The 115343-nt window shown below is 45.8% G+C and carries 110 protein-coding genes, 5 tRNA genes, 2 rRNA genes, 1 pseudogene and 1 riboswitch (2 of these 119 cut by a window edge); of the genes and pseudogenes, 50 read left to right on the forward strand and 68 right to left on the reverse strand.

The window, feature by feature from the left end; all coding sequences use genetic code 11:
- The 4 genes from DQN70_RS00555 to DQN70_RS00570 form a co-directional block, all read right to left on the reverse strand.
- Window positions 1-1020, reverse strand: a 23S ribosomal RNA gene (locus DQN70_RS00555); it reaches 1858 nt to the left of the window's first position.
- Window positions 1021-1136: 116 nt separating this feature from the next.
- Window positions 1137-1210, reverse strand: a tRNA-Ala gene (locus DQN70_RS00560).
- A 1-nt stretch (window position 1211) separates the two neighbouring features.
- Window positions 1212-1285 (reverse strand) — tRNA-Ile (locus tag DQN70_RS00565).
- A 247-nt stretch (window positions 1286-1532) separates the two neighbouring features.
- A 16S ribosomal RNA gene (locus DQN70_RS00570) occupies window positions 1533-3063 on the reverse strand.
- Together the 16S and 23S rRNA genes with 2 tRNA genes alongside form the textbook arrangement of a ribosomal RNA operon.
- Window positions 3064-3563: 500 nt before the next feature.
- On the opposite strand from DQN70_RS00570, the gene DQN70_RS00575 reads away from it, so the two are divergent.
- Window positions 3564-3881 (forward strand): hypothetical protein, encoded by a 318-nt coding sequence (locus DQN70_RS00575; RefSeq protein ID WP_111759307.1) that lies wholly within the window; start codon window positions 3564-3566, stop codon window positions 3879-3881.
- Between the two features lie 91 nt (window positions 3882-3972).
- Here DQN70_RS00575 and DQN70_RS00580 read toward each other — a convergent pair whose 3' ends face one another.
- Both DQN70_RS00580 and DQN70_RS00585 read right to left on the reverse strand, forming a co-directional pair.
- Entirely contained in the window at window positions 3973-4530 is a 558-nt protein-coding gene (locus tag DQN70_RS00580) for a hypothetical protein (protein WP_036888029.1), read from the reverse strand.
- Window positions 4527-4838 carry a hypothetical protein gene (locus tag DQN70_RS00585; RefSeq protein ID WP_145980583.1) on the reverse strand — a complete coding sequence of 104 codons (312 nt, stop codon included), beginning with the start codon at window positions 4836-4838 and terminating at the stop codon, window positions 4527-4529. Before DQN70_RS00585 ends, DQN70_RS00580 begins: the two co-directional genes overlap by 4 nt.
- A gap of 865 nt (window positions 4839-5703) precedes the next feature.
- On the opposite strand from DQN70_RS00585, the gene DQN70_RS09460 reads away from it, so the two are divergent.
- The 5 genes from DQN70_RS09460 (at window position 5704) to DQN70_RS00610 (ending at window position 10129) form a co-directional block, all read left to right on the forward strand.
- Window positions 5704-5964 (forward strand): hypothetical protein, encoded by a 261-nt coding sequence (locus DQN70_RS09460; protein WP_036887659.1) that lies wholly within the window; start codon window positions 5704-5706, stop codon window positions 5962-5964.
- A gap of 89 nt (window positions 5965-6053) precedes the next feature.
- The gene (locus DQN70_RS00595) at window positions 6054-7232 is read left to right on the forward strand and encodes a glycosyltransferase family 4 protein (protein ID WP_111759308.1); all 1179 of its coding nucleotides are present in this window, start codon (window positions 6054-6056) and stop codon (window positions 7230-7232) included.
- A 105-nt stretch (window positions 7233-7337) separates the two neighbouring features.
- Window positions 7338-8231, forward strand: a complete 894-nt coding sequence (gene lptB, locus DQN70_RS00600) for an LPS export ABC transporter ATP-binding protein (RefSeq protein ID WP_023939544.1) — start codon at window positions 7338-7340, stop codon at window positions 8229-8231.
- 52 nt (window positions 8232-8283) lie between these two features.
- Window positions 8284-9021 carry a lysophospholipid acyltransferase family protein gene (locus DQN70_RS00605; RefSeq protein ID WP_036888481.1) on the forward strand — a complete coding sequence of 246 codons (738 nt, stop codon included), beginning with the start codon at window positions 8284-8286 and terminating at the stop codon, window positions 9019-9021.
- 97 nt (window positions 9022-9118) lie between these two features.
- Window positions 9119-10129: a GNAT family N-acetyltransferase gene (locus DQN70_RS00610; protein WP_023939545.1), complete on the forward strand. Its 1011-nt coding sequence runs from the start codon at window positions 9119-9121 to the stop codon at window positions 10127-10129.
- A gap of 63 nt (window positions 10130-10192) precedes the next feature.
- On the opposite strand, the gene DQN70_RS00615 is transcribed toward DQN70_RS00610, so the two are convergent.
- From DQN70_RS00615 to metG, 19 genes are all read right to left on the reverse strand, one after another.
- Complete coding sequence (locus DQN70_RS00615; protein WP_023939546.1) at window positions 10193-11203, reverse strand: type I phosphomannose isomerase catalytic subunit; 1011 nt, start codon at window positions 11201-11203, stop codon at window positions 10193-10195.
- A 159-nt stretch (window positions 11204-11362) separates the two neighbouring features.
- Window positions 11363-12079, reverse strand: a complete 717-nt coding sequence (locus DQN70_RS00620; protein ID WP_023935907.1) for a YebC/PmpR family DNA-binding transcriptional regulator — start codon at window positions 12077-12079, stop codon at window positions 11363-11365.
- A 50-nt stretch (window positions 12080-12129) separates the two neighbouring features.
- A complete protein-coding gene (pheT, locus tag DQN70_RS00625) occupies window positions 12130-14607 on the reverse strand; it encodes a phenylalanine--tRNA ligase subunit beta (protein WP_023935909.1) in 2478 nt (825 codons plus the stop codon).
- A 136-nt stretch (window positions 14608-14743) separates the two neighbouring features.
- The gene (pth, locus tag DQN70_RS00630) at window positions 14744-15301 is read right to left on the reverse strand and encodes an aminoacyl-tRNA hydrolase (RefSeq protein WP_023935911.1); all 558 of its coding nucleotides are present in this window, start codon (window positions 15299-15301) and stop codon (window positions 14744-14746) included.
- 173 nt (window positions 15302-15474) lie between these two features.
- On the reverse strand, window positions 15475-16086 hold the full coding sequence (locus tag DQN70_RS00635) for a 50S ribosomal protein L25/general stress protein Ctc (RefSeq protein WP_023935915.1): 612 nt from the start codon (window positions 16084-16086) through the stop codon (window positions 15475-15477).
- 142 nt (window positions 16087-16228) lie between these two features.
- Window positions 16229-17620 (reverse strand): trigger factor, encoded by a 1392-nt coding sequence (locus DQN70_RS00640; protein ID WP_023939549.1) that lies wholly within the window; start codon window positions 17618-17620, stop codon window positions 16229-16231.
- A 203-nt stretch (window positions 17621-17823) separates the two neighbouring features.
- Window positions 17824-18429, reverse strand: a complete 606-nt coding sequence (locus tag DQN70_RS00645) for an FKBP-type peptidyl-prolyl cis-trans isomerase (RefSeq protein ID WP_023935920.1) — start codon at window positions 18427-18429, stop codon at window positions 17824-17826.
- 173 nt (window positions 18430-18602) lie between these two features.
- The gene (locus DQN70_RS00650; protein WP_023935922.1) at window positions 18603-19316 is read right to left on the reverse strand and encodes a DUF3307 domain-containing protein; all 714 of its coding nucleotides are present in this window, start codon (window positions 19314-19316) and stop codon (window positions 18603-18605) included.
- A complete protein-coding gene (locus tag DQN70_RS00655) occupies window positions 19313-19957 on the reverse strand; it encodes a MarR family transcriptional regulator (RefSeq protein ID WP_023935924.1) in 645 nt (214 codons plus the stop codon). Before DQN70_RS00655 ends, DQN70_RS00650 begins: the two co-directional genes overlap by 4 nt.
- A 795-nt stretch (window positions 19958-20752) precedes the next feature.
- Entirely contained in the window at window positions 20753-22735 is a 1983-nt protein-coding gene (locus DQN70_RS00665; protein WP_023935928.1) for a peptide MFS transporter, read from the reverse strand.
- 606 nt (window positions 22736-23341) lie between these two features.
- Window positions 23342-26347 (reverse strand): leucine-rich repeat domain-containing protein, encoded by a 3006-nt coding sequence (locus DQN70_RS00670; protein WP_023939552.1) that lies wholly within the window; start codon window positions 26345-26347, stop codon window positions 23342-23344.
- A 217-nt stretch (window positions 26348-26564) separates the two neighbouring features.
- Window positions 26565-27032 carry a hypothetical protein gene (locus DQN70_RS00680; RefSeq protein WP_143742800.1) on the reverse strand — a complete coding sequence of 156 codons (468 nt, stop codon included), beginning with the start codon at window positions 27030-27032 and terminating at the stop codon, window positions 26565-26567.
- Between the two features lie 71 nt (window positions 27033-27103).
- Window positions 27104-27487, reverse strand: coding sequence for a hypothetical protein (locus DQN70_RS00685; RefSeq protein ID WP_023935942.1), 384 nt, complete (start codon window positions 27485-27487; stop codon window positions 27104-27106).
- 93 nt (window positions 27488-27580) lie between these two features.
- Complete coding sequence (locus tag DQN70_RS00690; RefSeq protein ID WP_023939555.1) at window positions 27581-28144, reverse strand: RNA polymerase sigma factor; 564 nt, start codon at window positions 28142-28144, stop codon at window positions 27581-27583.
- Window positions 28145-28275: 131 nt separating this feature from the next.
- Window positions 28276-29025, reverse strand: coding sequence for a 3'-5' exonuclease (locus DQN70_RS00695; protein WP_023939556.1), 750 nt, complete (start codon window positions 29023-29025; stop codon window positions 28276-28278).
- Window positions 29022-30758 carry a bifunctional metallophosphatase/5'-nucleotidase gene (locus DQN70_RS00700; protein WP_042225679.1) on the reverse strand — a complete coding sequence of 579 codons (1737 nt, stop codon included), beginning with the start codon at window positions 30756-30758 and terminating at the stop codon, window positions 29022-29024. Before DQN70_RS00700 ends, DQN70_RS00695 begins: the two co-directional genes overlap by 4 nt.
- 15 nt (window positions 30759-30773) lie before the next feature.
- Window positions 30774-31850 (reverse strand): Gfo/Idh/MocA family protein, encoded by a 1077-nt coding sequence (locus DQN70_RS00705; protein WP_023935949.1) that lies wholly within the window; start codon window positions 31848-31850, stop codon window positions 30774-30776.
- 31 nt (window positions 31851-31881) lie between these two features.
- Window positions 31882-33036 carry a DegT/DnrJ/EryC1/StrS family aminotransferase gene (locus tag DQN70_RS00710; RefSeq protein WP_023939558.1) on the reverse strand — a complete coding sequence of 385 codons (1155 nt, stop codon included), beginning with the start codon at window positions 33034-33036 and terminating at the stop codon, window positions 31882-31884.
- Window positions 33037-33066: 30 nt separating this feature from the next.
- Window positions 33067-35139 carry a methionine--tRNA ligase gene (gene metG / locus DQN70_RS00715; RefSeq protein WP_111759309.1) on the reverse strand — a complete coding sequence of 691 codons (2073 nt, stop codon included), beginning with the start codon at window positions 35137-35139 and terminating at the stop codon, window positions 33067-33069.
- 491 nt (window positions 35140-35630) lie between these two features.
- Window positions 35631-35844, reverse strand: a riboswitch (cobalamin riboswitch).
- Between the two features lie 331 nt (window positions 35845-36175).
- On the opposite strand from metG, the gene DQN70_RS00725 reads away from it, so the two are divergent.
- Window positions 36176-37375 carry a T9SS type A sorting domain-containing protein gene (locus tag DQN70_RS00725; RefSeq protein WP_023935957.1) on the forward strand — a complete coding sequence of 400 codons (1200 nt, stop codon included), beginning with the start codon at window positions 36176-36178 and terminating at the stop codon, window positions 37373-37375.
- A gap of 728 nt (window positions 37376-38103) precedes the next feature.
- On the opposite strand, the gene DQN70_RS00730 is transcribed toward DQN70_RS00725, so the two are convergent.
- Window positions 38104-38176: transfer RNA gene (locus DQN70_RS00730), tRNA-Ala, on the reverse strand.
- A 162-nt stretch (window positions 38177-38338) separates the two neighbouring features.
- Between DQN70_RS00730 and DQN70_RS00735 the strand changes: the two genes are divergently transcribed.
- The 6 genes from DQN70_RS00735 to DQN70_RS00760 all read left to right on the forward strand — a co-directional run bounded on the left by DQN70_RS00735 (window position 38339) and on the right by DQN70_RS00760 (window position 41442).
- Window positions 38339-38668, forward strand: a complete 330-nt coding sequence (locus DQN70_RS00735) for a hypothetical protein (RefSeq protein WP_023935961.1) — start codon at window positions 38339-38341, stop codon at window positions 38666-38668.
- 3 nt (window positions 38669-38671) lie between these two features.
- On the forward strand, window positions 38672-39262 hold the full coding sequence (gene ruvC / locus DQN70_RS00740) for a crossover junction endodeoxyribonuclease RuvC (RefSeq protein ID WP_023935962.1): 591 nt from the start codon (window positions 38672-38674) through the stop codon (window positions 39260-39262).
- A 46-nt stretch (window positions 39263-39308) separates the two neighbouring features.
- On the forward strand, window positions 39309-40043 hold the full coding sequence (locus DQN70_RS09435; protein WP_023935963.1) for a hypothetical protein: 735 nt from the start codon (window positions 39309-39311) through the stop codon (window positions 40041-40043).
- Window positions 40009-40416: a GtrA family protein gene (locus DQN70_RS00745; protein ID WP_036888420.1), complete on the forward strand. Its 408-nt coding sequence runs from the start codon at window positions 40009-40011 to the stop codon at window positions 40414-40416. Before DQN70_RS09435 ends, DQN70_RS00745 begins: the two co-directional genes overlap by 35 nt.
- On the forward strand, window positions 40417-40845 hold the full coding sequence (locus DQN70_RS00750; protein WP_023939564.1) for a putative signal transducing protein: 429 nt from the start codon (window positions 40417-40419) through the stop codon (window positions 40843-40845).
- Window positions 40846-41088: 243 nt separating this feature from the next.
- Window positions 41089-41442 (forward strand): C-GCAxxG-C-C family (seleno)protein, encoded by a 354-nt coding sequence (locus DQN70_RS00760; protein ID WP_023939565.1) that lies wholly within the window; start codon window positions 41089-41091, stop codon window positions 41440-41442.
- 133 nt (window positions 41443-41575) lie between these two features.
- Here DQN70_RS00760 and DQN70_RS00765 read toward each other — a convergent pair whose 3' ends face one another.
- Window positions 41576-42202, reverse strand: coding sequence for a hypothetical protein (locus DQN70_RS00765; RefSeq protein WP_023935974.1), 627 nt, complete (start codon window positions 42200-42202; stop codon window positions 41576-41578).
- Window positions 42203-42541: 339 nt separating this feature from the next.
- On the opposite strand from DQN70_RS00765, the gene DQN70_RS00770 reads away from it, so the two are divergent.
- From DQN70_RS00770 to DQN70_RS00790, 5 genes are read left to right on the forward strand one after another with little or no spacing between them, the layout of a single operon-like run.
- Complete coding sequence (locus DQN70_RS00770; protein ID WP_023939567.1) at window positions 42542-43156, forward strand: DUF4254 domain-containing protein; 615 nt, start codon at window positions 42542-42544, stop codon at window positions 43154-43156.
- A 32-nt stretch (window positions 43157-43188) separates the two neighbouring features.
- Window positions 43189-44280 (forward strand): glycosyltransferase family 9 protein, encoded by a 1092-nt coding sequence (locus DQN70_RS00775; protein ID WP_023935978.1) that lies wholly within the window; start codon window positions 43189-43191, stop codon window positions 44278-44280.
- A 47-nt stretch (window positions 44281-44327) separates the two neighbouring features.
- On the forward strand, window positions 44328-44747 hold the full coding sequence (locus DQN70_RS00780; protein ID WP_036888418.1) for a S4 domain-containing protein: 420 nt from the start codon (window positions 44328-44330) through the stop codon (window positions 44745-44747).
- Entirely contained in the window at window positions 44744-45277 is a 534-nt protein-coding gene (gene cobC / locus DQN70_RS00785) for an alpha-ribazole phosphatase family protein (protein WP_023939568.1), read from the forward strand. Before DQN70_RS00780 ends, cobC begins: the two co-directional genes overlap by 4 nt.
- 29 nt (window positions 45278-45306) lie before the next feature.
- A complete protein-coding gene (locus tag DQN70_RS00790) occupies window positions 45307-47886 on the forward strand; it encodes a zinc-dependent metalloprotease (protein ID WP_023939569.1) in 2580 nt (859 codons plus the stop codon).
- 89 nt (window positions 47887-47975) lie between these two features.
- On the opposite strand, the gene ftcD is transcribed toward DQN70_RS00790, so the two are convergent.
- Window positions 47976-48881, reverse strand: coding sequence for a glutamate formimidoyltransferase (gene ftcD, locus DQN70_RS00795; protein ID WP_023935986.1), 906 nt, complete (start codon window positions 48879-48881; stop codon window positions 47976-47978).
- A gap of 714 nt (window positions 48882-49595) precedes the next feature.
- Here ftcD and DQN70_RS00800 point away from each other — a divergent pair.
- From DQN70_RS00800 to DQN70_RS00850, 11 genes are all read left to right on the forward strand, one after another.
- Complete coding sequence (locus DQN70_RS00800; RefSeq protein ID WP_081711899.1) at window positions 49596-50300, forward strand: outer membrane beta-barrel protein; 705 nt, start codon at window positions 49596-49598, stop codon at window positions 50298-50300.
- A 400-nt stretch (window positions 50301-50700) separates the two neighbouring features.
- A complete protein-coding gene (locus tag DQN70_RS00805) occupies window positions 50701-52020 on the forward strand; it encodes a leucine-rich repeat domain-containing protein (protein WP_023940522.1) in 1320 nt (439 codons plus the stop codon).
- A gap of 238 nt (window positions 52021-52258) precedes the next feature.
- Window positions 52259-52795, forward strand: coding sequence for a YceD family protein (locus tag DQN70_RS00810; protein ID WP_042225976.1), 537 nt, complete (start codon window positions 52259-52261; stop codon window positions 52793-52795).
- 22 nt (window positions 52796-52817) lie between these two features.
- Window positions 52818-53006: a 50S ribosomal protein L32 gene (gene rpmF / locus DQN70_RS00815; RefSeq protein ID WP_023940526.1), complete on the forward strand. Its 189-nt coding sequence runs from the start codon at window positions 52818-52820 to the stop codon at window positions 53004-53006.
- A gap of 126 nt (window positions 53007-53132) precedes the next feature.
- Window positions 53133-54131 carry a beta-ketoacyl-ACP synthase III gene (locus DQN70_RS00820; protein WP_023936000.1) on the forward strand — a complete coding sequence of 333 codons (999 nt, stop codon included), beginning with the start codon at window positions 53133-53135 and terminating at the stop codon, window positions 54129-54131.
- A gap of 42 nt (window positions 54132-54173) precedes the next feature.
- Window positions 54174-55091 (forward strand): GTPase Era, encoded by a 918-nt coding sequence (era, locus tag DQN70_RS00825; RefSeq protein ID WP_036888461.1) that lies wholly within the window; start codon window positions 54174-54176, stop codon window positions 55089-55091.
- A 10-nt stretch (window positions 55092-55101) separates the two neighbouring features.
- On the forward strand, window positions 55102-56412 hold the full coding sequence (gene der / locus DQN70_RS00830) for a ribosome biogenesis GTPase Der (RefSeq protein WP_023936004.1): 1311 nt from the start codon (window positions 55102-55104) through the stop codon (window positions 56410-56412).
- 58 nt (window positions 56413-56470) lie between these two features.
- On the forward strand, window positions 56471-57097 hold the full coding sequence (locus DQN70_RS00835) for an Ig-like domain-containing protein (protein WP_023940529.1): 627 nt from the start codon (window positions 56471-56473) through the stop codon (window positions 57095-57097).
- Between the two features lie 74 nt (window positions 57098-57171).
- Window positions 57172-58197 (forward strand): hypothetical protein, encoded by a 1026-nt coding sequence (locus DQN70_RS00840; protein ID WP_023936009.1) that lies wholly within the window; start codon window positions 57172-57174, stop codon window positions 58195-58197.
- Between the two features lie 30 nt (window positions 58198-58227).
- Complete coding sequence (trmD, locus tag DQN70_RS00845; RefSeq protein WP_023936011.1) at window positions 58228-58905, forward strand: tRNA (guanosine(37)-N1)-methyltransferase TrmD; 678 nt, start codon at window positions 58228-58230, stop codon at window positions 58903-58905.
- A gap of 51 nt (window positions 58906-58956) precedes the next feature.
- Window positions 58957-59041: transfer RNA gene (locus DQN70_RS00850), tRNA-Ser, on the forward strand.
- A gap of 112 nt (window positions 59042-59153) precedes the next feature.
- On the opposite strand, the gene DQN70_RS00855 is transcribed toward DQN70_RS00850, so the two are convergent.
- The 4 genes from DQN70_RS00855 to DQN70_RS00865 are packed head-to-tail and all read right to left on the reverse strand — an operon-like array spanning window position 59154 to window position 61700.
- Window positions 59154-59555 carry a hypothetical protein gene (locus DQN70_RS00855; protein WP_023936014.1) on the reverse strand — a complete coding sequence of 134 codons (402 nt, stop codon included), beginning with the start codon at window positions 59553-59555 and terminating at the stop codon, window positions 59154-59156.
- Window positions 59552-59926 carry a hypothetical protein gene (locus DQN70_RS09440; protein ID WP_145980585.1) on the reverse strand — a complete coding sequence of 125 codons (375 nt, stop codon included), beginning with the start codon at window positions 59924-59926 and terminating at the stop codon, window positions 59552-59554. The genes DQN70_RS00855 and DQN70_RS09440 overlap by 4 nt, the downstream gene beginning before the upstream one ends.
- A gap of 11 nt (window positions 59927-59937) precedes the next feature.
- Complete coding sequence (locus DQN70_RS00860; protein ID WP_111759310.1) at window positions 59938-61050, reverse strand: hypothetical protein; 1113 nt, start codon at window positions 61048-61050, stop codon at window positions 59938-59940.
- 47 nt (window positions 61051-61097) lie between these two features.
- Window positions 61098-61700, reverse strand: a complete 603-nt coding sequence (locus DQN70_RS00865; RefSeq protein WP_158441736.1) for a hypothetical protein — start codon at window positions 61698-61700, stop codon at window positions 61098-61100.
- Window positions 61701-61771: 71 nt separating this feature from the next.
- Between DQN70_RS00865 and DQN70_RS00870 the strand changes: the two genes are divergently transcribed.
- Together DQN70_RS00870 and DQN70_RS00880 are read left to right on the forward strand one after the other, a co-directional pair.
- A complete protein-coding gene (locus DQN70_RS00870) occupies window positions 61772-62179 on the forward strand; it encodes a Panacea domain-containing protein (protein WP_036888408.1) in 408 nt (135 codons plus the stop codon).
- A gap of 361 nt (window positions 62180-62540) precedes the next feature.
- Window positions 62541-62888 carry a hypothetical protein gene (locus DQN70_RS00880; RefSeq protein ID WP_042120119.1) on the forward strand — a complete coding sequence of 116 codons (348 nt, stop codon included), beginning with the start codon at window positions 62541-62543 and terminating at the stop codon, window positions 62886-62888.
- Between the two features lie 54 nt (window positions 62889-62942).
- Here the strand turns inward: DQN70_RS00880 and DQN70_RS00885 are convergent, their stop codons facing one another.
- Window positions 62943-63251: a helix-turn-helix domain-containing protein gene (locus DQN70_RS00885; protein ID WP_023936025.1), complete on the reverse strand. Its 309-nt coding sequence runs from the start codon at window positions 63249-63251 to the stop codon at window positions 62943-62945.
- A complete protein-coding gene (locus DQN70_RS00890; protein WP_042120120.1) occupies window positions 63238-63564 on the reverse strand; it encodes a type II toxin-antitoxin system RelE/ParE family toxin in 327 nt (108 codons plus the stop codon). The genes DQN70_RS00885 and DQN70_RS00890 overlap by 14 nt, the downstream gene beginning before the upstream one ends.
- Before the next feature lie 328 nt (window positions 63565-63892).
- Between DQN70_RS00890 and DQN70_RS09730 the strand changes: the two genes are divergently transcribed.
- From DQN70_RS09730 to DQN70_RS00935, 8 genes and pseudogenes are all read left to right on the forward strand, one after another.
- Complete coding sequence (locus DQN70_RS09730) at window positions 63893-64897, forward strand: Rha family transcriptional regulator (protein WP_158441737.1); 1005 nt, start codon at window positions 63893-63895, stop codon at window positions 64895-64897.
- Window positions 64898-64911: 14 nt separating this feature from the next.
- Window positions 64912-65118 carry a hypothetical protein gene (locus DQN70_RS09550; protein WP_023936032.1) on the forward strand — a complete coding sequence of 69 codons (207 nt, stop codon included), beginning with the start codon at window positions 64912-64914 and terminating at the stop codon, window positions 65116-65118.
- Window positions 65111-66119: pseudogene (locus DQN70_RS00910) on the forward strand (virulence RhuM family protein). The gene DQN70_RS09550 and the pseudogene DQN70_RS00910 overlap by 8 nt, the downstream one beginning before the upstream one ends.
- A complete protein-coding gene (locus DQN70_RS00915) occupies window positions 66116-66490 on the forward strand; it encodes a hypothetical protein (RefSeq protein WP_023936036.1) in 375 nt (124 codons plus the stop codon). Before DQN70_RS00910 ends, DQN70_RS00915 begins: the two are co-directional and overlap by 4 nt.
- Window positions 66491-66592: 102 nt before the next feature.
- Window positions 66593-66922 (forward strand): hypothetical protein, encoded by a 330-nt coding sequence (locus DQN70_RS00920; RefSeq protein ID WP_023940541.1) that lies wholly within the window; start codon window positions 66593-66595, stop codon window positions 66920-66922.
- Window positions 66923-67148: 226 nt separating this feature from the next.
- Window positions 67149-67343 (forward strand): hypothetical protein, encoded by a 195-nt coding sequence (locus tag DQN70_RS00925; RefSeq protein ID WP_023940542.1) that lies wholly within the window; start codon window positions 67149-67151, stop codon window positions 67341-67343.
- Complete coding sequence (locus tag DQN70_RS00930; protein WP_023940544.1) at window positions 67340-67870, forward strand: hypothetical protein; 531 nt, start codon at window positions 67340-67342, stop codon at window positions 67868-67870. The genes DQN70_RS00925 and DQN70_RS00930 overlap by 4 nt, the downstream gene beginning before the upstream one ends.
- 29 nt (window positions 67871-67899) lie before the next feature.
- Window positions 67900-68079, forward strand: coding sequence for a hypothetical protein (locus DQN70_RS00935; protein WP_023936040.1), 180 nt, complete (start codon window positions 67900-67902; stop codon window positions 68077-68079).
- 62 nt (window positions 68080-68141) lie between these two features.
- Here the strand turns inward: DQN70_RS00935 and DQN70_RS00940 are convergent, their stop codons facing one another.
- From DQN70_RS00940 to DQN70_RS00960, 5 genes are all read right to left on the reverse strand, one after another.
- A complete protein-coding gene (locus DQN70_RS00940; protein WP_023940546.1) occupies window positions 68142-68483 on the reverse strand; it encodes a hypothetical protein in 342 nt (113 codons plus the stop codon).
- Window positions 68484-68648: 165 nt separating this feature from the next.
- Entirely contained in the window at window positions 68649-68990 is a 342-nt protein-coding gene (locus DQN70_RS00945; protein ID WP_023940548.1) for a hypothetical protein, read from the reverse strand.
- Entirely contained in the window at window positions 68987-69220 is a 234-nt protein-coding gene (locus DQN70_RS00950) for a hypothetical protein (protein WP_023936044.1), read from the reverse strand. Before DQN70_RS00950 ends, DQN70_RS00945 begins: the two co-directional genes overlap by 4 nt.
- Window positions 69221-69252: 32 nt before the next feature.
- Window positions 69253-70692, reverse strand: a complete 1440-nt coding sequence (locus DQN70_RS00955; protein WP_023940551.1) for a hypothetical protein — start codon at window positions 70690-70692, stop codon at window positions 69253-69255.
- Window positions 70689-71141: an HK97 gp10 family phage protein gene (locus DQN70_RS00960; RefSeq protein ID WP_158441707.1), complete on the reverse strand. Its 453-nt coding sequence runs from the start codon at window positions 71139-71141 to the stop codon at window positions 70689-70691. The genes DQN70_RS00955 and DQN70_RS00960 overlap by 4 nt, the downstream gene beginning before the upstream one ends.
- Window positions 71142-71610: 469 nt before the next feature.
- Here DQN70_RS00960 and DQN70_RS00965 point away from each other — a divergent pair, with 469 nt between their 5' ends.
- The 5 genes from DQN70_RS00965 to DQN70_RS00980 are packed head-to-tail and all read left to right on the forward strand — an operon-like array spanning window position 71611 to window position 73472.
- Entirely contained in the window at window positions 71611-72195 is a 585-nt protein-coding gene (locus DQN70_RS00965; RefSeq protein ID WP_231968846.1) for a S24 family peptidase, read from the forward strand.
- Window positions 72196-72243: 48 nt separating this feature from the next.
- Window positions 72244-72528 carry a hypothetical protein gene (locus DQN70_RS00970; protein WP_023936052.1) on the forward strand — a complete coding sequence of 95 codons (285 nt, stop codon included), beginning with the start codon at window positions 72244-72246 and terminating at the stop codon, window positions 72526-72528.
- Window positions 72529-72580: 52 nt separating this feature from the next.
- Window positions 72581-72799, forward strand: a complete 219-nt coding sequence (locus DQN70_RS09675; protein WP_158441738.1) for a phage integrase SAM-like domain-containing protein — start codon at window positions 72581-72583, stop codon at window positions 72797-72799.
- 35 nt (window positions 72800-72834) lie between these two features.
- Window positions 72835-73188 carry a site-specific integrase gene (locus DQN70_RS00975; protein WP_145980586.1) on the forward strand — a complete coding sequence of 118 codons (354 nt, stop codon included), beginning with the start codon at window positions 72835-72837 and terminating at the stop codon, window positions 73186-73188.
- Window positions 73185-73472, forward strand: a complete 288-nt coding sequence (locus DQN70_RS00980; protein ID WP_023940557.1) for a site-specific integrase — start codon at window positions 73185-73187, stop codon at window positions 73470-73472. The genes DQN70_RS00975 and DQN70_RS00980 overlap by 4 nt, the downstream gene beginning before the upstream one ends.
- 339 nt (window positions 73473-73811) lie before the next feature.
- On the opposite strand, the gene DQN70_RS00985 is transcribed toward DQN70_RS00980, so the two are convergent.
- The gene (locus tag DQN70_RS00985; RefSeq protein WP_023940559.1) at window positions 73812-75311 is read right to left on the reverse strand and encodes a DUF5686 family protein; all 1500 of its coding nucleotides are present in this window, start codon (window positions 75309-75311) and stop codon (window positions 73812-73814) included.
- A 12-nt stretch (window positions 75312-75323) separates the two neighbouring features.
- On the opposite strand from DQN70_RS00985, the gene DQN70_RS00990 reads away from it, so the two are divergent.
- Window positions 75324-75524, forward strand: a complete 201-nt coding sequence (locus tag DQN70_RS00990) for a hypothetical protein (protein WP_023940561.1) — start codon at window positions 75324-75326, stop codon at window positions 75522-75524.
- 2 nt (window positions 75525-75526) lie between these two features.
- On the opposite strand, the gene DQN70_RS00995 is transcribed toward DQN70_RS00990, so the two are convergent.
- The 7 genes from DQN70_RS00995 to DQN70_RS01020 all read right to left on the reverse strand — a co-directional run bounded on the left by DQN70_RS00995 (window position 75527) and on the right by DQN70_RS01020 (window position 81548).
- On the reverse strand, window positions 75527-76087 hold the full coding sequence (locus DQN70_RS00995) for a 5-formyltetrahydrofolate cyclo-ligase (protein WP_023936062.1): 561 nt from the start codon (window positions 76085-76087) through the stop codon (window positions 75527-75529).
- 26 nt (window positions 76088-76113) lie between these two features.
- A complete protein-coding gene (locus tag DQN70_RS01000) occupies window positions 76114-77880 on the reverse strand; it encodes a S41 family peptidase (RefSeq protein ID WP_023936065.1) in 1767 nt (588 codons plus the stop codon).
- Window positions 77881-77903: 23 nt separating this feature from the next.
- Complete coding sequence (locus tag DQN70_RS01005) at window positions 77904-78323, reverse strand: deoxycytidylate deaminase (protein WP_023936067.1); 420 nt, start codon at window positions 78321-78323, stop codon at window positions 77904-77906.
- Between the two features lie 222 nt (window positions 78324-78545).
- Window positions 78546-78902 carry a potassium channel family protein gene (locus DQN70_RS09555; protein ID WP_262501278.1) on the reverse strand — a complete coding sequence of 119 codons (357 nt, stop codon included), beginning with the start codon at window positions 78900-78902 and terminating at the stop codon, window positions 78546-78548.
- Window positions 78903-79208, reverse strand: coding sequence for an ion transporter (locus DQN70_RS09560; RefSeq protein WP_231968848.1), 306 nt, complete (start codon window positions 79206-79208; stop codon window positions 78903-78905).
- A 161-nt stretch (window positions 79209-79369) separates the two neighbouring features.
- Window positions 79370-79957: a DUF805 domain-containing protein gene (locus tag DQN70_RS01015; protein ID WP_023940566.1), complete on the reverse strand. Its 588-nt coding sequence runs from the start codon at window positions 79955-79957 to the stop codon at window positions 79370-79372.
- Between the two features lie 91 nt (window positions 79958-80048).
- Complete coding sequence (locus DQN70_RS01020; protein WP_023936074.1) at window positions 80049-81548, reverse strand: acetyl-CoA hydrolase/transferase family protein; 1500 nt, start codon at window positions 81546-81548, stop codon at window positions 80049-80051.
- A gap of 204 nt (window positions 81549-81752) precedes the next feature.
- Between DQN70_RS01020 and miaB the strand changes: the two genes are divergently transcribed.
- The gene (gene miaB, locus DQN70_RS01025) at window positions 81753-83105 is read left to right on the forward strand and encodes a tRNA (N6-isopentenyl adenosine(37)-C2)-methylthiotransferase MiaB (protein WP_023940569.1); all 1353 of its coding nucleotides are present in this window, start codon (window positions 81753-81755) and stop codon (window positions 83103-83105) included.
- Window positions 83106-83166: 61 nt separating this feature from the next.
- Window positions 83167-83583, forward strand: coding sequence for a MerR family transcriptional regulator (locus DQN70_RS01030; protein ID WP_023936080.1), 417 nt, complete (start codon window positions 83167-83169; stop codon window positions 83581-83583).
- Window positions 83584-84446: 863 nt separating this feature from the next.
- On the opposite strand, the gene DQN70_RS01035 is transcribed toward DQN70_RS01030, so the two are convergent.
- The 14 genes from DQN70_RS01035 to DQN70_RS01105 all read right to left on the reverse strand — a co-directional run bounded on the left by DQN70_RS01035 (window position 84447) and on the right by DQN70_RS01105 (window position 102827).
- Complete coding sequence (locus DQN70_RS01035) at window positions 84447-85670, reverse strand: ABC transporter permease (protein ID WP_023940574.1); 1224 nt, start codon at window positions 85668-85670, stop codon at window positions 84447-84449.
- Window positions 85671-85681: 11 nt separating this feature from the next.
- On the reverse strand, window positions 85682-86854 hold the full coding sequence (locus DQN70_RS01040) for an ABC transporter permease (protein WP_036888391.1): 1173 nt from the start codon (window positions 86852-86854) through the stop codon (window positions 85682-85684).
- A 13-nt stretch (window positions 86855-86867) separates the two neighbouring features.
- Window positions 86868-87890 (reverse strand): HlyD family secretion protein, encoded by a 1023-nt coding sequence (locus tag DQN70_RS01045; RefSeq protein WP_023936455.1) that lies wholly within the window; start codon window positions 87888-87890, stop codon window positions 86868-86870.
- A gap of 59 nt (window positions 87891-87949) precedes the next feature.
- The gene (locus DQN70_RS01050; RefSeq protein ID WP_023936454.1) at window positions 87950-89329 is read right to left on the reverse strand and encodes a TolC family protein; all 1380 of its coding nucleotides are present in this window, start codon (window positions 89327-89329) and stop codon (window positions 87950-87952) included.
- A gap of 323 nt (window positions 89330-89652) precedes the next feature.
- Window positions 89653-92796 carry a T9SS type A sorting domain-containing protein gene (locus DQN70_RS01055; RefSeq protein WP_042120167.1) on the reverse strand — a complete coding sequence of 1048 codons (3144 nt, stop codon included), beginning with the start codon at window positions 92794-92796 and terminating at the stop codon, window positions 89653-89655.
- Window positions 92797-93022: 226 nt separating this feature from the next.
- The gene (locus tag DQN70_RS01060; RefSeq protein WP_023940577.1) at window positions 93023-94225 is read right to left on the reverse strand and encodes a T9SS type A sorting domain-containing protein; all 1203 of its coding nucleotides are present in this window, start codon (window positions 94223-94225) and stop codon (window positions 93023-93025) included.
- A 343-nt stretch (window positions 94226-94568) separates the two neighbouring features.
- A complete protein-coding gene (locus DQN70_RS01065; protein WP_023936450.1) occupies window positions 94569-96923 on the reverse strand; it encodes an Ig-like domain-containing protein in 2355 nt (784 codons plus the stop codon).
- A gap of 5 nt (window positions 96924-96928) precedes the next feature.
- Window positions 96929-97324, reverse strand: coding sequence for an HIT family protein (locus DQN70_RS01070; RefSeq protein WP_023940718.1), 396 nt, complete (start codon window positions 97322-97324; stop codon window positions 96929-96931).
- 59 nt (window positions 97325-97383) lie between these two features.
- Window positions 97384-97854, reverse strand: a complete 471-nt coding sequence (gene greA, locus DQN70_RS01075; protein WP_023936448.1) for a transcription elongation factor GreA — start codon at window positions 97852-97854, stop codon at window positions 97384-97386.
- Window positions 97855-98226: 372 nt separating this feature from the next.
- On the reverse strand, window positions 98227-98490 hold the full coding sequence (locus DQN70_RS01085; RefSeq protein WP_023936443.1) for a hypothetical protein: 264 nt from the start codon (window positions 98488-98490) through the stop codon (window positions 98227-98229).
- Window positions 98491-98715: 225 nt separating this feature from the next.
- On the reverse strand, window positions 98716-100026 hold the full coding sequence (locus DQN70_RS01090; protein WP_023940717.1) for a UDP-glucose dehydrogenase family protein: 1311 nt from the start codon (window positions 100024-100026) through the stop codon (window positions 98716-98718).
- A gap of 33 nt (window positions 100027-100059) precedes the next feature.
- Window positions 100060-100977: a dTDP-4-dehydrorhamnose reductase gene (rfbD, locus tag DQN70_RS01095; protein WP_023936439.1), complete on the reverse strand. Its 918-nt coding sequence runs from the start codon at window positions 100975-100977 to the stop codon at window positions 100060-100062.
- Between the two features lie 28 nt (window positions 100978-101005).
- Window positions 101006-101539, reverse strand: a complete 534-nt coding sequence (locus DQN70_RS01100; RefSeq protein WP_023940716.1) for a DUF4924 family protein — start codon at window positions 101537-101539, stop codon at window positions 101006-101008.
- Between the two features lie 13 nt (window positions 101540-101552).
- Window positions 101553-102827: an alkaline phosphatase family protein gene (locus DQN70_RS01105; RefSeq protein WP_078801681.1), complete on the reverse strand. Its 1275-nt coding sequence runs from the start codon at window positions 102825-102827 to the stop codon at window positions 101553-101555.
- Between the two features lie 180 nt (window positions 102828-103007).
- On the opposite strand from DQN70_RS01105, the gene DQN70_RS01110 reads away from it, so the two are divergent.
- Window positions 103008-103946, forward strand: coding sequence for a ribose-phosphate pyrophosphokinase (locus DQN70_RS01110; RefSeq protein ID WP_023936432.1), 939 nt, complete (start codon window positions 103008-103010; stop codon window positions 103944-103946).
- A gap of 285 nt (window positions 103947-104231) precedes the next feature.
- Here the strand turns inward: DQN70_RS01110 and DQN70_RS01115 are convergent, their stop codons facing one another.
- The 7 genes from DQN70_RS01115 to DQN70_RS01145 form a co-directional block, all read right to left on the reverse strand.
- The gene (locus DQN70_RS01115; protein WP_023936430.1) at window positions 104232-104456 is read right to left on the reverse strand and encodes a hypothetical protein; all 225 of its coding nucleotides are present in this window, start codon (window positions 104454-104456) and stop codon (window positions 104232-104234) included.
- Window positions 104457-104581: 125 nt separating this feature from the next.
- Complete coding sequence (gene dnaB / locus DQN70_RS01120; protein WP_023936429.1) at window positions 104582-106126, reverse strand: replicative DNA helicase; 1545 nt, start codon at window positions 106124-106126, stop codon at window positions 104582-104584.
- Window positions 106127-106158: 32 nt separating this feature from the next.
- The gene (gene lepA / locus DQN70_RS01125; protein WP_036888446.1) at window positions 106159-107946 is read right to left on the reverse strand and encodes a translation elongation factor 4; all 1788 of its coding nucleotides are present in this window, start codon (window positions 107944-107946) and stop codon (window positions 106159-106161) included.
- 757 nt (window positions 107947-108703) lie between these two features.
- Window positions 108704-108774: transfer RNA gene (locus tag DQN70_RS01130), tRNA-Gln, on the reverse strand.
- 185 nt (window positions 108775-108959) lie between these two features.
- Window positions 108960-110411 (reverse strand): methyltransferase RsmF C-terminal domain-like protein, encoded by a 1452-nt coding sequence (locus tag DQN70_RS01135; protein WP_023940710.1) that lies wholly within the window; start codon window positions 110409-110411, stop codon window positions 108960-108962.
- Window positions 110408-111148: an SAM-dependent methyltransferase gene (locus tag DQN70_RS01140; protein ID WP_042120171.1), complete on the reverse strand. Its 741-nt coding sequence runs from the start codon at window positions 111146-111148 to the stop codon at window positions 110408-110410. Before DQN70_RS01140 ends, DQN70_RS01135 begins: the two co-directional genes overlap by 4 nt.
- Window positions 111148-112317, reverse strand: a complete 1170-nt coding sequence (locus DQN70_RS01145) for a hypothetical protein (protein ID WP_023936417.1) — start codon at window positions 112315-112317, stop codon at window positions 111148-111150. Before DQN70_RS01145 ends, DQN70_RS01140 begins: the two co-directional genes overlap by 1 nt.
- 312 nt (window positions 112318-112629) lie before the next feature.
- Between DQN70_RS01145 and DQN70_RS01150 the strand changes: the two genes are divergently transcribed.
- Window positions 112630-113208 (forward strand): hypothetical protein, encoded by a 579-nt coding sequence (locus DQN70_RS01150; RefSeq protein ID WP_145980587.1) that lies wholly within the window; start codon window positions 112630-112632, stop codon window positions 113206-113208.
- Between the two features lie 188 nt (window positions 113209-113396).
- On the forward strand, window positions 113397-115343 hold the 5' portion of the coding sequence (gene recG / locus DQN70_RS01155) for an ATP-dependent DNA helicase RecG (RefSeq protein ID WP_042226035.1). It continues 156 nt past the right edge of the window; only the first 1947 of its 2103 coding nucleotides appear in the window; its start codon is at window positions 113397-113399; the stop codon falls past the right edge of the window.

The following is a 115343-nucleotide window of genomic DNA, read 5'->3' on the forward strand; positions in this document are numbered from 1 at the left end:
CGGATTCTTCTCCTCTCGGACATGGACCTTAGCACCCATGCCCTCACTCCTGTAATATATGAACTGCGCATTCGGAGTTTGTCTGGACTTGATAGGCGGTGAAACCCTCGCATCCAATCAGTCGCTCTACCTCACAGTCAAAAAATACAAGGCTGCACCTAAATGCATTTCGGGGAGTACGAGCTATCTCCAAGTTTGATTAGCCTTTCACCCCTACCCTCAGTTCATTCGAAAGCTTTTCAACGCTTAACGATTCGATCCTCCAGTTAGTGTTACCTAACCTTCAACCTGACCAAGGGTAGATCACTTGGTTTCGCGTCTTCTCCATCCGACTATACGCTGTTTAAAACTCGCTTTCGCTACGGCTCCGGTGATTAACACCTTAACCTCGCCGAATAGAAAAACTCGTAGGTTCATTATGCAAAAGGCACGCAGTCACCAATATAATATCGGCTCCTACCGCTTGTAGGCAGACGGGTTCAGGATCTATTGCACTCCTCTGTTCGAGGTTCTTTTCACCTTTCCCTCACGGTACTGGTTCACTATCGGTCTCTCAGACATATTTAGCCTTACGGGATGGGCCCCGCTAATTCACGCAAGATTTCTCGTGTCCCGCGCTACTCAGGATACTCCTAAAACTCTAACCCAGCTTTAAAATACGGGACTATCACCCCCTATGGTGCGCATTTCCATACGCTTCTTCTAACTGTGTAAAATCTATATCGAAGTCCTATTACCCCCATATTGCAATCACAATATAGGTTTGGGCTAATCCCCGTTCGCTCGCCACTACTGAGGGAATCACTTTTGTTTTCTTTTCCTATGGGTACTAAGATGTTTCAGTTCCCCACGTTCGCCCTGCTTGTCGCAGTGTCAGACCTCCTGCCTGACGGGTTGCCCCATTCGGAAATCTGCGGGTCAATTCGTATGTGCCAATAACCGCAGCTTTTCGCAGCTTATCACGTCCTTCTTCGCTTCTGAGAGCCTAGGCATCCACCGTCTGCCCTTATCAAATTCGCCTTATGTGTGTGGTTAATCCTACACACGGGTTGTTTTCTTTTTGCTCTATTGTTTTTGTTCTATCATTACGTCAAAGATCGCTTCCCTATTAGAAGATCCTCCCCTAATAAGAAATGTGGAGAATATCGGATTCGAACCGATGACCCCCTGCTTGCAAAGCAGGTGCTCTAGCCAGCTGAGCTAATCCCCCGTAGTCCCAGGCAGAGTTGAACTGCCGACCTCTACATTATCAGTGTAGCGCTCTAACCAACTGAGCTATAGGACTGCATCGACTGCCTGAAAACACACGGAAAATAATAACGCCCATCTCCCAGTGGTCTCCATGATGTTAGCCACCTATACAAAACACTCTCCTATCCCCCCCCACGCTAAAATATTCACGCAGAAGACTCGATAAAATGAAAGAGCCCATAAACAGAACTAACACCTATATCGAAAATCATAGAAACAAAAGAGAGCACAAGTCGTCTTATACATAAAATCCTTCCCTGTGCAAACGTAACGAACTCCAGAAAGGAGGTGTTCCAGCCGCACCTTCCGGTACGGCTACCTTGTTACGACTTAGCCCCAGTCACCGGTATTACCCTAGGACGCCCCTCGCGGTTACGTACTTCAGGTACCCCCGACTCCCATGGCTTGACGGGCGGTGTGTACAAGGCCCGGGAACGTATTCACCGCGCCATGGCTGATGCGCGATTACTAGCGAATCCAGCTTCACAGAGTCGAGTTGCAGACTCCGATCCGAACTGGGATAGGGTTTGGAGATTCGCATCCGGTCGCCCGGTAGCTGCCCTTTGTCCCTACCATTGTAACACGTGTGTCGCCCCGGATGTAAGGGCCGTGCTGATTTGACGTCATCCACACCTTCCTCACGGCTTACGCCGGCAGTCTTATTAGAGTCCTCAGCTTAACCTGTTAGTAACTAATAATGTGGGTTGCGCTCGTTAGGGCACTTAAGCCGACACCTCACGGCACGAGCTGACGACAACCATGCAGCACCTACATAGATGCCCCGAAGGGATAACAACTCTCGCTGCCTGTCATCTATATTTCAATCCCGGGTAAGGTTCCTCGCGTATCATCGAATTAAACCACATGTTCCTCCGCTTGTGCGGGCCCCCGTCAATTCCTTTGAGTTTCATCGTTGCCGACGTACTCCCCAGGTGGATTACTTAACGCTTTCGCTAAGAAGCATACACTCATATCGCATACTCCGAGTAATCATCGTTTACGGCGTGGACTACCAGGGTATCTAATCCTGTTTGATACCCACGCTTTCGTGCTTCAGTGTCAGATATAGCCCGGTAAGCTGCCTTCGCAATCGGGGTTCTGTATGATATCTATGCATTTCACCGCTACACCATACATTCCGCCTACCTATTCTAATCTCTAGCTCTGCAGTTTCAACGGCATGCTAGGGGTTGAGCCCCCAGGTTTCACCACTGACTTACAAAACAACCTACGCACCCTTTAAACCCAATAAATCCGGATAACGCTCGCATCCTCCGTATTACCGCGGCTGCTGGCACGGAGTTAGCCGATGCTTATTCGCAGGGTACTTGCAATTAAATACGCGTATCTAATTTTACTCCCCTGAAAAAGAGGTTTACAATCCTTAGGACCGTCTGCCCTCACGCGACTTGGCTGGTTCAGGCTCTCGCCCATTGACCAATATTCCTCACTGCTGCCTCCCGTAGGAGTCTGGTCCGTGTCTCAGTACCAGTGTGGGGGATAAACCTCTCAGTTCCCCTATCCATCGTCGCCTTGGTGAGCCGTTACCTCACCAACTAGCTAATGGAACGCATGCCCATCTGTCAGTAATAAATCTTTCCTTATCCCCCCATGCAGAAGAATAAGTGTATCCAGTATTAGTCCGGCTTTCACCGGGTTATCCCAGTCTGACAGGTAGGTTGCATACGCGTTACGCACCCGTGCGCCGGTCGCCGGCATAAGTAGCAAGCTACTTACCCGATGCCCCTCGACTTGCATGTGTTAAGCCTATCGCTAGCGTTCATCCTGAGCCAGGATCAAACTCTCCATTGTTATCTTGTTTTGTTTGTTTTCCTGTTATATGCTCATTATCGTTCGCCTGGTTGGTTGTACTTGACGAAAGTCTCGTTTCCTTATATGACCCCCTCTATAATAATCACGTGAAAAAAACTTCACAGCCAAAATAAAGGAGAGGAAAAAAACATTCCTGTACTACACTTTTGTTCTATGAATATCGTCAAAGATCTCTTCGCTTTACCTAAACTCCCCTTTCCTAAGAATGCTCCCCGGCAAGCCAACCCTCTGGATCAGCTGCAAAAAGCCACTCAAAAAAAAGGAAAACCGAGTCCAACTTAAAAAAACAAGCAGCAGACCACTGTCAAAAAAAAGGAGTACACACTCCTCAAATAACAGCTCTATCGCCTTCTGCCATTCCTTTCAAGTGGCGCCCCGCTCGGGCTTAGCGAATGCAAAGATAAAACAGTTTTTCCTTCCAATCCAAATCAAATACCAAAATATTTGACGAAAGATTAGTCGAGAGAGGCCTAACAGACTTGAAATCAGCACGAAACAAAAACAAAACTTTTTCCCGGAAAAACAACTCCAAAACAAGAAATCAAGAAAAAGAGAAAAAAAACATGGAAACACATGAGATTATGAAAAAAGAAGCGAGAAGGGAGAAGCGAGAGAGGAGAAGCGAGAGAGGAGAGGCCTTGCCCAATCACCGGGCAGAAGTAATGGAAAAGGATTATGCGAAAGAAGGAAAAAGATCAGAAGAGGTACACATATACATGAGGTATACATATATGCATACAAGATGGAGAGAACATAGAGGAAAGAAGAAGAAAAAAGAGGGAGGTGTACAAAAATAAGAATTAGTGGAGCTTGAAAGGTGGGTATGCATAAAAAACAGATAGGCTATTGTACAGAGAAGAGAAAAACAGAAGGAGCATCGATTTGCAGTCAATGCCCCCAATCTTTTGTAGTATGCGATCCGTATCGGTTCTTGAGTACTTTCTTACCATCTACGATGTAGACTCCAGAAGGCAATTGATCGAATGGGATATTGATCTTCACTCCTTCGAAATTGTAGATGTTGCGGTGAATCGGAGTATCGGGACGAATATGCTCTATGTCAACTGTCCTTGGCCTGATTACCACAACGCCTTTAATGATGTTTCCAGATGCATCACATACGGCATGTTGTCCCTCATTCCATACAGCTCCTGCTGGCTCAGTAATGTAGCAATCCTTGAGCGTAAACGAAGCCAAGCCGGAAATAGACCCACCGCTACCTTCTGCCCCTACAGTAGAATTCTCGACAATAAGTTTGCCTTTTCCTGCGATGCCCCATCTACCTCTAACGTCTACACGACAGTGTGAGATTCTAAGAGTGGCATCCTTGTTTATAAGAAGGCCCGTACCTTCTTTCTCATCAATAGCAAGTGATCCAGAGCCATAAATTCCACAATTCTCATAAATATCCACCCACCTTGCCAAACGACATGTCCCATTTATCACGATTTTACTGGAGACTTTACAACAATGCTAGCCTTATTTCCCCCATCGATCGTAACATCTGTGAGAGTAAGAGTTCGGGTAATTGGAGAGTATTTGGCCGTTCCCGAAACACCTTCGATAGACGAAAGATCGCTGCAGTTACCCAGGATAATCTCAGTACCGGCTATATAGATGCCATATCTGGTTGTTGGCAGTTGTGCCACTGCCGGCGAGGCAAGCATCATACTGAACAGTGCAGCTATCGCCACAAACATGCTCTTCCTTGTTGAGGAGATTTTCATACCAATTGAGTAGTTAAATGATTTCATACTAATACTAATAATGAGTTATTAAGAGGTTTGATGCCAAATTGAATAGTCGAATTGTTAGATATTTTCTCTTTCCTCAAAAGGGCAAACAAGCCCTCCCCAAAAAAGTATCCCTCACTCCCTCCACTACAAAAGAAGGTCTGATGCAGGAACTCCTGCCACAAAGTTGAGCAATCAAAAGGATTTTCTTTTGTACTACTTGCACATCTTTTTGGACTATTTACGCATTCCAAATACTGACGATTTTGAAAAATCGCGCATAAAAACACTTATATAATTAACAATTAGCTTATTAGAATTGCAAATAACTTTTTGCTGTATTTCCTATGCTCAGGCTAAATCACCTATGGGGAGGCCCTCTTCCTCCTCTTCTCTCTGACATCTTGTCTACTACAAATTCAGGCTACAGAGCCCAGCGAACAAAGAAAAAAGAGCTATGTGAAAGTCTAACTTTCGACACAGCCCCATTTGAGTGTCTCTGAGTGCTCAAAATACAAGACAATAAGACTAGGGTAGAAAGAAGTGTATCGGAGCGTGGTACCAAAGTCGATTGTTGCAAGCATCTCAACAATTTGAGCATCATAACACATCTTCATCAGGAACTATTGCAATAGATTTCCGTAGATCTAAGTAAATTTTTCAAACTCAAAGGTGATATGTTTTGTTAAGCATCATGCTCGCAAAAAGAAGAGAAAAAACACCTGAAAAAGCAGCCAAATACAAGTGAACAAAAAAAACTCTCAAAGGCTTTACAATGACCGCCTAAAAGGCCGATGAATAGAGCGTTCTGGAAAGGTCGGTTTTTTCTCCTCAGAGAAATTTTGCTAACACAGGAGAAAAAGTTTGCTCTCACAGGAGAGAATTTTTGCTCGCTCCCCTGTTAGAAAAAAACAGCTCCATAGAGAACAAAAAAAACAAGAGAAAAACAGACTCAATAATACCCCAATTTCAAGAAAAAATACCAGAAAAAGAAAATGAAATTATAATATTCTTAGGAAAATTATATAGATACAAAAGAGATGCAAGAAGGAATAATCAGCAGAAAGAAAAAAGAGAAATCGTTCCCTACGATGACAGAATACAACATCCCCCCTCAAGGCCGATAATTTGTACTTTCGCAGAGTAGTCTTATATGGGCTACACATACTCCAAGAAATATCGCCAAAGATGCAGCACCCATACGCTACAACCGCCTCTTAAAGCTACTCTGCCCTTATGAAGCCCGCCAAACCAATCGCTTTTGTCATAAACCGAATAATAGAAGCAGCACCCGTCTACGTACTATACAACATAATAGCATACCTGCCAAAAAAACTATACCTCCCCATAATTATCGAATTGAGAGATAGCGCACCTTCCAGGGCAAACCTACGCCAACACTTCAAAGAACATGGATGCGAACTACTCACCCTTGGCTATAGTCTTTGGCAACTGGAACTACGGACAAAAAAGGTGAGTCGGCACATAAACGAAATACTCCAAGCAAGAAATATAGATCTGATACATACACATGGCTATCACCCCGACTTGGTAGCAGCGAACTTGCATGGGGAGTATCGACGAATAAGCACTCAACACAATATCGCAGGTGATAGCTTCCCGATAGTAAAGGGGAAACTGATCGGCTCTTATATGACGCATCGTCTCCTCTCGCAGTTATCTCGAATGCAAGCCGTCGTAGGGATCACCCAATCGACAACCAATTACTACAAAAAAAGATTAGGAACCGCTGTACACACTTATACCGTATCCAATGGAATAGACCCTCAACGCTTTGGGCAAATGGAAAATGTCGACACCAAGGCCGAGTGCCGCAAGAAACTGGGATTGTCCAACTCGACAACCGTTCTGGTGGCCGTTGGTCTCTACACTTCTCTGAAAAATCAGCCAACACTGATTCGAGCTGTGGGGCTGCTCAATAGTTCTAAGCGAATATCGGATGATCACCTTATCATTTTCCTCGGCAGTGGTATCATGCAGGAACGATGTCGATCTCTGGCACAGAGTTTGGGAGTTCGTGTTCGCTTCGATGGTCTGGTAAGTAATATGCCAGAATACTTCCGTGCAGCGGATATGCACGTTACGGCATCTCTTACAGAAGGCTTTGGCTTGACTGTGGTAGAAGCAATTGCCATGCGTTGTACAGTTGTATCCTCTGCGATTCCAGCTTTTGAAGAGATAACAGAGCGATTACCATCCATCAAACCTCTACACTTTGAGCCAACCGATGTCGAAGCCTGCGCCTTAGCAATAGAAAAAGCTCTTGACTATCAATTCGACGAAATAGAAGCACAGGACTTCACTCGCTACTACTCGGCTCCACGCATGGCAGAGGAGTATCATAAACTATACCAACAGCTCGAAAAAGGTCAGATAGAAGAGGCTGAAAAGTGATATATAGACAAGGTATTTTGTGCGAAATATAACCTCATTCTTGTCGGATAAACTCCGCATGAGAGCTGAAAGTTGCCTATATTTGTGATTCAACAAAGCCCTCTTATGGAAGACAATACAACTCTTGATTCCCCAAAGGACAACTCCTCAGTGGATGAAGTCGGAGACAATCTGCTCTCCCCCGAAGACACACAAACAAATACTCTCTTGGATCCGGATAGCTCGGATACAGCAGCTCAGCAAGCAGAAACCCCACTTGTGCTTCGCACGGAGAATTTGGTGAAGCGTTACCGCAATCGAACGGTGGTCAATCATGTATCTATCGAGTTGCATCAGGGAGAAATTGTAGGGGTATTGGGGCCAAATGGGGCCGGCAAGACAACTACATTTTATATGACGACCGGCCTGGTGGTTCCGAATGAAGGGCGAATATTCCTCAATGATACTGATATCACACAATATCCGGTATACAAGCGAGCCCAAGCCGGAATTGGTTACCTGGCACAGGAAGCATCTATTTTTCGCAAGCTCTCTGTCGAGGACAACATCAGAGCTGTTCTCGAAATGACAAACAAAAGCCCTCAGGAGCAACGCGAAAAGTTGGAAAGTTTGATTGCGGAATTCCACTTGGAGAAAGTGAGAAAGAACCATGGGAACAGATTATCCGGGGGAGAAAGACGACGTGCAGAGATAGCTCGTTGTCTGGCAATCGACCCCAAATTTATCATGCTTGATGAGCCTTTTGCCGGAGTAGACCCAATCGCAGTGCAGGATATACAGCATATTGTAGCCGGACTGAAAAACAAAAATATCGGGATACTCATCACTGACCACAATGTTTATGAAACACTCAGCATCACCGATAGAGCTTATTTGCTTTTCGAGGGGAAAGTCTTATTCCAAGGGACGGCTGAAGAATTGGCCGAGAACGAAATTGTGAGAGAAAAATATCTGGGTAAAGATTTTAAACTTAGACGAAAGCAATTCCTAAAGCAGTAAAAACAGCTCCCTCTCCTCTTTGTTGCATTCTCCGAAGCCTCTCCATACCGATATGCTACGAATATTATACCTCCTCTATTTCTGCCTAATAGCTTTTCCGCTCTTCACAGTATGCACAATCCTCTGCACCTTAGTCACAGTCATTGGTTGCAGTTTGGGCGGACGAAGGATATTTGCCTATTATCCAGGCATGATATGGTCCAAAGTGGCAATCATCCTCTCCGGCTGCCGAATAAAAGTACAAGGAAGGGAACATATTCGTCCGAAACAGAACTATGTAGTAGTAGCAAATCATCAGGGAGCATTCGATATCTTCATGATGTACGGACACTTGGGTATCCCTTTCCGCTGGGTGATGAAAGACGGCATCCGCAAAATTCCATTTGTCGGATTGGCCTGCCGATATGCTGGGTTCATCTTTGTGGACGACCGCAAACCCAGCTCCATACAATATACCATGCGGCAGGCAAAAAAGGTATTGAGCGAAAACACATCCATTTTCATATTTCCTGAAGGCAGCCGCACGACCAACGGGCGAATGGGGCGATTCAAAAAAGGGGCTATTCTGATGGCAGACGAATTGGATATACCACTCCTCCCTGTCTCAATCGAAGGCTCATATAAAACCCTTCCAATAGGGAAAGTTCTCCCCCGCCCTACCCTTCTGAAGCTTACAATCCATCCAGAGATGAAAGTATCCGATTTTGGTGAGAAACCACAAGCCTTTGTTGCAGCTGCAGAAGCAGCAAAAAGGAGTATTGCCTCAGCTCTTCCCTTGGAGCAGAACTAATAATGTTCCATAGGTTCTCTTCTCAGACAAAGGAAAAGAGCCTATTCTACTATACGAATCAAACAGAGGTCTTTTATCCACTCAAATCTTCCACAATATGCTCTACCAAAGTCGCTATCAGCAACACAGAATATTCGCAAACACACCTTTTCGTCTGACTGTAAAAACTCCATCAGGACAAGAAGGGGGATATATAGAAGTGGTATGTATAGCCGATAACTTTCTAAAAGTACTCCACACAGTGGTCGACCCGAAACACAGAGGAGGGGGCTTGGGCAGGGAACTGGTGGATTTAGCAGTGAGATATGCCGCAGAACATCGACTGAAACTCCTCTCAGCTTGCAACGATGCGGCCATGCTTATCCAGCGCAACGCCTCTCAACGGGCTCTCTCTGCTTCGGCTGAAGACATAGCCGACTACTTGCGCCCGATGCGCCAACCGGAAGAGAAAAAATATTTTGTAGAGCGAGTATTGGGGATCAAACCCGGAGAATACGGCTTTGGAGATCAGGTGTTACCTCTCACTTTACCACAACTGCGAAAATCGGAGCAGATACTTGGGCCTTTCTCCGAATCTCTCATCTCGGAACTACTATCCCACCCTATACATGATTTGCGACTTATTGCAGTCATTGGGCTTACCGGGATGTACAGAAAAAGCAAACTCCCGGAAGAAAGAGAACTCCTGCATCAGACCTATGTACAGCACTTCCCCGGGATAAACAATTGGGATCTGGTCGATCTCTCAGCCCCATATCTTATCGGAGACTATGCCCACAAGAAAGGGCAAGATTATACAGAGATATATTCTTTGTCTGCCAACTCGAATCTTTGGATCAAGCGTATCGGCATCGTTTCTACTCTGGGCCTAGTCCGGCAAGGCATCATAGCTCCGACTCTCCACGTTGTACAAGAAAATCTAAGCCACCCTCACCACCTTATACACAAAGCCATGGGCTGGGCCCTGCGGGAAGTCGGAAAGAAAGATGTGGATCAAATGATTTCCTTTATAGAACAATGGGGTTCGTTCATGCCTCGCACCACACTCCGCTATGCAATAGAGCGATTAGACCAGCCTACCCGGAAAAGGCTTCTCTCATTACGTTAATCCCCAGACGAATCTTCTCCTCTCCGTCATGGCATAAGCCCCTGAAGAGCTTAACAGAAGCAATTATGGGACGTAGGTATCGAGCAATTTGAGCCCCCCTTGTGTCTCTAATACAAACCCTCGAATCTGAGCCGGCAAAAGGAGAGTATCCCCACGATACAAGTTTGTGGAATAGCCTTGCAGATCCCTCAATACTCCTTCTCCTTCGACACACTGCAAGATCGTAAAACTATCGCGAAAAGAAAGGTCTACGGTTTGGCATCCTTGCGTCATTGACAGCAACGCAACAGAGAAGTATTCACAGCCAACCAAAGGTGACCGAAAACGCCCTTCAAAAATCTCATATTCAAGCTGATAACCTGACGTTGGGATAGAATAATCGATTGCCTTAGCAGCATAATCCGTATGCAATTCTCTATAATTGCCATCCTTGTCTTTGCGCATAAAATCATATATGCGGTAAGTCAAATCGGAGCTTTGCTGGATCTCCGCCAATAAACACCCTTTCCCGATAGAATGGATACGTCCGGGAGGAAGGAAGAAAACATCTCCTGCTTTTACTTCATGCCGGATCAAAACCTCCTCTATTGTTCCTTCGGCAATTCGTCTCCTGTACTCTTGTTCCGTGATGGGAGATTTCAATCCACAGTAAAGAGAGGCTCCGGGAGCAGCATCAATGATATACCACATCTCTGTCTTCCCTTTTGCCGATGGGCCATGCAACTGCTGCGCCAATCGATCATCCGGGTGCACTTGGATAGATAAGTCCTGCTGTGCATCAATGTACTTTATCAACAGAGGGAAGGAACCGGGGTATTGTGCGTAGACTTTCTCTCCCATAAAAACAGGACCGTAGAGACTTATCAATCTATCAAGCCGATAGCCTTTCAGAGAACCTTCTGCCACCACTGAACAATGCGCAGGCAACTGGGCAACCTCCCAAGACTCCCCATAGAGAGCTGCCGGGTCAGTTGCATCAAGGCCTTTGAACCTGGGCAGTCTCTGCCCTCCCCAAAGAACCTCCTTGAGATAAGGCTCAAAACGAAGCGGATAAAGCGGACAGGGAAGATGCATAAAAAGTCATTTGATTAAACAACAATGCCCCTTTGCAGACTACAATGTCTACTCCGAGGGCATTGGTGTGAGTTTTCGGGCTGTACAATACTCTATTTATTTACTCCTCTGCTAAACAGAGCAGAAAAGGGCAACCCGTGAATAGCTCTGTATGGAGCTTTACTCCATATTGGTGAATACGTTCTGCACATCTTCGTCTTCCTCGATTCTTTCGATCAATTTATCCACCTGCTCCCTTTGCTCATCGGTAACAGCTTTGGTGTCTTTCGGCATACGAACAAACTCGGCCGACTTGATCTCGTAACCATTCTCTTCGAGGTATTTCTGTATTGTGCTATTATCTGCGAAGTCACCATAAAGGATGATTTCATTTTCTTCCTCATCCTCCTCCAGCTCATTTACACCGAAGTCAATAAGCTCTAATTCCAAGCTCTCCAGATCTACATTCTCAGGTCTGGTGATATGGAATATACACTTATGATCGAAGAGGAACTCCAAGCTACCGCTCGTGCCGAGACTACCTCCATGCTTATTGAAGTAGCTACGGATATTGGCTACCGTACGTGTATTGTTGTCTGTTGCAGTCTCTACGAAAATAGCGATACCGTGTGGGCCATAGCCTTCGTAATTGATCTCCTTGTAATCCGTAAAGTCTTTCTCCGTTGCTTTCTTGATAGCTCGCTCTACGTTGTCCTTGGGCATGTTCTCCTTTTTTGCCGTCTGGATCAACACGCGAAGACGCGGATTGGTATCCGGGTCCGGTCCTCCGTCTTTAGCTGCAATTGTGATTTCCTTTCCCAGCTTAGTAAACACTCTGGCCATATTGCCCCAGCGTTTCATCTTTCTCGCCTTACGGTATTCAAATGCTCTTCCCATATCTATTATTTCGAAATGCTATATCGTTGTATTTTTATTACTGTCGCAGCTCATCTCAGACTGGCCCCTAATTGCTTATCCATGGCCTGAATCAGCTTGTTCATTATGGACTCGATCTGCTTCTCACTCATCGTCCTATTGTCATCCCTGAGATAGAAACTTACAGCATAACTCTTCTTTCCCTCGGGCAGGTGCTTACCTTCATAGACATCGAATAGCTCCACTCGCCTGAGTAGCTTTCGCTCGGTATTGCGTGCAACCTCCTGTATCCGAGCAAAGCTCACCTCTTTATCTATCAACAAAGCCAAATCTCGCTTCACTTCGGGATACTTAGGCAAAGAGTGAGCCTCGAATCCGGCCCGACGACTGCCTAACTCAAAAATAGCTTGCCAAGAAAGCTCTGCATAATAAACCTCAAAAGGAATATCCATGGCTTTTGTCACGGAAGGAGAGATAATCCCCCAAGTACCCAGATAGGTATTAGAGGCGTAAATATCCATACTGACCTTGTAGAGGTCTGAACCGCCTTCTCTCAACTCCAACTGCTCTGTATCCACGGCCGAACGCTTGAGTATGTTCATCACATGTGCCTTGATTTCAGACACTGATGAAGCCTCATCGGGATGTGCCCAAGAGCCACTTACTCGCTGTCCGGCAATCCACAGAGCCAAACGGGTCTCTTGCTGATAGCTCGACAAAACATCTGCCGAAGACTCGGACTTATCACTCGGGACAAAGCTGTAAACATTGCCCCACTCGAAGTAATAGAAGCGGTTAGCCTTGCGATGCTCGTTGCGAGAGAGAGACTGCAACCCCCCGAAAAGCAAGGTGGAGCGCATAACATCCAACTCATTGCTAAGCGGATTTATCAATCTCACCAAATGAGATTCGGGACAAGAATGTAAGTTGTGATAAAAAGATGAAGAAGTGAGCGAATTGCAGAGGATCTCATTAAATCCGGCACCTACAAGCTGCTCAGAAAGAATAGTAGACAAATTGTGTTGCCGATCTTCCTGCGATTCGTCACCAATGGAGATTGTCATCCGTCCGTCCAGCTCCACATTGTTGTAGCCATAGATGCGTAGGATCTCCTCGGCTACATCGACATCTCTTGTCACATCTGTGCGATAGCGAGGGACTTCGAGCTGTAGTGTGTCTCCCTGCCTATCCGCGATACGGATCTCCAATGCTTCCAAGATGGTCTCAACCTCCGGCTGAGGGATCTTCTTTCCGATCAGACGATCCAGCCAACTAAGGCTCAATGCAACCTTGTGAGGTTCCTGCTTCACGGAATATATATCGGTTACAGCCGAGGTTATCTGTCCTCCGGCTATCTCCTGAATCAAAGCTGCGGCTCTCAGCAAAGCTCGGTGCGTATTATTGGCATCCAAACCTCGCTCGAAGCGGAAAGAGGCATCCGAATTGATGCCCAAGCGACGGGCTGTCTTGCGAACGCTCGTTGGATGGAAGTTGGCCGCCTCAATTAGCACAGAGGCTGTGCGCTCGGTAGTACCTGACTCCAAGCCACCAAGCACTCCGGCAATACACAGAGGCTCGTCTCGGCCGGAAGCTATGATAATATCGTCGGCGGTAAGCTTACGCTCTACCCCATCGAGAGTAACAAAGCTCTCTCCCTCCTGGGCCAAACGCACAACAACACCTCCGTCTACCATATCGGCATCATAGCAATGCAAAGGCTGTCCCAACTCGTGCAAAACGAAATTGGAAATATCCACGATATTATTGATCGGCTTGAGCCCTATTGCCCGAATTGTATTTGCCAACCAAGTAGGACTCTCTCCCACCCGTACGCCATCTATTCTCAGCATCTCAAAACGTGGGCATAGCTCCGCCGGACAGGCTATCTCAACCGGAACAGTAGGTTTTTCGGGGATGATCAACTCCGGCAACTCCGGGTATTGAGCACGCACAACCTTACCCGTATGAGCAGTAAGATAAGCAGCCAAATCCCTTGCTACTCCGTAGTGCGAAGTGGCATCTACCCTGTTGGGAGTAATATCCACCTCAATCACATAATCTGTCTCCACCCTATAGAACTCTGCAGCAGGCATACCGGGGTATACCTCCTCTGCCGGTAGAGAAATTATTCCGGAACAGGACTTCCCAACACCTATTTCGCTCTCCGAACAGATCATCCCAAAGCTATCCACTCCACGCAGGCGAGACTTCTTGATCAGAAATGGATTGGCCTGATCTTGCCCCAATATCGTACCGATAGTGGCCACAACAACGTACAAACCGGCAGCTACATTAGGAGCTCCGCAAACGATCTGCAAGGGGGTATCCAGACCTACATCCACCGAGGTCACATGCAAGTGAGTACTATCGGGATGAGGCTCACAAGTCAAGACATGCCCCACGACCAAGCCCTTGAGGCCTCCGGGGATCGATTCGACCTGATTGACACCGGACACTTCAAGACCGATGGAAGTAAGAATCTCGGAAAGTTCGTTAGGACTTAAATCTATATCGATATACCGCCGAAGACGGTTGTATGAAATATTCATGTGTAGTGCGATACTTCTATTTATTGCGGTACAAATTTAGCTATTTATTCCGTTCTCTTTCATCGAGTCAAACCCGGTCCGATGAGTCTGCAAAAGAGACTTGACAAAGAGGCCAAAGGGGCTGATAAATACCAACTTAATTGTACCGGTTCATTGCCCGATCTATACCCTCAAGGCAAAAGCTACGGACAATCTCCACAACCTTATCCAAAGCCGGGTTCATCTCGGTAAGCTCTCCCTCGGAAAATTGCCCGAGGACATAATCGATTTGCCCTCCTCGAGGGTAGTCATTGCCAATCCCAAAGCGCAATCTGGGATAAGCCTGCGTACCCAATAACTGAGCTATATTTTTCAGGCCATTGTGCCCGGCATCACTTCCGGAGGCCTTCAATCTCAATTTTCCGAAAGGCAAGGCCAAATCATCAAGCAATATCAATATCCGCTCTATGGGGATCTTCTCTTGCTGCGCCCAATATCGGACGGCATTGCCACTCAGATTCATATAGGTATTCGGCTTCAGCAATATCAATTCGGCATTTTTTATCCTCATGCGAGCTATCGCCCCATAACGCTCCTCCTTAAATAATGCGCCAACCGTCTCAGCAATAGCGTTCACCATGCGAAAGCCAATATTATGTCTGGTACCACAGTATTCGGCCCCGATATTTCCAAGTCCTACTATCAAATACTTCATCTTATCGACAAATGGATCTTGTCTTTTCTATCAAAATCAAAAAAAAGAACGAGGCTGCCCTCGAAAAGCAATACACTTTTCATAGACAGCCTCCAAAAACATTTCCTTGGGCAAATCTTCATCCTCATCTTCTCGAAGAGAGAGGACAAGGAGATCTGTCAGGTCAGAAAAAATTACTCTTCCGTAGCTTCTTCTTCCTCATCAGTAGCCTCCATCATGGCGGCACGAGCTGCACCTTGCGCTGCACGAGTGAGTTTCACTGCACATACAACTGCGTTCTTCGCATTCATCAACTCCAAGCCTTCAAAAGCAAGCTCTCCAACTTGGATTGTCTTGCCGAGACCCAATTTGGTAACATCGATAACCAAATTTTCAGGAATAGACGAATAAACAGCTTTTACACGCAGACGACGCATATCGAGCTGGAGCTTACCACCGGCTTTCACACCGACAGAGTGTCCCTTGAGTACCACCGGCACTTCCATAACCACAGGCTTGTTCTCAGATACACGAAGCAAATCCATGTGCAAAATACGGTCGTTTACCGGGTGGAACTGAATATCCTTCATGATACACTTGCAAGACTGGCCATTTACATCCAGATTGATCAAAAAGATCTCCGGGCTATAAACCAACTTGCGTACAGCCTCCTGCGTAATTACCAAATGCTGCACTTCTCCCTCCCCGTAAAGTACGGCAGGAATTTCATTGCTCACACGAAGAGCCTTGGAGGCTTTCTTACCAAGATCCGTACGAGGATTGGCTTTCAGGTTAAATTCTTTCATTCTTGTCTGTTTTTTGTGTTACTCAAAATTAGCTTTACCTAATCTCCCATCACACGGAGGGATATCAGACTTTTATCTCAAAAGTGGCGCAAAGATAGGTTTTCCCTTCTTTCCAGATAAAACCCGACTCCTAAGAAGTCTATTATGCCTCTGCGCTATCTTCTATATTTTCTTTAGCAACCAAGTCTTTGTATTCGTCTTGGCTCAATGTCTTTTCATCCAGTGTCACCTCGGATTGGATACGGCGTGCCAAAAGCATATCCGTAGCTCGGAGATATACGTGCTCACTCTGCTCTCTGTTTTGCAACATTTCGGCAGCATACTTGTCTATCAAATCCTGCGGAGCTCTCGACAAGCCATATTGGGCAAAGCGTGCCTGCGTGATCTTGCGAGCAAGGGCCATAAGCTCATCTTTGTTCGGCTTGACATCATACTTCTCAGCCAACTTATCTCTCAGAAGACTTTCTGTGAGGGCTGGGAGCATCTTGTCTACTTCGGCACTTGCGTCCTCGCTTGTCTTTTTCTCATCGCGCTTCTGATTGGCATACCAGCGTTTGAGTAAATCCAGAGGATAAACAGCAGATTGATTCTTATCTGCCAGATATTTATACATGTCTACCTGGAACTTATAATCCCCTTCCTCTCTCAACTGACGCTCCATATCGGTGCGAATCCAATTGCGCATAGAGGCTTCGTCTGTCACATCTTCCTGTTCAGCGAATACGGTCTTGAAGAACTCTTCGTTGAATTCGGGATCTTTCTTCCGTGAGATAGATGCAATCTCAAAAGCAAACTCGACATCTTTACACCGCTCTACTTCTTTGCGGTCGATGCCCAAGAGAGAAGAAAGCTCGAAGGCGTTTCCTTCATAAGCCTTGTACAAATCGAGTGTGAGCACCGTGTTGCGCTTCACTGAGGCAAACTTGGCTTTCTCAGTCTCATCTTTCATAAACTGAGGGAACAAGACGGCATTTTCTTTCTCTATACCACCGTCTTTGGGCTGTCCATTTTCCAACTGTGTGAGGCGTCCCTTAACGATGTCTCCCTCCTCGTAAGAATCAGCATCGACAGAAACCTTATTCTGCTCGCGTATATGCTGAACTTGCTCGTCTATATCGGCATCGGAAACAGAGATATTATAGAAGACGATCTTATCTTCCTTGCCCAAGTTTATATCCAACTTCGGAGCAATGGCAACATCGAAATCAAACTTGAAATCCTGCAGGCCTTCCATATCCTGATCCGAATATTCTTGTTTGATCATCGGCTCTCCGAGAACATGTATCTTCTCTTCGCGAATATAGTTGTACATGGCCTCTCCGACTTTTCTGTTGATCTCCTCGATCTTAACAGCAAGACCGAATCTCTTCTTTACCAAGCTCAGAGGTACATGGCCTTTCCTAAATCCCGGCATATCTACCTTAGACCTGTGAGAGCGAAGTGACTTCTCTACCTCGGCCTCATAATCCTGCTGGGCCAACTCTACTGTCAGTACGGCTTGTACATCATCCGTGTACTTAATATTTACATTCATATATTCTCCTACTTGTTGTATTCCAAATACAAAATATCCAAGCATTATCGACCAGGAGCTCAGCCTCCGGCCGACAATAGCTCGGCAAAGGTACACAATATCAACCGACTAATAAAGCGACAGTCTCACGAACCGGCAAAAGCCCAGTTTGTGAGACTGTCGCTCTAAATTCAAGTATGTGTATCTCCTATATAGATAAAGTATCAGCAACCACAACTACAGCCACCGCCACAACCTCCGCCACAGGAGCCACCTTCTTCTCCGCAGCCACAACTTGACTCATGTTCGTCACCGCAACCACAGCTGCAACCACCATGATTGTTGAAGAACTGTGCATTGTCTTCGGCTGTAGCCTCTCGTACCTCCAAGACCTCTCCTACGAAGTGCAGGTAATTATTGGCCAACGGATGATTGAAATCCATTACCACTACATCATCCTTTACTTCGACCACTTTGCCCACGAGCATATTCCCCTCGCTGTCATTCATAGGCAAGGTGTTACCCGGGAATACGTTTTCAGCATCAAATTCTTCCTTATCATTCTGAAAGATTTTCTTGGGCAAATCAATGATGTATTCCTTATTGGTCATTCCGTAGGCTTCCTCCGGGCTCAACTCGAAATCGAACTTGTCTCCCACTTTCAGGTTCTGCATTTTCTTCTCGAAAGCCTCCAGCATTAGCCCCATGCCATGGATATAAGCCATGGGCTTCTCGGCTGTTGCCTGCTCCACAAGCTGACGCTCTTCCTGCTCACCTGCAAAGAGTTCATACTTGCAGGCTACAAACAAATTGTTGGATATTGTCTTCATCCTAAATCTTCTTTTCGTTTTGATTCAATTACCTGGCTATCAATAACTCTTCGTGCTTTTCTTAGACTGCATCCTCTCACTTTGCAGTGACATACAGTTCCTTGCACGATCTAGATAGCTCGGCGCAAAGATAATACTATATATGGAGTGAAACATGAGGAGCTAGCTTAGCCCTATTGCAGCATCAAAACAGCCGAACCAAGCATAATGGCGATACCAAAACTTACCAATGTGCCTATCAGAACATATTCTGTCGTTCGTATTTCACGGGCCTTGTTCAACTCCCCAAATCTGAAAATAGACTTTGCAGCCAAAAGGAAACCTACCCCTTCTATACTCTCAGTCAGGATAAAAGTCAGGATGAGCAAACGTTCCAAATATCCAATCCACTTCCCTGCATTCGGAAGAGATTTATCCTTCAACTCCTGTGGCGTCCATTTCGCAATAAACAGTCCCAAAAGAATGGAGGATGGCTGCAGAACAAGCAGATATGCGATGGCAATGAGCCATACTTTGGGCGTATTCCACTCCATGGGAAGTTGAGAGAGGGTAAATCCTTCGGCAAAGAACACAAGCCATAAGACAAGGATCACGGCAACGTGTACCACCTGATCCAAGAGGAAAGCTGTTATAGTCTGTCTCATTTTCGTGGCTTTGAACCAATCCATTCCGAAATGGGTAAAGAAGATGATAAGAGGGAGCAGGTAATTCGTCCACTGTGCCACGAATAGGTAGGCTAATACAGCATGAATAAAGCTGTGCAGCAGAAGGTAGTCAAAACCTTTACGTCCTCCCGCACTTTTCCCCTTGGATAGTTTGTCCGACTGCAATGCAAAATCGGCAAGGACATGGGCGAAAAGCAGTCGTAATAGTACTATCATGTTCATTTATTGATCTCTTTAAGGATTAGTTTCTGATAACGCTCCAAGTATTTCTTGATCAAGTTTTCCTTGGCAGTACCCAAAAGTTTACTTATTGTTTGAGGGGATTTGTCAATCCGAGAAGCGATTTCTTTCTGAGTAATATCATGCAATAATACGAGGTAGATTACCTCTGCTTGGGCTTGCGTCCATCCCGAAATAATGTCATCGGCAAAAGCTGTACTGACCGATAGCTCTTCATTGATATGCTCCCACCTCGTACGCAAAGTAAGTCTCTTTTTCTTGATGTCATCCATTTCCCTTCCGGAGAAATGAAAGGCTTCTCCATCCGAGACTAAGATATTGTCTGATAGGAAACTGACCTCTCCTATACCTATAGACACACGGGCATCCCAGCGTCTCTTACTCTCCTGAGGTGTGCGACTTACCAAGCCTGCTCGAAAAAGGATGGCCACCAGCAATGTTTTTTCTGGTTGTTCCACCAAAAGCTGAAAACTGTCTCCCCGAAAAAACTCTATCTGCAAATCCGAGACCTCTTTCAAGTCCTCAGCTATTTCCTGCATAGTGAGTAATAGCTTCTCTCTCCATTCCAGCTGAATGGATGAGGAAGAAACAATATCTCCAGTAATAACTCCTTTTATTTTCATGTAGCAACCTCTGAGGATTATACATTATTCTGCCACAAAAGTAGCACATAAGATTGACAAATCAGCCTAATCAGGTTGATTTAATCAAATCAGCATAAAAGAGTTGTTATCCAAGAATCACCCAAATAAGGGAGGCTTTCCATAAATAAAAGAAGTGTCATCAGGGATGGGAGGTAATACCATCAATATCCATAGCGATGCCGCAAGTACAGCGTTACATAAAGCTGCTAATAGTCATATTTACTTTGGCTTACTCTTGCCCACACGGGCCCAACATGGCAGGGAGCTTCGATCTGCAATTGTTTGGGTGAAAGCTCCTATTTTACGCTCTCGAAATAAACATGTTTTGTAAATATTCGATCGCAGAAAAAAGAGGAAAAAGAGAGGGAAAAAGAGGCTATGCATACAGATAAATGGGTAGCCTTTTATGCGTTCTGAAAGACCTTCCAGAACACCGATGAATAGAGCGTTTTGGAGAGGTCAAATTTCTCTCCTGAGAAAAAATTTGCTCTCACAGGAGAAAAATTTTGCTCTCACAGGAGAGAATTTTCGCTCTCTCCCGTGTCAGCAAAAAACAGCTCCTATGGACATCAAAAAAAGAGCAGGAAAACCCACTCCGAAGGACCGCAATCCGAGTATAAAAGCAGCTCAGAAAGAGGACAAAAATTCACAAGGCTAAACAGAAAAAACACGTCGTTATACCTTGAATATCTAATACATAAAAAGAGGGTGTGCCATAAATTGGATTATGGACACACCCTCCTCTCGGGTATTGAAATTATAAGACGATTTCCCTTAAGCTGTCACACGCTCCAGACGCTTCATTACAGAGAAAATGAATGCAGCAGAGAGCAAGCAGCAAGCGATCAGAACGCCCCAGAAAGCTACCAACGACATTTTTTCCCAGAAAGATCCCATCACACCTACAAGCAAGTTACCCACAGCTGTGGCGGCCAACCAACCACCTTGCATCAAACCTGCATACTGAGGAGGAGCCACCTTGGACACAAACGACAGACCCATCGGGCTAAGGAAAAGTTCAGCCAGAGTAAGTACGAAATATGTACCGATCAGCACATTGGGGCTTACCAATATGCTGCTGGTACCCTCAATGTCACTGGGTGCAGGCAAACCGATAGAGCCAACCAGCAATACGAGGAAGCCGACAGCGGCCAACAGCATACCAATACCGATCTTGCGAGGAGCAGAAGGCTCTCTATCACGACGAGACAGGTAGGTGAAAAAGCCTACCGTCACAGGTGTGAGCAGGATGATAAAGAATGGATTGAACTGCTGGAAGATTTGCGGAGTAATACTCTTGGTAGCCTCAGTGATAGAAGCAATGTCTAAGAAGTAACCACCGACAAGTCCGGCAATACCCAGCACAATGAGGATAAGACCGGTCTTGGCGTTGCGCTTTCCTCCCAACAAACCAAAACTTGAAAGATAAACTCCGTACATGAAGCAAATAAAAGGAATGAGCATCACCAGAGAGAAGGCCATGAATTGGTTAGGTGACACCTTGCTTTCGGTATAGTCACGAGCAAAGAAGGTCATGGTAAGGCCATTCTGGTGGAAAGCCATCCAGAAGAAGATAACAACGAGGAACACCAGACCAAGAGCCAAAAGACGCTCTTTTACCTCTTTCGGAGACATCTCTACGGCTGAGTGTTCGCCCTTGGCAGCTGCAGCCTTGGCTTGCTTGGCTGTGACATCGGCAGACTTCCATGTAGAGCGGAAAACGAAGAAGATAAGAATAGAGATGATTAAGCTACCGCAAGCAACAAAGAAAGCCCAACTGTACGAAGTAGAGAGCAACTCTGTCACATATTTATTACCGAAATCACGCTCAAAGCCCTTTGAGTCAGTGGAAGCTAAAAGAACAGGATCTGTCACTTCTGCTGCTGCCACACGAGCCAATATTTGTTCTTTCTTGGCAGCATCGGCAGCATCCCGGCTGTTTATAATTTCGTAGTCACTGGAAGTCACCATCAAAGCCGGATCGGAGATCTTGCCAGCCTTGGTATACTGATGCAGACCTGCCAACTTGAGGTTGAAGAGGACCTTTGCCTCATCTTCGGCAAACATCACCCCGGCTTTTTTCTTAGCCTTGGCAATTGCCTCGTCCTGCTTGTCAGCAGCCCAACCACTGTAGTGAGGGTGTTTGCGAGCATACTCAGCCACGAATTGATCGGCATCGACCACTTTGTCATTCAATGCCACATAGTTTCTGGGTATGGAGGCATCGTAATAAAAATTCTCCTTTGCCAATACGCTATTGGTAATGGTATTTCCCATACTCGGAGCAAAGAAAGCACCAATGTTGATAAACATGTAGAAAATAGAGAAAGCCATATCTCGGTTCTTGCTGTACAAAGGATTGTCGTACAGCTTACCTACCAAAGCCTGCAAATTCCCTTTGAAAAGTCCCGTACCGGCCGAAATCAATATCAACGACAAGGACATGAACAGGATACCAACAGAGTCGGTACCGAATGGAATACCCAAAAGCAGATACCCGGCAAACATGATAGTGATACCGATAAGGATGGTCTTGCCGTAGCCCAACCACTTATCAGCCACAATACCTCCGAAAACCGGTAGGAAATACACCAAAGCGAGGAATGTGCCATAGATCAAGCTAGTCGTTGCGGATGAGAATCCGAACTTAGCCTGCATGTACAGCGCTAAAATGGCCAGCATGGTGTAATAGCCGAAGCGTTCGCCCATATTGGCAAGGGCCAAAACGATAAGCCCTTTGGGGTGATTCTTTGCCATAAATTTTTGTTTGATTACTGGTTTAGAATTATAATATGGATTGTATGAATATTCAATAGTTTCACTCTATCCGGTCTCTGTATATATCAGCTTTTTGTATGGCAAAGCCATTGTCTCGATCTGCACAACCGAGAGACTCCTCAATCTGCACACAAGAGACAGCACAACGGTGACAAAAAAAGCCAAAAACCAAAAACCAATGGTCGAGAAACATGTACTACACTATCTATGTGATTATCTACAAATGTACAAACTTTGGTCTACATTACTATCATCGAGATTCCATTCTGCCCACGAAGACATACATACCGCATTCCGATGCAGAAAAAGCATTCTCTTCGTGCCATATCTCCGCCTCTCCGCTAACTAACCTCCTCTCTATGGCAAAGGGATCGTTATACGATTTTGCAACAATGCATTAAGTACAGTATTCTGCAAAGTCAACAAAATGACGAGTTTCAAATGCCATTCAAGAACATTCATTCGAAAGTCTCCAAAAAGCTCAATCCAAAAGAGCGAGACCGTGATCGATACTCCGACACGGTCTCGCTCTTCATTAGCGACTGAAAGGAAAGACTACTCCAAACCTCTCAATAGCATATTCGGTCACTCTACAATAACCTTGTAAGCCCGCATGTTATTCTGATTGTTTGTAATCTGAAGGATGTATGCGCCCGGTTCGACTTCGATTCGGTAGCTGTCCTCCTTACCACCCTTATAGATAGTGTTCCCCATAAGGTCGTACAGACTAACGGCTTGAGCCTTACAATTCACAAGGATTGTATGATTGGATATGCCAAAGATATTTTCTTCAACAGGCACCCAAACAGCCGTTCCCTGCTGAGTAATGAGCTGGAAGACCGTGAAACCTTTCAGGACATAGGGAATAGTAAGATCCTCGATATTCTTTCCGTTGGCACGAACATGCTTCACGTGGAAACCCTCGTTAGCAACAGCTTTGATCGTCAGAGGAGTATCGACTTTCACCTTATCTCCAGACTTCACTTCTCCTCCGTCACTTTTCAGGAGAGACAAAGCTCCATTTTCAGCAGGTAGGATCTGGATGTAGGCCTCATTGCACCCCGTGCCATCACCTTCATAATTTACTTTCCAACCCTTGAGAGAAGCAATGAGAGAGGCTGCCTTCTCGGCTTGATTGTGCGAATCACTCTCGGCCTCCTTAACAAAGAGGGTAAAGTTCTGCTGATAGTCGGGGATAGCTTTGTGCTGTGGGAGAGTAAAATAGAAGTCATTCAATTCACAAGCTGTCATCCCATTGCTTTCACAATGGATAGCTCCGAGATTGATATTTTTGGAAAGATCAAGATGCTTAATCTTATTCCTATCAAAATGGAGAGACACAAGACTTGTATTATTGGTCAAATCGAGCTTCTCGAGCTGGTTACCGGATAGATAGAGAGCGGTCAATTTGCCGTTTTTGGAGACATCTATATTGGAGAGATTATTGAAAGAAGCATTGAACATCTCAAGCTCCGTCAGCTTATCCAAGCCTTTTATATCGGATAGTTGGTTTGTATGCACCTCCAGTTTTTTTAGTTTTGTATTAGCAGTCAGGTCCATCTCCGAAATATGATTCTTCTTGATACCCAAATCTTCGAGATTAACCAAATTCTTCACATCCAAACTGCGCAACTCATTGCCGCTACAGCGGAGAGTTTTTAGCTCTACAAGATTGGATACATCCAATGTCTCAATCCCACAGAACTCACAATTCAATTCCTGAAGATTGGGGCATCCTCTGAGGTCTAATTTCTTGATCCCCGGATTCATAAATAACTCGAGTATTTCGAGCTTCGACTGGCTTTGTATTTCAATTCCCTGAAGGTCGTTATCAAAATCGCCTACCTGGGGATAGCTATCCAACATCGCATGCTTGATCTCTCCCTCGATCTTGATCGTTTCGCCCAGAGCCTTGTGATCCAGACGGGTCAAACTCGTTGAGGAAATGTTGTAAGGCATCCTTACTCCGTCTCCCCAGTCGATAGTCAAGCCATCGGAACCTTCCGGAACAGTAAAGGCAATGGATAGATCATGCCCCTTCTTGGCTTTGAGTGTAAGTATGGATGGGAGCAAAAATACTGGTTCAATAGTAGAATTGGCCTCACTAATCACAAACCGATTGTGTCTAAACAATTTATCATTGACCTTGATACCTGCAAATTCATAACCCTCATTGGCCTTGATTTCGGCTTTGATCAAACGACCAATATAGGCCTTGTCCGTTATCGGCCTATACTCTTGCCCATACTTGTTGGTGGATTGAGTCAGAGACATCGTGCCATTTTTCGACTCGATAATTTTTATAGGTACCTGATCGCAAGTAGCCGACTGATCGCCCCTTACGTCTAAAATCCAAGGGGTATCTTCGCTCTGCATCTCGATCTTTGAGGGATCCGATTGTTCTGCCCCAGGACAACCCTTGATAAGCAGGTTGGCACTCCATGCCCTGCCGTTATGCACAGGGAGAGTCATAAACATGAAGTTGATAGAGCATGCAGTCATATTCTTGTTGTCTCTGACATCAACGAACTGTAGGCTACCGCCATTGGCATCGAAATCAAGAAAGGCAAGCTCGTTGCCCGAAGCATTAAGTCTCTTGAGATATGTTGCGTTGGACAAATCCAAGAAATCGATCTTGTTGCTCTCGCAACTCAAATCGGAGAGTTTACCAAGGCTGGAAATATCAAGTGCACTGATCCCATCATTAAACCCGCAAGACAAACCGGTAAGCTCCGTATTGTGAGAGACATTAAGAGACTTCAGCTTGTTCACCGCACAATTAAGTCTGACAAGTTTCACATTGGCTGAAACATCGAGAGTAGCCATGGCATTGGAGTCACAATTGAGCTGCGCTAATTCTGTACACTTCGAGAGGTTCAAAGTTGTGAGCTCATTCTTTGAAACATTCAAAGAACTCAACATGGGATAGTTGTCCCCCAACTCTAGTTCCATCAAGGTATTATGATTTAGATCGAGGCTTCTCAGATTAGGCAGGCGTACCGGATAGAATACACTTACATCGCAGTAAGAGAGATCGATCGTCTCTATTTTCTCAAGCCCTTCTACCAAGATATTCCCTACGGACTCGTTGTGAGAAATATTGAGAACTTTCAGGGCTGTGAAAGGTCTGAAATCGAAAGAAGACATCTTGTTATAGCTCAAATCCAATGTCTCTAAACTGGGAGCACCCACCAAATCCAATTGATCCTTGGTGATCAGATTCTTCTTGAGAGACAAATATTTGAGCTTATCCTGCTGAAGAAGTTTGATAGAAGTAATTTTCAACTCATCGGCCTCCAGTTTGGTCAAAGGAGCATAAATCTTAATTACCTCGCCTTTTACGGTACCCTCAAACTTCGAGAAGTATCCGGAAGCATTCGGATCAATGTTTTTGGTTTCTAATTGACCATCTCCAAAATCGATACTAATTGGAATGTCATAGCTCTCTGTTTTGGGGTAAAGAGTGATAGCAGAGCCAAACTCCAACTGCGTGCGAATTGTAACAACAGGCTTGTCCGTCTGAGCCTGAACACCCAAGATAGATGCCAAAAGGAAGCAAACAAGCCACTGTAGCTTAGTGAGTTTCACCATACTTGTCTTTGTTTTTATTATTGACTTGGAGCGACTATACGCCCTCGGTGAGCAAATATACAAAAGACAAAGGCCAAAAAATCACGAGTATGTAACGCTATTGGTGTGCGGTATGCAAGAGGTCTGTTTTTTTGAGGGGGAGGGAGCTCGGCTCAAAAAAAATGCCCTCTCCTCGCAAACAAGGAAAGGGCAGATAAATCCTAAAGAAAACCTGACTCTAATGGTCGTCACTCATTAGTTTTGTTGAAACGAACTTGCGACTCAGCCTTGATAGCTTGAGTATTTTTTGCCGGGGAATCACCCCCTTCAATTTGTCGTAATACTCCTTCTGTATCTCAATGGAAGATAATTTGGCCTCGTAGAGTTGATCCAGCAAATCATCAATCTCTCGATCGGTAGGATTAACCTTGGTTTCTATCTCTCTGCGCAAACGAAGTGCTGAACGCATACAATCCACACGTCTCCTGTCATAAACCCTCATCAAAGGCAAGAATGCCCGAGTTTCATCATCGGTCAGTTGGAGCTCTTTGAGCACAAAGGTCTCATACTCGATACAGGCCTTCTTATACCATGGACCCGCAGGGCATCTTCCTCTCGATGTTTCCTGCGCTGAAAGGGAATCCGGACAACACAGCCAAAGAAGCTGCAAGCCCAAATATAGTGGTAAGAGTATCTTTCGCATCAAATTTCTACAAGGATAAAATCGGGTAATACTATGTGAGTGATCGATCTTGACATCAGTTGCTCCTAATGGGGTTAAAAAGCATCCTCCGGCAGATAGGCTCGTGCCAAATAGTCGTCTTCGGTCAAAAAGTCGTAATAAGCTTCTGTCTCTATAGACAAATCGTTTTGGGTAACCGGTTGCTCTGCTATCGGCAAACTCTTTACGCGTCCCGTCTGCCACTCAAGGAGCTTGAAACCGGCGATCACGATTAGGAAAGAGGCTGCCATATAAAGCACCGGCCTAAGGTAAGACCATAGCCGAAGATTCGGCTTCTGCACTCGCTCTTGAGCACACTCCTTCTCGATACGAGACATTATCCGTTCGTTGAGATTATCGAAGTAATCCTGCGGAACGAAATAATGCTCTCTACTTCGGAGAGGATCCGGCCATTTTGATATTTCTTTCGGGCTATTCATAAGTCATACTAAAAAAACGAAGCCACGACCGAGGTCCGGAGGCTACGTAAGTCTGTGCCATATACAGCTATAGAGACAGAAGAGTCTCAAAGTTTAATGCTGACTGCGCAAAAAGGATTCTATTTTTCGGCTGGCGTGGTGATAGGATGCTTTCAAAGCTCCCTCACTGGTACCGGTGACCCGGCTAATCTCACTGTACGGCATATCCTCGTAATATCGCAAAGTGAAAACCAAGCGTTGTTTATCGGGCAAAGCAGCAATTGCCGCAGCAAACAGAGCTTCAGCTTCGTCTCCATCGAAATAAGGGTCGGCCAAGGCCTGCTCAAGCAGGAAAGCATTCTCATCTGTCACATCAACTTCGGAATGAGAGCCTAGCTTGTTTTTCTTGAGGAAAGCCAGACATTCATACATGGCAATCCGATAGAGCCAAGTGGAGAGTAGTGCATCTCCCCGAAAATCATCTATTCCGGCCCAGGCTTTCAAGAAAGTATTCTGCACCATATCATCGGCATCATCGTGGTTGTGCACCATACGACGTACTTGCCAATAAATCCGCTCAGAATAACTCTCGACCACCTCAGCGAATGCAGCGCGCTTAGTATCGGGCTTGCGCAAACGCTCAAGCAAATCGGCTTCGGAATGACCTAATTTTCCCATCTATTCACAAAGATAGTGTATTTATTCCTCTCAAAATTTCGGACATCCGAATCTCGACAGCGAATTATATCACAAAAAGAGATGGGATAGTAAATTGAAAATCAACGAAATAGAACTCAAAAAGAAAAATATCAGATGCCTGTCAATCGCTTATAAACGGCAGCAACCATGCGAACATCGGCTAGTGCCTTATTGCTATACTTCAGCTCAAGCCGAGGCTTTCCATAATAAAGCACACCGAAAAGTTCTCCGAGTTTTGGGTATTTCCATTGTCCTGCTGCTCCGATAATATGAGCGGCATCAATCCCGGACTCCATAGTGCAATAGGAGTCGGCTTCAAGCAAGGGGGAGGGATCACAAGCATGGCATTGCATATCTCGAACTAACACAGCCAAGTGATAAGCAGCATTATGAGCCACCAGCAACGGGCGGGCTTCGAGTCGCTCCAGCAACAAGCCATACACCTCGGCGGGCGACTCTCCTTCCGTTCTCATCTGCTCAGTAGAAATATGATGAATAGCCTCAGCCTCGTAAGGAATTTCCTCTTCGGGCTGAGAAAGTAAAAAGCAGTGCTCCTCTATTTTTCGACCTTCTGCATCCAAGAGGATCCATGCCAGTTGGACGACGGCAATACGTTTGAGCGAAGGGTCAAGTCCTCCCTCTTCTGGAGGCAAACCAGTTGTTTCAGTGTCTATAATCATCACAGCAGGCTTCGCCCCTTCCGGAGCAGCTGTCAGCCGGAGCTTTCTTGTTTGGTCTATATCTACCCGAATAGGTTTGTAAATAGGGTTCCCAAAGCGATCTCTCGGTCTGCCTTCACTCAGGATCCAACCTACTACCGAACCGAAGGCTACTGTGGCCAATAGTAGCCAAATACTCATGGGAACATGATTTTAGTATCACGCTCAATCGCTTCTCGTACCCAGGTTTCAGGCACAAATCGCCAATTGGCATTATTCTGCACTTCGATACTGCCCTTGTCTACAATATATTTGTGCACATAGCTGCGAATATCGTCTTTCTCTTCAACAATACGCCTGGCTAATTCCTCAAAACGAATTTGACAACCTTCGGTAAGCAAATCTCCTCCTCCACCTCCTCTGAACGAATCAAGAGCCACACGGTATACTTTGGAGTAGTCAAACGGTTGTCCATTACTCATTTTTAAGATCTTCACTCTATCTCCAGCAGGCTTCGAGACATCCACTGTATAATCGATCCCGGCAGCAGAGCTGTAGTTAAAAATCTCATGCAATGTCTTGAACTTATCCTGCGGAGTAATCCCTGTCCGGAAGAGGAGCAAATGGTCTTTCGGTCCTTTCATGTGATTAGCCCATTTACCATAAGAAAACTCCAGATAGTCCTTCACTTCGGAACCGGTAAGTTCCATAACATAGAGGAAGTTTTCAAATCGATAGAGGGAGAATAAATCTCGCACACGCAGAGGGCCAGCCGGGATATAAGTATGCAAATCCAATGGAGAAGCAAAAGAAATGTCGGCTCCTGTAGCATCCAGCTGCACACGATGTATCAGGCTAAGGAAGGGAGTAGGGCCGAATAGAGAGCCACGAATATCAAGTGGAGTCTCCAGCACTCCTACCTGTCGATTTGCCCATTTACGTACAGCCTGTTGTTGCTCGGAAAAAGCCCTTTCAAAAGCCGGATCCGGCTCATATTGGTTCAAGTCTACCAACCTGGACGAAATATCCTTAGCTACAATCTTATTCCCTTTGCGGGTAACACGAATAGTCAAGTCCGAAGCGAAATCCAGATGGCTGGCAGGGTTGCAGACATGCACCGAATCTCCACGAGAAGTACGTAGCTGCCCATTGAACTTGCGGTGATCGTGACCGATAAACAAGGCATCAAACCCCGAGACTTCCTTGGCCAACAACTCTCCGGCGTTCTCGATATAGTGTCTATTGGTATTTTTCAAACCGGAGTGCAACAAGCCGATGAGAATATCAGGCTTCTCATGCTCTATCACATACGGCACCCACTGCTGAGCGGAAATCAGTATATCCTCAAACCCAACTCCTCGCCAAAGATCTTGAGGTAACCACTCCGGTATCGCAGGGGTTACAAAGCCCAAGATAGCGACACGAATTCCGTCTATGTCTTTGATCGTATAAGGAGGCAAATAAGGCTTGTCCGTCTCAATATCTATCATATTAGCAGCCAACACGGGAAACTTGCAATCCTTAATCCACGAATCATACACCTCGTGCCCGGTCTCTATATCATGGTTCCCCACTACGGAAGCATCAAAACGCAAATAATTCATCGTTTGTGCAGCCAAGTTTACAGGCAGGGTATCGGCATAATTGGAATAATAGGCTGCCGGTGTCCCTTGAAGGATATCCCCCCCATCAATCAAAAGCAGGCTGGGATTTTGTTTTCTGGCTTCCTTGAGAAAGGAGGACAATCGAGACATGGAGCCGGTGCCGGCTGAGTCGGCCAAGAAGTCGAAAGAGAAATAATTGCCGTGTATATCGGTTGTATGTATGATGCGTATTTCTGTAGTACGCTCTCCGGAGCAAGCTGACAAAAAGACACAGCAAAAGACACCCCAAGCAGCGATAAGGGAGCGACAAAACAAAATAAATCTACTCATATTCAACTTCCTAAATTATTTACCTGATTTCTTACTGTATGACCTATAAGCTGGATGATCATAAATCTGCTGTATCGTACGCACAACTCCCAAACCATCCTCCAGGCCCACAACCTCGGCTTCCTCTCCCAATAGAGAGGCTACCACATGCCGAATCACCAAATGATGATTCTGCGCACTACCCGAATATCCGCCATATTGGTTGCCTGGTGCGGAAACCGGCATTTTGGGCACCTGATAACCGGCCACTTCGCAGTGCTGTATCTCATTCAGGAAAGCCCCTCCAAGACGGATGCAACCCTTCTCCGACAATACCGTGAGGGCTATCTCCATATTCCGCCCATAGACAGCTGTCGAATAGCTAAGTCTCCCCTTAGCTCCGGAAACAAAATCAAATGCTACTTCTCCGCTATCTTCAAAATCAATCAGATTGCCATGGCTGTAATTGGCAAAATCGGCAAAGCGCAACTTATCAATTGGACCAAACCACCAAGTGAGTAAATCGACGAAATGGGAGTACTGGGTAAATAATGTCCCGCCATCCATATCGGCTGTACCATGCCAGTTGCGAGGAAGATAGTAACGCTCATCCCGGTTCCACAAACAATCCATTCGCACATCATACACCTTACCCAAACGGCCGCTCCCTATCAAGTTTTTAAGCCATATAGAAGAGGGAGTATATCTATTCTGCAGGACCCCGAATATCCGCCGTTTGCTTTGGGTAGCAGCTTCTCGCAAAAGCTCACCCTCATGCAGGTCGAGCACAATAGGCTTCTCAATAAGGACATGATAACCTGCAGACAAAGCCAAACAACCCATATGTCCATGCAGACCATTAGGTGTACATATAGATACCACATCTATATCCAAACCCGATGAAAGGAGTTCCTCAATAGACTGAAAGAAAGGCAGCTGAGCAGCTTCTTCGGGTAGATTCAGCTCTGCCCGATCTCTCACATCACAAAGAGCGACAACGCACCCTCGGGGATCTCTACTGACCATTTCGAGATGCCGCTTGCCAATGTGGCCACAGCCTACGATGGCAAAACGCACAATCCCTCTGCAATCAGGCTCCATATTTTGATTCATAACTCTATCACAAATCCGAGTTAATTCTTCCTTATCTATTGATCATAAAAAAGCTACGCACAGCATCTACCACACGCTCGCACTCCTCTTCTCTCATCAAGGGGAAAATAGGAAGCGATAGTATTTCTTCGCTCAGGCGATCTGTCTCGATACAAGGAGAACTATGGGGCGAAGCTATCCGAGCGTAACACGGCACTCGGTGTAGTGGAGTGGGGTAATAAAGGCCTGCAGCAATTCTCCGGTCAGACAAGAACGCTCGAAGAGCATCTCTTTGACCTCCTAAGACTCGTATCGTGAACAAGTGCCACGAAGGCTGGGCATTCGGGAGCAAGCTGCACTGGGGTAACAGCAAACCTTCTATGTCCGATAAAGCCTCGGCATAGCTCCGAGCAATCACCCGTACGAAATGCTGCATCTGAGACAAATACCGCAACTTGACACTCAGGATTGCCGCTTGCAAAGCATCCAAGCGACTATTACGCCCAGGTTCTATATAGTTATACTTTCCCTGCTGCCCATGCCGAGCCAGCATGGCGATACGCTGCATATCGTCTGATGAAGGTCCGAGCACAGCCCCTCCGTCTCCCATACAACCGAGAGGTTTGGTCGGGAAAAAGCTAAGCGTAGAGACATCACCCCAACTTCCTAAGGCTTTACCATCAAGACTTCCTCCCAAGCCTTGTGCATTATCCTCTATCAACAACAAGCCATGGTTGTGGCAGAAGTCTTTCAGACGAGGCCAGGCAGCAGGCATACCATATATGTTCACGGCTACCATTGCCTTGGTTCGCCTGCTCATACAAGCCTCCAAATGCTCCGGATCGGGATCCACATTGTATCCCTCCTTTTCTACATCTACCCATACAGGTATCAGCCCCTGGCTTACCGCCATTTCTGCCGCTGCAACGTAGGTATGCGAAGGCATCAATACTTCGTCACCGGGCTTCAAACGGGAAAGGCTGAGAGCTAAAGCCAAAGCATCAGTACCATTGGCACAAGAAACAGCTCGGTATTCCTTCCCTTCTCCTACAAAAGAGGCTAACTGCTGCTCGAAATGACCAACTGCCTCCCCTCCTATATAAGTACCACTATCCACCACCTCGCTCACGGCTTGGTCTATCTCTTCTCTCAGAAAGAGATAGATGCGACGAGGATCAAACTGCGGTATGTGAGATAAGCCGGACATTTGCAGCAAAAGAGAGGATCAAAATTCGTTTTAGCCGACCGTACAGCCTGGCTCTATAGGCTCCGTAGGTCCAATCACTCGCAGCTTTCCATCGGGATATTCTGCCGACAGAATCATTCCTTCCGACATGATACCTCGCAATTTGCGGGGTGGGAAATTAGCTATAAAACAGACCTGTTTGCCAACCAAATCCTCCGGTTGATAATATTGGGCGATACCCGATACGATAGTCCGCCCTCCTAAACCATCATCGATACGGAACTGCAACAACTTATCTGCTTTGGGAACCTTGGTACACTCCAACACGGTACCAACCCTTATGTCCAACTTAAGGAAGTCGTCAAAACTGCATTCCGCAGCTATCGGCTTGGGTTGCCAAGCAGCCAAATTGTTGCTCTCCTTGGTTGCAGCCAGTTTCTGTAACTGGGCCTCTATCACGGCATCTTCTATTTTCTCAAAAAGTAATTCTGCCTTCCCCAGGCAATGACCGGCCGGGATCAAGTCTTCCCGACCCAGAAGATCCCAATCAAGTCTATCAATCGGCATTGCAAGCATTTCTCCAATCTTATCCGCACTAAAGGGCAAGAATGGAGCAAAAGCAATCCGCAGATTGGCCGTGATCTGTATGGCTACATACATAATCGTGGCAACACGCTCCGGATCGGTCTTGATCAATTTCCAAGGCTCGGTATCAGCCAGATATTTATTCCCCACACGAGCCATATTCATGGCTTCTCTTTGGGCATCACGGAAATGGAAAGCATCTAACCGTTGCTCTATCTCTTCCTTGAGCCTGCGAACTTCTGCCAATGTCTCCCGGTCATAATCATCAAGCGAACCAGCAGCCGGCACCACTCCATCATAGTATTTCTGTGTCAAGACCAATGCACGGTTTACAAAGTTGCCCAAAACGGAAACCAACTCATTGTTGTTACGAGCCTGGAAATCGCTCCATGTGAAATCATTGTCCTTAGTCTCCGGAGCATTGGCAGTAAGGACATAGCGCAGAACATCCTGCTTGCCGGGAAATTCATCCAGATACTCATGCAACCAAACAGCCCAATTTCGACTGGTAGAGATCTTATCTCCCTCCAAATTGAGGAACTCGTTGGCAGGAACATTCTCCGGCAAGATATAGGAGCCTTCGGCTTTCAACATAGCGGGGAAAACAATACAGTGGAATACGATATTGTCTTTCCCTATGAAGTGCAGCAGCCTGGTCTCCGGATCTTTCCACCAGGTTTCCCAATCATCAGGACGCAAATCTTTGGTATTGGAAATATAGCCGATAGGGGCATCGAACCAGACATACAAAACTTTACCTTCGGCTCCTTCCACAGGCACCGGTATTCCCCAATCCAAATCGCGACTCACAGCTCTTGGCTGCAGTCCCATGTCTATCCAACTCTTACACTGACCATAGACATTACTTCTCCATTCTCGATGATCCTCCAGGATCCATTTTTTGAGGAATGACTCATGTTTGTCCAAAGGCAAATACCAGTGTTTGGTACTGCGCAACTCCGGTACCGAACCACTAATGGCACTTTTGGGGTTCACCAAATCAGTAGCATTGAGCGATGTACCACAAGCCTCACACTGATCACCATAAGCCCGCTCGTTTCCACAGTGTGGGCAGGTACCCGTGATATAACGATCGGCCAAGAACTGCTTTGCCTCGGGGTCGTAATACTGCTCTGTAGTCTGCTCTACAAACTCTCCTTTCTCATAGAGTTTTCGGAAAAACTCACCCGCTGTACGACGGTGCGTATCACTGGTGGTGCGACCGTAGACATCGAAACCAATACCAAATCGCTCGAAGCTCTCTTTGATGAGGGTATGGTAGCGATCTACCACTTGTTGGGGACTTACCCCTTCGGCTTTGGCTTTCAGAGCAATGGGGACTCCATGCTCATCCGACCCTCCTATCAAAAGTACTTCGCTCCCTCGCAATCGCAGGTAACGCGCATAGATATCTGCCGGTACATATACTCCGGCCAAGTGTCCGATATGAACAGGGCCATTGGCATAAGGCAAGGCCGTGGTGATCAGTGTACGCTTGAATTTCTTTGTCATACGCTCTTTTCCGTGGTAAAACCCCATCGACACACAAGCAGGAGTCAGTCAAGCCTGCCTTGTGTACACATTATTTATTACTTACAACTGCAAAGATAGCAAGCAATCTTTTAGAGACCGTTGCACAACGCGGCTCTTGCTGCGTTATTTTCGACATTCGGGCTTGGTCATATACGATACAACGATCTTTTGCGCAAGTCCCTCTATTCTGAGAGTTTGCATGGGAGGAGAAATTTTGTGGCAACAGGTAGGAGGCAATTATCCTCCGAAAATCACGCTACGAGACTTATTGTGCAAACTACCTCATGTCTCTTCTCTAAAAAGAGAAAGCCTCTTGCCTGACAACGACCATGGAGCTCATCCCACAGCATGCACAGACAGAGGCTTTCCGAAATCCACTAAGCGACTCGACTATGGCAGGTCGAGAACACAGAGTCTCCCGTCTGCGAGCGGGACGATCTTCCTCGGGGGGATTTTGAGAGGATATACAGGACGCATATCCTTAGCTTAACCTCGAAGCCGCAGAAACAGACGATGCAGGTCTTCTGGCTTCGTTGCTTCACCAAAACAAGCGCCTTCCCATACGAGACAAAGAATCCTCCTACAGTGGCATAATGCCTGCGGCTCAAACGCAACTTACAGCAGCGGGTCTGCCCGGGATTTTCACCCGATTCCCTTTTAATCCCAATCCGACAAAAGCCGAATTAGGGAACACCATCGCCACAAAGGTATACAATAAAATGAACTATGCCGGACTAAAGCAATCTGCTTAGTTAGGCTCGATACCGAAATAAGTATCTACCGAAAACAAATTGGCGGGTAGTTGTTATTTTACTAACTTTGGCATCAGGGGATATCTGACAGCAATGCCAAATGAGAGACTTACAAGCGTGAGTAGAATTGTTAGTCTAAGCGCAAAGCCGTATCAAAAGACAACAAGATAAGAGCAAACCTATCAATAACAGCATTGGTTGATTTTAGCCATGTTTTTTTTGTTTTCAGACAGAGAGTTTCTACAACACTACTCCTCAACTGAGTTAGAAATCAATAAATCATCCTTCTTATGAAAACAACACGAATACTATTAGCAGTGCTTATTGCACTACTCGTTGTGCCTGTGACAACTAGGGCACAAGAAGAAATGGGCGAGAAGCCAACAGATGAAAATTACCAAATCATGGAATTTCCTCTCCGTGATGGTACGATTTGGGTGAACAGCTGCCAAATGAGTAAGCACGTCATACCTTCTGAGGGAGCAAAGTCCCCCGAAGGGCTCTTCTTTTCCTATATATTTATAAATGGAGATACGACAATCAATCAGTTGAACTACAAAAAAGTCTATTGTACCAAAGACGATAGATTTATCGCGAACGAAACAAACTACTGGGGGGCTATTCGTCAAGACAAGGGGGTTGTTTACTTACGTATACCACAAGGGCTTTCTGATCCGGAGACCTATCCCAACACATTCTGGGAATTTGGAGGTTGGCATTGGGCAGGGAATGTAGCTCCTTTCAATTTCATAGAAAAAGGAGACAATTCAGACACAGGGTCTCTTCCTAATCCCGATCAAGAGCGTATCCTATATGATTTCAACCTGTACGAAAAACCACAAACGGCATACGATCGAGTATGGGGAAATGATGCAACAAGACCTCAATTCAAGGACTATAATTATGAGTATATCGCAGGGAGGTGGAGACGAACAATTTCCTTCAAAAACAACTCCTCTTTCGGTGTTAAATGGGTAGATGGAATAGGAGCTATGGAAGGCTTCGGATTTACTTATGTTCGGCTCATACCCACATCAGCTTCTATGCTCAAAGAAAAAGCTCCGGGGCAACATCTTTTTAATATCTATCATAGAGCCTCTCTGCTTTGTTTCCTGCAGGATGACCAAGTTGTCTATCACGACCCTCGTCCACAACAGGACTTGTACGACAACCTAATCCTTCCTCAAGAGAATGTCACAGCAAAAGATTGCTTCCGAGCAGACCAGATGCTAAATGTCGAAGGTCTGACAAATAATCCTTTCTTGCCCAAGGAATGGGCTTTTGTTGCTAAGGACAATCTTCTACGATGGGAAAAGACAAACCTAAAGACATTGGCTCTGTACAATATGAAAGCTGAACAAGTATGGGTCGGCAATATGGAGGACAAAACCTCTGTCGATCTCTCCTCCCTTCCCACAGGGCTATATCTCTACATCGTGACCGACACACAAGGCTTGCGATACACTGGAAAGATCTACTTAGGCGAATAAGTTTGCACTAAATAAAGAAGCCTGTGACACAAGAGAAGTTTCCTCTCCTTGTCGCAGGCTTTTTCTTTGCTTACAGAGACCTTCGCACAGACTTCCTCTATGACGTACCAGACATAACGAATCAAAAGAGTTTCGTGTGCGGAGGTTTTGGGCTCACGCATTCTTCAAGGGTTATCAAGAAGCTCCTACATTCTTGTAGTTGGAATAGATATATTTTGTAAAATTCAGATTGCAATAAAAGCCGAGAAGAGAGAGAAAAAAACAGACTGTACACACAGAAGATTAGCTCTCTTTTACCCCTCTTGTGTGAGGCTTCCAGAACAGCGATGAATAGGGTATTTCAGCAGGGTCAAATTTTCTCCTGAGAGAAATTTTGCTAACACAGGAGAGAGAAATTTTTTTCTCAGGAGAGAAATTTCCTTTTCTCCATGCGCAGCAAAAAACGTCTCCCATGAGCATCAAAAAAGAGAGGAAAAAAACGATCAAAATAGCCCCAATTTGAGTAGGAAAAGCACAGCAAAAAGAAAACACAATAACGCACAACCAAACAAAAGAAAACAAATAAAAGTTGCCGCTCGGAGAACTATCCTGGGGACTTTTTTTAGCAGAGATCGTGCAATCATTTCAAGGAGCCAAAGAAGAATTTTATACAGAAGAGTCTGGCTCCAATTCAGGTATAAAAAAAAGGGTGCAAACCGCATGCTGCGACCTGCACCCAAACTCTTTCGTGGAGTATAGCGGACTCGAACCGCTCACCTCAACACTGCCAGTGTTGCGCTCTACCAGATGAGCTAATACCCCCCTTTGCGACCGCAAATATAGAACATTTCTTGGATATACATACATTTGCGTATAGAATATCAATCAGACCATTAGTAGGATACAAATAGAATACAAAGTCTACTGAAACAGCCTTTTTACAACCCATACAACAGTCCCCCTCAAACAAGGAAATTCACAAGTATGCGACACTTATATAATATCAACTTTGCAATTCCTCGAGAGCAGAGCAAGGAATTGGAGGCACACCTTAGCAAGACCACGTTGCCACAACTGAGAGCGGCCTTTGCAGAAGTAGAACTATATGCCTACCGCCTCACTGATCCGATTTATGACGAGAATGTATGTAATTGCAGCTTGCAATTCATCTTCCCCGATAGAGAAACGAAAGAGCAAGTCATGGCTTCCCCTACCTTGGCCGAATCAATCAAAGCCATATCTGAGGTTTTCGACAATAGATTATTGAGTTTCGATTCGCTACTCGAAGAAATTCAACCCGAAACGATCGACTAAGGAATGCCAGCGGAGCGTATCATCTTAGGCATAGACCCGGGTACGGTGGTTATGGGCTACGGACTGCTGAGGGTACAGGGACAACGGGCCGAGATGATCACAATGGGTGTGATCAAGCTCAATAGATACGACAATCACTACATCAGGCTAAAACGTATTTTCGATAGGGTAACAGGTCTGATAGATGCCTATCTACCTGACGAACTTGCTATCGAAGCCCCTTTTTTTGGCAAAAACGTGCAGTCCATGCTAAAGCTCGGACGCGCTCAGGGCGTTGCAATGGCAGCAGCCCTTACCAGAGATATCCCGATCACCGAATATGTACCTATGCGTATCAAAGAGGCGATCACCGGGAATGGACACGCCTCCAAAGAGCAGGTAGCCGGTATGTTGCAGCGTTTCTTACACATCCCCGAAGAATCAATGCTAAAAGAGATGGATGCCACAGATGCTTTGGCTACAGCTCTTTGCCACTTCTTCCTCACCTCCAATCCGCTGCAAAAACAGACCTCGGCAACCAAGAGTTGGAGCGACTTCGTAAAGGCCAATCCCAATCGAGTCAAAGGCTCTCAAGAACGGAGAAAGCCGATATAAACAGCTCTCATTATCTTTGTAGAAACATTATAGCACGAAAGTTCCTATGGACGACATAAGCAGACTTGGCGGGCAAATACATCAGCTGGAAGAACCTGTACCGCTGCCCTTGCAGGCCGAGTACTTCAAACAATCTATTGCACTGAGGATGACCAAGGGAGAAGGAAATCCGCACAACTATCCGACCATGGATGCCGAGAAGCTCATCTTCGATCAAGACAAACCTCTCTCGACACGCCGTATGGCACTCTCTCGACTGGCAATGTCGGGCAGAGTAGAAGCCTATCGGGTAATCGAAGACTTTCTGAAAATTGCTCCCGAAGGAGAGCTAAGGCAGTGGGCCATGATGGCCAAACTCGAATGCAGAGTGGCTATGATGAGCGACTTGGTCGATGAACGACAGATAGCCGTAGCCAGCGGGTTGGGCGGCCGTGGCGATCTAATGCGCTTCATGGGGCTTTTCCACACCGTACATCTGCAAGAGTTCGAGCCTTTTCAGGTGGAGCTATTCACCAAAGAGCTACAATACCGAATGGAGCAATATGGAGGCGAAGTGGAGGATATCTCCGTTGGATACAATTACATCCAAATTTCTTTCCTCCTACCCATACAATCCCCTATCAAAGAGATTTTTGTGGGATTTATCCTTGAGTGCAACCTCTATGGAAATTTCTTGGGAGACAGCTTTATGGTTACCAACTCCCAGCCCATCACTCCACAGGTAATCAAAGAAACTTTGGCCAAATATGCTAAGGAGAAAAACCTTGATCCAACTCATTAAGTACGGGCTGATCGGCGTTTCCAATACGCTCATCACAGCCATCGTAATATGGGTTCTGCTAAAAAAAGCCGATAGCCCCGATTGGATAGCCAATCTATTGGGCTATACGGCCGGTATCATCAATAGCTTTGTATGGAACAGGAAGTGGACTTTCTCCAGTGAACACAGCTGGACGAGAGACTTCCTGATATTCCTACTGGCTTTTCTAATCTGCTACCTGATACAGTACGCAGCCGTCTTTGTTCTCAACAGACACACGACCTACGACTCCTACTACAATCATGTAATAGGGATGCTGCTGTACACAATACTCAATTTCCTGTTCAACAAGTATATCACATTCTCCCCTGTATCTAAACAATGCGAAGCCTGAATGAAACCCACTAATCCTTCTCTTCCTTCTCCGCCGGCAGAGGAGCGCATGCTCTTATTGGCCAGCTATCAGGAGTTTGAAGAAGCCGAATACCTGCTATCACTTCTGTCTCGGCATGGCGTGAGAGCCTATCTGCGCAATGAGTTTAGTAACAGGATGCTATCCCCCATGGTAGACATCGGCGGTTATAGGGTAGAGATCGCCGAGCTTGACGTGGAGAAAGCCTTGCAAATACTGGAGGAAGAGGGTTACAGTCTGCCTGATGAGACAGAAAGCAACATCGGCACAATAGCAAGTTTGGCCGACAAATTGCCCTTCTTCAGAAAAAAGAATTTGGAGTTTCGCCTTTGGGCTTTGCTGCTGAGTACAATCCTATTTCTTGCACTCTTGGCTTTGACTCTATACTTGATTACATCCTTTGCCGGCTAACCCTCCCTTTTGCCATGCGAACACGCAAACCCCTCAGCAAACTTCAGATGGTTTGTATCATCCTTTTGTGGGTTTTGATTGTTATGTACATACTCGCTCACGCCGAAATAGATGGGCCTCTCGTGCTAAGCCTTGTCATATCGGGTGTACTTGTGTTGGTACCTATCTACAAAACAATTCGCAAGCGATCAAAAAAGAATTAAATACATACTTATCACTCATAACCTACGAAGACACACATTTATGAAAACTCACGCAGAAGATTTCTTCCACAACAAACCGAACAACTGGAACTGTTGCCAATCCGTACTCAAACAATTTCAAGACCACATCGCTCTCTCCGATGACGAAATAGAGCTACATTACCGTCCTTGTGGAGGAGGACGGGCAGAAGGTGGGCTTTGTGGAGCCCTCTATGCAGCCGAAGAGTTGATGAAAAAGCATCAGTTACCGTCAGTAAAAGACGATTTCAAGAAAGAGGCCGGTGGGACAACTTGCAGAGAACTGAAAGCTGAACTCAAATTCCCCTGTGTAGAAGCTGTACGTCTGGCCGAACGGCTTGTCAATGAGCGTCTGGGCGAGAAAAGGAATCAATAAAAAGACTGTTGTGCAAGGCAACAGTCTCTTATCAACAAAGACCATTGAGGTCTGAAAAACGAAAGCCCTGCAAACCGACTTGGTTTGCAGGGCTTTTTATTTTGCCTCAATCAACTATCGTGCTGAGTCTTACTTAGAATTCCAATTCGAGACCTATGGAAACCTCCTCAGGAGCAAAGCGCAAGCCGAATCCATTTTGTCCAAAAGCCGGGCCTCCATGACCATGTCCGCCAATGCCATCATGATGGCCGGAGAAATAGTCTTTACGATAACCTATGAAGCCAAGGTGCATGCAAAGACACAGCCCCTTGGTCAAGTCAATACAAGCTCCGGGACGAAGACCGACCTCAAAACCCTTGACAGTCTCGTGTTCTTCCTTAGAGTAATTGAAACCTACACCTCCATCTATATACAAGTTGAATGGACCTCTGTGCATGTAGTAGTAGCGTACGAAAGGAGAAACACTGAATGCACGCTCGATATGGTCTTCGCCACTTTCTTTATGACGAGACTTGTTGTATTCGTATCCGAGCATTATACCGGCTCCCCAAGTATCATTGAAGAGGACGCCAAACTCCGGTTCAAACTGAAAGAAAGTTGCTTTCTGGTCATTGTTGTTCCAGTAGGTAAAAGCTCCCCCAACGAAAATAACGTTTTCATGATTGTGGTCATGGTCATCCTTGGGAAATCCATAATCCTGGGCATTGGTAGCAGTCAAAGCGGCAACTGCCAAAACCAAAAGAGAGAAGATTTTCTTCATAATTCGTGTAAGTTTAGATGTATTGGTTATTTTCTTGTTTTCAGCAAGCGATGTGGCAAATATAACCAAAACTTTCACATTCCCCCGACTAAAGAGTTATAAAATACAAATACACAATCTCTCTGCCTCCGAAACAAGGAGGAGAATCCTTTTGACACAAATATACGCGAGAGCCTCGGCTTCTTGAAGGTTCTGCGACAGAAAATGACCCTATTGTACAAAAAGGGAAATCGGCTTGGCGAAGAAAGGGTTTTACAGCGAGGGAAATAGCCACGCAATCAGGACTCCTCTATTATGACTACCTTTGGGCATAATATTTACGCTTATAGTATAATCCTCATGGAGAATTTCAGTCAGTTGGCTGCCCGAATATTCGATGAGGCCATTATGGCCTACGAAGCTAAGGGAGATATAGACGCCACTTACCCCAATCCCTATCCGGAACAAACGATAGAGCACGATCTGTATCGCAAAAATCTTATCGACAACATCCAGTGGCATCTCGAAGACATCATTCGAGATCCGGACATAGACCCTGCTCTTGCACTACAAATCAAGCGTCGTATAGACAGGAGTAACCAAGATCGAACCGATCTGGTAGAGCTTATAGACTCCTACTTCCTCACCAAATACAGAGAAGTATGCCCGCAGGCTGATGCAACGATCAACACCGAGAGCCCGGCTTGGGCGATAGACAGACTGTCGATACTCAAGCTAAAGATCTACAACATGCGTCTGGCTACTCAACGCACCGACACTTCGGAAGAGACCAGAAAGAGCTGTCGCCAGAAATTGGCTGTCCTCATGGAGCAGGACATAGATCTCTCCGGAGCCATAGATCAACTATTGGCCGATATAGAGGCTGGGCGCAAGTACATGAAAGTCTACAAACAGATGAAGATGTACAATGATCCCAATCTAAATCCTGTACTTCTGGATAAGGCCAAGGCCTGATCTTTTCTTCCCAAGCAAATCGACTTGCAGCAATGCGCTATCTGGTGATTCGCCTTTCGGCATTTGGAGATGTAGCCATGAGCATACCGGTTCTCTATGCGGTAGCTCGCGCCAATCCAGAGCACAGCTTCACTCTGCTGACAATGCCAGTACTCACCTCTTTGCTGTTGAATGCCCCACCCAATGTCGAGGCCATGGGGATAGACACCAAGCACGACGAAAAACGGCTGGGGGGGCTACTGCAATTTGCATCAAGGCTCTCGGATGAGCGATTCGACAAGGTAATAGACCTGCACAATGTTCTTCGCTCTCGAGTTTTGAGGACTTATCTCAAATTCAGAGGGGTGAGTTCGGTGCACCTGCATAAGCCACGAAACAAAAGAGCCATGCTCGTGGCCATGCCACCGCTAAAGCGCAAGAAACCCATCGGATCAATGATAGAGCGATATGCAGCCGTCTTCAGGGCAGCCGGCCTGCGCTTTGAGTTTGATACAGAGCCTACTTCGCCTCCGATTGCATTGCCGACAGCCGATTTGCTTGAAGCACAAAGACGAGCCGGGTTGTTGCCGGTCGAGCAAAGCCCATATATACGGATCGGCATCGCACCTTTCGCTGCTCACAAAAGCAAGACCTACCCGATAGAGAAGATGGAGCAGGTTGTAGAAACACTCAGCTCAAGAGGAAATCTGGAAATATGTCTCTTCGGAGGTAGAGGGAAAGAGGCCGAAACCCTTGAAGTCTGGGCCAACCGGTACCCTCACACCTACTCCATGGCCGGGAAATTGACCTTGACCGATGAAATTGCCCTGATGCAAACACTGCGCTGTATGCTGTCGATGGACAGTGCCAATATGCACTTTGCTTCTTTGGTGGGTTGCAGAGTTGTATCTGTCTGGTGTGCCACTCATCGCTATGCTGGATTTCTGGGTTACGGACAGTCGGCCGAGGATGCCCTCTCTCTCGACCTGGAGTGCAGCCCTTGCTCCATATTCGGGAACCGCCCTTGCCGTGGTCGCAATTATGCCTGCCTTGAGTTACCTGTGACAACTATTGTAGAAAGAGTGAGCTCTATCGTAGAGGCTCCTCTCAACAATCCGACCTCGCTGTCTACGCCAATCGGGTGAGAAGCCTCATACAACCACCATCATAGAAAAACTATTTGTCTCGATATATGCAGATCCGAATAAACAAGCTAATCAGCGAATCCGGATTAGGTTCTCGCCGGGAGGCCGAAGCCTACATTACGGAAGGACGCATCTACATCAACGGGAAACGAGCCTCTCTCTCCGACAAGGTTTGTGAGAAAGACACCGTACTGCTGGATGATGTAGAGCTGCCCGTAGCCGAACTGATCCAAGAGCTTTCGGCCGCAGAAGCCTACCGAAAAGCCATCGAAAAACCTTCCCACAAAAACACAAAACAAAAGGCAGAGAGGACATACATCTCCCCCAAAAGTGCATCTCTTCGCTCCAAAAGCAAAAACAATCCGGAGAATAAGCGCAGGCACAAATACAAAGAGCGGCTTGAAACCGAGAACCGGGAGAGTCCCTACGCCGAACTAAATCGCAAAATCAGAAAACAAAAGAAATGAAAGTATATCTAGTAAGGCACACATCTGTTTTACTCGATGGGAACGTGGTTTGCTACGGTGCAACGGACGTGGATGTGCGAGAAAGTTTTGAGCAGGAAGCCGAAGTGACTAAGAAACTGATCAGCGACCGATCTTTTTCGGCCGTTTTCACCAGTCCTCTCAAACGTGCCAGAAAGTTGGCCGACTACTGTGGCTATCCCGATGCAATACAAGATGACCGTCTCAAAGAGTTCAACTTCGGAGAATGGGAGACTCGGCCATGGAATCAGATCATATACGAGCACGATGTAGCTCATTTTTTCCACCGTTATCTCCACGACCGAGTACCGGGAGGAGAGTCTCTCACGGATCAGCAAAACCGAGTGATCGATTTTCTACGAGAACAGAAAGCCAAAGGATATGAGTCAATCCTTGTGTTCTGTCATGGAGGGATCATCAACTGCGCCCGGGCTGCCGTCGGAGATTTCACTCTTGAGCAGGCATTCGAGCATTTGCCGGGATTTGGTTCGGTGACTCCCATTGAATTCTGAAAAAACAACCACTCATTAAAAATACATTTATGAAGAAAGTAAAGATGTTGGCCATGATTGCTCTGTGTGCAGCCATGGCCTTGCCTATGACCTCGTGTCGAAGCCGATCCAAGGCAGCTCGGGCAAAGGCAAAAAAGGAAGTCAAAGCTCCTTCAAAATTCGATCAGGCTATTGCAGATGCAAAGAAACAAGAAGGCCCCTTCTCTGTCTACTTTACCAAGAAAAACAAGCTCTACTTCGCCCTTCCCGATTCGGCTTTTTCCAGAGAGTATCTCCTGGCAAGCCGTGTAGCAGCTACCAGCAAAACCAATGAAGTGGTGGCCGGGCAAATGAATATCAATCCTTTTCTGATCCGGTTCAGCAAAGACAATACCAATGTATACTTGCATCGCTCTCAATACCTCAGCACGGTACGCCAGGGGGATGCGATAGAGCCCAGCTACAAGCGCAATTTCCTCGATCCAATCCTCAAAGCTTTCCCCATCGTCGATACCAAGGATGGGAATGTGTTGATCGAAGTAACCGAGTTTTTCACCTCCGATGAAAAGAGCCTGTCTCCGCTCGTCACAGCCCCTCCGGCCATGCAAAGCAGATATATACAAGGATCGCTATCCAAATCTGCCAGCAACATGATGGGGGTAAAGGTCTTCCCTCAAAATATCGAGATCAAGAGTTTACTGACCTATCAAATCAAACCGTTGGGACAGCCTTACACCTTGCAGATGAACCGCTCCATTCTGCTTCTGCCGAAAAAACCAGTGCGCATGCGCCTGCAGGATAACCGGGTCGGTTTCTTCCGCTCTTTCCGAGAGCATTTTACGACCGACAGAGATAAGGTAGAAAAATATGCTCTTATCCATCGTTGGGATCTGCAACCCAAAGACTCGGCTGCCTACTTCCGAGGAGAACTGGTGGAGCCTATCAAACCTATCATATTCTATGTAGACTCTGCCTTCCCCGACAAATGGCGTTCGATAGTAAAACAAGGCGTAGAAGATTGGAACATCGCATTCGAAGCAGCTGGCTTCAAGAATGCAATCCAAGCAAAGGATTATCCCAAAGACGATCCAGACTTCGATCCCGATGATATTCGATACAGCTGTATCAAATATGCAACGACCTCAACAGCCAATGCAATGGGGCCGAGCTATGTAGACCCCAGATCCGGACAAATCATCTGTGCCGATGTAATTTGGTATCACAATGTTATCAGTCTTGTGCACAGATGGAGATTTGCCCAAACCGCAGCCGTAGACCCACAGGTACGCAAACCGGTTTTCGACGACGAGGTGATGCGCAAGAGCTTACGCTATGTGACCTCGCACGAAGTAGGGCATACGCTTGGGCTAATGCACAATATGGGAGCCAGCTACAGTTTTCCTATCGACAGCCTGCGCAACCCCGGCTTTACTCAGAAGTATGGTACGACCCCCAGTATTATGGACTATGCTCGCAACAACTTTGTGGCCCAACCCGGAGACTTGGAGCGTGGAGTATCCCTCACCCCTCCCGTCCTTGGCGTTTACGACATACATGCCATCCGGTGGGGCTATCGCCTAATCCCCGAAGCTCAAACAGCTGAGGATGAGCGTCCGACACTCAACAAATGGATTATGGAGAAGGCCGATGACCCGATGTACACCTTCGGAGCCCAGCAATTCCCCCACACCATAGACCCGACTGACCAAATGGAGGACTTGGGTAATGATCACCTAAAAGCCGGAGATCTCTCCATCAGCAACCTGAAGATCATCAGCAAAAATGCTGCCGAATGGCTCATGGAACGAGACAAGAGATACGACGACATACATGAGATCTACGGAGAAATCATAGGTCAATACTTCCGACACATCAGCCACGTAAAGCCCTATATAGGCGGTATCATATTCAATGAGAACCGACAGGGAGACCAACAAACAGCCTACACCTATGTACCTCGCAGCCAACAATTGCAGGCAATGAAATGGCTTGCACGCGAAGCACGTACTTTCCACACTTGGCTGATCACTCCAGAGCAACAAGCAGTGTTTACCAATGGTGAATATTACGTACACCCGTCTCTACGAGCTTCTATTGTACGAGCCTTCTTCAACCCTTCGGCTCTTATGCGTATCTATCAAAGTGAATTGTCGGGTGAAGAAAACAGCTATGCCCTGAGCGACTATACAGACGATGCCGTAAAAGTGCTCTTTGAACCCTCTATCAAAGGCAAGAAACTCAGCTCAGCCGATATAGATATAGAAGCCCTGGCCATCGGAATGATGCTGAAAGCCTCTGGTCTGGTGAAGGAAGAAAAGTCTGGATCAAACAGGTTGCAAGACGAAGAAGAGCTTTTGGCAACTAAGTTTTTCAAAGAAGAGCAACTCCCCTGCGCTCTTGGCTACAGACAGGGAGCCAACGCAAACGATATGGCACAGTCTTTTGCTCGTATCACCATTGCCTATCGCCCCATACCAACCCACGTGATAGCTCCGCTCTGGATGAAGCAACTCAAAGAAATTCGTCGTATCTACACAACACGTAAGAACGCAACAGATAAGGCTCTGCGTGCACACTACGAATATCAGATCATGCGCATAGACAATGCCCTTTCCGGCAAAAACCTCTAAGAGGAAAGAGGCTAAACTCACATAAACAGAGAGGGAGCACTACCGATCGGTAGTGCTCCCTCTCTGTTTGTATATAGCCGAAGAATAGACTACTCCAGCATACGATATTCAAGCACCTGCTCGATAGAGAAATCTTCTAGACCGAGGTAGTAAGCAGCTGCATCTACCAGCGCCATCATGGGTACAAGGCCTATGATCTCAGCACCTACGATCTCTACACCATAGCGACGAGCTTCGATACGCACCAACTCGTGTGCACGATAGATAGCTGTCTTGCTGTAGTCGGTCAAGTTCATAGATACCTGAGCGATATTGCGATCCGTCAGCTCCACGCCCATGGCCTTGCAGAAACGCAGACCGCCACCGATGTGACGTACTTTCTTGGCAATTGCATCGGCAATAGCAACATCCGAGGTATTCAGGTTTACGTTGTAAGCAACCAACGGCATACGCGCACCCACGGCTACGGTACCTGCTGTAGCATGACGATCGGCAGGACCGAAATCAGGCAACCATTCGGGTTCGTGTATTTTCTCTGCCATTCCTTCAAATTCTCCCTTACGTACCTTGGCAAGGTTTTCACGATGAGGAGCGGTTGCAGACTTTTCATACAAGAACACGGGGATACCGAAGCGTTTGCCGATCTCTGCACCCACTTCCTTAGACAAAGCGATAGCCTCGTCCATATCCATATTGCGGATAGGGATAAAAGGCACTACGTCTACGGCTCCCATGCGGGGGTGTTGTCCCTGATGCTTGTTCAGGTCGATCAACTGTACAGCCTGCTCGATAGCTTCGTAGAGAGATTCTGTCACTGCTTCGGGATCACCGATAACAGTCACTACCAAACGGTTGTGGTCTTCGTCGTTGCTGTAGTTGAGCAATTTCACACCCTGACGTGTGCGGAAAGGATTGACAATCTTCTCGATGTTTTCCTTGTTACGCCCTTCACTGAAATTAGGCACGCACTGTACAATTTTGGATTGAGTTGCCATAATACTGGTTTCTTGAATAATGATTTTATCAGATTGGTATTAAAAACTTGCGCTAAGGTACCGCTTTTCGCCCGATAAACTAAGTGCAACTTCTACGTTTTCGAGGCTTCTCAAGTTTCAGAAATATGCTCCTCCCAAGGTGTGTTGTTTTGTTTATTTCCGTGTTGATTTATTTTCTTTCCATGCCGCTATTTCTGCTCAAATCAGGGCTGTTTCGACCGTTTTTTTCCTCTCCTTTTTGATACCCATAGGAGATGTTTTTTGCTGACACGGGAGAGAACGAAAATTCTCTCCTGAGAAAAAATTTGCTCTCTCCTGTGTTAGCAAAATTTCTCTGAGGAGAAAAAATCGACCCCTCCAGAACGCCCTATTCATCGGCATTTTGAGAGGGCCATATAAGAGGCGTAAGAGGGGGAACTATTCGCCCCTGTACACAGCCTGTTTCCCCTCTCTTTTTCCTTTTTTTGCTACGACCAAAATTTTACAAAACATACACACTCCAACAACATAAAAAAGGGAGCTTTCCCCGGACAATTGCAAAATCGGATTTTCTTGCCCTGTTGGGTCCGTACAACAATATCAAATGAGAAAAAAAGAGGAAACGATTGAATATCATTGTCATGACGTCGAATATTTTTTCTACCTTCGCACAAATTTTTAGTCAATGCACATGGCAGAGATCCCTTTGTTTTCGAATGGATCAAAAAAGTTTTTATGAACAAACCAATTAAACTTAAATTGACGGCATTATTATTGTCGTTCCTCGGTGCATGCACCCTTTCAGCACAGTCAATTGTAGGTTTCAAAGCAGGGGTCGGTGTTTATAGCTTCCCCAACAAAGATGTTAAGTCCGTGGCCGACGTGTCGGCTCGCTTAGGAGCTTCTTATGCCTATGCATTTATGCCGGAGAATACAATCCAACCTGTGCTCCAAGGCGAATTGGCCCTATCATCGGTAGGTGCAGAAGTGCAAATCCCAACAACAACAGTAACCAGCGACCCCACGAACAATGTTTCTTTCCGTGGGACTTTCCTGAACTTACCTCTTTCCGCCGGTGTCAGATTTAATCTTGAGGATCGTTCGGCTCTTACTCTCCGCGCCGGTTGTTTCTTCGATTTCGGGCTATGGGGTAATAAGAAAGTAGAAACGAATCTGTCGGACAAAACCCTGTACGTGGATATGTTCAAAACAGTATCCTTCAAGGATAATAGGGGATTCGAGAAGCAGGTCTTTGGATTTAAGAAAATTATGGGAGGTTTCTTACTTGCATTGGACTATGCTGCAAACGAACACCTCAACTTCTCGCTTGAGGCACAAAAGCAGGCTGTTCTTGAAGATGGAGGACTTATCTCCTATTCTACAACACAACAAAGACTAAATCCGATGAATATAACCTTTAGTATTGGTTATAATTTTTAGGATAAAGCATTGTGAGAAATAACACTACAAAAAAACAATTATTTTAATCACTGCCATTCAAATACAAATAGACTCGCTATATAAGCTAATTTGACATAAGAATACTAAGTGCACTTTCCAAGTGTAAGTGCGACACAAAATAAACTTTTGAGAAGACCGGTTGGGAGCCCCCGACCGGTCTTTGCTTATCTGTTGTTGTGTTGCGCTCGATACCGGAATGCGCAACATAGAAAGAAACTCTCGTATAGAACTCTCTTCGAATACTTCTTCCTAAATTTGCTTCAGCATTATATCGCATCACAGTTCCGGGAGTATCAGAACGCAGTCTTTCCTTATCCGATATAAGGAAGGCAAAAAGAAAGAAGGATAAATATTCGATATATAAGGAAAGAGACTTGTCATGAAAAAGAGTAGTTTTTTGGGCGCACTACTTGCACTTATTTTATTCCCATTGGGAGGCTTTTCCTCGAGTATTCCGCAAGTTTTGGCACATGAAGATCCGGTCATAACAATGACCACAAGCAAGCAGGTTGGAGAAAAAATCACATTAGTCATCAGAGGCAAAGCACCCATCCGCATTGATGGCGTGAAAGAGGAACCGGTATTTGGGAAATATAAACAATACACCCTGACTCAAACAAGCATTTCCATACACGGAGAGGTTACAGAGCTGTATTGCTATCCGGACTCTCTGACGAGCTTGGATGTAAGCAAGAACACAGAGCTTACAAAATTGGACTGCTATTCCAACTCCCTGACGAGCCTGGATATAAGCAAAAACACAAAGCTTGCAGAATTGGACTGCTCCTCCAACTCCCTAACGAGCTTGGACATAAGCAAGAACACGAAGCTTGCAACATTGGACTGCTCCTCCAACTCCCTGACAAACTTGGATGTAAGCAAGAATACAGAGCTTACAAGATTGTCCTGCCACTCCAACTTCCTGACGAGCTTGGATGTAAGCAAGAATACAGAGCTTACAGGATTGTCCTGCCACTTCAACTCCCTGACGAGCTTGGATATAAGCAAGAATACAGAACTTGAGTCGTTGTTCTGTCTCTCCAACCAACTAATGAGCTTGGATGTAAGCAAGAATACAGAACTCACAATATTGGACTGCTCCTCCAACTTCCTGACAAGTTTGGATGTAAGCAGGAATACAAAACTCACAACACTGTCCTGCCAGGCCAATTCCCTAACAAGTCTGGATGTAAGCAGAAATACAGAACTGATGTGGCTATCCTGCCAGTCCAACTCTCTGACAAGCCTGGATGTAAGCAAGAACGCAAGGCTTGCGGAATTGGACTGTTCCTCCAACTCCCTGACGAGCTTGGATGTAAGCAAGAACGCAAGGCTTTCGGAATTGGACTGCTCCTCCAACTCCCTGACGAGCTTGGATGTAAGCAAGAATGCTGAGCTTGCAGAATTGCGCTGCTCCTCCAACTCCCTGACAAGCTTGGATGTAAGCAAGAATACAAAACTGACATGGCTGTGCTGCCACTCCAATCAAATACGAGGAAAAGCCATGAGCCAACTTGTGGTAGGATTAGCAAACAGGGAGGACAAAAAAAATGCAGGGCTGTTGATTGTGATAGACAGCCAAGATTTCAATGAGCAAAACCATTATCCGAAAAGCGATATTGCCACAATCAAGGCAAAGAACTGGGTAGTCTATGACTACAACGGAGGTAGCAATAACCGCATTCTGCTAAGTCTGTAAAATGGCAACTAAGCTTGCCATTTTGGAGCCCATGCGAAGGGGCTATAGAAGATTTGGCTTCGCACAACAGGCTCAAACATGCTTTTGAGTAGACCGGTTGGGAGAGTCTCTGGCCGGTCTTCGTTTATCCATCATGTTGCACTTAATACCGGGATGTGCAATACGTAAAAAGCGCAAAACACCCTTGTGTTATTGGTTCGATATAACTACCTTTGCCCCTGATTTTACGCAAAAACGAATGAGGCAACGATCGAGATACAGTATAGATCTAAAGTCGATACAGCAAGATTCCTACGAAGAACGGTTATTGCTGGATGATGCCTACTTTGCATCCCTCGATATGGCAGAGATTCGCTCCGGCCGAGTGGAGGCGCACATTCAGATGCGGAAAACAGCGGGACTCTTTGACTTCCATTTTCACCTCTGTGGAGAAGTCCTCATCAGTTGCGACCGCTGCCTTGGCGACCTGACTTGGCCTGTCAATACGACAGCCCATTTGGTAGTCAAGCTCGGCGATCACTACGAGGAGGAGAGCGAAGAGGTCTTGGTACTGCCGATAACAGAAGCAGTGCTGGACTTCGGCTGGCTGCTCTACGAATACATAGAGCTATCCCTCCCCCTGCAACGCATGCATCCCGAAGACGAATGCGATCCGGAGATGCTGCGTCGCCTCGGACAAATGGAAGCAAGCAGAGGGGGGCAACCAAATGAAGAGGGTGCTACTTGCGATACTCGCTGGGAAGTACTCAGGAGCCTGCAAAACATTTCAGACTGATTAACAATTAAAACATAAAACTATGGCACATCCCAAAAGAAGACAGTCGAAAATGCGACAGGGCAAACGCCGTTCGCACGACCATGCCCAGATGCCGACATTGGCAAAATGCCCTAACTGTGGCGCCTGGCACATCTATCACACCGTATGCAACGACTGCGGTTACTACCGTGGTAAGTTGGCCATCGAGAAGGTAGAAGAAACTGTCTAAACGAAGGGTCTTGACCCTGTCGATGAGACAAATACCAATCCCCGGCTTCCCCATTTGGGGTGGTCGGGGCTTTTTTTTTACCTTAGCGGAGGTTTGTACCACACGTACCTTAGACACGTATATTATATGAAAACGATCAATGCTGCCATCACAGCTGTCGGAGCTTATCTACCCGAAGACAAGCTCACAAATGCCGATATCGAAAAGCTTGTAGATACTTCGGACGAATGGATTATGACCCGCGTAGGGATCAAGGAAAGACGCGTGCTCACCGATCCCGACAAAGGAGCCAGCTATCTGGCTATTCAGGCCGTACGTGGTATGCTCGAAAAAAATGACATAGATCCCAAAAGCGTAGACGGGCTGATCTTAGCCACCAATACTCCGGATTATCACTTTCCGCCCTCGGCAAGTATCGTGGCGCACGAGTGTGGCTGCACCAACGCTTTTGCATTCGACCTGCAAAGTGCCTGCCCCAGCTGGCTCTATGCTCTGGAGACCGGGGCCAACTATATCCGCTCCGGGCGATACAAAAGATTGGTTATCGCTGCAACAGAGAAGATGACTGCGGTAATAGATAAGACTGACCGCACTACGCTACCCCTCTTCGGTGACGGTGCCGGGTGCGCCTTGCTCGAACCAACAGAAGAAGACTTGGGAGTAATCGACTCAGTATTGCATAGCAATGGTGTAGGGAAAACCAACCTGATCATGAAAGCTGGAGGCTCGGCCAAGCCCCCTACGCACGAGACTGTAGACAACAGAGAACACTACGTATATCAGGAAGGAGCTGTGGTCTTCAAACACGCTGTGGTAAATATGTCCAGAGCCTGTTTGGAAGTGATGCGACGCAACAAACTCACCCATGCTGATATAGACTGGGTTGTTCCTCATCAGGCCAATTTGCGCATCATCGATGCCGTGACACGCATGATGGAGGTGCCACAAGAAAAAGTGATGATCAACATAGAGAAATACGGCAATACCAGCTCCGCCACCATACCCATCTGTCTGTGGGAGTGGGAAAAGCAATTACATAAGGGAGACACCCTCATACTCACTTCTTTCGGAGCCGGGTTTACGTGGGCAGCCGTCTACCTCAAATGGGCATACGATCCCAAATAAGAACCGATGACAGAAAACCAAGAGACCATACAAAACGACAATATGCCGGACTCGCTCCGGCATTCCGTCAAGCCCGGGCATCGCTCGGGCTTTGTCAACGTCGTTGGCAATCCCAATGTGGGAAAATCCACTCTCACCAACCTGCTGGTAGGCGAGCGACTCTCCATTGTCACATCCAAATCGCAGACAACACGACATCGCATCCTCGGTATCGTCAATACTGAAGAGATGCAGATCGTATACAGCGACACTCCCGGGGTACTCAAACCCAACTACAAGCTCCAAGAGTCTATGTTGGCCTATAGCCGATCTGCCTTGAGCGATGCGGATGTGTTGGTATACGTAACCGATGTGATAGAGAAATATGAGAAGAACAGCGAGTTTCTCTCCTTGGTAGCCAAAGCTAAATGCCCGGTAATACTGGTTATCAACAAAATAGACCTCACCACTCAAGACAAACTGGAGCAGCTGGTAGAGCAGTGGCATACCCTTTTGCCTCAGGCAGAAATACTCCCTATCTCCGCCACCAATAAATTCAATATTCAGCCACTGAAACAGCGTATAGAATCCCTCATCCCCCTCTCTCCTCCTTATTTCGACAAAGACGCTCTCACCGACAGACCGGCACGCTTCTTTGTGACAGAGATCATTCGGGAGAAGATTTTGCTTTACTACCAACAGGAGGTTCCCTATGCGGTAGAGGTCGAAGTAGAGGAGTTTCGCGAAGAAAGGGACTTGATACGTATCCGTGCAATCATCGTCGTGGAGCGTGAGTCTCAAAAGGGAATTATCATCGGGCACAAAGGTGCTGCAATCAAAAAACTGGGCAGTACGGCACGGAAAGATCTGGAACGATTCTTCGACAAAAAGATCTTTTTGGAACTGTATGTCAAAGTAGAAAAGGACTGGCGCAACGACGAAAAGAAGCTCCATACCTTCGGCTACCAACAAAACGACTAATCAGCATATCATGAGCAAATTAGTAGCCATTGTCGGCCGCCCCAATGTGGGCAAATCCACTCTTTTCAATCGCCTTACAGAAACCAGGCAAGCCATCGTCACGGAGGTTGCGGGGACAACTCGCGACAGACAATACGGCAAAGTGGTATGGCAAGATCGAGAGTTCTCTCTCGTAGATACTGGGGGCTGGGTAGTCGGCTCGGAGGATATATTCGAGGATCGTATCAACTCTCAGGTAAGCATAGCCGTGGACGAAGCCGATGTGGTTCTCCTTGTCGTAGACGTAGAAGTGGCCGATCCTTCTTTGGACAGCGAAGTAGCTACAATCCTCAGGCGAAGCCGCAAACCGGTGATATTGGTTGCCAATAAGGCAGACAACTTTGCTCTGCATGCGCAAGCCTCTGTGTTCTACAGTTTGGGTTTGGGAGATCCCTACCCCATTGCTGCGATCAACGGATCAGGCACAGGTGAACTCTTGGACAAGATCATAGAGCTGCTACCGAAAGAAGAAAATTCACGGCCGGAAGAAGAGCTGCCCAGAGTGGCAGTAGTCGGCCGCCCCAATGCCGGGAAAAGCTCTCTGATAAACGCCTTTATGGGAGAGGATAGGCATATTGTCACCGACATTGCCGGGACGACAAGAGACTCTATCTACACCCGATACAACAAATTCGGGCAAAACATCTATCTGGTAGATACAGCAGGCATCCGAAAAAAGGGGAAGGTAAACGAAGATCTCGAATACTACAGCGTAATACGCTCCATACGTGCCATAGAAAACTCCGATGTATGCATACTGATGCTCGATGCCACGAGAGGAGTGGAGAGCCAAGATGTGAATATATTCGGGGTGATACGGCGCAACAACAAGGGACTTGTGGTGTGTGTAAACAAGTGGGACTTGGTAGAAGACAAAAGCAATGGAGCCATACGGACTTTCAAAGAGGCCATACAGGCACGCTTTGCCCCTTTTGTCGATTTTCCCATCATCTTCATTTCCGTTCTCGAAAAACAACGCATATTCAGGGTATTGGAGACTGCGGGAGATGTGTACAAAAGACGTTCGACCCGTGTCCCGACTCATAAGTTAAACGAGATCATGCTGCCCATAATTGAGGCAACCCCTCCACCAGCATGGAAAGGCAAATACATCAAGATCAAGTACGTAGCACAGCTGCCGACTGCCGTTCCGACCTTTGTCTTCTACTGCAACCTGCCACAATGGGTCAAGGAGCCATACAAACGCTTTTTGGAAAACAAGATCCGAGAACACTGGGACTTCAGTGGCATCCCTATCAATATCTTCATGCGGGAGAAGTAAATCTCCCTGTCACGAAGCCTTATCCGACAAAAGCGAACATTAGAACCCATTATTCACTATGATCAAAGTAAGAAACGCCTTTTTGTACCTGATTGTACTATCTGCATCTGCTATCGCACTACTGGCCGGATGTGGGGGGACAACAGAGGAGGCAAAGGTCGAGCTCGTCTCCCTTGCTCCCTCTGATACAACCATTGCTGCGGGCAAGAAATTCATGCCCAGAGTGCACATAGACCCTCCTTGCAGACAAAAAGATCCTCTGTATTGGCAGAGCAGCAACGAAGCTGTAGCGGTTGTCTTCCCGACAGGAGAAGTATTGGCTATGAGCGATGGAGAAGCGACTATCTCGGCCACGGCAGCCGATGGCCCCAAAGGAGAACTTCACCTAACGGTCGGCTATGATGTGCCGGCATCGGGGATACAAGTCTCCCCCGAGGTCCTGCGAATCAATGTGAACAAACAAGCAATGTTTCAGGCCAAAGTAGTTCCCTCCGTCTATGATGGGGAAATCAAATGGAGCTCTGCCGATGAGAAGATCGCATCGTTTGCTAACCCCAAAGAAGGCCTTATCACGGCGCATAAAGCTGGGGAAACGGAGATAACAGCTCGTATCAACAGCTATTCGTCCAAAGCTAAAGTAATCGTCTACAACGGTCCGGAAGAAGGTAAGTCTTCCGGTAAATAAGAACTGATCATCTCTAAGAGAGAAATTTAGAAGGTTATTGACCCGAACCAGCGACAACTCAACTTCTCGGAACTATGGAAAAGAAACTCCAAATCACAGCAGCCCTGCTCCTCCTGTTTTTGCTTGCAGGCTGCAAGGGTAAGCAAGAGGAAATACCCCAACCGAACCCCACTCCCTATCCCTCTATCGAGACTAAGACATTCAGCTCTCTGCCTTTTCTCTACGATAAATGGGGAGCCAAAGCAGATGTTCTGATACAGGCGGAGAAAGACAACGGAGGGACAGCTTCTACCATAGATATCTTCGGATCTCCTTCGGATCTGAGCTTCACCACCTCCGACCAACAGGTACCTTATCGTGTGTACAGCATGGAAGGAGACAGTTTAGTCAGGTCACGGCTGCTGGCCGTCCCTTACAGTCTGGTACTGCAAGTCTCTGAAGACCGCTTGCGCACAATGCCAAATCCTCATCTCGAACTTCTACTACGCAAAGCCGGATTCAGTCCGGAAACAACAGCCAAACTGCCTTTCTTCTTTGTGAACAGCGAAAAGAATTGTCGTCTCTCTCTTGATTCCAAACTGCTGGAAGGCAGGCTGTCAGCTGTGATTGGTATGGAGCCGATACAAAAAAGGATTCGTCTCTTGCGCCAAATTCCTGTAGCTTGCACGCAATGGGGAGCCTCTCCAACGGAGATCTACTCCTATGAAACAGCTTTGGGATCTGTTTTTCTGGGAATTTCGGAGCAAACCATCATTTTCGATACAGCAAAGGAAGCTCCTCTTTTGTCCAGAGCCTATCTACTCGATTCGGACAAAAAGCTCTTACAAAGTGAGATATACCTCTCTGACATTTCCCTCCTATACACTTTGGATACAGAGCAAAAACCTAAGATAAACCCTCATTGGCAAGGCATTTTGCAAGAAGCCGGCTATGAGCCAAACAAGGAAGTTCCCTCCAATCCGGCCGGACTTGTTCTCAGCTACACAAACACCAAACAAGGGATTCGCTTGTCCTTCGGATCAAGTACCCTGCCATCAGTATACAAGGATAACTCTTCGCGAGGGCTAATCGTACTGGAGCAATACACTCCAAAAGGCTAAACCCTTCCTCCATCAACAATACCCGACATCGTGCGTATAGATATTCTCACCGTACTCCCCGAGATGATAGAGCAAACACTCAGTTGCTCTATTATTGGTCGCGCCAGAAACAAAGGGTTGCTGGATCTGCACATCCATCAACTACGCGACTACTCTACGAATAAGTGGCGACGAGTGGACGACTACCCCTTTGGAGGAGAGCCGGGCATGGTGATGCAAATAGAACCGATTGACCGCTGTATATCGGCTCTGAAAGCAGAGCGGGAATACGATGAAATCATTTTCACCTCCCCCGATGGCGAACGCTTCACTCAAGGCGTGGCCAACGAATTGAGCCTAAAGAATAATCTGATTTTTCTCTGTGGGCACTACAAAGGGATCGACTACAGAATCAGAGAACACCTCATCACCAGAGAGTTTTCCATTGGCGACTACGTACTCACAGGAGGAGAGTTGCCGGCTGCAATCATGACAGATGCAATCGTACGTCTTATACCCGGAGTACTTGGGGATGCTGGTAGTGCTCTCTCAGACACTTTTCAGGACAATCTACTCGCTCCTCCTATCTATACCAGACCGGCAGAATACAAGGGTTGGAAAGTCCCCGATATTCTGCTTAGCGGACACGAAGCAAACATTGCCAACTGGCGCATACAACAAGCAGAAGAACGAACTCGAAGACTACGCCCGGACTTGCTGGGTAAATAACATTTTGAGAGTTGTACTGTTTGCTCTAAATTTGCAAATACAATCAAATTCGGAGGGATGCCGGAGTGGTCGATCGGGGCGGTCTCGAAAACCGTTGTGCCTTCGGGCACCCAGGGTTCGAATCCCTGTCCCTCCGCAATAAACCTTGGTTTTCAAGGAGTTACAAACAATGTACACGGATGCACATACAAATCAAATGCCCCGAACACAACATTCAGGGCATTTGTTTTATATCTTATACCTGCCTGTCAAGGTATTTTCCTTTTTCTTTTCAGAAGCTTTTTAATTAGGCTCCTGATTGGCTTGTGAAATAAGTATATGGAAGCTATGGCAAACAAAGTGGCGTAAATGTATCCTCGGCGTGGGAACCCTTTCGTTCCTGTCCTCTTCTGCCCGGACTTCGTTTCTTTGCGTATGACAGCCTTTTCTCTCGCCTCCTTATTCGTTGAGCTTTCAGATTCTTTTTCCTTGTTCTCCACCAACTCTTCGACGGTTGTTTGCCGTATCGACTTGATGGGCTGCCCCCTTATGTGAGATACGTCGAGGGCTGTATTATCTATCGACACTTCGTAGAGCACACTGTCACTATGATAGAACTCTATTTCCGTAACGCTTGCACGTCTTTGGCTCTTCCTTATTGCTTCTGTCATCCCGTCGAACGCACTCTCTTTATGTGCGGACAACGAGACGGAATCAAGCTTGCTACGTTGCAGTTGTATCTCCTTTCTACTTTTCCGCCACTCAAGAACCAATCCCCGATGCTCGCATTTTCTGCGAGTAGAAGTCCTGTTGCAACAGAAGAAAATTGCGCTCCGAAATCATCCCACTTGCTGCTTGTGCAGCTCGGAGTAACGCCACTGAACGAGCCTGCATCTACCTTGGCGATGTAGTACGTTCCGCTACACTTCACAATATCTCGACGAGTTGGATTGCCATAATATGTGATGCCAGATTTGTATCCCCCCCTAAACACACTCACCGGGCTATCTCCTTTATCGCCCTTTCGACCTCTTGCTACCACCGCCCAATAACTTACATAGCTGCTCGGACGCTTATTAGAGCTTGGAGATCGGAAAACTTGCTAACCGCCTCCTTGCGTACACCTTCGTTGGTTGAGTTTATAGCCTTATTGAAATGCTCATATTCCTCTTTCCGCTTTTTAAGTTTCTCAATAAAAGAGTCCTTCAAGTTGCCCTTTGGTGCACTCTCTTTGGTGGGATTTTCAATTAGCTTTCGCAAGTCTTCAATTTCCTTGAGTTTTTGCTTCCACTCATCAGATTGAGGGATTAAATTATTGAGTTCTTCTTCTTTTGATTGTATTGCCTGATTAATAGCACGGACGGTACCTTCATCATAATCGTTAATAGCCCCAATACTCGCATTTTTAAGTTTAATAAATGCATTCTTCTCCTCCTTTGCCGAAAGATCGAACAGTTCACGCAGCTTACTATTGGCTTTTTCTACTTCCTTTTTTTTCTTTTCATACTCCGGGTTTGCCACCGTCACTGTCACCATATGCATACCTCTTGGTATAGATTGTTCTTTCGTCGGTTTTAGTTTTTCTAATTCTCTCTCAAGCTTAATTAGATTTTTCACTTCTTCCTCGGCTTCTTTGAAGTACACAGCTGCCTTCGCTTTAGCTATTTGTGCCGATATGAATGCTTCTTTGTTGTTGATCAACAGGTTTTCGGCGTCCGATACAGAACGAATGGATACGCCAAGCTCTTCGAAGGCTTTTTTGTTGTCTTTGATGAACTTCTCTTTAGCTTTCATGTCGTCACCAAGTGCTCTGTACGATTGAGACAGCTGCTCAATCTTGGCTATTGGTTTATATCCACCCTCAACAACTGCATTTGAAAACTCCTCTTGAGCCTCTTTGGCTTCTCTGTTTTTGGTGATAATCCTGTCGATGAGTACTATTGCGCCTGTTATAGCAACCGATAGCCCGAGGGTCAGTGTGGCCATCAATGCTTGCGCTGCAACGTTAGATATACCAAGAGCTGTAGCAAACTTCAGTTCAGCTGCAGTTAGCAATTCCTTAACCTTCCTAACTGTGTGAAGAATGAAGGCTCCATTCTTATTGAGGGCTTGTGAAACCTGCTCCAATCCTATTGTGATAGCTATCACAGACTGCACTTTGGTCATAACCTTTTGCAGGTCTTCATTTTCTCCTGCAAACAATGACACAGCCCCTATTGCTGCAGAAAGCCCTCCAGCAAGTCCCGAAAGACCCTGTAGAACCCCTTGAAAACCTGCTTGATCGCTCGATAGAATTTTCCCTTGTTGAGCAATATCCGTCTGAACTTTTTTAATTGTCCAAGTTCGTTAGCAAGAGATTTGTAGGCTTCGCTTTGCTGGTCAATGCCTTGGCTGACAAGCCTTGCCATTTCCTCTTTCAATTCCCTAATACGAGACTGCAAAGTCTGATATGCCTTTGCACTTTCTTCTGTCTTTTTCCTGACATTCTCTAAGATGACTTCATGCTTTCTGAGCTCATCCGCAGCATCTTCAGCCTCTTTTATCAGCTGTCTGCGCCCCCTCATCTCTCCTGCAATAGCTTGTTGTCTATCTGTTTGATATCCTCCTTTATTAGCATCAATAGACGTACCTTGCGCAAGTCCTATTTGCTTGTATTCTTCTTCAAGCTTTTTGATTTGGCTTCTATGCAGTCCAACAGCCGCATCTATTTTTGCAAAAGCCGCATCTATGTCGGAGGCCACTTTATTGAATGTTTGATCCATATCATTTCCTCCCTTTACGGTTGCATCAGACAAGCGTTGAAATAAAAGATACATTCATCTACAAGAGTACCGATATAGCAACCTATATCATAGCCTTGGCAAATGATAGGAGAATCTCCATCAATATGACTAAGGTACAGAAGCTCCTGTATATCATCTATGGTGCATACTTGAGGATCTATGGCGAACGATTACTTAATGAGCATCCTCAAGCTTGGCCTTATGGTCCTGTCTTTCCAACGACAAGAAATAAACTCCTTAAGCAAGAGTTGTCGCTTATCTCAGCAGATGATATTGTAAAGGAAGAACGAAAGAAGATTCTAAAAGACACAAAGCTCAACAAGGTTGTCGATTTTGTGTTTAATCATTTCGGATGTTGGAATGCAGGGCAATTGTCGGAGTGGTCACATAGTGATGGAAGCCCCTGGTACCAAACAACTAATAGAAATGGCTTTAAGTGGGGCGATGTAATCCCGGATCATTTAATCAAAGGTTATTTTAACAGTATTATTTCTGTAAAATCGGAGTCGTAAAGGTGGATTGGGATAACGATGTGTTTGTCTTATCGGAGTCGGTATTGCCTCCATCTACGGCTTCAACAAGCAATAATGACGTTAAGTCGCTCAAAGAGCAAGAGCATCAACTGAAAAATAAGAGATACGCAAGTGATACGAATTGGAGGTGTCGGCTTTCGTGGTGGGTTATCATCGTTGACTCCGTTTGGCTTGCTTCGGTGTTGCTTGTTCTTATCTTCAATCGCAGGTGCTGTATAGGGTTGTCTGACGCTGTTTTAATGACGGTGTTAGGAACAACAACACTTAACGTACTCGGGTTGGCATTTATCATATTACAAGGACTTTTTAGTAGTGAAATAACTCATAAAACAAAACAGCAATGAAGAAATTACTAATTACAATGATCGCCCTTGTCGGGCTGGTAGCGTTCTCGGGATGTTCAAAGGATGACAAAGAGAATGATTACTCACTAGATGGTACTGTGTGGAAAAACGAAACAGACGGCATCAAAACCATCAAATTCGCTTTAAGAACTTTCACCTTTGATTACGTCTATCAAAACGGAACGTATCACGAGGAAGACCACGACAACGGAACATATGTGTACAATCCGCCATTCATACACTTTACCGCCATCAACCGAGAAACAAATAAGACGGAAACACAATCGGGGAGGATTGATGGAAACAAACTGATATTTGGAGAACTCGTTTACACGAAGCAATAAAAAAACGAAGAGGGAGCGTTTCTGCTCCCTCTTATTTGTTGTCTTGCTTCCATATTAAAATCCTATCGGGCTGGTGATGTCAATACGCAAGCCGAGTGCATTCACCAAACGGAAGAACAACCCCACGCCCGGTTCTATCACCCCATTCTCTATTTTAGAGATATAGGACTTCGTAGTACCCACACGCCGTGCAAGCTCGCTTTGTGTAACTTTGGCTTCCTTGCGTGCTTGAAGAAGTAGTTGTGCAGCATAGAATGCCTTGGCTTCTTCTTCATGTTTAAGCCTCTCGGGGCTTCCCTCTTTACCATACTTGGCATCCAATACCAAGTCGTAATCTGAAATTTGATGGTTATTTGTCTGCATAATATGCCTCCTTTATTTTTAATGCCCTTTCTATTTCGTTATTTGGCGTCTTCTGTGTCTTCTTCTGAAAGCCATTAAACAACACCACTATTTGACCCTCATCGAAAATGAAGAACACACGATAGATATTGCTATTGTACTCTGTACGTAGCTCAAATAAGCCGTCACGAACAGCCTTTACAAACTTAGTAGAAACACGGTCTTGAGTTTTAAGCAAGAGCAATCCGTACTCAATTTTCTCTCGTACTTTATCTTCAAGCTCTGCCATAAACGCCTCGAAGTAGCCACCGTATGTTCTTATCTTCCTTTTCATACTGCGAAGGTAATAAAAGTTTCCATATAAAGCAACCTTTAGAGACTTTTTTTGATGCAAAGAAGAAAAAATCCTTATTTCATTTTGCCGTGTCAAATCTAACACCTACCCTTGCAGCGGTTACAGATGGTAGTTGTACCTACTTCGCAGAGCAAGCGGTTAAGTTGCTCACATCAAAAGTGGGCTTTTTTATTGCCCATCTGAAAGATATAGGCGGTTGCCTTTTGCGTAAGATAATCAAAGCTCTCGGAGTGGAGATACCATCTGTAACCAGCGCAAAATGGTAGCCGCTTTTTCCTATGCCTACAACCGTCTAAAATGGTTACAGATGGAAAATTTAGTAATTCACAGCTCACAAGGGCGAGACGTAACGACAAGTCTAATCGTTGCGCAGGTGTTCGGGAAAGAACACAGCAAAGTATGTAGAGACATTGAAAGTCTCTCTTGTTCAGAAAGTTTTAGGGTCGCCAATTTTGGCGAGGCTACCTTTGAAAACCAAAAGACAGGACAAAACCACAAGATGTATGAAATCACCAAGGATGGCTTTTCATTCTTGGTAATGGGTTACAACGGCAAAAAAGCGGGTGAGTTCAAAGAAATGTTCATCAACGAGTTTAACAAGCGTGAAATGATGCTCAAAAGCGATGACTACATTTTAGCACGCTCACAAGAAATCCTGCACAACCGCTTGCAGTTAGCGGAACAACAACTCGAAGCCGCTCAAGAAACGATCTCGATTCAGAGTGAGCAACTCAAAGCTCAAGCCCCGAAGGTTGAGTATGCAGATAATGTATTGAACTCTGTAAACACCTACACGAGTACTCAGATGGCAAAGGAACTTGACTTGCGTACGGCTGAAGCTGCACAAGCTGCTGAAAAGTTATGGTATAATGATACGCCAAAGCGGTCAATGGTTGTTAGCTGCAAAGTATTGCGGTCAAAACTACACGAAGACACGCACATTCTCCTACACACGCCAAGACGGCTCGCAAGGGACGAACATTTGCACAGTGTGGACAGAGCGTGGGCGTCGGTTCCTACATCAACTAATGTCAAAGAAAGGGGGTGCGCAATGAAATCAATGGTAGAAGAAATCAAGAGCTTGCCTATCAGCGATAACACGGCACGCCTTATTGCTTGCATCCGGATGATACAGCGAGTCTATGGAGAAGTCAGTAGCGTTATTGAGGGCATCTATGGAGAGGCAGAAGCAGAGAGATTGATCAATAACAAGATGCTGAATGCCTATTGTGATATGGAGGATGCAATTCAAGAGTTTGTGAAGATATCTGTTGCAGAAAACCTAATCAACATTAATATGAAAGCCATCTAAAAAAAGCTCCCCTGATGAGTGATGTACAGCTCATCAGGGGTATCATTCATTTAATAAGTAACTTTGCAACGCAGAAGAATGCTATTATGTCAGCCACAATTACAGGTAGCATTGCAGAAGCCTATTACCGTATTCCTCAACATATACAAGACAAGGCGTGGGGTTATCTACCAACAGAGATGCAGGATATAATAACTCAATTCAAACAGAAGTATGGATAACGATCACAATACTGGGAGCATCCTTATTTACCAGTCTCAAGATGGTAAAGTAAAGGTTGATGTTCGTTTTGAGAATGATACAGTATGGCTATCAACAGACCAAATGGCGACACTATTTTGTCGTGACAAGTCTACGATTTCTCGACACATCAAGAACATATTCGAAGAGGAAGAGTTATACCCCTCATCAGTTGTTGCAAATTTTGCAACAACTGCCTCTGATGGCAAAGTATATCAAGTAGACCACTACAATCTTGATGTCATCATCTCTGTGGGCTATCGAGTAAAAAGCCTACAAGGCACACAGTTCCGCATTTGGGCGACACAACGCCTACGAGAGTATATTATCAAGGGATTTACTTTGGATGATGAGAGGCTAAAGAGCGGTTCAAGTTACAACTACTTCAAAGAATTACTTGACAGGATTAGGGAGATACGCCTATCAGAACGAATATTCTATCAGCAAATCAAGGATATCTACGCTACAAGCATAGACTATGATCCGAGAGATGAAATGACCATTTCTTTTTACAAGGAGGTGTAAAATAAGCTTCTTTGGGCAATAAGTGAGCAAACAGCTGCAGAACTTATTTACTATCGCTCCAATGCCCAAGTCCCTATGATGGGGCTTACATCAACAGAAAAACAAGGTAGAGTAACAAAAAAACGATGCCTTAACGGGCAAGAACTACCTGAATGAAGAGGAGATGCGCCAGCTTAAACTTATTGTGGAGCAATTTCTTGCTTATGCAGAAATGCAGGCTATTGCTGAAAAGCCTATGTATATGCGAGATTGGGTACAAAAACTTCGCCTTATTTTAACTATGAATGAGAAAAATATACTTGAACATGCTGGAAAAATCTCTCATAAATTAGCCGTCTCCAAAGCAACAAAGGAATACGAAGCTTATAAAATCAGACAACGCGAAATAGAACACTTTAATGATATTAAGCAGTTAGATCAAGATATAAAGCAAATTCAAAACTCTAAACAGCAATGAAGAAATTACTAATTACAATGATCGCCCTTGTCGGGCTGGTAGCGTTCTCGGGATGTTCAAAGGATGAACCTACAAACCTGTTCAAGGGAACAAAATGGACAGCTCCTGATGATATTGCAGAAATGATTTATGGAGGGACCTGTACCACATCCATTGAGTTTCTTACCGATAGCAAATGCCAAGAAATAAGGGTGAGAAAAACAAGAATGTTCTCTGGTGTTGATGTAGAAGAAGGAACGTACTCTTTCAAGGGAAATTCTGTCTCTTGGACGATTGGAGAAAAAACTATCAGTGGTAAGGTCTCTGGAAGTGTTCTTTCAACTGATATGGGAACTATAAGTGGAGGAAAACGCACATACACGAGGGAGTAATTTCATGAAGTATACTGCACTTGCATAATCCATGGGCATTTGTACTCGTACAAATCAAAAGTAGAAAGTTATGGGCTTTTCACTCCCCAAAAAACAAAGAATATGAAACAAGTAGAAAAACTAAAAGAGCTTCAACGGAAAGAACAAGAAATCGAAGCAAATAAAAGCACAGCTTGGGAGAGCACTTTGCGTGTGGTTGCATGGCTCTCAATTATTGCGGCGTTAATTAGTATTATCGCCGCAATCGAAGGAAGTAATCCAGCAATACTTATAGGTGGTGCTGTTGCTTTTTTGAGTGGCACTTCCCTCCATATTCTGTGTAACATCTCAACTCACTTGTCAGACATAAAAGAAATCCTTAATAAAGGCTATGCGCTTAAGAAGATCCTTGAATTTGGCTCTCAAGAAGAACAGGAACAGACAGAAAAATAACCCCATTTGCACAATCCAAAAACATTGCACCACCTTTGCGGTGTTCAAAGTAATCGAGAGCGACTTATAGGCTCTCAAACGTAGGTTGAGGGCTATTTTATATAGTCGCGTCGGCAAAGGAATAGATATTGGTATCCATGCCCCGTCGCATTGCTTAATGGCGTGCAAAGGACCTCGGTAACCTGTAACAACGGGAAAGGTCTACACCTTTTATTTGTTTACAGCTATGTTACAAGCTACCGAAGTACAAATCTTCCAATTCAACGGTAGTCCTATCTCCTTTCAGAATGGGGATAGTGTAATGGTGAATGCCCCCGAAAGGCTACCGCAAGAAAGAACATTGCCCGATATAAAGAAAGAACTCAAATCAGGCTATCGGAAAATGAAGAAGTTAGACAAACCAAAAAACAAACAGCAATGAAGAAATTACTAATTACAATGATCGCCCTTGTAGGGCTGCTTACAGCATTCTCGGGATGCAAGAAGAACCCACAAAAGCAAGCCGAGCTTCTTGTCAAGAAACGATTAGAGGTGTCGCTTCACGATTTTAGTAGCTATGAAAGTGTTCAATTCGGCACGCTCGATTCTACCTTTTCGCAAGTTAAAGACCTCGAAGAATACCAAACTTCTCTTTCATTGGCTGAGAAACTAAAAGAAAAGGGATTTGAAAAGGGAGAAGACGCTAAGCTATATAGTAAATTTGGGTTATATCAAGAACAAGCACGATATGCAACAGAAGCAATGTTACTGTTGGATAGTGCAATGTTTCATATTAGGAGATGTGAAGAATTAGATTCTCTTTTTACACCTGAATTTATAGGTTGGCAAATAACACACTCTTTCAGGGCAAAGAACGCAAGCGGTAACAAAATAATCACACACCGCATATTCTACTTTGACAAAGACTTGACAAGGATTGTCAAAGATGAAGATAATAGCGAGAAATAATCCCCTACCCGAAATTTGCACGATATTCTATGAGCTGGCTAAAGAAATTATTCGAACACAAAGAGAAAGACGAACCAAAGAAATTTGAAGTTGAAAATGTATTGGTTTCTTCTGTAATGCCTAAATATTGCAATATTGGGAATTTGATTTTTGAGGGGAAACATAATGAAGCAATTCAAAAGGGGGCATCAAAGGGGCTAATGAGATAATTAAAATATTGTGTGCAACGATTCAAAAAGGGCGGGCCTACATTGTGATAGACCTGCCCTTTTCATTCTCCTCGTCGTCTTCCCGATTCAGCAAGTATGCGTTCATCATAAGCCTCCGTCTTTTTTCGCTCTTCCTCTTGCTGTTCGGGGGTTAGGGCATTCCATCGTTGTTTTGCTTCTTCCCATTTCTGCCTAAACTCGTGGTGTTCTTTTTCGCTTTCTGCGAGTTTCTTATGTACTTTGGTGCTGGTTTCAGCATTAAAACTATTATCGTCTTTTGGAGAAACATAATACAAGCACGACCCGACAGAGCCATCACTAAACAGGTAGTCAATGCCATACATCCACATTCCTGCATCTTGATCAAACCTTATTTTCTCCCCTCTGGTAATCTTGTAGCTCATAGTTGCATTTTTTCTGTGTTCCGCTTCGAAAATAATCTATTATAACTCTGTCATATGCACTCGTATTATTCCAGTTCCATCTATTACCTCGTCAATTCGGAAAGTGGTGTTGTTAGTAAATAACACTTCTTGTTGATTTTCAGCTGCAAAGCTACTTCTCTGTCTCTACTTTGGATAATGAACATTCTCGATGCCGTATTCTCGGCAAAGCCAAGGGCGGTAAAATTCGGCTTGACTCTCGGCACTACGATGCCGAAATTCCCCCTCACTCACCTCTTTGTATCGTCGCATCAGGCTGTGGTTGCTGTGGTCAAACACAAAATTATCAAGCTCTGCCTCGGGCAAATACCACACAAACTCCCCCCCATCATCAAAAAAGAAAAAATACTCCAAATATCGCTCCGCAAGGGCATCGCTCGCCTCATCCTCGCTATCATCATCGATGTAGTAAAACCCCGTAGCCTCATAGCGAGCCAATCGCACATCCTTTATTTCTGCATTGCTCATAATTCACTCATATTTAGCCATACCACATCGCCCTTATCCTCTAAGTTATCTATGCGAAATGCCGTGTTACTGGTAAATAACACTTCTTGTTGATTTTCAGAAGCGAAGCTACCATTAAATTCCGATATTTGGGAAATATCACGCCCATTTTTGCTCACAATCGTTATCATAAGTTGCACCCCTTTCTTGCCCAGTGCCCTAAATCCTGCAAATCTTTTAGCCACATTCATATCCTTGCTTGAAGATACAAAGCGATTTTGTTTCACAATACTCCAACGCCACCACCAAACACCCGTTCAAACTCCTTATGCTTGATAATCATACCACGATACACCGATCCTTGATAAATTGGGACTTTCTCAAGCCCCTGTGCTATCAAGGTTTGTGCCGCTCGGTTGAAGACTGTAAGCATTCCTTTCTCCATCTGCTTGTTTAATTGTCGATAATTTCCGCCATTTCGTGTGTAATGATGAATTGCGGCAAGTTCTGTGTTAGGAACATCTGGATACAATGCCGAAAATTCTGCCAATACACGCTGCATTGCCTCTTTCGTTTTGCGTGCGTGTGTGAATTTCTTTTCCTGGTCTGTGTAGATATCTACATCAAACTTACTCTGCACAAACTTTTGATTGTCACGGATGAAGTGTGGCATATTTGCCCATCCTTTGGCTCGCTCTTGATTAACCTGTACCCATTCATTGAACGCCTGAGGGACACACTTTACCTCATCGGGTTTCCATTCTCCTCGTTTCCCGTCAAATATCTTTCGGTAAAGGTCATTTCGTTCCTCCTGCTTTGCTAGTATAGGCAACATTTGACATCTGCATTGAGGATGCCAGCCCTTAAACTTGAATGACTTAGGATATTCTCCAACAAGTTCATCGCAAATATCCTTGAATGGTACAGGTTTTCCCTTTATCAAAGTTGTGTGATTGTTTGACAAAACGATTTGCCACCCAACAATCAAGGAGTTGTTTTGTGCCGCATTCCATTGTGCTTCGTGATAAGCTGCCTTTATCTCCGTTCGTGCCAATCGCATAGCATTTTTGTAGGCACTGCGATAGACACCCTGCCCGGGATGGTATTTTTGAGCCGCCTTACTTAGTTCTAATTCGCCCGTTTCCTTATTTTTCACACGGCGAAAAAGACGCTCAGGTTCATTCAAATATCCTTTTAGTGGCTTGGATATTTCGGCGGCACTCTTACCCTCTTTAATGCCGTTTTGCAAGACAATTTCAATTTCCTTTTTTGCATTCCGTGATAAGTTCCAAACACGCTCCGAAATAGTAAACCCGTGCCTTTTCTCATTGTAAAAGGCTTCCGCTGTTTTATCTCGTGCGCTTTTCGTGGCTTGTTCTCGAATATGGTCGTTCAACTTCCTTTGCTGTGCCGTTTTTGACAATGAAAGTTTCACCCTATCCCAAAAGTTCTCTTCACCACATTTCCATTCTCGCTTAATACCGTTAAGTAGCAACACATTCATTTGCCTCGCCATTGTAGAGAGCATCTTCTCTATCTGCTTGTTCGCCGTATGGTTGTGAGCAAAGAAGAAGCCATCGCTGCCTTGCTCAATAGCATTTTTCACAGCTTTAAGCTTGAATGAGATCAAGTAGTTTTGATAGATAAGTTGTTGCAACAACCGCAACAACTTATCCTGCTCCTTTTGACGCTTGCGTTCTTTGCTGTCTTCTTCACCTTTCATCTCAAACCATTTTCTACGTGCTTTTTGAATGCGCCCATTACTTCTCGTATTTCATTTCCCATATCGGCCTCAAACTCGTATGAACTACCCGTTAGCACATCGAACCCTTTATGTTCAACATAGCGTGCATATTCAGCTCCTGCGACAACAACAGCAACCATAGCATGACCAGCTTCTTCCCCTGCTTTTTTACGAGCAAAAGCCAACCCCTGATTAACCCCGTCTATCCCCATTTCACCTCCAGTGTCCTCAAAATAATTGAAGACTTCCAATCCATTGTGGTATAATACACATCCGATAGATGAACGTAACTTGTGGGTTTGATCCTTATACGTATTAGTCTGTTTTGCTCGCTTGACCATTTTAATACAAGCCGTTTTCATTGCTTCCATTAAGGCCTCCATAAGCTCATCATGTTTGCTGTAGGCGTAAGCACGTATAGCACTCATATCAAAATTCGCTTGTATTCCCATAATCCTTTGTTAGATAGTTGGTTCGAATACATCTGTATAACGTCAGTTCGACGTTAGTGTATCTATCTTCTCCGAGAACATCTTGCATTGCAACCATTTTCCGTATTCAGATAAAATCCTCTGGAGAAAGAGGTTTTTGGGAAGCTCTACTTTCTTGTCTGGCAGTTTGTCGTAGTACGACCTGAATTTTGTCTTTCCCATGTATTCTTCGTTTGCTATATGCATTTGTTACCTTTGCGATACTTAGGTAAGTATCACGGCGCAAAGAGACAACAATCAGCTGTATGTGCAACGTTTTATTGTATGCGACATGGGAACAATTAGGACCAATGCACTAGGTTAAGTTGTAGAAACATCTAAAAACCAGAGATTTAGATATCTTTTTGATAGGTTAAAAAACGATGGGAGAATATACAATGCAACAGATTTATCCATAAAATTGGATGTGGATAAGAGTTATATATCAGAATTGCGTAATAATAAGCGCAACTTGACCGAACAGTTTGTTGCATCTTTAATTAGTACCTTCAATGATGTTTCTGGCGATTGGCTCCTAACCGGTGAAGGCGAAATGCTACTCAAAGACGATGGAGATGATGCCTCTTCAAACACGACAGAAGTCGCAAGTGATATTTGCTTTGTCCCATTGCTCGCAATATCAGCACAAGCCGGCAGCCTTAATGACTTTGTTGTGTCTGTCAAGGATCGTAATTGTGAGCGTGTGATTTCGCCAATAAAGGGAGCTGATTTTGCAGTCACTGTTTCAGGTGATAGTATGGCTCCTGAATACCCCTCCGGAGCTCAGATTCTCATAAAGAAGATCAATGAGAAAGCCTTTCTCGAGTGGGGAAAGGTATACGTGTTAGATACCTGCAATGGCACAGTCATAAAAATACTTGTACCATCTCAGAAGGAGGGCCACGTGAAATGTGTGTCAATCAACCCGGATGAACGATATGCCCCATTTGATGTGTCAATGGCGGACATATTCGGAATATACAGAGTGATGCTTTGTATGTCGGTTAAATAGACAAGAGAACCTCAACGAGATAATAGATGTAACATTCAAAGAGAAGCGATGAAGAAATCCATCAACCCGCAAGTGATCGAAATACAAAAACGCTTCTTTGATGCGATCGCAATGGCCAAGGCACTGGGGAGAACAACTGGCTTGAAGTCTTTTTGTGAGGCTCACAACTTGAACCTTGTAAAGTACTATCGTATCAAGGGTGATTTCGGCAAACCTATCGACGAAATGCATTATAAAGAAATCGATATTGATGCACTTGCATACATATGTGAGGATTTCGGGATTTCTCCGCAATGGCTGTTACTTGGTCGTGGAAAATTAGAAATTCGTTAGTTAGATGTTGATCGACGAAAGTGGCAAACTTGATTTCTAGCATGTGTTCGATATGTTCACAAGGCAAGTTGGTGAACAAAACCAGTGGACCCCATCAACATTTCAAAAGTTCCGAACATTACGACATCGCCTCAAATCGTTTGCCCCAAACATATCTTTCCCCTCTCTGACAGAGGAAAAACTGCAAAATCTCATTAACTACTGCAACAAAAAAAAGACTTTCGAAACACAACCATATCGAAACAGCTTTCATTCTTGCGGTGGTTCTTAAGATGGGCGGCTCAAAAAGGGTATTACAACGGTAATTTGCACAATACATTCAAGCCAAAGCTGAAGGGTATTTCTGTTGATTCAAAAGAAATCATCTACCTCTCACGAGAGGAACTGAAACTTCTTCAAGATTTTGAGTTTCAGCGAATGCAGGAAGCCCTTGAACGTGTACGGGATGTATTCTTATTTCAATGCTTCACGGGGCTTAGGTATTCCGATGTTGCTAAGCTAAAACGTTCTGATGTAAAGAAAGGAGTTGTTCATGTGGTAACAAAGAAGACTGTTGATGGGCTCAGGATTGAACTAAACAAGCATTCTCAGGCGATAAGTATAGAGATTGTAATTTCACTGATGATAAGGTATTGCCCGTTATCTCGAATGAGAAGATGAACGCCCACCTCAAAACATTGGGGCAGGTTGTCGGGCTTGACGAACCTACACGAATAGTTTACTTCAAGGGCAACCAGCGTCATGAAGAGGTATATCCCAAGTGGTATCTATTGACTACACACGTCGGACGGCGCACCTTTGTTGTAACAGCTCTTCAATTAGGCATTCCCGTTGAAGTGATTATGAGATGGACGGGACACTCGAATTACGAGGCGATGAAGCCCTATGCAAAGATAGTAGACGAGTTGAAAGAGAAATCTATGTCAAAGTTCGACTCTCTTTGAGCGTACACGAAATATTTATAAAAATCAATCCACATGGATTTGTACACGATTTTTCAACTGTGATATGAAAGATGGTGCAACTTCATGCTATCGAATATGTGAAACAAACGGTTATTTGGTGTTTTATGACAGTATATGGTAGTAAAGTCTTGCTTCCTGTCCCTCCGCAATAAACGACTTATAAGCAACACATTAGAATGGGCTGTGACAAACAAAAGTTTTGTCACAGCCCATTGTTAGTCAATAGGGAAAAGGAATAGACAGCTCAAGGCACCGGAGCTATCTCCCTCCAAGAAGTTTCTATCAAAAAAGAAAAAGGAAAAAGTAATTTCCGACCTGTCAGTCTCGCTCTCCCCAAAAACGATAAAGCTGCAAAAGAGGAACAGACACTCGAAATGCAAGAGAGGAATATCTGTGCCTATCAAACCCCAAGAAGAAACCGACACGCATCAAATCTCCGATCCCGAGACTATAGCCATATTCCGTCCAAACGGATGTCTCTCTCTTACCCAAATAACGCAAATGCTCTTCTTGCAACAGAGGAGGCTCCTCGTATCGAGAAACAATAGCTTTGAAATGGATAGCTTCATCCAGTGGGAACCCCTTCCTCCCCATTGCCTTTGCTAAGGGAAAGATAGAAGTCTCATAATTCAGATAAATCGACAGCCATCTCTCTCCCAAATTGCGGGCAGGGGTTATTGTCTGAAAACGATAAGACATTTGGGAAAAACCAACGGTATTGGCTGTAGAAACGTATTTCAAATCCTGCTCACTCCGCCACATCTTGCCTATATAAGCTCCCGCTCCTAACGCATAATGCATATACTGCCGAGAGTCTATATCATAGGTACCGCGAAGCATCACTTCCAATCGGCTGTAATCGGAAGAAGGAAGGTCTCCTCCCAAGGGCCAAGCTCGCCGATAGGCAACAGACAATTCGGGGATCCTATACCCGAGGGGAGAAATATAAGCAGCCCGTCCGGCTGGCGAGATTTGGACATTGGCTAAAGGATGAAAACGCAATCTTAACTCCGTACAAAAAGCACGATGAGAACCGTACCAGGCAGAATCGACAATCGGCCTGCGGTGTTCAAAAGTGGAGGTAAAGTCTATCCCCAACCAATGATTCAACTCTATTTCGTTTCTCAACAGTAGCCAGTCTCTCTCATAAGTCCGTGTCGGCTCATTACCAAGTGCAGGCTCTATATAATCGAGCAAATAAGACTGATGACCATTCAGGAGATTGTATCCTCCACTGCTCTGCCCCAACCCCAAGAAAAGCATTCCATCTCTCTCCGGGGCATAATGCAAGCCCAAATAGCTATGCCAAACCACTTTTTTTCGCCCGGTGGTATAGTAGGCATTTCCTCTGACATGCAGAGCATAGCCTGCACGAGGTTTGTAAGCAGCAATCAGTTCATAACCACACCATATGCCGTCAGTGCTATTGACTTCTGGAAAAGCAAACCCCAGCCCGTCCACTCCTAACATCCAACAAGAGTCAAGCTGGAAATTGTATCCAAAGAGAGCAGCCATCCCCGCATCGAGAAACTTCTGACGAGTACTGCCACGCTCATCCTCAATCTCACTCGAGATCCCGAATTTTTCGGCGAACCTTGCGTCCAAACTGTCTATGCAGCGATAAGCCCCATAAGCCGTAGATTTCGCCTGTGGCATAAGCCGATACACACGTGGAGCTATGAGCTTAGGACGATAGATGCAAGAGCTGTCAGTCTCCGAAGCCAACATCCATGTCGAGTGAAAAAAGACGAGAAATAAAAGGAGATAGAAGTGACGACGGGTCTTCTTGAAATAAGCACGGATAGAGAAATAAACCATAGCTTTGCACACATGAAAGACAAGCAACACTCTAAGGCTAAATCAATCTTCTCCTACATTGTATTAGGACTAATCCTGGCCATTATAATTGCAGCAAGTATCTGCACACTGGTATTGGAGGAGCCCAAACTGCAAGTCATATGGATGGGTGGAGGTTTGCTCATACTCAATCTCCTGATTCTACTGGTCTTTGTAGGACGCAATATACGCTGACCTCACTTGCAGCGACGTACCCCGTGAGGGCTCACGACAACATCCATGGCCGTATCCCACGGATCTGTGGGTAATTGGGGAGTATCCATCAGGGCATAAGTCACCCCCACACGACAAGCATTGGGAGCTTTGGGCAGGAAACGATCATAAAAGCCCTTACCACGCCCCAAGCGGAAGCCATTGTCATCAAAAGCCGTAGCTGGCACAAGTATCAAGTCCAATTTCTCCGGAGGCAAGGCTTCCGAGGGATCTGCCTTGGGCTCTTCTATTCCAAAAGCTCCTATCCGCAAATCTTCCGGCCCACGATACCTGTAATAGGCAATATCATCGCCCTCCACCCTGGGTAAGTAAAGAGCCATGCGGCTGCTATACCGATCCAAAAGGGATGCAAGATTCGGCTCGTCCGGCAGCGCGTGATAAAGCCCCACACGCCTCTCTTCGGAAAACTCCGGTAAGGTCTCTATCAAATCGACCACCACTTGAGAAGCCCATTGCACATGCTCTGCATTCAACTCCTCCTTGGCTCTGCGACGCAACTCTTTTCTTATCTCCTGCTTGGTCATTTCTATTTCCTTCGTTACTTCCTTTCCTATTCCTTAGAAGGGGTTTTCTCTACCTCTTCCTTTCGATCTTCTCGTCCATTAAGACTGAGAGGAAAAGCCTGCTCCTTCTCTATCATCTCCACACAGCGAAGTATGCCATTGTCTCGTTCGTTGAATATCATCCACATGGCTTTTCTGCTAAGGATATGCTCAGCTATCAAAGCATAAGTCTGGTTAAGAATCAAATCGGCAGAGCTATGCAAGGCATTCGGGCGGAGGGCTATTCCCTCACGATGTGCGAAATTGCCCACCTGATAGAGTAGTCCCTGTGTATTGAGGTAACCGACCAACTCCTCAGCAGTCTTGTATTGAGAGAGCTTAGCCCGGTAACGATCGGCATAGATAAAAGAAAACTTGTGCAGTACTCCCTGATTCACCAGTCGGAAATAATAGCTCGTAAAACCTGTCGTATCTCTCGGGATGAAGACATCCGGAGAGATTCCTCCGCCACCGTAGACCACGCGCCCTCCTTGTGTACGATACAACAATCTGGGGTCTTGCGGAGGATCGATTTCTTTGTCCCACTCATCTTGCGCATAGCGATTTTGCACCTCCATGCTATAGTCGTACAAATTTCCCGGTTCGTAGGGCTTCTGTATGCAACGTCCGGAAGGCGTAAAATATCGGGCTATAGTAAGTCGCACCTCAGATCCGTCCGGAAAATCATACGGCTGCTGCACAAAGCCTTTACCAAAGGTACGTCGGCCGACAATCACAGCTCTATCCTGATCCTGCATTGCTCCAGCAAAAATCTCACTCGAGCTGGCAGAGAATTCATCGACCATAACAATTAAAGGGACTCGCTTCAGCAATCCCGTACCATCGGCCAAGACTGTCTCTTTGGGATAAGCCTTTCCTTCTACATAGAGAATACTCTGCCCTCTCTGCAAAAACTCATTGCTCATCCTTACGGCAGCTTCCATATAACCGCCACCGTTTCCACGCAAATCCAGCACTATACCTTTGAGTCGCCCCTTGGTAAGCATGGGAGAAACAGCTGCCAAGAACTCCTTGTGCGTGGTACGCCCCCAACCATTTAATTTGGCATACAGGATACCCTGAGCAATCTCGTATTGCGATTCTATTGAGTTGATCGGTACATGCCCACGTGTTACCTTCAGGTGCATCGGCTTGCCATTGCGCAAAATGGACAAATCAGCAACACTCCCTTCCAGACCTTTGAGGTGATTGCGAATACTGTCGCTATCCAAAGGAGGCTTGGTCAGATCATAGCCAGACACACCTAAAATGCGGTCTCCGGCTTTCACTCCGGCACGAGCAGACGGCCCCCCGGCAATCACCTGCACAACGACTACTGTATCCGTAATTGTATTGAATTGTACCCCTATACCACTGAAAGAACCTTCCAATCGCTCGGTTTCTTGCTGCTGCAACTGAGCACTGAGATAAGAGCTGTGCGGATCCAACTGCTCTAATACAAGAGGGATTACTTTTTCCTGTATCGAATCGGTCGAGACTTCATCCACATAAAGCTGCTCCACCAACTCCAACACAGCATTCAGCTTGGCATATTTGCCCGCCGCACCGGAATGCTTGCCCAAATAATAACCTGAATAAATAGCCAAAAGAGCGACCAACAATCCAATAACGATATAGGCCGCCGTACCAAGATGATGAGACTTTACAGACATTGCCGGTTGCTTGCAGTCTGCCTTTTCTCTTTCCTTTGGCTCTACCTCTGCAGAATTTGCCTGTTCATCGGAGGAAAGCTCCTTTTTATCTATATTCTCCATATCCGTTTAGTGTTTCCTCCACATTAAGGCATTGGCAGAAAATCGACTTGTATCCCGGCTCTTTGCAGCAGCTCTATACCATCGGAAAGACGGTATTCCTTGGCATATACCACCCGCCTGATTCCACACTGAATAATCAGTTTTGCACACTCTATACAGGGTGAGTCCGTGATGTATATAGTAGCCCCGCGACTGTCATTGGTCGATCCAGCCACTTTCGTTATGGCATTAGCTTCGGCATGAAGCACATAGGGTTTGGTGGCTCCACTCTCGTCTTCGCAAATATTTTCAAAGCCGGAAGGGGTACCATTGTAACCATCGGAAATAATACGCTTGTCTTTCACTATGAGTGCTCCCACCTTGCGCCTTTCGCAATAGGAGTTCTCCGCCCAAATAGCTGCCATTCGCAGGTAGCGTTTGTCGAGTTCGGTATTCTTGTCCATCGCTTTGCTTTAGGAGTGACAGCCTGCACGACTTTTGTTTTACGGAAAGAGAGGAAGTAAAAGGCCGCCACCACCCTGCAAAAGTAACATTATATCAAGATAATACACAGTCCTCTCTCCGTGGCGAACATCAGAAAATTAGCATCATAAAAGACTGCACTACAAATACTGAAATAGCTCTTTGGCCAGTCATTACCCACACACGGATACTCTCTTCTTTTTTTATGTCTCCGTTTCCTCTTTTTTATCCGACACAAATATCGAAGCGATGTAGGCGGTAAAAGTCCCGAAAAGACCTACCTCTGCGGTCATCAAAAACATCGCAATAAGTCTTCCCTCTGTCGTTACAGGGAATTTATCCCCATAACCGACTGTCGTGATGGTGACATAAGACCACCAAATAGCATCCTCCGCTGTTTGTATATTGCTGTTCGGTGCATTTTCGACCTGAAGAATAGCTATTGAAGAAAATATCATTAGCAAAATCGCTAAAATCGCAGCCGAAGCAAATGTGCCCTGAGCCTTGCTTTTGAAAACGTATGTCACAAAATCCTTTGTGGTACGGAATGCTCTTAAAATTCAGAATAGCCGGATCAATCTGAATATTCTCCCAAATCTCAAAAAGTCTATCATCGGAATACCCGAAACCAAATCAATCCAACCCCAACGCATGAACTTCCATTTATCATCTGCCTGACAGAGCCTTACACAGAAATCAAAGAAAAAGAAAATACAAATGGCGACATCAATGTAATTCAAAAGCCGGGATGTCTCTTGTGGCAGTTCAAAAGTTGTATCAATAATCAGCACACCAAGAACATAGACGGAAAGTACAAAAACCGCCAGATTTAGGAAACCGAATTTAGTTGTAGTATTTTCTTCCATTTCTACACAATAAGAGCTAAACAAAGCCGGTAAAGCTTTGGCTTGCACTGGTCAATCAGCTAAGACAAAGAGCCCTCCTCGAGAAGAGGATAAATCAAAAAACTCTCCTTTTTCGACACTTCTCCCTTGCACCCAGCGATTCAGGAATAAGTAAGGGGAACCTAAACGTCTGATTTGTCTTCCTCTGTCTCCTCATCAAGAGAGAAGATCGATCTTCTGGTACTTGGCCCATATTTATTTTCGGCCAAATCTCCTCTGCTAATAGTCCATGCAAACAAAAGGGCGGCCAGCAACAGATTAACGAAGCTAAGCAAGAAAAAAGGTATACCTCCTTTCCGTCCCCAAGAATTGATTAATATGGCAAAGAACGTGACATTGGAGACAATCGACAAGAAGAACAAAGGCCCCCACCAGCCACTCCTGCCTGTATCGTGTAGCCGTCGTGCCAACACTGCCATTGTAGGCAAGAGAGAAAACAGAAAAAACAGAAGGGAGAACAGAGCAAAGAGAACCTCGACAACAAGATTCATACCGGAGGGGATGCTTCCTCCAAGAATAGATCCAAACAAGACCGAAAAGAGAGCAAAGCCCGTGCCATTCACGATGCGCACAAAATCCAAAACAAAGAAGATCAGAAACTGAAACAGCATAAAACTCCAAAACTCCTTCCGTCCGGCTCTCCCCCTAAAGTTGGCATACTGCATCCAGCAGCCCAACCAATAATCGAACAAAGAATTCTCTTTCTTCATCTCCTAATTCTTCCTTTAGCTACTTACAGAAGAGTTGGGCCCATCTCTTTTTGGTAGGATCGGCCCAACTCTTTTCGACTACTCTTGCGGTTTATTTCTGAGGATATTCCTTCCAGTCAGTCAAGCGCATATCGCCCTTCTCGATCAATGCCCGGTGGAAAGCAAAGCAGGCTGTAAGATCCTGCGGAGTATGCCCGGCAATCCCTCTATCGAGATATTCATTGAGCAGCGGACGATAATCGGGATGTACACAGTTGTCTATTATCGTACGAGCTCGCTCTATAGGAGACTTTCCTCGAAGATCTGCAATACCATATTCGCTAATAATCACCTTTACCGAATGCTCATTATGGTCTGCATGCGAAACCATTGGTACAAAGGCCGAGATTTTCCCTCCCTTAGCCGTGGAAGGAGTGGTAAAAATAGAGATATACCCATTGCGAGTAAAGTCTCCGGAGCCTCCCAAACCATTCATCATCTTGGTTCCGGTCACATGGGTAGAATTGACATTACCAAAAATGTCGGCTTCGAGAGCAGTGTTGATTGTGATAACACCCAGCCTACGCACAATCTCCGGGTTATTGGAATATTCATTGGGGCGGAGCAGGATCTTATCCTTAAAGAAATCCAACTGACTGTATATATCACGGATCACCTCCCGGCTAACTGAGAGAGAGCAGCCACTGGCGAACTTCACCCGGCCTTTCTTCATCAGACCAATCACCGCATCCTGAATCACTTCTGTATAAACCTCAAATGCAGGGATCTCCTCGTTGTCACCTAAAGCACCGAGGACTGCATTGGCCACATTCCCCACTCCACTCTGCAGGGGGAGAAAGTCAGCTGGTATACGTCCGGATTTCATCTCTTGCACAAGGAATTTGGCCACATTGTTACCAATAGCCAAAGTCACATCATCCAAGGGCGTAAAGCCACTATCGTCATTCGGCTCGCTCGTTCGTACAACCCCTACAATCTTGGCTGGATCCACCTGCACATAAGGTTTCCCCACTCTGTCGCTGGGCTTATAAACAGGCATATCCTTGCGATGTGGAGGATCCAACGGCTCTGCTATGTCGTGGATACCGCAGATCTCTTTCGGATGCTTATCGTTGAGCTCTACAATAATGCGCTCTGCCAATCGGCAAACAGTAGGCAAGAGGCCTACCCCCGTGGTGGGTACGATACGCCCATCTTCCGTGACGTCGGCAGCTTCCACAATAGCTACATCGATCGGGCCATAGAAGCCGTAACGCAATTCCTGCGCCAGATGAGAAAGATGAATATCGAAATAGCTTACCTCACGAGCGTTAATCTGATTGCGCAAATCCTTATTGGACTGATAGGGTGTGCGGAACTTCACAGCCTCGGCACGTGCCAATTCACCATCCAAACGATCACCGGTACTGGCTCCGGTGAATACTCCGATCTTAAACTCTCTACCGGCCTCATGCTCTCTGCGAGCTCGCTCGGCTATAGCATGAGGAACGACCTTGGGACATCCGGCAGGAGTAAACCCCCCGAAACCGACATTGTCGTTGTGCTGCACAAAGCTGGCGGCCTCCTCGGCCGTGATAAATCTTAATGCCATATGTAATGCAATTTATTTGGTGTGAGTAACTGACATACAAGCCATTCCGATCCGACAAACCGGCAGACAGCCAACAAGGAGAGAGAGACCGCCATACAGCTCTATTGAACCGGAATATCCATTAGTTTGTACTACTTTTGAGTACCCAAAAATACACAATTAAAGTGTTTCTTCCTGCCCTTTGGCGATCAATAAATACCAGCGATGAGCGATACCACCCGAATAGACTCCACCAAATACCTATACATCGAGACTTACGGCTGTCAAATGAATGTGGCCGACAGCGAAGTTGTTGCTTCTATCATGCAGATGGCCGGCTATGCTCAGGTAGAGCACCCGGAAGAAGCCGATGCCATACTTATCAATACCTGCTCGGTACGAGATAACGCCGAACAGCGAGTCATTCACCGCATCGAACAACTGCAAGCTCTGCGCCGAAAGCTGCACAAAGCCATTGCCATCGGAGTGCTGGGATGTATGGCCGAACGCGTACAACAAGAGCTCATCGAAAAGCACGGAGTCGATTTGGTGGCCGGGCCGGACAGTTATCTGGACTTACCCAACCTTATTGCAGCAGTCGAAAAAGGAGAAAAAGCTATCAATGTGGAGCTATCTAAGCAGGAGACATACAAGGATGTGATCCCCCTGAAGATAGGTGGTGTACACATCTCCGGCTTCGTATCTATCATGCGTGGATGCAACAATTTTTGCTCCTATTGCATCGTGCCCTATACCAGAGGACGAGAGCGTAGTCGCGAAGTAGACAGTATCCTCGCCGAAGTGCGAGACTTGAGGGAGAAAAACTTCCGAGAAGTTACCCTACTGGGGCAAAATGTCAATTCCTACTCCTATCGAAACCCACAAGGAGAAGAGATCTACTTTGCCGGACTACTCAAGCTGGTTGCCGAAGAAGCCCCTCAGATGCGTATCCGCTTCACCTCACCCCATCCGAGAGATATGGGCGATGATGTGATTGAGGTCATGGCAGCTTATCCCAATATATGCAGACACATCCACCTACCAGCACAGAGTGGGAGCAACAAGATATTAACGGCCATGAAACGTTGCTACACGAGAGAGTGGTACCTCGACCGCGTGGCCGCCATCAGACGCATCATGCCGGATTGTGCCATTAGTACGGATCTATTCTGTGGATTTCATTCCGAAACAGAAGAGGACTTCCAAGAAACACTCTCTTTGATGAGAGAAGTAGGCTACGACTCAGCATTTATGTTCAAGTACAGCGAACGTCCCGGGACCTTCGCAGCCAAACACCTGCCGGACGATGTGCCGGAAGAGGTGAAAGGTCGTCGCCTGAGCGAAATGATAGACCTGCAAAACAAACTAAGCGAAGAAAGTAACCGGAGAGACATCGGAAAAACATTCGAGGTCCTTATCGAAGGATTTAGCAAACGTAGCCGGGAACAACTCTTCGGTCGCACGCAGCAAAACAAGGTGGTCATCTTCGACAAAGCCGGGCATCGTGTGGGCCAATATGTACAAGTGCGTATCAACAGTGCCAGTAGTGCAACCCTATTGGGGACGGTGATCGAGTGAGAAGCAATCACGGCCGAGTTTTTGCACATTAGGCAAAAACAAAAGGGAAGAAGGATGGAGGATGAATATGAGTCAACGCAAGTTTTACTACAGCATAGGAGAAGTGGCTCATCAGCTCAATGAGCCGGTGAGCACCATACGCCACTGGGAAAGTCAGCTCCCCGAACTTCGACCGAGAACCTCTCGCAGAGGTACACGCCTGTATCGCCAAGAAGACATAGACCGTCTCATGACGCTGCGTATTCTGATCCGAGAACAAGGACTTACAATAGAAGGAGCCAAAAGAGCCCTTTCTCAGCAGGGAGACGAATTGGAGGGACGAATAAAAGCGATCACCCTGCTGAAAAACATTCGCGGACAGCTGTTCGACCTGCGAAGAGCATTAGACCAAACAGAGAGAAAAAGTATGCTCACCCGTCTTGCCAATGACCTGCAATTGGATGGCATCCTACCCAAGAAAGAGGAGCCACGATCCTAACATGACAGCGTGCGGTAGTAGTCCTCCCCTTCAGAGCACAATACATAGACCCAACGAATAAGTCAACCGAGGGGTAAATCAATCCTTCGGGAAGCATCGCTTGGGTTTCATCAAATAGAGGCTGCAACACGAACTCTAAACACACATGTTTTGTAAAATCCCCTCTTCACTCAAAACGAGAAAAATCGAGGAAAAATCCCACAAATATCCGGCTCAACATTCTCCCTTTCAAACCCTCTGAACTCACTTTCCAAAATGCCCTATTCATCGGCATTCTGAGAGGGTCAAAATTCTCTCCTGTGAAAAATTTTATTCTCTCCTGTGTTAGCAAAAATTCTCTCAGGAGAGAATTTTCGCTTCCTCCTGTGTCGCTAAAAAGTAGAACCCATGGAAATCAAAAATGAGAGAAAAATCAAGGCAATTGAGGTCTCTTTTCAAGACAAAAAGGCCTCTCATCTATTTACACAAACAACACAATAAAAAACAACAGATAAAAATCATTTGCATGAAAGCATTTCATACCTCTCCTTGAGAAGTAGAATCAGAGACATGGAAATCAACAACTCCATACCGTCTAATCATAGAGATACGCTACCGCAATGGATAAGGCTATGGGGCAGGTTGAATTATGAGTATGTACTAAAAAAACATTGGCCTAAGGATCTCTGCTGTTTATGATGTTGCCCATGAAAACTTTAATCTCTGGCTAATTTACCGTACACTCTTGATCAATCCCGATCAAAACAAAAAGAGCCGATGAGGGTATTCCCCTCATCGGCTTTTTGCACACCGCAAAACCCTGAGCAAAGCCTCTGAGGTTTGAATAACAATCCTCCAAACAAGCTTTGTCCCTAATTCTTTGTCTATATCTCTCTATCCAAATCCTTGAGTTTTTTCTCCTGTTTGCGCAAAAGATAGGCATAGCCCAAGGAAGAGAATAGAAGATACCCTCCAGCTTGCATCCACAATATCGTATGATAATTAGAGACGACCTCCAATCCTCCTCCCATTGTATTAAGAGCAACCATACCTCTGGCTCCGGGAGTGGAAGGAATGAGGAAGGATACCCAACGCCAAATCTCGGGCATCGCTGTCTCCGGCCATGTGACTCCCGAAAGGAATACAAAAATAACAGAAGTAAAGGCGATTAAAAGCATAGAATCCTCTCGGTTGAAAATAAAGCAAGAGACGAAGAGAGAAAAGAAAACACAAGCCAGCAGGAAAGGTAAGATAAAAAGAGCCAACTCCCCGAGATGAGCCATACGAGGTAAATCGAATATCGCAGGCACGGCCAGCAAGACCCAAACACAAACAACAGCATAAACCATTATATAGGCCACACTCTTGCCAAATACAATACGCATCGGACCACGATAATGTCGGTCGCTTATCAGGGGGATAAGCTCACGGTGAAGACTTCGCTCCCTCTTCGTGGCTGCCAACATAGATACTCCCATAACCATCGTTTGCTGGATAATCAGGATCAGGATAACAGGGAGCAAGAAAGAGGCATAACCTCCAGCCGGATTAAAAAAAGAGACATCCTCATTCACGACGGGCTGTACCTGAATCAGAGCGGGCTGACCGGTCTTGTCTATGTCATGGTTTAATCGATATGCACGCCCCAAATCCAAAGCAGCCTGATTGAGCGTGAGCATAAAATTCTTGTAATACAAGACACTGGACAAGTCGCTAAAAAAAGTGACCCGAGTTTGTTTTCCTTGATAAATATCTTTCCGAAACCCCTTGGGAATACGAGCTATGGCATAGGCTTCCTTGTTCCACAAGGATTGGCGGGCTTCATTGACATTCGTAGTCACACCCACCACTTGCACTCCGGCAGAGGCATCGATCATACGGATATAAGCCCTGGACAAGTCGCTGTTGTCTTGGTCTACGATCACCATTTTCGACTCATATACCACCTCTTCATTGTAGAGATAGGCATATAACAACGGATAGAGCAATGGGACCAAGAAGAAGAGAATAATCACTCCTCTATCCTTGAAGATGGAAAGGAACTCAGTCCGCCAGATATAGTATATATCGGAGAGTCCCTCCCGGAAATCGAATAGTTTCCTGCGCATGACAATAGTTTTCAGGGAATATATTTGAATTCGATCAGTGCTCGCTTAAGCCGTTTCATGACCAACATCGGCAAAAAAGCAAAAGCCAACAGGGCGATGTATGACGGGAGTGTATAATAGAGAGGAATCCCATTCAGAGCCTGATCGACATAAATCAAAAAGTAATGACGCAACGGGAAGAGATAAGCCAAAGACTGTATAGCCGGAGGCATCGCCGAGAGAGGAAAAGAAAATCCTGCAATAGAGAAGCTAAGCATCCCAACCAAGGTAGAGAAGCTCAGCCCCAAGCGGAGTGTAGGTAAGATGGAAATAAAGAAAATACCCATAGCTTGGGAAGCGATAATAAAGACTGTCATCGCCACAATCATAGGCCACCAACCTCCTTGCAAAGGGAAGCCAACATAGCCATACAAAACAGAAAGCAACAATAGCCCAACAGCAAAATAGACAACGAAATGCACCGATAGCTTACCGAACAAACCCAGAGAAATAGAACCTCTGGAGATACGCAACCACTCGTGTGAACTGCGATACTTGATCTCGACCCCTATGGAATAGGCTGTAATCAGGAAAATCATCAACTGGAGAATGCCAGGCAGAATAGCATTATTGAGGTAAATGGAATAATTCAACCACTCATTCCCCAAAATATGAGCCTCCACTTTTATGGGCTGAATCTTGGCTATTGCCACTTCTGTCGGTATTCCATGAGCTTCCGCCAATGTCAGGATGACTTTCCCATTGACCAGCTCACTCATCATCTTCATATCCTTGAAAGTGAGACTCCCCGCCATCAAATAGCTCGCATTGAAATAGTATGAGACTTGTGGCCGACGGCCGTTGATCACGTCTCGACTAAAATTCTTGGGGATTAGGTAGATACCATAGATTTTCCCATGTTGCATGGCCATACGTGCCTCTTCAAACGAATAGGTACGCATCTGCACATCGGTCTGTTGCTGAGAACTGAGATTGACAATAAGACTACGGGATGCAACCGAATTGTCTTGATCAACCACAGCTACGGGCAAGCCCTTTGGTAAACCCGCAGACATCAGGTGCAGAAAAAAAAGCATCGACAAAACAGGTACCAACAGCATACAGAAGAAATAGACCGACGTGGCTCCCATGCGCCGGAATTCCCTACGCTGCACCTCCCATATGATACGCAAACGCTTGAGCATAGCCCGTAGAATCTCAGTGAAGAACAACAGACATACCCGGTAGCAAGTCTTTAGCAATGCCCTCATCCGTAGGCACAGCAGTGAGCTCGAAAGTACGCAAGTCTATTTGCTCAGAAGGCTTGGCCGCTTTCCATGCAGCGTAGGTACCCATATCTTTTACTTTTACGATACGTAGAGACAGCTCCTTGCCCTGCAAAGCAGGCACATGGCCTTTGATTTCCACACCAATACGTTTGTCTCCAAGCAAATCTTCACGGATGGAGAACACGACTTTCTTCTTTCCGGGATCGTATATATTCATAATCGGGGCTCCACTACCTACCAACTCTCCTCTGTGTGGAAAAATCTCACTTACAACCCCATCCAGAGGAGCGAGCAAGGCTCCTTCTTTCAGGTAAGAATCAACCTCCTGGATTGCTCCGCCGGCTCTGTCTACAAGAGCTGCGGCAGCCATCTTATCCTCTCGTTGGGCACCGTTCACAGCCATATCATATTGACTTTTAGCTGCCCGCTCTGTAGCCTGCATAGCCTGCAGTTGAGCACTTACTTCATCGTATTTCTGTGCCGGTATCACGTCCTGTTCATAGAGTTTTTTCACTCTTTCATAACTCTTCTGAGCGATCTCTAATCCAGCTTTGGCTTTCTGCCACATCTCGAAAGCAGCCCTTTTGGTCTCCTCTCTGGCTCCCACCATTGCCTTTTGTCTTTGCGCCTCTGCTGCCTGCTGAGCTGCTTTGGCCTGAGCCAATTTGGCCTCCACTTCCGGCGTATGAATACGCACAAGTGTATCTCCGGCTTTCACCTGTTGCCCTTCCTCCACATAGTAGGTCACAATGCGGCCGGGAACCTTACCAGATACACGCACCTCTTCTACCTCTACCTGCCCTACAATGGGAGCAGCCTTGGGTTTGAGGAAGAGAATCCCCACCAGAGCTATTACGACTATGACAACGATCACTATAATAAAAGCAAGTAGCATATTATTGATATTGAACTTCTGCTTGTCGCCTGCTACTTGTCCGTTTTGTGTTTCCATATTACCTTGTTTATATGCTTATGTTTAGGCTGAAAATTATTACTGATAAGTGGGAATAGTCAATTTTCCATGGGCATCACACCGATCGCTCTCTGATATTTAGTATATGCCACACGTACCCCTATCTGTGCCTCGATGAGAGCATCTTCGGCTTGTATCCAAGCTGTTTGCGCCTGAGTAAGATTGATGACTGGTATTACCCCCTCTTTGTAGCCGATAGTAGCCATGCGCAAGTTCTCTTTAGAATTGTCGGCATTGTCTTGGGCCTTCTTGAGTTGCTTGTGAGCTTGGGTTAGGTTCAGCCGTGTTTGGTTGATTTGCAGATTAATTTTGGTGCGAGCATCATCCGTCTCCAACTTGCGGATAAGCAAGCGTTCATTTGCATTACCATACTTGAATGTACCACTGACAAGCCCCGTCAATGGCATAGTCAAAGCCAATCCGATATGATAAGTACCACCAAAAACTCTGTCAGGATTAGACCAATAATTGGGAGAAGAAACGGAATAACCACCGACCAAGGCGATATGTGGCAACATATCGGCCAATACCATTCTGCGCTCAAGAGAAAAGATCTTCTCAGCCGTTTTCAAACTGCGTACCTCAACCCTGTTCTCTACCACAGAGGCAATGTCTGTATCCTCCGCAGAACGATATAATTCTAAGCCATCGGCCAAAGCTCCATTTTGCTCATCCGTTGTATAGATAGGATTTTCCGGATCTAATCCACAGCGTTGAGCCAAAAGCATGCGGCTCAGTTGCAAACCATTTTCTATACGAGTCAGCATTACCTCTGCTTCACTCTGCTTCACTCTCACCGACAGGGCATCTGCCTTGGTCGCTATTCCCTGCTCCACCAAAATATGCACATCGGCAGAAGCATCTTTGATAAGTTTGAGGTAAGCCTTACCAAGTCTTAATTTACTGCTCAATCCCACCACCTGCCAATAAGCCTCATCCACAGCATCGTAGACATCACGCTCTTTCATCTCTAGCGTAGATTGCTTGAGCTTGGTAGCCTCATTGGCCATACGACGTCCGGCCACGATCTTGCCTCCCATAAATAGGGGTTGAACAGCCGAAACTGCCCCAAAACGAAGATCTGACATACCGATTTTCGTTTTGTTTTTGATAAAAGGAGGGACAAAGGGGGATAATGGCCCCAGCAACTTATCATAGTTGATGGGTTGTAAATCATCACCAAAGCTCACAGCAGCGCCATAGAGAGACACCTGAGGGAAAAAGTTCACACTCACCTCTTTCTCTTTGTATTTGGCTGCCTCTATCTCGTGCTTGGCGATAGCAATCTCTCTGTTGCGATCTCGTGCCAATCTATAGCAACTATCCAACGTGAAGGCTGTTTGTGCCTCCATAGACAGGCAAAGCATAGCCCATAATGCAGTCGTCGTTCCTACGACCAACCATTTTCTTTTTTTCATACCATTGTATATCTATTACTTCCCGCCACCGCAGAAAAACACTATGCCCTCGCTGCTCTCTTCTCTAAACCCTTTCCAATACACAAGACACGATCAGGAGATCAGCCAAGAGCGTCCAGCAAATGTAGCAATTAAATGTTCTCATGTATTGCCACATTCAAAATGTCACTTTCAAGGCTTATCTCCAATAAAAGTTGTTACATTATTTAAGGTTGCTGCAAGATTCAAATCCGGATCCGAAGACTGATCTGGTAGAAACAAAAAAAGGTGTGCGATCTCTCGATCCGCACACCTTTTTTATTCAGCTGGTTATTCTGTCGGAATTACTCCACAACTACTTGTACAGCTGTCTTTCCAACTTTTATTACATAAAGTCCGGCAGAAAGAGAGGTCAGGTTCAACTGAACTCTACCATCACTGTCGGTCACAGCAGAGAATAAGAGCTGGCCTGATAGACTGTAGAGATATACATTCTCTTCGGCAGAAGCCTCTATCCACAAGAAATCTTTTGCAGGATTGGGGAAGAGACGAACTTGGACGGAAGGGTGCACACACACGGCTTTTTCCGAACCTTCATAGTCTACACCTTCTCCATTATTTGCGAAGTTCTTGTAGTCGAGTACTCGCCAAGCTTTCTTCTTTGCAGCGGTTACGTCCTCGATATAGCAAACGTTCTTCTCCTCTTGGCTTTCCGTATCAATGAGCATGATACGGGCATTATCTGCACTCGCCCGATTAGGAAGAGAGGCAATCAACTTGCTCATTTGACTTCCCTCAATCTGATTCTCATAGCAGCGAATATATTTGACAGCTTTGTTGGCAGACAAATCCAAAGCAGAGAGTTTATTGCTGTAGCAATCAAGTGTATCTAATTTGAGGTTTCCACTCAAGTCCAGTTCGGAGATCGAATTGCGTTTGCAGACAAGCTCGGAGAGGTCTTTCAGGTGCTTGACATCGAGTTTATCGATCCCGGTATTCGTACAATCCAAGGAACGAATCCATGGAGTCTTGCTCAAATCCAAAGTCTTGAGAGGAGAATTTTTGCAGCTCAAAACGATGAGACCAGGGTTACCACTCAAATTGAGGCTATTGAGTCCCTTATTAGAGCAACGCAGCTCGCCCAAACAGATATTTTGCAACACATCAAGGTTCGTCAGCTTATTCCCGGAGCAATCCATGAAATATAACTTACCGCAAGTAGATACATCCAACTGAGACAGGTTATTGAAATAGCAAATCAATGAATCCAGAACCGGTTTATTGGACAAGTCCAGCTCATCAAGCTTATTCGTATGACAAGCCAAATATTCGAGCAAAGAGTTTTTCGACACATTTAGTTCGGTAAGCCCGGTCTCACTGCAGTCGAGCCAACGCAGGTTGGGATTATGGCTCAAATCCAGAGGACTCATAGTATGGCTATCATAGCTGGAGCAATCCAACACTTCCAAATCGGGACAGAAGCTCACATTCAAGCCCGCCAACAAATTATTCTTGGCTTTGAGGACTTTGAGCTTTGCTGCTTGGGTCAAATTGAGAGAAACAAGGTTATTGTCACTACAATCTATGTACTCAAGAGCTTCGTTGTAGGCCAAAATCAGATCAGTGGCAGCATTATTTGTGAATTTCAGACTGACCAGATTTCTATTGTTTGACAAATCCAATTTGGAGATTCGATTTTTTGAGCAAGACAACTCTTCTATATCGGGAGCCTCGGACAGGTCTATCATCTTTATGGCATTGTCGTCGCAAACAAGTCGAGTAACAATCCCTTTGATCGTGATCTCTTGTTTCTCCAGCGTATATTCATGCTCCCACTTGTCGTATTGAGCTTCCTCTTTAACACCCTCTATCGCAATAGTGCCTATTCCTTGTATAGTGAGATTAATCTTCTGCCCAACTTCTTTTGCAGTTGTGATCTTGATCATGCCCTCACCTATCGCCGGAGCATCATTACCACGGAAAGGAATTCCTTTTCCCCCATTTGCAAAACGTTCATAATCAAATACTTTCCATCCGGAAGTAGTTGCTTTTGCCACATCACTCATGGAACAGTAGTTCTCTTCTTTCTCATCTTTTGTATCAATGACCTCTATGCGATTCCATTCACCCACTTTGGCTATGGGGAGAGATTCGATAAGGGAAGTCATTTCATTCCCTTTAATCTTATTGCTGTAGCAAATAAGTAATCGCACATCCGGATTTTCAGCCAGACTGAGCTTCGTCAGCTGATTCTCACTGCACTTAAGAGTATCGAGCTTTGCATTCTGAGTCAAATCTATTTCACTCAAATTATTACCACTAAAATCGAGATAAGTAAGCTCTTTGAGCATAGACACATCCAAGCTTGCAAGCCTGTTATTAGTGCACTCCAGATGCTCCAATTTAGGGTTTTGAGACAGGAGGAGAGACTCCAATTGTCCATTCTTGCAATTGAGTCTTTTCAGCAGAGTGTTCTTCGACAAATCTAGATTCTTGAGGTTCTTGATGGAGCAACTCAAGTCTGTCAGTTCGGTATTTTGTTTCAGATCAATAGTTTCGATAGATGTAGCTGAGCAGGAGAGATAACGCAAATTCTTATTCTCCGAAAGATCAAGAGAACTTATCCTGGTATTGAAACAATCGAGAATCTCCAGATCCTTATTTGCCTTGACATCTATTTTCTTAAGATCTTCATTGCGAGCACACGAAAAAGATTTTAGAGCGACATTGGCCTTGAGGTCTATCTCCTTCAGGAGGTTGCTCTCACAATTGAACTCCAAAAGCTTTGTATTTGCCTTCAGATCTATAGCATTGAACTTATTGTCTTTGATGTTCAGACTGGTAAGTTCAGGGTTATTCTTCAGGTCGAGCATATACAGATAGTAGTTGCTACTACAGTCGAGTACTCTCAACTCCTTATTTTTAGTCACATCCAAGTTGGCAATGTAGTTCCCCTGACACTTCAGCTCCTTCAAGTCTACATTATTACTCAGATTGAGGACATTCAAGGAATTGTATCCACAGCCCAGATTGGTCAGTTTCTTATTGTTCTTCAGATCCAGCTTTTCAATTCGGTTATCCGAGCAGTAGAGCACCTCAAGAGAAGGGCAGTTGCTCACATCAAGGGATACAACCTTGTCCTCGACACAAGAGAAAGACCGGATATTGCCATAGATCTTTACTTCCGGACTTAGCAACGTGTAAATCTGTTCCTTACCATCGGCTACTATCGCTTCCTTCAATCCATCAGCTTTCACCTCGCCCTCTGCTTCAAACATCAGCGTGATGGGATATCCGACACGAGTAGTAGTGCGAAATGAAATGGCCGGAGTTTGCGTATTGCCATCCCGGAGCTCTACTTTTGAGCCAAGTTGAGAAGGCTTCATAGAAGCTTCTGCTTTCATAGAAGCAAAAGCAAAGAGGCTCATAAGTAGTACGGCCCCTAAAAGTCTAATTCGACTAGTACTAGTAAAAGAATTAGTGTTCATCTTTGTAATACTGATTTAGTCAAATAATGGATGGAGGTCTATCTGAGCAAGTAAACCGGCTTGTATATCCGACCTACCAGGCCAAGTTATGCATATTTTATCAACAGCTTTGTAGCTCTGCTGTCCTAGACTTCTTCGACAAACCCCAAAGAGGGCATGCCGTAAACTGAACTACGACACACCCTCTCCCTCCATCTCTATTTAATAAGCATAAGAGTGTTTTTGTTTAGCGAAGTACCACCTTTTGCACAGTAGTCGCAACTCCTGTCTGTACCTGCAAGAGATAAACACCTCTGGGGAGGGAAGATACTCCCATCCGAACTACATCGGCATCCACAGCCAAGCTACGTACTTGCTCTCCGTTCAGAGTAAAAAGTTTAATCTTTTGTATATCAGAAGCTTCAATCCCAATTAGATCTGTTGCAGGATTGGGATACACCTTTACTTTAACTTCGCGACTTACCTCTTTGGTAGAAGCAGGGAATGAGTAAGTATAGGTATAGTCTAATTCCTTCTCAGCCGATCCTCCTGAGAGAGAATAGTAAGTCTCCTTGGTTCGACAATTTTTTAGCCCACGCAACACAACACGAGATATCTCGGTAAAAGGTAGCTGCGGATAGAAAACCTTTGTTCCATCTATACTCTTGTCATACTCGAAGACTCTATCAAAAACTCGTCTCCCTCCTTGATTGACCCCCACAAATGAGATCAAATTATCATCTTCGTATTTATATATATCTTCTTTAAAGACAGTAGCCCAATTGTCCATAACAGACCTATACTCAGCCTTAAGCAAGTTGTCATTTGCATCATAAGTATAGTCAATTGAGGCTCTAGCTGTCTCTACTCTATCTGCTCCACTTCCGGACAATCCATAAAGCGTTTCCTTGATTAGGAGCTTTTTATCATTGTATTCATACCTTATCATTTGGTTAGCCGTAGTTGTTTCTTCCCAGCGATCAAGCAATCCATCTTCTCTATAGAAGAAGTCCATTACGTTGAAAGGTTTGGTAAGATCGAGCATATAGACTGTGCGATGAGTCATCTGGTTCTTCTCATTGTAGGTATACACGAAACGAGTATCCACTACAGTCGGTTCTTGGTACCACGTTGCAGGATCTTCGGTCGGCTTCTCTACCAATACCTTGTAGATGTCTAAACGTACAATGTTGCCATGATCATCGTAATAGAGCGAATCAGTATGCATTCTAAGGTCTTCGTACTTGAATAGATCTCTGGCAACGAATCGGTTTTCTTTGTCATAGACAAAACGATAAGAGAAATCCTTGAGTTGATCTGAGCTATAAATTCCCGAGAGAAACATCTCCTTTCCTTCATTTGCTCGTAACGAAGCAGATTCTGGTACCTGGGCAGAGGCCACCCCCAAGGAGGCCACAGCTAAAAAAAGAGAAGTAATTGTTCTTTTCATATCTCATTGTTTTTCGTTAATACGATCAGGTTTATTTGTATAGTATCGTACTATAACCCCATCGACACAAAGGTAGGAAACAAAATCACAAAAGCAAACAAAAGGCCTAAAAAGAAGCTATAAATAGCTACTAAAACCCATTTCACAAGACATATGTAGGTATATCAACAGGCTTTCTCATACATATGACAGGCGAGATAAGGGAATTAGAAGAACAAACTATTTAGTACGAAGTTTCCTCAACTGATAGTCCATAATAATCGGTAGCAAAAAAAATGGAGGGGGGGGGGGCCTCCGATAGACAGGGAAAAGCAGAAAGTGCTGTGATCGGAGAAATCACTTATCAAAATCCACGAATCGACTTGTCGTCAGGACGCTTGAAATTCCGCTTCTCCATACGTTTCCAATACTCCTCGTTAAGATCTTTCTTTTCTTCCTGTGGTTTAGTCTTGCGAAGCTCCTCCGGCTTTTGTTCATCCAGAGGTAATTCGTTTATCTGCCAAATCTCATTTGTGATCCATTGAGCTTTGACAAGCAGTTTCTTGGGAAGGTAATAGACCTCTTCCGGCAATCGATCCGGATATTGGCCGGTATCCCAACGCCCATTCGCATTAGCATCGATAAAGAGGCGCGCGTAATACTCTCCGGCATTGATATAAGGAAACACAGCCTTGCCATTGACGGTGTTGGTCATTGCTAATACATTCTCAGTATTGTCGAGGAGCTCTACCACGCAATTATCGGCTACCGGAGAGATCTCCAACTCTACACTGCCGTATTCCTGCTCTTTCGCCAGCTCCAGAGTAAAGCTGAAGGCTTTATTCACCTGTCCATAGTAATCCTGCAATACAGCCTCATCAATAGAGAAGCGATACAGACTCCCCCACTGCCAATCAGAAGACAAACGATATACACATTCATTTGCGGGCAATGTTTCTATCTGATAGTTCAAGAAAGGCCTCCAAATACTGTCTGATTTGACCTCCACACAAATAAGACTGTCAAGCTGCTCTACAATAGGATGGGGCGAAGTAATAGAAACCGTGTCCAGCGGTGTTTTGGAATAAATACCCTTGCTACCGAAGACTTGCAACTCAAAACGAGGGCGTTTGTCTTGTATCTGACCTGTACTGTCTGCCGGCTGTTGTACTACAGAAGGCCGATCTTCTTTCTCTTTGGCTTTGCTTTCTTTCTCATTTGTGGCAATAGGGGTAGCCTCTTTGACTTTCTTATCGTCCTGAGCTATAGGAGTTTTTTTCGATTTTTGTTTGTGTAAAAATAACGTATCGGTAAGCACGATAGGCTGACGAAGGGAATCTAGACTTGAATAAGAGACTTCAAGCGGAATGCTATCTCGAGCGGACAAATCAGGAGAAAGGATCTCGTACCGCAGAGTCGTAGCATTCTCCCTAATAGCAGCCAAGAATGGATAGGGCCTACTGGGGCGACTCTCCACAGTGGGGCGACTTAGCTCCCTGAATAAACTGTCGGGCAAAGAATCCACTGTAACCCTCCGACTGACCGGCAACACAAGTGACGAAACAGAAAGAGAGTCCGGGAATTTAATCTCCGGCATTTGATCAACCGGGATAGCAAAATTCAGTACAAAAACCGCCGAATCCGGACGTTCGGACTTGAGTAGCTTCTGAGCATCTTGCACAGGGCGAAAAAATCGCAATATGATCTCCCGAGAAGAAGAGGGCGGTAAACTTCCTTGTGAAAGATTGCCAGGTACAGCCAGAAGAGCTGTGTCTGCTCCATTCAAAAGAATACTATCCTGCAATGATTCGGAAGAAAGAGACTGCCCCTGAGTAGAGCTTATCAGGGAAACAGAATCGAGTGCGGCAGTAGCCACAACCTCAGCTTGTGAAACTTGCCTCTCCTTCGATACAAGAGAGGCAGGATTAGCAGGCAAGGAATCGGACATTTCCTTATGGATAGTATCCGACAACACGCTGTCAACCACCTCCTCTCTGGGCAAATCCTGAACTGCGCAGTGAATTTGCTTATCAAAGGCTAAACCCTCTCCATTGGGAGAAAGCATATAGTTTCGGTCTATATCCTGAAGGGCATAAATACGATAGCAAGAATCCGGCAAATGAAGTAGAGAGAAATGGCCATCACTACGAGTCGTTGACACTCGGTAGAAGGGCTTGGTAATAATGGCCGAGTCCCCACGATCGACATGCACCCCAACCTTCAAGCCCTCCATAGGCTCTAATGTGCGAGCATCCACGACTACTCCACTCAACCGACCGTTATCCAAGTGATCTCCGGTAGAGAATGAGTACACAAATCCCTCTATCGGAGTATTCTCGTGTATATCGGCAACGGCATCGGAGAAGTCGATCGCATAGGTTGTATTAGGGAGGAGATCTTCCTGAAGTTCAATAGTAACATTTCGTCCCGATACTTTGATTTTTGGCGGTTCGGCTTGAGGGGGCGAAAGTGTCACCTTGGTGAGGGGACTTTTCACCTGCACTATTTCGTCGAACTGTAGCCTAATTCGCTTACCCTCTACCTGTACACTGTTAGGTAGTGGTGTAGCCAGAAGGAGCTTGGGAGGATCCTGATCAAAAGGTCCTCCTTCGGGAGATGCTTTACTGGCACAGGCTGAAAGACCCCACGTCACCGCCAAAAACAGCAACGATACCCATAGCTGTTCACAGCAACGTACCGAAGAGAAGAAGCGAGACACTGGTCTTACCGATAGGCTTGACGAATCAATTCGGCTACTTTAGCCAGCTCTTCCTGCGTAGGATTGAGCTTTTCTTTTCCGAAATGGATATCGGACTCTTGCTGCATCGGTACCAAATGAATATGTGCATGCGGTACTTCCAGTCCAATCACAGCTACTCCGATCTTTTTGCAAGGAATTGCCTCCTTGACAGCCTTTGCTACACGTTTGGCAAAAACTGTCATTGCAGCCAAATACTCATCATCAAGATCGAATATATAATCCACTTCTCGCTTGGGGACAACCAAAGTGTGCCCCATAGCCAAAGGATTGATATCCAAAAAAGCGTAATAATCGTCGGTTTCGGCTATTTTATGCGATGGAATCTCACCATTGATGATCTTACTGAAGATTGTTGCCATTGTATTTCTTTAGATCCATTGGACTTCTAATGAAAACAAATATAAGGAAAGAGATTTGTTTAGATTGCGATCTCCACAATTTCAAAGGTCTGTATACCTCCTGGTACAGTGATTTCAGCCTTATCTCCCACTTTCTTTCCCATAAGACCTCGAGCGATGGGGGTGTTTACAGACATCTTTCCCTCTTTGATATTGGCTTCCGAGTCAGACACCAGCGTATAAGTCATAGTAGCCCCATTCTTGAGATTCTTGATCGTGACCCGATTGAGTATCTGCACAGTATCCGTCCCTACGAGACTTTCGTCTATAATACGGGCGTTAGCCAACAGACCTTTGAGCTGGCTTATTTTGCTTTCTAATATACCTTGTGCTTCCTTGGCCGCATCATATTCGGCATTTTCAGACAAGTCCCCCTTGTCTCTTGCTTCGGCTATCTGTCGAGAGATCTCCGGACGTTGCACACTCTCCAGTTCGTTGATTTCGGCCACCAACTTGTCGTAGCCGTCTTGTGTCATATAGGTGTATGCCATTGTTTTTTCTTTGTTTCCGGACCAAGGATTCGCAAAATGCAAACCTCAACCCTGATACACTTGTTTTCTTATATTTCGATAAACTTCTTTTGCAACCGGATAATGCAAAACAGAGACTGCCCACTTTGCAGTGGGTAGTCTCCGATTTTTCTTACCCTTCCTCCGAATATAGATAATCCGAATAGACTGAGACCTCCCTACCGGGTTCCGTCTGAGAGAAGCTCTTTGAGAGCTATTATCTGCCTGGATTATCAGCTTTCTTCAGTTTTGTCCCCTGATACAAGCGACAAAAAAAGTGGGGGACAGACATTAGGCCCACCCCCTCCGCCAGACTTCTTTCGGAGGTCCGGTATGCTTAGAAGTTTGCTAAGTTTAGAGCTTTTTAGCAGCGTCTGCAACTTCCTTAGAAGCTTCCTGAGCTACTTCCTTTACTTGCTCAGCAGCACCTTCCATTGCTTCAGCAGCAGAGTCAGCTGCAACCATCATATTTTCTTCAGCCTGCTTCTGAGCTTCAACTTGAGCAATAGAGTCTGCAATGCGAGCAGAGTCTTCAGATGTAGTAGTATTGGTCTTACCGCCACAAGAAGCGAGAGTCATAGCTGCAGCTATAGCTGCAACCGCTACAATTTTCTTCATGTTGTTTCTAATTAAATGAGATAAGTAATATTCTTAATATCGGGTACAAAGGTACAATAAGTTTTAGTATCGCAAAATCATGCTGTTCATATCTCAGAAATTCAAGTATTCGAACTCACAAAAAGAGAAACTCTGAAAAGGAGCAACCCCCTCTGGAGAAAAAAAAGAATGGAACAGCATACATATTATAATAGTGCAACAGCCCTCCTCTTCATCGTCTCTGTCCTACTTGACTCCAATCCCTCTGTAAATAATATCGTATATGCGAGGGATATCGTACACATTTCGCCCATCAATCACTAAGGGCGTATGCATACTCCGGCGCACAACCTCCCACGAAGGCATTCGGAACTCCTTCCATTCAGTGACATGAAAAAGCGCATCGGCTCCTATAAGCGCATCATATTTGTCCATAGCATAGCGGACTTTGTCGCCCAATCTGCGTCTTGCTTCATCCATTGCAATCGGGTCATATACAGACACAATGCACCCGGCAGCCAAAAGGGCCTCTATCAGGACTAATGAGGTTGCTTCTCTCATGTCGTCCGTTCCGGGCTTGAAGCTCAATCCCCATACGGCAACCTTGCGCCCAGTAATATCTCCATCAAAATAAGCCAAGAACTTATCGAAGAGGACACTCTTTTGCTCCTTGTTTACAGCCTCTACCGCCTCCAACACCTGCATCCTGTAGCCATTCTTTCTGGCTGTCTCGATGAGAGCCTTGACATCTTTCGGGAAACAAGAACCTCCGTAGCCACAGCCGGGATAGAGGAATTTACTACCAATACGAGAGTCGCTACCGATCCCCATACGCACCATATTGACATCCGCACCTACTCTCTCACACAGGTTGGCAATATCATTCATGAAGCTGATACGGGTAGCCAGCATGGCATTGGCCGCATACTTGGTCATTTCTGCTGAGGAAATATCCATGAAGAGTACACGGAAATTATTTAGCAACATCGGTTTGTAGAGGTAGGTAAGCAGTTCTTTCGCTCTTTCGCTATCGACACCCACAACCACACGATCCGGACGCATAAAGTCCTCCACAGCATTTCCTTCTTTCAGAAATTCGGGATTAGAGGCCACATCGAATGCTATATCCATCTGGCGTTCAGCTAATTCATGAGAAACAGCATCTCTGACCAAATAGGAGGTACCCACCGGCACCGTACTTTTGCAAACGATAAGTTTGTAGCTATCCATAGCTCGCCCAATGTTGCGCGCAACTTGCAGCACATATCTCAAATCGGCTGCCCCGTCTTCATCCGGAGGAGTCCCCACAGCTATAAATACAATCTCCACATGAGGGAGTACGCGATCAAGCTCCGTATCGAAATGAAGGCGTCCGGCCTCGAGATTACGTTTGACAATAGCCTCGAGCCGAGCCTCGTAGATGGGCACAACACCTTGCCTCAGTTTCTCTATCTTTTCTCCGTCTACATCCACACAGTAGACTTCCGCACCAAGCTCGGCAAAGCAAGCTCCGCTCACCAGGCCTACATATCCTATTCCTATGATCGCTATTTTCATCTCGGGTGATTTCTATTGTCTGGAGGGATTGATTTATGACCGTTCACAAAGAAGCTCTCGCACGCCCAAAGTCCAATGAGAAGGTCTGATCCCGTATGCATCATACAGCAGGCTGTTCGACAAGACGCTGTATGCAGGTCGGATGGCAGCCGTAGGATACTCCTCTGTACTGATAGGTCGAAGAATACAGGGGTGCTGAGGGGATGGACGGAAAGACAGTGCATAAGCGGCCAAGTCATACCAAGAAGCTACTCCCAAATCACTGTGATGCAAAAGGGGAACTCGGAATTTAACATCTCGGTTGAACACCATGGCTATATCCAATAAGCTCTTGGCCAAGTGCGGAGCATAGGTAGGCGAACCTATCTGATCGACTACTACTCCCAATTCGTCTCGCTCGCTGGCAAGACGCAGCATATTGAGAACAAAATTGGAGCGATAGGGAGAGTAGAGCCATGAGGTTCGCACAACAAGAGCACGCCCGACAGAAGCAAGGGCCGCCACACCCTTCTCGCCCTCAAGTTTGCTGGCTCCATATACAGATCGGGGAGCCGGGAGATCCTGTTCGGTATAGGGGCGATTCTTCTCTCCATCAAACACGTAGTCACTACTGATCTGTATCATTCCGGCATAATCTAAATCAGCAATGAAAGAAGCCAGCTTGAGGGGAGCAAAAGCATTGAGAGCAAAAGCCTCTTCTCTATCCTCTTCGGCTTTATCTACAGCTGTGTAGGCTGCACAATTGATGAATATCAATTTGTCGTTTCGTTGGTCAAAAGAGGAGTTGGACAGCAGGCTCTCTATCCCCCTTTGCAGACTCTCCGAATCCTGATTGATATCCAGCACATCTCGGCCGGGGTTTACAAAGCATAAGTTCTCACGCCCGGCCGCCTCTGCCGCAAGCGCAAGGCCCAACTGTCCTTTCCCTCCGGTAGCTATTACATGAAGCATTCTTTCAAGAGATCGGTTTGTCCGATCATTAGTCGTTTTCGTCTTTTGTCTTGTATCGCTCTGAGAGCAGGGTCAGAAAGTTTCCAACCCTACTTAAGGCCTCTGTTGTTTCTTTGGTAACGGGCTTACCTTGGAGCTTTAGCAGATAATAGCCGTAAATTCCCTCCAACAGAGTTTCGATTTCACCACATTCTTTCCCATCGGACTTCTCCCTCAATCCTACAATGTAGGGGAGAACCTGATAGTACAGACTTGTGTACAACTGCTCCTTAGGATCAGCCAATAGATTTCGGTGCAAATCCTCCAGCTGCATCAATACAATACGCAGAATATTAAGGTGTCCTTCTTGGCGAAGGCCTTCACCTAGCATCATATCGAGCAGTTCGGCATAGCGACGTTTGATCTCCTTAGCTTCCTCTCCCTCGATGCTATAGCGACTCAGAAGAGAGCACTCCAGCTTATCCATATCCAAGTCACAAGCTCTTATCAAGTCCTCTACCTGCCACATATATAGCAAGTAATTGACAATATGGTCAGCTCTAAGTTTGTCAGCTGTGATCATCGTCGGTCGTTGTTTAGGGCTGCAATATACGCTCTACATCTTGCTCCTTTGCATCATGTGGTGCCGGGGTTATGCCCAGCAATCGGCATAGCAGAGGGTAAATCGTGATATTAGGTATGGGTTGCTCTATGCGATGGGCATTGGGGAAGTCCGGACCGAATGCTGCGAACAGGGCTAACATCTCGGGATGAGCATTGTCATACCCGTGCGCCCCTCCTGTAACGAAGGTTGGGTTAGTACTGAAATAAATATAGGTACCGATATCCGGTATCAACACAATCTCCCCAATGCGAGGATTGGAACCGTAGTGCAGCCGATCGGGAATGTCTGCTTTGCGATAAACTTTGACATGAGGCACCTGTTCAAGCTGCTTCATCACCTTATCGACCTTACCCGGCAGAGGGTACAGGATTGCCGGTACGCCATCTACTATGTATTCAAAGTCTTTTTCATCGAGCCATTGAGCTAGATTTATGGACTGCTCAGGGGTATAGGTAGCCATACCATGATCCGAGACAATGAGGAAATCGATCTGATCTCGATTGGGCAGCTTGCGTAAGCGAGCCAACATCTCTCCGACAACCTTGTCCATCTGCTCTACTTTCTCGATTGCCTGCCTGCTATCGGGAGAATAGGTGTGACCGGTATAGTCCGGCTCCTCTATATACCACAAAATAATGCCGGGGGCTGTCTCTTGTGGCATACTGAGCCAATGTATTACAGAGTCTATGCGCGTCAGTGGACTGATTTTGCTATTGTATTGCATCCAGTAGTCTGGCCGTTTTCCTCCAATAGCCGCTTCGCTGCCTACCCAAAAGAATGAGGCCGAGCGTATCCCTTGTCGTCCTGCGGTTGCCCATATCGGCTCTCCATGATAGAAATCGCCACGTTCTACGGACTGACGATCTCCAATACTGTAGCGACCCAACTTTTTGTCAAAAAAACTATTTGCCACTAAACCATGATGATTGGGATAAAGCCCGGTCACCATACTATAATGATTAGGGAATGTGAGTGTGGGGAAGCTAGGTCTGAGCCTTCCCGAAACTCCGACTGAAGCAATCGAATCGAGATTAGGGGTTCGTGCCTTGTCGAGATAATCGGCACGAAAGCCATCGAGCGAAAGGATCACTACTTTGCGCTCATTTCCTTTTTGCTCCTTAACGACAGCATTGTCGTTTACTGTAGCAGCTGATCCAATTATCGTTGTCGCAGATCGAGTTGTGCAGCCGATCATCAAACCGGGGACAAACAATAGCAACAAGCGAATCATTATATATTTTCTCATTGTATCACATATTTATTTTCACCAAATATCCTCCAAAGATATATAAAGGACACCATCCACAGGCTATTTTGCCACAATTACAAATATCATTTTTTGCCCCGAAGCATTTCCCGAGCATCCTTATAATTTGCTACCTTTGTCAGACTAATCTTGCATCCAAATAGATCCGATAATACAACAATGGAACAAAACAATTACGCTGTCTTTTCCGGCTCCAAGTCCAGGTACCTGGCCGAGAAGATTTGTACAAGTCTGGGCTGCCCTTTGGGCAAGATGACAATCGAACACTTCGCCGACGGAGAGTTCGCAGTGTGGTACGAAGAAAGTATCCGTGGTAAGGATGTTTTTCTGGTACAGAGTACCTACCCTTCGGCTGACAATCTGATGGAGTTATTGCTGATGGTAGATGCCGCCAAGCGTGCCTCCGCACACTATATCACAGCCGTAATTCCCTACTTCGGTTGGGCACGTCAGGACAGAAAAGACAAACCTCGTGTATCTATCGGAGCCAAGCTGATTGCCGACATGCTCAGTGCGGCCGGCATAACCCGCCTGATAACTATGGATTTGCATGCCGATCAGATCCAAGGATTCTTTAACGTACCAGTGGATCATTTGTACGCATCGGCTCTTTTCCTCGACTATATACACAACAATCTGCCTCTGCAAAACCTTGTCATTGCTACTCCGGACGTAGGTGGCACCAAGCGCGCCAACAGCTACGCTCGCCATTTGGGTGTACCGATGGTGATTTGCCACAAGAGTCGCATCAAAGCCAACGAGGTTGCAGAAATGCGTATTATTGGGGATGTAAAGGGAAAGGATGTATTGCTTGTGGATGATATTGTAGACACAGCCGGCACTATTACCAAAGCAGCGGATTTGATGATGGAGCATGGAGCCAATTCGGTTCGTGCCATAGCAAGTCATGCAGTGATGAGCGACCCGGCCTCTATGCGTCTGGATCAGTCCAGAATCATGGAAATGATATTTACGGACTCTATCCCCTACTCTCAGAAATGCGAGAAAGTCAAAGTCCTCTCTTGTGCGGCTATGATCGCTGAGAGTATCAAGCGCGTTTGCAGTCACGAATCAATTAGTTCTCTCTACTCTTTCTGATCAGAGACAAGGAACGCACAATAAAGCAAAAAGGGCTGCCCGGTCTATGGGCAGCCCTTTTTTGTATGGTCCGAAATCTCTGACTCTGTTGTATAACACGACATTCGTTACATTATTACCGATATTCAGGCTTGATCATATACCACAAGTAGTTCTCTGCACTCTGGTCTCGATGCCCTCAGGATTACCTCATTCTGCAAGGGCGACAAAAAGACAAGTTTTAATTGCCTTTTTGGATCCATGCAAAGGGTTCTCTATTTCAGTTCCCCAAAAACCGATATAAAATCACTCTTCACAGAAAAAAACAGTACCGCAAGAAGTACACCCCCAACAAGGGTGAGGGGCAGAGGGATCCTCGTTCCCCTGAATAAGTTTTCCTTGGCGTACAGCCTCGGCCGTGGCTTCATCCATTGGAGCATATACAACATCTACAACGGAATTTTTGCCACAAGCAGGGCAATTCACCGGCTTTTCGGCGAAACTAAAATTGAGTGGTCTGTGTGCTCTCATAATTTCTATGTTGATTAGGTTTAATTCATAAGTTCTCAATAGCTAAATACTCTACCCTGCCAAAATGTTTTAAGGAGAGAGAAGTTCTCTACTTCGGAAAGAGAAGGGAAAACCGCCCTATCGGCTTAGTACGGCAAGTCCGTGAGTGGAGTTCCACTCAGAAAGTCATCTTGAGATTGCAGGGGAGTTGTACCCATAACGGCAAGTGGATCTTGCGCTTCTTCGTCTGTTCGGCCAGCCGCAGACTCTCGTATGGTAGAAAGCTCGGCTTCCAGGGGGAGGAATTTGGCAAACTCAGCCCGGAAACGAATACGCACATCCCCTATGGGACCATTTCGATGCTTGGCAATGATAAATTCCGCCAAGCCGATCAGAGAGTTGCCATCCGGATCCTGAAATATCTTATAGTACTCGGGTCTGTGGATAAAGCAAACGATATCGGCATCTTGTTCAATCGCCCCTGATTCACGCAAGTCCGAAAGTTGAGGGCGTTTACTATTGAAATCCCCTTGCCGGGTCTCTACACCACGATTAAGCTGCGAAAGAGCTATGATCGGTATCTTGAGTTCCTTGGCCAATACCTTGAGAGAGCGAGAGATCATACTCACTTCCTGCTCTCGGTTACCCACATTCATCCCTGATGCATTCATCAACTGCAGGTAGTCGATAATGATAATCTGCACACCGTGCTCTCGCACCAGACGTCGGGCTTTTGTGCGCAACTCAAAGATAGACAGAGAAGGGGTCTCGTCTATGAAAAGCGGTTTATCGGTAAGGACTTGTAGTTTCTTGTCCAACTGTGCCCATTCGTATTTTTCCAGACGACCACTTTTGATTTTGTCGCCCGGTATTTCACAGACATTGCTGATCAGACGCTTTACCAACTGCACCGAACTCATTTCGAGGTTGAACACCGCAACCGGGATATTGTAGTCCACAGCTATGTTTCTGGCCATTGAGAGGACAAAAGCCGTTTTCCCCATGGCAGGGCGTGCAGCAATGATGACAAGATCCGAGCGTTGCCATCCGGAGGTCATCTTGTCGATAGCCGGGAAGCCCGATGTGATACCACTGATACCACTTGTCTGGTTGGCTGCAATACTTATTTCGTCCAAGGCCTGCTTGATGATCGGATTTATTTGGCGCACCTCTTCCTTGAGGTTACGCTGTGAGATCTCAAACAGCTCGGCTTCGGCCGATTGCATTTGATCTTCTATGTCCTCAATATCATCAAAAGCATTCTTCAGCACCTTGCTGGAAAAGCTGATCAACTGCCGGCTCATGGACTTCTGAGCCAAGATAGCAGCATGATACTCCAGATTGGCCGAACCGGCCACACGCAGAGTAAGGGAAGCAATATAGCTGGGACCTCCTACCTCGTCGAGCTTCTCCGTACGCCGTAGCTCTTCGGTCACAGTAAGCAGGTCTATAGGCTTCTGTTTGGATGCCAAACTCACGATCGCCTCGTAGATCAACTGATGTATCTTCAGGTAGAAAGTAGAAGGCTTGAGCAGGTCACTTACCGATGAGTAAGCATCCTTCTCCAGCAATATAGCTCCCAAAACAGCTTCTTCCAGCTCTATTGCCTGCGGTGGTATGCGCCCTTCTATGGGGTTAGCTATAACCACCGGATCTTGTAGTTTGGATTTCTTCCCCTTAGTTGCCGGCATATCGGTATGGAGTGATGGTAATTTTTGCGCTTTCAGTCTAATTTCAAAACAGCCAAGAATGCTTTCTGCGGAACTTCTACGGAGCCGATTTGCTTCATCCGCTTTTTCCCTTCTTTCTGCTTCTCCAAGAGCTTACGTTTACGAGAGATATCTCCTCCATAACACTTGGCCGTCACATCCTTGCGAACAGCTTTCACGGTCTCTCGGGCTATAATCTTAGCTCCGATAGCTGCCTGAATAGCAATGTCGAACTGTTGCCGGGGGATCAGCTCTTTCAGTTTCTCGCACATCCGCCTCCCGAAACTTTGAGCATTGTCGAAGTGAGTGAGTGTAGAGAGAGCATCCACGGTTTCTCCGTTGAGCAGAATGTCCAGTTTGACCAACTTAGAGGGGCGGAAATCCGATATGTGATAATCAAAAGAAGCGTAACCCTTGGAAATACTTTTGAGTTTATCGTAGAAGTCGATCACTATTTCCCCGAGGGGCAAGTCATAGATCAGCTCCACACGATCTCCGTGTATATACTCCTGCTTGATAAGAATCCCCCGCTTGCCAAGACAAAGAGTCATGATCGGCCCGATGAAAGCGGTATTGGTAATGACCGAAGCTCGTATATACGGCTCTTCTATATGGTCGATAAGCGTTGGATCCGGCAATCCACTGGGGTTATGCACCTCGGTACAGCTTCCTTTCTTGTCGTAGACTTTGTAGGATACGTTGGGCACAGTGGTGATCACATTCATGCCAAATTCGCGATCCAAACGCTCCTGAATAATCTCCATATGTAGCAGGCCGAGGAAGCCACAGCGGAAGCCAAAGCCCAAAGCTGCTGAGCTCTCGGGCTGAAAAGTGAGAGAAGCATCGTTGAGTTGGAGCTTCTCAAGCGAAGCTCGCAAGTTCTCAAAGTCTTCTGTTTCGATAGGATAGACCCCGGCAAAAACCATTGGCTTAACTTCTTCAAAGCCGGCAATCGCTTCGGGAGCAGGCCGATTGATATGTGTAATCGTATCGCCCACCTTCACCTCTTTGCTTGTCTTGATCCCAGATATGATGTATCCCACATCTCCACAGTTTACCGTATTGCGAGGGGACATACCGAGCTTGAGAACGCCCACTTCGTCGGCATCATACTCACACTCAGTCGCCATAAATTTCACACGATCACCCTTGCTTATACTTCCGTTCACGACCTTAAAATAGGCAATAATCCCACGAAAAGAATTGAATACAGAGTCGAAAATCAGACACTGCAAGGGCCCATTGGGATCACCTACCGGAGCAGGTATCCTCTCGACTATGGCGGACAAAATCTCATCCACCCCCAATCCGGTCTTTCCACTGGCCCGAATAATGTCTGCCCTGTCACAGCCCAAAAGATCTATGATTTGATCCTCCACTTCATCGGGCATTGCGCTGGGCAAGTCGCACTTATTGACGATAGGGATAATCTCCAAATCGTGCTCCAGAGCCATATAGAGATTGGAGATTGTTTGGGCTTGAATACCTTGCGCAGCATCAACGATAAGGAGAGCTCCTTCGCAGGCAGCGATGGAACGAGAAACTTCGTAGGAGAAATCCACGTGTCCCGGAGTATCGATCAGGTTCAGCACAAATTGCTCGCCTTTGTAGCTATAGTTCATCTGTATGGCATGGCTCTTGATCGTGATACCACGTTCGCGTTCCAGATCCATATTGTCCAAGACCTGATCTTGCAGGTCTTTGCCACTCACGGTTTGCGTTATTTCGAGCAGACGGTCGGCCAAGGTACTTTTGCCATGGTCGATGTGAGCTATGATGCAGAAGTTTCTAATATTTTTCATCGGGGACAAAGATAGCAAATCGCAAGCCTTGTAACCAGAGCTTTTTCTCCGGAAAAAGAGTTCAAACCCGGAGCTGCTTGCATCTCTCCTTAAATATAGGGAAAGAAAATAGCTGTCCATTACTGCCAACCGAGATATACCTCAAATTTGAGTCTTTCGCAAGGGCTCCAAAACAGCAATTAAGACTCGTCTTCTTGTCTACTTCGCAGAATGCAGTAATAGCAAGGTATCAAGACTGAGACATAGAGAAATACTTAATGGTATATGACCAAGCTTGAATATCGAAAATAACGCAGTGAGTGTTGTGCTATGCAACAGTTTCAATCCTATATCGTAGCAGGGAATACTGTAAACAGAAGTAAAACATCATATTGAGAAAACCAATAGAAAAAAGGCGTTTGGGAGACCTTTTTATCCCCTCCTAAAACACCGATGAACAGGGCATTCTGAGAGGGTCAAATTCTCTCCTGAGAGAAATTTTGCTAGCACAGGAGAGAACGAAAATTCTCTGAGGAGAGAAATTTCGCTCTCTCCCCAGAGATTTCTTTTTGCGTAGTATGGCAGTCGATCTTGGCTATTTTGAGATAAACTCTTTTTAATGTATACACATATATATTTTGCACTATATAATAATAAATACTGATCCCATGCAGTTTTGTGCAACGATATGATACTAAAGAATGCAGCAACCACTATATCGTATGATAAGTCCAAAGGTGAGAATACAAAAAAAGGGGCGTCACCGCCCCTTCTAAAGTTGTCTCACAAGGATTCGAACCTTGACAAACAGAACCAAAACCTGTTGTGCTACCATTACACCATGAGACAAGCCCAAAGCTCCTCGGGTCTGCTTGACAGGAACCCCGAAATGCACCGCAAAGGTAGTGTAAGTATTTTTTCCCCGCAATACCCTGACCGAAGGACTACCGCCTTAGCTTATGGCCGGAGAGAGACGGGTCTCTCCAATCGACACTTTCCTCACCAGCTCATCAAGAGAGAGCATTGTACAGTCTTCAGTCGGATGCATTGCTCAGATCCATACGGATGCGCCATTCATGCGGATAAAGGTTATTGGCTCTATTGCCCACATTCTTGACAAAACCCAATGGCAGACCGGCATAGGTAATCAACAGATAGCCCTTATTAGCTTCCGGATGCAAGGAAATAGCCTGTCTCTGCAGATAGTGCTGCGCTTCTTCTCGGCAAAGATCTACACGATCGAAGGCTTCAAAATCAAGATCTATAGAGAAAGCCAATGCCGGAGCCGGGGCATAATTGCGCCCCTTGAGTTCGGCAAAATCTATCCCAGCCATAATAAGCCTAATGTTGGCAGACTCCAATTGCTCTAATACAGGGATTATCGGTTTTGGAATAGCATGGATAAAGCCATCCGCCATGTTCCGGAATACAAAATCTTCGTGATGAGTAAGCCATTGTCGTATATGCAGAGGGATATCCTCCAAGCCTTTGTGCTGCTTGTCGTTTCTTTTGCTCTTCCGGTGAGCCATAGAAACATCTTGATCTTCTTTGCGCACAAGAGCCATAAAAATTCCTTCTCCCTCAGTACGATGTGGCATAAAGCGGAAAGTTGTCGTAGCAGACGAATAGCCCGATATCCCTCTCCTTGCAGCCTCCATCTCGGCAATGTGCGAGGTATCCAGCTCTACCGGCTTAGCCCCCAGCTCATTGAGCAGATATGCAACATTCTCTTCGTTTTCCTGTCTATTGTAGGTACAAGTCGAATAAACCAACAAGCCACCGGGCTTGAGCATCTTCCAAGCTTCATCCAAAATTTCTCGGGCTCTCTTGGCCGATTGAGCTACCCGCTCTCGAGACCATTCGAGACGAGAATCAGGATCTTTGCGAAACATACCCTCACCCGAACAGGGAGCATCGACAAGAATAAGATCGAAAGAAACGCCCGATCGGCTCAGAACAGAAGGTTCCGCAGCGGAACAAATAGTATGCGAATAACCCCACTTACGCATATTCTCTGCCAAAATACCAGCACGGCTCCATACCACTTCATTAGCTACCAGTGTGGAGCCTGTCGGTAAAATATCCGCCAGAAGAGTCGCCTTACCACCCGGAGCAGCACATAGGTCGAGAGCAGTAATCGGAGCCGTTCCCAGCAGAGGGCGAATAAGTGATAAAGCCATGGAAGAGGGCTCCTGAACATAATAAGCAGCTCCGTGAAAGAGAGGATCGGCCGTAAAAGAAGGTCGCTCCGGCAAATACACACCCCAAGGAGAATACCAAGGGATTCTTTTGTAAGGGCTATTGTAGACCTCAGAAAAAGGAAGAGCACACTGTATCAAGCCTGTTGTGGCTTTGTATGGGTGCATACGTATGGCTATCGTAGGCGGTTGTTCTATGGCATGCAGCAATTGCTGGGATTCTTCTTCACCGAGCAACTCCTGCATATCGGCTGCAAAGCCTTTGGGTAATGGAGGAAGATGTATCATTTACCTAATATAAATATGGTGGGTATTTTGTGTAACTCGGGTTTATGCTTTTTCCACTTACCCAAGCTTTGAGTCTTAATCATTTGCCGGCTGCCGGTTATATCGGAAGCTATGCACAGTAAGGTCGAAGGTTTGCAGCAACGGCAAAGGTCGTCTACGAGTTTTTCATTGCGGTACGGAGTCTCGATAAATATCTGTGCGGATCCATGGCGATCTACAGCTTGCTCCAACTGTTGCAGAGCCTGTCGTCGCTCTCGCTCATCTATAGGCAAGTAGCCATGGAAAGAAAAGCTCTGCCCATTGAATCCGGAGCTCATCAAAGCCAAAAGAATACTTGATGGCCCAATCAGAGGACAAACCCTATAACCGGCCCTATGTGCAGCAGCTACCAGCAAGGCTCCCGGGTCTGCTACAGCCGGACAACCGGCCTCACTGATCATACCTACATCTTCGCCTTCTTCCAATGGATGCAAATAGCTCCCGACGTCTTCGGGAGAACTGTGCTTATTCAATTCATAGAAATGAAGGCTATCAATATCTATACTGCGGTCTGCAAGTTTGAGAAAACGTCTGGCCGAACGCACATTCTCCACAACGAAGTGACGTATATGCGCCAGCAACTCTACATTATAGGCCGGTAAGACGTGATCAAGGGGACCTTCCGAAAGAGGGACGGGAATAAGATAGACAGTACCGGGACGACTATCTGTGGAGGTGTTTGTCGTATGATTATTCATCATAAGAGAATTTTAGGACTGGAAGAAGAAGCCGGCTGAGACTGCTTCTCGACATGTGCTTGACGAAGTTGTTCGGCCAAACGCACAGTATGGCATATATAGGGCAATTCACTTTTGAGACAGGGAGCAATCGTCCGGGTATTCAGATGTTGCTCTATCTGATCTATAGGCCACCATTTGCCTTCGCAGGGGCTTTGGTGACAAAGTAAAAGATCGGGAGCCTCTATCTGTTGTATGAAAAGGTATATGTATCGCCCACACTCTTGCCCATCCAAACTATAGTGCAACAAACACTTAGGTTGGGGACGATGTATTCCACAAAAACGATTGTACACCATCGAGGCGGCCAAATCACTCGGCTCTACCCCATCGGACAGAAAGTTCTGAAAAGGCGTGTCGTATCCTCCCACCGGACAAATATCAGTCGGTTTACGGCTCTCCAGATAAATCATATCATTACAAACCGTCAATACCCTCACAGTGGGCAAGTAGTAGAGCTGAGGATTTTCGAACCGATGAAGGGAGGAACGAGCTGTAAGACCCACCCGAATACCCATACTATTGAGCAAAGGCAGCCATTCTTCCTGATGTAAACGGCTACGCAACAGCCAATGGCGAGTCAGCTCATAGCCTATGATAAGGAGGGTAGCAATCGGGGCTACATACAGTACCGGATCCGACGATGTTTCTTCTCCATTCCATATTGAGTTCAACAAGATAGCCGGCAAATAAGACAGACAGAGCAAGCAATGGCACAAGAGCTGCTCGGATGCGATGTACAAGCGTTGCGACTGGTCCTTATGCTTCTCCTTCCGACGACTTTTTGCCGAGACTCTCCTGTATAGAAAAACGGACAATCGTTCGATCAGAGAATAAGCAACAAAAGTCGATAGCCACACGAGCTGTAAGTGGGATTTATGCTCTATCTCCCACAATATGGATACTGCCAGAGACAACAACACAGCCAAGGCAGGCCCCAAAAGAGCCGTATGCATACAGAGTGGTTTGCGCATGAAGGCATAACGTAAGCCCAAAGCAAAGCACAGAGCAAAACCAATAAGCAACACCAAGCCCGGCTGGATATACAACAATCCCCATGCCACCCACAAAATAGGCAATAAGCCCTCTGCCGGGTGAATACTACTGGAGAATGGACAAGATGTTTTCATACCTCAAGGGTCGCTAATACGACTTCTATATTTATTCTGCTGTAACTGACTCAGATGTGCTAAATCCTGATTTCCACCATCTTCTCTATTCCAAGAAAGAGAAAGAGACACAGCACATATCCGAAAAAGGTTGCCCGCATTCGGATATTTACTTTTGGGGACTGTGATGCTATAACAAGCCACTATCCTATCAGGTTGAGTACAACTATCATTTTGTCAGTCCCGTACTCAATCCTCGAACGGACATAGAGAGATGGTGGAATAAACCCATGTAGCATCTATCTCGAAATGATTTATACCTTTGTCGCAGAGATGAATAGAAGAATAATACTTACACTGTTGGCTCTATGCTTGGCTTGTACAGCCAGCTTCGCCCAACTTCGGCAGGGAGAAAACACCTACCCTATCGCTGCTGAGAATATCTACCTGATAGAGGCACAAAAGCTCTCTCCTTTCGTATCCAAAGTCTTATCTCTTGTTGAGTTGAAAAACGATACAGCGTCCTTAGCAACCACCTTGGCTCAACCGGAAAAGCTGCAATCTGTCATCAATCGACTCAGACGTGATTTGCCGGTACAACCTCTTGATCTGACCGAATCTGCAAAATACCATCAATGGTCTATGGATGTCCCTTTTCAGGACAAAAACAGAAATCTGTCTCCCGAAGTACTGACGGAAATAGCCTGCCTATCTGATGGATTTAAACGCGGGCAATATGGTTATATCGTCATTCGGGCAAGCTACAAGCCTGCAGATCTTCTCATCCCAATACGGATGGATAAAATCAAGCAAGCCTTGGAGTCTTCCGGCATACCATCTACAAGTATCGGCTTGGCACAAGACAAAGCCCTGGATGCCCATGGGGAAATAGAGCTTATCGTCATTCGCTGAAGCTGCTCTTTTTTACTTAAGCCTTTTCTGACTGCCTCACAGCGGACGGTGCTCCGGCTGTGTGGCTTGTGTTGTACTTCGCCCTTTCTAATGGAGGGAACGTACTTATGGACAATGAAAAGGGCCAAGGTCTCACAATAGTCTCTACCTTTGTTTCGGGACTTAGTGTGAGTAGTTCCTCCGTAGTAATGAATGACCTGCTGAAGCAAGACATAGCTTATCTGCCAGGGGTCGGCCCCAAACGTGCCGAAGTGCTGAAAAAAGAGATCGAAGTGGAGAACAAACTCGATCTGCTGCAGTATTTCCCTTACCGCTATGTAGACCGCTCACGCTTCTATACCACAAGAGAGATTCACGCAGAGATGCCTTATGTGCAGCTGCGAGGCTATATCCGTCGTTACGAAGAAGTTGGCAATGGCCGACAACGACGACTCACAGCCATTTTTTCAGACGAATACGGTTCCATAGAGCTGGTTTGGTTCAAGGGCTATCGCTATATAGAACAGCTCTACCCGGCCGGTGCACAATACATCATTTTCGGGAAGCCGGTTCTCTATCGGCATGGATTCAACATTGCCCATCCAGAAATAGACAGAGAAAGTTCGGCAGAGCGTATTACCGGAGGTTTGATGCCTATGTATAACACCACCGATGCCATGAAAAGAGCCGGACTGCACTCTCGAAAGATACAGGAGCTGGTTTTTCTTCTACTCAAATCGGTGAAAGGGCATTTAGAAGAGACTTTACCGGAAGACCTTATAAAACGGTATGGGCTAATGCCCTATACCGAGGCTATCACTCTGGCGCATTTTCCTCGCAACAGCCGTGATCTGGAATATGCCCGCGCTCGGCTCAAATTCGAGGAGCTCTTTTACCTGCAACTCAAACTCGTAGGCAGGAAACACAAACGCAAGACAGTGTTTCAAGGGGAAGTATTCGAGCAAGTGGGAAATCTATTCAACACCTTCTATCACGAACATCTTCCTTTTGAACTGACGAATGCACAAAAACGCGTGCTCAGGGAAATACGTCGAGATACCCTTAGTGGGCACCAAATGAATCGATTGGTACAGGGAGATGTGGGCAGTGGGAAAACGATGGTTGCCCTGCTTTCCATGTTACTGGCATTGGACAATGGTTGTCAGACAGCCATGATGGCTCCTACTGAAATTCTCGCACAACAACACTACGAAGGACTCAGCGAATTACTCAGCCCTCTGGGGATAGAAGTTGCCCTGCTCACCGGCTCTACAACCAAGACTCAACGACAGAAATTACTTCCTCGATTGCTATCCGGAGAGGCTCCCATCGTTGTCGGCACCCACGCCTTGCTTGAGCCAACTGTCCGATTTAAGCGATTGGGATTGGCTGTGATTGATGAGCAACATCGCTTTGGAGTTGAACAAAGAGCCAAGCTATGGATCAAGAACTTAGAGCGACTTCCTCATGTCCTCATCATGTCTGCTACCCCTATTCCTCGTACTCTGGCAATGACTCTCTATGGCGATTTGGATGTCTCCGTAATCGATGAGTTGCCTCCCGGCCGCAAACCGATACTCACCCTCCACCGCTACAGCAACGATATACATACCGTTTTCGATTTTCTGCATCGTCAGCTTCAGGCGGGCAGACAAGCCTATGTCGTTTTTCCCATGATAGAGGGGAGCGAGAAAGATGACTACAAAAATTTGGAAGAGGGCTACGAACTCTACTCAGCTGTCTTCGGCTCAGAAAAAGTCGGCTGGTTACATGGAAAAATGAATGCACGTGATAAGGCAGCTGCCATGGCTGCTTTTGTCTCGGGAAAAAAGCGAATACTCTTGGCTACAACCGTCATAGAGGTAGGAGTGAATGTTCCCAATGCCACGGTAATGATTATCGAGGACGCCGGGCGTTTTGGTCTCTCTCAGCTGCACCAATTAAGAGGACGTGTGGGGCGTGGGGCAGAGCAGAGCTATTGCATCCTGATCACTGACACAAAATCGGGATCCGACGCAAAGAAACGAATTGAGGTAATGTGTGAAACGAACGATGGTTTTGTAGTTGCTGAGGAGGATATGCGCCAAAGAGGTTTCGGTGAAATAGAGGGGACTCGACAAAGTGGGCGTGAACTGACACTGAAAATAGCCAACCCG

Origin of the sequence: Porphyromonas crevioricanis (genome assembly GCF_900476255.1) — a bacterium.
Taxonomy (GTDB): Bacteria; Bacteroidota; Bacteroidia; order Bacteroidales; family Porphyromonadaceae; genus Porphyromonas; species Porphyromonas crevioricanis.

Coding starts and splice junctions, on each gene's coding strand:
- DQN70_RS00585 (WP_145980583.1), bottom strand. CDS start 4,838: ATGAAATCATTTAACTACTCAATTGGTATGAAAATCTCCTCAACAAGG.
- DQN70_RS00595 (WP_111759308.1), top strand. CDS start 6,054: ATGAAGCCCGCCAAACCAATCGCTTTTGTCATAAACCGAATAATAGAA.
- lptB (WP_023939544.1), top strand. CDS start 7,338: ATGGAAGACAATACAACTCTTGATTCCCCAAAGGACAACTCCTCAGTG.
- DQN70_RS00605 (WP_036888481.1), top strand. CDS start 8,284: ATGCTACGAATATTATACCTCCTCTATTTCTGCCTAATAGCTTTTCCG.
- DQN70_RS00610 (WP_023939545.1), top strand. CDS start 9,119: ATGCTCTACCAAAGTCGCTATCAGCAACACAGAATATTCGCAAACACA.
- DQN70_RS00615 (WP_023939546.1), bottom strand. CDS start 11,203: ATGCATCTTCCCTGTCCGCTTTATCCGCTTCGTTTTGAGCCTTATCTC.
- DQN70_RS00620 (WP_023935907.1), bottom strand. CDS start 12,079: ATGGGAAGAGCATTTGAATACCGTAAGGCGAGAAAGATGAAACGCTGG.
- pheT (WP_023935909.1), bottom strand. CDS start 14,607: ATGAATATTTCATACAACCGTCTTCGGCGGTATATCGATATAGATTTA.
- pth (WP_023935911.1), bottom strand. CDS start 15,301: ATGAAGTATTTGATAGTAGGACTTGGAAATATCGGGGCCGAATACTGT.
- DQN70_RS00635 (WP_023935915.1), bottom strand. CDS start 16,086: ATGAAAGAATTTAACCTGAAAGCCAATCCTCGTACGGATCTTGGTAAG.
- DQN70_RS00640 (WP_023939549.1), bottom strand. CDS start 17,620: ATGAATGTAAATATTAAGTACACGGATGATGTACAAGCCGTACTGACA.
- DQN70_RS00645 (WP_023935920.1), bottom strand. CDS start 18,429: ATGAAGACAATATCCAACAATTTGTTTGTAGCCTGCAAGTATGAACTC.
- DQN70_RS00650 (WP_023935922.1), bottom strand. CDS start 19,316: ATGAACATGATAGTACTATTACGACTGCTTTTCGCCCATGTCCTTGCC.
- DQN70_RS00655 (WP_023935924.1), bottom strand. CDS start 19,957: ATGAAAATAAAAGGAGTTATTACTGGAGATATTGTTTCTTCCTCATCC.
- DQN70_RS00665 (WP_023935928.1), bottom strand. CDS start 22,735: ATGGCAAAGAATCACCCCAAAGGGCTTATCGTTTTGGCCCTTGCCAAT.
- DQN70_RS00670 (WP_023939552.1), bottom strand. CDS start 26,347: ATGGTGAAACTCACTAAGCTACAGTGGCTTGTTTGCTTCCTTTTGGCA.
- DQN70_RS00685 (WP_023935942.1), bottom strand. CDS start 27,487: ATGAATAGCCCGAAAGAAATATCAAAATGGCCGGATCCTCTCCGAAGT.
- DQN70_RS00690 (WP_023939555.1), bottom strand. CDS start 28,144: ATGGGAAAATTAGGTCATTCCGAAGCCGATTTGCTTGAGCGTTTGCGC.
- DQN70_RS00695 (WP_023939556.1), bottom strand. CDS start 29,025: ATGAGTATTTGGCTACTATTGGCCACAGTAGCCTTCGGTTCGGTAGTA.
- DQN70_RS00700 (WP_042225679.1), bottom strand. CDS start 30,758: ATGAGTAGATTTATTTTGTTTTGTCGCTCCCTTATCGCTGCTTGGGGT.
- DQN70_RS00705 (WP_023935949.1), bottom strand. CDS start 31,850: ATGAATCAAAATATGGAGCCTGATTGCAGAGGGATTGTGCGTTTTGCC.
- DQN70_RS00710 (WP_023939558.1), bottom strand. CDS start 33,036: ATGTCCGGCTTATCTCACATACCGCAGTTTGATCCTCGTCGCATCTAT.
- metG (WP_111759309.1), bottom strand. CDS start 35,139: ATGGGGTTTTACCACGGAAAAGAGCGTATGACAAAGAAATTCAAGCGT.
- DQN70_RS00725 (WP_023935957.1), top strand. CDS start 36,176: ATGAAAACAACACGAATACTATTAGCAGTGCTTATTGCACTACTCGTT.
- DQN70_RS00735 (WP_023935961.1), top strand. CDS start 38,339: ATGCGACACTTATATAATATCAACTTTGCAATTCCTCGAGAGCAGAGC.
- ruvC (WP_023935962.1), top strand. CDS start 38,672: ATGCCAGCGGAGCGTATCATCTTAGGCATAGACCCGGGTACGGTGGTT.
- DQN70_RS09435 (WP_023935963.1), top strand. CDS start 39,309: ATGGACGACATAAGCAGACTTGGCGGGCAAATACATCAGCTGGAAGAA.
- DQN70_RS00745 (WP_036888420.1), top strand. CDS start 40,009: ATGCTAAGGAGAAAAACCTTGATCCAACTCATTAAGTACGGGCTGATC.
- DQN70_RS00750 (WP_023939564.1), top strand. CDS start 40,417: ATGAAACCCACTAATCCTTCTCTTCCTTCTCCGCCGGCAGAGGAGCGC.
- DQN70_RS00760 (WP_023939565.1), top strand. CDS start 41,089: ATGAAAACTCACGCAGAAGATTTCTTCCACAACAAACCGAACAACTGG.
- DQN70_RS00765 (WP_023935974.1), bottom strand. CDS start 42,202: ATGAAGAAAATCTTCTCTCTTTTGGTTTTGGCAGTTGCCGCTTTGACT.
- DQN70_RS00770 (WP_023939567.1), top strand. CDS start 42,542: ATGGAGAATTTCAGTCAGTTGGCTGCCCGAATATTCGATGAGGCCATT.
- DQN70_RS00775 (WP_023935978.1), top strand. CDS start 43,189: ATGCGCTATCTGGTGATTCGCCTTTCGGCATTTGGAGATGTAGCCATG.
- DQN70_RS00780 (WP_036888418.1), top strand. CDS start 44,328: ATGCAGATCCGAATAAACAAGCTAATCAGCGAATCCGGATTAGGTTCT.
- cobC (WP_023939568.1), top strand. CDS start 44,744: ATGAAAGTATATCTAGTAAGGCACACATCTGTTTTACTCGATGGGAAC.
- DQN70_RS00790 (WP_023939569.1), top strand. CDS start 45,307: ATGAAGAAAGTAAAGATGTTGGCCATGATTGCTCTGTGTGCAGCCATG.
- ftcD (WP_023935986.1), bottom strand. CDS start 48,881: ATGGCAACTCAATCCAAAATTGTACAGTGCGTGCCTAATTTCAGTGAA.
- DQN70_RS00800 (WP_081711899.1), top strand. CDS start 49,596: ATGAACAAACCAATTAAACTTAAATTGACGGCATTATTATTGTCGTTC.
- DQN70_RS00805 (WP_023940522.1), top strand. CDS start 50,701: ATGAAAAAGAGTAGTTTTTTGGGCGCACTACTTGCACTTATTTTATTC.
- DQN70_RS00810 (WP_042225976.1), top strand. CDS start 52,259: ATGAGGCAACGATCGAGATACAGTATAGATCTAAAGTCGATACAGCAA.
- rpmF (WP_023940526.1), top strand. CDS start 52,818: ATGGCACATCCCAAAAGAAGACAGTCGAAAATGCGACAGGGCAAACGC.
- DQN70_RS00820 (WP_023936000.1), top strand. CDS start 53,133: ATGAAAACGATCAATGCTGCCATCACAGCTGTCGGAGCTTATCTACCC.
- era (WP_036888461.1), top strand. CDS start 54,174: ATGCCGGACTCGCTCCGGCATTCCGTCAAGCCCGGGCATCGCTCGGGC.
- der (WP_023936004.1), top strand. CDS start 55,102: ATGAGCAAATTAGTAGCCATTGTCGGCCGCCCCAATGTGGGCAAATCC.
- DQN70_RS00835 (WP_023940529.1), top strand. CDS start 56,471: ATGATCAAAGTAAGAAACGCCTTTTTGTACCTGATTGTACTATCTGCA.
- DQN70_RS00840 (WP_023936009.1), top strand. CDS start 57,172: ATGGAAAAGAAACTCCAAATCACAGCAGCCCTGCTCCTCCTGTTTTTG.
- DQN70_RS00855 (WP_023936014.1), bottom strand. CDS start 59,555: ATGACAGAAGCAATAAGGAAGAGCCAAAGACGTGCAAGCGTTACGGAA.
- DQN70_RS00860 (WP_111759310.1), bottom strand. CDS start 61,050: ATGACCAAAGTGCAGTCTGTGATAGCTATCACAATAGGATTGGAGCAG.
- DQN70_RS00865 (WP_158441736.1), bottom strand. CDS start 61,700: ATGTATCTTTTATTTCAACGCTTGTCTGATGCAACCGTAAAGGGAGGA.
- DQN70_RS00870 (WP_036888408.1), top strand. CDS start 61,772: ATGACTAAGGTACAGAAGCTCCTGTATATCATCTATGGTGCATACTTG.
- DQN70_RS00880 (WP_042120119.1), top strand. CDS start 62,541: ATGAAGAAATTACTAATTACAATGATCGCCCTTGTCGGGCTGGTAGCG.
- DQN70_RS00885 (WP_023936025.1), bottom strand. CDS start 63,251: ATGCAGACAAATAACCATCAAATTTCAGATTACGACTTGGTATTGGAT.
- DQN70_RS00890 (WP_042120120.1), bottom strand. CDS start 63,564: ATGAAAAGGAAGATAAGAACATACGGTGGCTACTTCGAGGCGTTTATG.
- DQN70_RS09730 (WP_158441737.1), top strand. CDS start 63,893: ATGGAAAATTTAGTAATTCACAGCTCACAAGGGCGAGACGTAACGACA.
- DQN70_RS09550 (WP_023936032.1), top strand. CDS start 64,912: ATGAGTGATGTACAGCTCATCAGGGGTATCATTCATTTAATAAGTAAC.
- DQN70_RS00915 (WP_023936036.1), top strand. CDS start 66,116: ATGAAGAAATTACTAATTACAATGATCGCCCTTGTCGGGCTGGTAGCG.
- DQN70_RS00920 (WP_023940541.1), top strand. CDS start 66,593: ATGAAACAAGTAGAAAAACTAAAAGAGCTTCAACGGAAAGAACAAGAA.
- DQN70_RS00925 (WP_023940542.1), top strand. CDS start 67,149: ATGTTACAAGCTACCGAAGTACAAATCTTCCAATTCAACGGTAGTCCT.
- DQN70_RS00930 (WP_023940544.1), top strand. CDS start 67,340: ATGAAGAAATTACTAATTACAATGATCGCCCTTGTAGGGCTGCTTACA.
- DQN70_RS00935 (WP_023936040.1), top strand. CDS start 67,900: ATGAGCTGGCTAAAGAAATTATTCGAACACAAAGAGAAAGACGAACCA.
- DQN70_RS00940 (WP_023940546.1), bottom strand. CDS start 68,483: ATGAGCTACAAGATTACCAGAGGGGAGAAAATAAGGTTTGATCAAGAT.
- DQN70_RS00945 (WP_023940548.1), bottom strand. CDS start 68,990: ATGAGCAATGCAGAAATAAAGGATGTGCGATTGGCTCGCTATGAGGCT.
- DQN70_RS00950 (WP_023936044.1), bottom strand. CDS start 69,220: ATGAATGTGGCTAAAAGATTTGCAGGATTTAGGGCACTGGGCAAGAAA.
- DQN70_RS00955 (WP_023940551.1), bottom strand. CDS start 70,692: ATGAAAGGTGAAGAAGACAGCAAAGAACGCAAGCGTCAAAAGGAGCAG.
- DQN70_RS00960 (WP_158441707.1), bottom strand. CDS start 71,141: ATGAGTGCTATACGTGCTTACGCCTACAGCAAACATGATGAGCTTATG.
- DQN70_RS00970 (WP_023936052.1), top strand. CDS start 72,244: ATGAAGAAATCCATCAACCCGCAAGTGATCGAAATACAAAAACGCTTC.
- DQN70_RS09675 (WP_158441738.1), top strand. CDS start 72,581: ATGTTCACAAGGCAAGTTGGTGAACAAAACCAGTGGACCCCATCAACA.
- DQN70_RS00980 (WP_023940557.1), top strand. CDS start 73,185: ATGAACGCCCACCTCAAAACATTGGGGCAGGTTGTCGGGCTTGACGAA.
- DQN70_RS00985 (WP_023940559.1), bottom strand. CDS start 75,311: ATGGTTTATTTCTCTATCCGTGCTTATTTCAAGAAGACCCGTCGTCAC.
- DQN70_RS00990 (WP_023940561.1), top strand. CDS start 75,324: ATGAAAGACAAGCAACACTCTAAGGCTAAATCAATCTTCTCCTACATT.
- DQN70_RS00995 (WP_023936062.1), bottom strand. CDS start 76,087: ATGACCAAGCAGGAGATAAGAAAAGAGTTGCGTCGCAGAGCCAAGGAG.
- DQN70_RS01000 (WP_023936065.1), bottom strand. CDS start 77,880: ATGGAGAATATAGATAAAAAGGAGCTTTCCTCCGATGAACAGGCAAAT.
- DQN70_RS01005 (WP_023936067.1), bottom strand. CDS start 78,323: ATGGACAAGAATACCGAACTCGACAAACGCTACCTGCGAATGGCAGCT.
- DQN70_RS09560 (WP_231968848.1), bottom strand. CDS start 79,208: ATGGAAGAAAATACTACAACTAAATTCGGTTTCCTAAATCTGGCGGTT.
- DQN70_RS01015 (WP_023940566.1), bottom strand. CDS start 79,957: ATGAAGAAAGAGAATTCTTTGTTCGATTATTGGTTGGGCTGCTGGATG.
- DQN70_RS01020 (WP_023936074.1), bottom strand. CDS start 81,548: ATGGCATTAAGATTTATCACGGCCGAGGAGGCCGCCAGCTTTGTGCAG.
- miaB (WP_023940569.1), top strand. CDS start 81,753: ATGAGCGATACCACCCGAATAGACTCCACCAAATACCTATACATCGAG.
- DQN70_RS01030 (WP_023936080.1), top strand. CDS start 83,167: ATGAATATGAGTCAACGCAAGTTTTACTACAGCATAGGAGAAGTGGCT.
- DQN70_RS01035 (WP_023940574.1), bottom strand. CDS start 85,670: ATGCGCAGGAAACTATTCGATTTCCGGGAGGGACTCTCCGATATATAC.
- DQN70_RS01040 (WP_036888391.1), bottom strand. CDS start 86,854: ATGCTCAAGCGTTTGCGTATCATATGGGAGGTGCAGCGTAGGGAATTC.
- DQN70_RS01045 (WP_023936455.1), bottom strand. CDS start 87,890: ATGGAAACACAAAACGGACAAGTAGCAGGCGACAAGCAGAAGTTCAAT.
- DQN70_RS01050 (WP_023936454.1), bottom strand. CDS start 89,329: ATGAAAAAAAGAAAATGGTTGGTCGTAGGAACGACGACTGCATTATGG.
- DQN70_RS01055 (WP_042120167.1), bottom strand. CDS start 92,796: ATGAACACTAATTCTTTTACTAGTACTAGTCGAATTAGACTTTTAGGG.
- DQN70_RS01060 (WP_023940577.1), bottom strand. CDS start 94,225: ATGAAAAGAACAATTACTTCTCTTTTTTTAGCTGTGGCCTCCTTGGGG.
- DQN70_RS01070 (WP_023940718.1), bottom strand. CDS start 97,324: ATGGCAACAATCTTCAGTAAGATCATCAATGGTGAGATTCCATCGCAT.
- greA (WP_023936448.1), bottom strand. CDS start 97,854: ATGGCATACACCTATATGACACAAGACGGCTACGACAAGTTGGTGGCC.
- DQN70_RS01085 (WP_023936443.1), bottom strand. CDS start 98,490: ATGAAGAAAATTGTAGCGGTTGCAGCTATAGCTGCAGCTATGACTCTC.
- DQN70_RS01090 (WP_023940717.1), bottom strand. CDS start 100,026: ATGAAAATAGCGATCATAGGAATAGGATATGTAGGCCTGGTGAGCGGA.
- rfbD (WP_023936439.1), bottom strand. CDS start 100,977: ATGCTTCATGTAATAGCTACCGGAGGGAAAGGACAGTTGGGCCTTGCG.
- DQN70_RS01100 (WP_023940716.1), bottom strand. CDS start 101,539: ATGATCACAGCTGACAAACTTAGAGCTGACCATATTGTCAATTACTTG.
- DQN70_RS01105 (WP_078801681.1), bottom strand. CDS start 102,827: ATGAGAAAATATATAATGATTCGCTTGTTGCTATTGTTTGTCCCCGGT.
- DQN70_RS01110 (WP_023936432.1), top strand. CDS start 103,008: ATGGAACAAAACAATTACGCTGTCTTTTCCGGCTCCAAGTCCAGGTAC.
- DQN70_RS01115 (WP_023936430.1), bottom strand. CDS start 104,456: ATGAGAGCACACAGACCACTCAATTTTAGTTTCGCCGAAAAGCCGGTG.
- dnaB (WP_023936429.1), bottom strand. CDS start 106,126: ATGCCGGCAACTAAGGGGAAGAAATCCAAACTACAAGATCCGGTGGTT.
- lepA (WP_036888446.1), bottom strand. CDS start 107,946: ATGAAAAATATTAGAAACTTCTGCATCATAGCTCACATCGACCATGGC.
- DQN70_RS01135 (WP_023940710.1), bottom strand. CDS start 110,411: ATGATACATCTTCCTCCATTACCCAAAGGCTTTGCAGCCGATATGCAG.
- DQN70_RS01140 (WP_042120171.1), bottom strand. CDS start 111,148: ATGAATAATCATACGACAAACACCTCCACAGATAGTCGTCCCGGTACT.
- DQN70_RS01145 (WP_023936417.1), bottom strand. CDS start 112,317: ATGAAAACATCTTGTCCATTCTCCAGTAGTATTCACCCGGCAGAGGGC.
- DQN70_RS01150 (WP_145980587.1), top strand. CDS start 112,630: ATGAATAGAAGAATAATACTTACACTGTTGGCTCTATGCTTGGCTTGT.